The sequence below is a fragment of the Streptococcus marmotae genome (assembly GCF_001623565.1).
In the GTDB taxonomy this organism is placed as follows: Bacteria; Bacillota; Bacilli; order Lactobacillales; family Streptococcaceae; genus Streptococcus; species Streptococcus marmotae.
In genome coordinates, this window is record NZ_CP015196.1 from 230,685 (window position 1) to 346,027 (window position 115,343).

99 protein-coding genes, 10 tRNA genes, 3 rRNA genes and 11 pseudogenes (1 of these 123 only partly in view) are annotated in these 115,343 nt (G+C 42.1%); 32 read left to right on the forward strand and 91 right to left on the reverse strand.

Features of this window, described 5'->3' with window-relative positions; genetic code table 11:
* Positions 1–32: 32 nt before the first annotated feature.
* Genes A4H00_RS01130 through A4H00_RS01140 form a run of 3 tightly spaced genes read right to left on the reverse strand, consistent with a single transcriptional unit; the run spans position 33 to position 2,015 of the window.
* Positions 33–728 (reverse strand): Bax inhibitor-1/YccA family protein, encoded by a 696-nt coding sequence (locus tag A4H00_RS01130; protein WP_067086310.1) that lies wholly within the window; start codon positions 726–728, stop codon positions 33–35.
* 20 nt (positions 729–748) lie between these two features.
* Positions 749–1,228 carry an HDIG domain-containing metalloprotein gene (locus tag A4H00_RS01135; RefSeq protein WP_067091349.1) on the reverse strand — a complete coding sequence of 160 codons (480 nt, stop codon included), beginning with the start codon at positions 1,226–1,228 and terminating at the stop codon, positions 749–751.
* A gap of 46 nt (positions 1,229–1,274) precedes the next feature.
* Positions 1,275–2,015, reverse strand: coding sequence for a TrmH family RNA methyltransferase (locus A4H00_RS01140; protein WP_067091352.1), 741 nt, complete (start codon positions 2,013–2,015; stop codon positions 1,275–1,277).
* 72 nt (positions 2,016–2,087) lie between these two features.
* Here A4H00_RS01140 and A4H00_RS01145 point away from each other — a divergent pair, with 72 nt between their 5' ends.
* Both A4H00_RS01145 and yidC read left to right on the forward strand, forming a co-directional pair.
* Entirely contained in the window at positions 2,088–2,372 is a 285-nt protein-coding gene (locus A4H00_RS01145) for an acylphosphatase (protein ID WP_067086312.1), read from the forward strand.
* Positions 2,373–2,435: 63 nt separating this feature from the next.
* The gene (gene yidC / locus A4H00_RS01150) at positions 2,436–3,356 is read left to right on the forward strand and encodes a membrane protein insertase YidC (protein WP_067086314.1); all 921 of its coding nucleotides are present in this window, start codon (positions 2,436–2,438) and stop codon (positions 3,354–3,356) included.
* A gap of 327 nt (positions 3,357–3,683) precedes the next feature.
* Here the strand turns inward: yidC and greA are convergent, their stop codons facing one another.
* The 6 genes from greA to A4H00_RS01180 all read right to left on the reverse strand — a co-directional run bounded on the left by greA (position 3,684) and on the right by A4H00_RS01180 (position 11,845).
* The gene (gene greA / locus A4H00_RS01155; RefSeq protein WP_067086318.1) at positions 3,684–4,166 is read right to left on the reverse strand and encodes a transcription elongation factor GreA; all 483 of its coding nucleotides are present in this window, start codon (positions 4,164–4,166) and stop codon (positions 3,684–3,686) included.
* Between the two features lie 80 nt (positions 4,167–4,246).
* The gene (mltG, locus tag A4H00_RS01160) at positions 4,247–5,944 is read right to left on the reverse strand and encodes an endolytic transglycosylase MltG (RefSeq protein WP_067086321.1); all 1,698 of its coding nucleotides are present in this window, start codon (positions 5,942–5,944) and stop codon (positions 4,247–4,249) included.
* 73 nt (positions 5,945–6,017) lie between these two features.
* Complete coding sequence (locus tag A4H00_RS01165; protein WP_067086323.1) at positions 6,018–6,503, reverse strand: GNAT family N-acetyltransferase; 486 nt, start codon at positions 6,501–6,503, stop codon at positions 6,018–6,020.
* 104 nt (positions 6,504–6,607) lie between these two features.
* The gene (gene murC / locus A4H00_RS01170; protein ID WP_067086325.1) at positions 6,608–7,939 is read right to left on the reverse strand and encodes a UDP-N-acetylmuramate--L-alanine ligase; all 1,332 of its coding nucleotides are present in this window, start codon (positions 7,937–7,939) and stop codon (positions 6,608–6,610) included.
* Positions 7,936–8,589, reverse strand: coding sequence for a divisome accessory protein ZapJ (locus A4H00_RS01175; protein ID WP_067086328.1), 654 nt, complete (start codon positions 8,587–8,589; stop codon positions 7,936–7,938). The genes murC and A4H00_RS01175 overlap by 4 nt, the downstream gene beginning before the upstream one ends.
* Positions 8,590–8,749: 160 nt before the next feature.
* On the reverse strand, positions 8,750–11,845 hold the full coding sequence (locus A4H00_RS01180; protein WP_067086331.1) for a pilus expression-regulating Snf2 family helicase: 3,096 nt from the start codon (positions 11,843–11,845) through the stop codon (positions 8,750–8,752).
* A 250-nt stretch (positions 11,846–12,095) separates the two neighbouring features.
* Between A4H00_RS01180 and A4H00_RS01190 the strand changes: the two are divergent.
* Positions 12,096–13,404 (forward strand): annotated as a pseudogene (locus tag A4H00_RS01190) (transposase).
* 90 nt (positions 13,405–13,494) lie between these two features.
* On the opposite strand, the gene A4H00_RS01195 reads toward A4H00_RS01190, so the two are convergent.
* The 17 genes and pseudogenes from A4H00_RS01195 to rsmH all read right to left on the reverse strand — a co-directional run bounded on the left by A4H00_RS01195 (position 13,495) and on the right by rsmH (position 30,044).
* Positions 13,495–13,830 carry a hypothetical protein gene (locus A4H00_RS01195; protein WP_067086339.1) on the reverse strand — a complete coding sequence of 112 codons (336 nt, stop codon included), beginning with the start codon at positions 13,828–13,830 and terminating at the stop codon, positions 13,495–13,497.
* 14 nt (positions 13,831–13,844) lie between these two features.
* Entirely contained in the window at positions 13,845–15,155 is a 1,311-nt protein-coding gene (gene der / locus A4H00_RS01200) for a ribosome biogenesis GTPase Der (protein ID WP_067086341.1), read from the reverse strand.
* 13 nt (positions 15,156–15,168) lie between these two features.
* On the reverse strand, positions 15,169–15,882 hold the full coding sequence (locus tag A4H00_RS01205; RefSeq protein WP_067086343.1) for an NADPH-dependent oxidoreductase: 714 nt from the start codon (positions 15,880–15,882) through the stop codon (positions 15,169–15,171).
* Entirely contained in the window at positions 15,879–16,778 is a 900-nt protein-coding gene (dnaI, locus tag A4H00_RS01210) for a primosomal protein DnaI (protein ID WP_067086346.1), read from the reverse strand. Before dnaI ends, A4H00_RS01205 begins: the two co-directional genes overlap by 4 nt.
* Positions 16,779–17,930 carry a replication initiation and membrane attachment family protein gene (locus A4H00_RS01215; RefSeq protein WP_067086349.1) on the reverse strand — a complete coding sequence of 384 codons (1,152 nt, stop codon included), beginning with the start codon at positions 17,928–17,930 and terminating at the stop codon, positions 16,779–16,781.
* An 8-nt stretch (positions 17,931–17,938) separates the two neighbouring features.
* On the reverse strand, positions 17,939–18,406 hold the full coding sequence (gene nrdR / locus A4H00_RS01220) for a transcriptional regulator NrdR (protein ID WP_067086351.1): 468 nt from the start codon (positions 18,404–18,406) through the stop codon (positions 17,939–17,941).
* Positions 18,407–18,517: 111 nt separating this feature from the next.
* The gene (locus A4H00_RS01225) at positions 18,518–19,648 is read right to left on the reverse strand and encodes an AI-2E family transporter (RefSeq protein WP_067086354.1); all 1,131 of its coding nucleotides are present in this window, start codon (positions 19,646–19,648) and stop codon (positions 18,518–18,520) included.
* A gap of 489 nt (positions 19,649–20,137) precedes the next feature.
* A pseudogene (locus A4H00_RS01230) lies at positions 20,138–20,831 on the reverse strand (response regulator transcription factor).
* A 3-nt stretch (positions 20,832–20,834) separates the two neighbouring features.
* Positions 20,835–22,259, reverse strand: a complete 1,425-nt coding sequence (gene gndA / locus A4H00_RS01235; RefSeq protein WP_067086356.1) for an NADP-dependent phosphogluconate dehydrogenase — start codon at positions 22,257–22,259, stop codon at positions 20,835–20,837.
* Between the two features lie 87 nt (positions 22,260–22,346).
* The gene (locus A4H00_RS01240; RefSeq protein ID WP_067086359.1) at positions 22,347–22,883 is read right to left on the reverse strand and encodes a YceD family protein; all 537 of its coding nucleotides are present in this window, start codon (positions 22,881–22,883) and stop codon (positions 22,347–22,349) included.
* 10 nt (positions 22,884–22,893) lie between these two features.
* Positions 22,894–23,811, reverse strand: coding sequence for a thioredoxin-disulfide reductase (gene trxB / locus A4H00_RS01245; RefSeq protein WP_067086361.1), 918 nt, complete (start codon positions 23,809–23,811; stop codon positions 22,894–22,896).
* Positions 23,812–23,827: 16 nt separating this feature from the next.
* Positions 23,828–24,052, reverse strand: coding sequence for a DUF4059 family protein (locus tag A4H00_RS01250; protein ID WP_067086363.1), 225 nt, complete (start codon positions 24,050–24,052; stop codon positions 23,828–23,830).
* 29 nt (positions 24,053–24,081) lie between these two features.
* The gene (locus A4H00_RS01255) at positions 24,082–25,425 is read right to left on the reverse strand and encodes a DEAD/DEAH box helicase (protein WP_067086364.1); all 1,344 of its coding nucleotides are present in this window, start codon (positions 25,423–25,425) and stop codon (positions 24,082–24,084) included.
* 77 nt (positions 25,426–25,502) lie between these two features.
* Positions 25,503–26,501, reverse strand: a complete 999-nt coding sequence (gene mraY / locus A4H00_RS01260; protein WP_067086366.1) for a phospho-N-acetylmuramoyl-pentapeptide-transferase — start codon at positions 26,499–26,501, stop codon at positions 25,503–25,505.
* Between the two features lies 1 nt (position 26,502).
* On the reverse strand, positions 26,503–28,761 hold the full coding sequence (pbp2x, locus tag A4H00_RS01265; protein WP_067086368.1) for a penicillin-binding protein PBP2X: 2,259 nt from the start codon (positions 28,759–28,761) through the stop codon (positions 26,503–26,505).
* A complete protein-coding gene (ftsL, locus tag A4H00_RS01270) occupies positions 28,761–29,084 on the reverse strand; it encodes a cell division protein FtsL (RefSeq protein WP_067086370.1) in 324 nt (107 codons plus the stop codon). Before ftsL ends, pbp2x begins: the two co-directional genes overlap by 1 nt.
* 9 nt (positions 29,085–29,093) lie before the next feature.
* Positions 29,094–30,044 carry a 16S rRNA (cytosine(1402)-N(4))-methyltransferase RsmH gene (gene rsmH, locus A4H00_RS01275; RefSeq protein ID WP_067091357.1) on the reverse strand — a complete coding sequence of 317 codons (951 nt, stop codon included), beginning with the start codon at positions 30,042–30,044 and terminating at the stop codon, positions 29,094–29,096.
* 199 nt (positions 30,045–30,243) lie between these two features.
* On the opposite strand from rsmH, the gene A4H00_RS01280 reads away from it, so the two are divergent.
* From A4H00_RS01280 to A4H00_RS01295, 4 genes are all read left to right on the forward strand, one after another.
* Positions 30,244–30,432: a helix-turn-helix transcriptional regulator gene (locus A4H00_RS01280; RefSeq protein ID WP_067086372.1), complete on the forward strand. Its 189-nt coding sequence runs from the start codon at positions 30,244–30,246 to the stop codon at positions 30,430–30,432.
* 12 nt (positions 30,433–30,444) lie between these two features.
* Positions 30,445–30,810 (forward strand): hypothetical protein, encoded by a 366-nt coding sequence (locus tag A4H00_RS01285; protein ID WP_067086374.1) that lies wholly within the window; start codon positions 30,445–30,447, stop codon positions 30,808–30,810.
* 19 nt (positions 30,811–30,829) lie between these two features.
* The gene (locus A4H00_RS01290; RefSeq protein WP_257721994.1) at positions 30,830–31,345 is read left to right on the forward strand and encodes a DUF3278 domain-containing protein; all 516 of its coding nucleotides are present in this window, start codon (positions 30,830–30,832) and stop codon (positions 31,343–31,345) included.
* 64 nt (positions 31,346–31,409) lie between these two features.
* Positions 31,410–31,841, forward strand: coding sequence for a NusG domain II-containing protein (locus A4H00_RS01295; RefSeq protein WP_237334221.1), 432 nt, complete (start codon positions 31,410–31,412; stop codon positions 31,839–31,841).
* A gap of 136 nt (positions 31,842–31,977) precedes the next feature.
* Here the strand turns inward: A4H00_RS01295 and A4H00_RS01300 are convergent, their stop codons facing one another.
* The 5 genes from A4H00_RS01300 to A4H00_RS01320 form a co-directional block, all read right to left on the reverse strand.
* Positions 31,978–32,934 carry a 1,4-dihydroxy-2-naphthoate polyprenyltransferase gene (locus A4H00_RS01300; RefSeq protein WP_067086379.1) on the reverse strand — a complete coding sequence of 319 codons (957 nt, stop codon included), beginning with the start codon at positions 32,932–32,934 and terminating at the stop codon, positions 31,978–31,980.
* On the reverse strand, positions 32,927–33,982 hold the full coding sequence (locus A4H00_RS01305) for an FAD:protein FMN transferase (RefSeq protein WP_067086380.1): 1,056 nt from the start codon (positions 33,980–33,982) through the stop codon (positions 32,927–32,929). Before A4H00_RS01305 ends, A4H00_RS01300 begins: the two co-directional genes overlap by 8 nt.
* Before the next feature lie 129 nt (positions 33,983–34,111).
* Positions 34,112–34,645 (reverse strand): FMN-binding protein, encoded by a 534-nt coding sequence (locus A4H00_RS01310; protein ID WP_067086382.1) that lies wholly within the window; start codon positions 34,643–34,645, stop codon positions 34,112–34,114.
* A gap of 134 nt (positions 34,646–34,779) precedes the next feature.
* A complete protein-coding gene (locus tag A4H00_RS01315; RefSeq protein WP_067086384.1) occupies positions 34,780–35,775 on the reverse strand; it encodes a polyprenyl synthetase family protein in 996 nt (331 codons plus the stop codon).
* Positions 35,776–35,890: 115 nt separating this feature from the next.
* On the reverse strand, positions 35,891–37,780 hold the full coding sequence (locus A4H00_RS01320; protein ID WP_067086386.1) for an NAD(P)/FAD-dependent oxidoreductase: 1,890 nt from the start codon (positions 37,778–37,780) through the stop codon (positions 35,891–35,893).
* Between the two features lie 402 nt (positions 37,781–38,182).
* Between A4H00_RS01320 and A4H00_RS01325 the strand changes: the two genes are divergently transcribed.
* From A4H00_RS01325 to A4H00_RS01340, 4 genes are all read left to right on the forward strand, one after another.
* The gene (locus A4H00_RS01325; protein ID WP_067086388.1) at positions 38,183–38,722 is read left to right on the forward strand and encodes a Gx transporter family protein; all 540 of its coding nucleotides are present in this window, start codon (positions 38,183–38,185) and stop codon (positions 38,720–38,722) included.
* A 252-nt stretch (positions 38,723–38,974) separates the two neighbouring features.
* Complete coding sequence (locus A4H00_RS01330; protein WP_067086390.1) at positions 38,975–40,324, forward strand: TrkH family potassium uptake protein; 1,350 nt, start codon at positions 38,975–38,977, stop codon at positions 40,322–40,324.
* Between the two features lie 449 nt (positions 40,325–40,773).
* The gene (locus A4H00_RS01335) at positions 40,774–41,445 is read left to right on the forward strand and encodes a potassium channel family protein (protein WP_067086391.1); all 672 of its coding nucleotides are present in this window, start codon (positions 40,774–40,776) and stop codon (positions 41,443–41,445) included.
* A gap of 213 nt (positions 41,446–41,658) precedes the next feature.
* Entirely contained in the window at positions 41,659–42,996 is a 1,338-nt protein-coding gene (locus A4H00_RS01340; protein WP_067086393.1) for an MATE family efflux transporter, read from the forward strand.
* 335 nt (positions 42,997–43,331) lie between these two features.
* On the opposite strand, the gene A4H00_RS01345 is transcribed toward A4H00_RS01340, so the two are convergent.
* The 11 genes from A4H00_RS01345 to A4H00_RS01395 all read right to left on the reverse strand — a co-directional run bounded on the left by A4H00_RS01345 (position 43,332) and on the right by A4H00_RS01395 (position 54,436).
* Complete coding sequence (locus tag A4H00_RS01345) at positions 43,332–43,589, reverse strand: DUF896 family protein (protein WP_067086395.1); 258 nt, start codon at positions 43,587–43,589, stop codon at positions 43,332–43,334.
* An 8-nt stretch (positions 43,590–43,597) separates the two neighbouring features.
* A complete protein-coding gene (gene glyS / locus A4H00_RS01350; RefSeq protein WP_067086396.1) occupies positions 43,598–45,637 on the reverse strand; it encodes a glycine--tRNA ligase subunit beta in 2,040 nt (679 codons plus the stop codon).
* Between the two features lies 1 nt (position 45,638).
* Positions 45,639–46,556 (reverse strand): glycine--tRNA ligase subunit alpha, encoded by a 918-nt coding sequence (gene glyQ / locus A4H00_RS01355; RefSeq protein ID WP_067086398.1) that lies wholly within the window; start codon positions 46,554–46,556, stop codon positions 45,639–45,641.
* 1,055 nt (positions 46,557–47,611) lie between these two features.
* Positions 47,612–48,448, reverse strand: a complete 837-nt coding sequence (locus tag A4H00_RS01360; protein WP_067086405.1) for an aldo/keto reductase — start codon at positions 48,446–48,448, stop codon at positions 47,612–47,614.
* Positions 48,449–48,599: 151 nt separating this feature from the next.
* Entirely contained in the window at positions 48,600–49,292 is a 693-nt protein-coding gene (locus A4H00_RS01365) for a methionine ABC transporter permease (protein ID WP_067091361.1), read from the reverse strand.
* A gap of 10 nt (positions 49,293–49,302) precedes the next feature.
* Complete coding sequence (locus tag A4H00_RS01370; protein WP_067086407.1) at positions 49,303–50,367, reverse strand: methionine ABC transporter ATP-binding protein; 1,065 nt, start codon at positions 50,365–50,367, stop codon at positions 49,303–49,305.
* Positions 50,360–51,727, reverse strand: a complete 1,368-nt coding sequence (locus tag A4H00_RS01375) for a M20/M25/M40 family metallo-hydrolase (RefSeq protein WP_067086409.1) — start codon at positions 51,725–51,727, stop codon at positions 50,360–50,362. Before A4H00_RS01375 ends, A4H00_RS01370 begins: the two co-directional genes overlap by 8 nt.
* A 185-nt stretch (positions 51,728–51,912) precedes the next feature.
* Entirely contained in the window at positions 51,913–52,767 is an 855-nt protein-coding gene (locus tag A4H00_RS01380) for a MetQ/NlpA family ABC transporter substrate-binding protein (protein WP_067086412.1), read from the reverse strand.
* A gap of 135 nt (positions 52,768–52,902) precedes the next feature.
* Entirely contained in the window at positions 52,903–53,250 is a 348-nt protein-coding gene (locus tag A4H00_RS01385) for a hypothetical protein (protein WP_067086414.1), read from the reverse strand.
* A 12-nt stretch (positions 53,251–53,262) separates the two neighbouring features.
* Entirely contained in the window at positions 53,263–53,556 is a 294-nt protein-coding gene (locus tag A4H00_RS01390) for a hypothetical protein (RefSeq protein ID WP_067086418.1), read from the reverse strand.
* A 190-nt stretch (positions 53,557–53,746) separates the two neighbouring features.
* Positions 53,747–54,436: a gamma-glutamyl-gamma-aminobutyrate hydrolase family protein gene (locus A4H00_RS01395; protein WP_067086421.1), complete on the reverse strand. Its 690-nt coding sequence runs from the start codon at positions 54,434–54,436 to the stop codon at positions 53,747–53,749.
* A gap of 305 nt (positions 54,437–54,741) precedes the next feature.
* Between A4H00_RS01395 and metE the strand changes: the two genes are divergently transcribed.
* The 7 genes from metE to A4H00_RS01430 all read left to right on the forward strand — a co-directional run bounded on the left by metE (position 54,742) and on the right by A4H00_RS01430 (position 62,116).
* Entirely contained in the window at positions 54,742–56,997 is a 2,256-nt protein-coding gene (metE, locus tag A4H00_RS01400; protein WP_067086424.1) for a 5-methyltetrahydropteroyltriglutamate--homocysteine S-methyltransferase, read from the forward strand.
* 50 nt (positions 56,998–57,047) lie between these two features.
* Complete coding sequence (gene metF, locus A4H00_RS01405) at positions 57,048–57,911, forward strand: methylenetetrahydrofolate reductase [NAD(P)H] (protein ID WP_067086427.1); 864 nt, start codon at positions 57,048–57,050, stop codon at positions 57,909–57,911.
* Between the two features lie 69 nt (positions 57,912–57,980).
* On the forward strand, positions 57,981–59,354 hold the full coding sequence (gene mnmE / locus A4H00_RS01410) for a tRNA uridine-5-carboxymethylaminomethyl(34) synthesis GTPase MnmE (protein WP_067086429.1): 1,374 nt from the start codon (positions 57,981–57,983) through the stop codon (positions 59,352–59,354).
* 229 nt (positions 59,355–59,583) lie between these two features.
* Complete coding sequence (locus A4H00_RS01415; RefSeq protein ID WP_067086432.1) at positions 59,584–60,486, forward strand: hypothetical protein; 903 nt, start codon at positions 59,584–59,586, stop codon at positions 60,484–60,486.
* A 179-nt stretch (positions 60,487–60,665) separates the two neighbouring features.
* Positions 60,666–61,133 carry an NUDIX hydrolase gene (locus A4H00_RS01420; protein WP_082815568.1) on the forward strand — a complete coding sequence of 156 codons (468 nt, stop codon included), beginning with the start codon at positions 60,666–60,668 and terminating at the stop codon, positions 61,131–61,133.
* Positions 61,134–61,263: 130 nt separating this feature from the next.
* On the forward strand, positions 61,264–61,734 hold the full coding sequence (locus A4H00_RS01425) for a GNAT family N-acetyltransferase (protein WP_067086435.1): 471 nt from the start codon (positions 61,264–61,266) through the stop codon (positions 61,732–61,734).
* A 91-nt stretch (positions 61,735–61,825) separates the two neighbouring features.
* The gene (locus tag A4H00_RS01430; protein WP_067086438.1) at positions 61,826–62,116 is read left to right on the forward strand and encodes an NUDIX hydrolase; all 291 of its coding nucleotides are present in this window, start codon (positions 61,826–61,828) and stop codon (positions 62,114–62,116) included.
* A gap of 716 nt (positions 62,117–62,832) precedes the next feature.
* On the opposite strand, the gene trmB is transcribed toward A4H00_RS01430, so the two are convergent.
* From trmB to A4H00_RS01450, 4 genes are read right to left on the reverse strand one after another with little or no spacing between them, the layout of a single operon-like run.
* Positions 62,833–63,468, reverse strand: coding sequence for a tRNA (guanosine(46)-N7)-methyltransferase TrmB (trmB, locus tag A4H00_RS01435; RefSeq protein WP_067086440.1), 636 nt, complete (start codon positions 63,466–63,468; stop codon positions 62,833–62,835).
* Positions 63,465–64,259, reverse strand: a complete 795-nt coding sequence (gene ccrZ, locus A4H00_RS01440) for a cell cycle regulator CcrZ (RefSeq protein ID WP_067086443.1) — start codon at positions 64,257–64,259, stop codon at positions 63,465–63,467. The genes trmB and ccrZ overlap by 4 nt, the downstream gene beginning before the upstream one ends.
* 49 nt (positions 64,260–64,308) lie before the next feature.
* A complete protein-coding gene (locus A4H00_RS01445; protein ID WP_067086446.1) occupies positions 64,309–65,355 on the reverse strand; it encodes an ABC transporter permease in 1,047 nt (348 codons plus the stop codon).
* Entirely contained in the window at positions 65,352–66,086 is a 735-nt protein-coding gene (locus tag A4H00_RS01450) for an ABC transporter ATP-binding protein (RefSeq protein WP_067086448.1), read from the reverse strand. The genes A4H00_RS01445 and A4H00_RS01450 overlap by 4 nt, the downstream gene beginning before the upstream one ends.
* A 62-nt stretch (positions 66,087–66,148) precedes the next feature.
* Between A4H00_RS01450 and A4H00_RS01455 the strand changes: the two genes are divergently transcribed.
* Positions 66,149–66,565 (forward strand): HIT family protein, encoded by a 417-nt coding sequence (locus A4H00_RS01455; protein ID WP_067086450.1) that lies wholly within the window; start codon positions 66,149–66,151, stop codon positions 66,563–66,565.
* Positions 66,562–66,852: a chemotaxis protein gene (locus A4H00_RS01460; RefSeq protein ID WP_067086452.1), complete on the forward strand. Its 291-nt coding sequence runs from the start codon at positions 66,562–66,564 to the stop codon at positions 66,850–66,852. The genes A4H00_RS01455 and A4H00_RS01460 overlap by 4 nt, the downstream gene beginning before the upstream one ends.
* A gap of 327 nt (positions 66,853–67,179) precedes the next feature.
* Here the strand turns inward: A4H00_RS01460 and recG are convergent, their stop codons facing one another.
* Entirely contained in the window at positions 67,180–69,195 is a 2,016-nt protein-coding gene (gene recG / locus A4H00_RS01465) for an ATP-dependent DNA helicase RecG (RefSeq protein WP_067091366.1), read from the reverse strand.
* Between the two features lie 242 nt (positions 69,196–69,437).
* Between recG and A4H00_RS01470 the strand changes: the two are divergent.
* The 5 genes and pseudogenes from A4H00_RS01470 to A4H00_RS01495 form a co-directional block, all read left to right on the forward strand.
* Positions 69,438–69,695 (forward strand): annotated as a pseudogene (locus A4H00_RS01470) (helix-turn-helix domain-containing protein); the annotation flags it as partial.
* Between the two features lie 71 nt (positions 69,696–69,766).
* Positions 69,767–70,872, forward strand: a protein-coding gene (locus tag A4H00_RS01480) for an IS3 family transposase (RefSeq protein ID WP_099092148.1) whose coding sequence is annotated in 2 segments (ribosomal slippage) — positions 69,767–70,043 and positions 70,043–70,872 — 1,107 coding nt in all. Because the reading frame shifts where the segments join, the coding sequence is not laid out codon by codon here.
* 43 nt (positions 70,873–70,915) lie between these two features.
* Positions 70,916–71,575, forward strand: a pseudogene (locus A4H00_RS01485) (IS30 family transposase); the annotation flags it as partial.
* A gap of 62 nt (positions 71,576–71,637) precedes the next feature.
* A pseudogene (locus A4H00_RS11975) lies at positions 71,638–71,835 on the forward strand (helix-turn-helix domain-containing protein); the annotation flags it as partial.
* Positions 71,836–71,933: 98 nt separating this feature from the next.
* Positions 71,934–72,567: pseudogene (locus tag A4H00_RS01495) on the forward strand (transposase); the annotation flags it as partial.
* A gap of 118 nt (positions 72,568–72,685) precedes the next feature.
* Here the strand turns inward: A4H00_RS01495 and A4H00_RS01500 are convergent.
* The 22 genes from A4H00_RS01500 to A4H00_RS01605 all read right to left on the reverse strand — a co-directional run bounded on the left by A4H00_RS01500 (position 72,686) and on the right by A4H00_RS01605 (position 88,408).
* Positions 72,686–72,759 (reverse strand) — tRNA-Pro (locus tag A4H00_RS01500).
* A 54-nt stretch (positions 72,760–72,813) separates the two neighbouring features.
* Positions 72,814–72,887, reverse strand: a tRNA-Arg gene (locus A4H00_RS01505).
* Positions 72,888–72,897: 10 nt separating this feature from the next.
* Positions 72,898–72,982, reverse strand: a tRNA-Leu gene (locus A4H00_RS01510).
* Positions 72,983–72,989: 7 nt separating this feature from the next.
* Positions 72,990–73,061 (reverse strand) — tRNA-Gly (locus tag A4H00_RS01515).
* A gap of 13 nt (positions 73,062–73,074) precedes the next feature.
* A tRNA-Thr gene (locus A4H00_RS01520) sits at positions 73,075–73,147 on the reverse strand.
* A 14-nt stretch (positions 73,148–73,161) separates the two neighbouring features.
* Positions 73,162–73,243: transfer RNA gene (locus tag A4H00_RS01525), tRNA-Leu, on the reverse strand.
* A 2-nt stretch (positions 73,244–73,245) separates the two neighbouring features.
* A tRNA-Lys gene (locus A4H00_RS01530) sits at positions 73,246–73,318 on the reverse strand.
* A gap of 2 nt (positions 73,319–73,320) precedes the next feature.
* Positions 73,321–73,393: transfer RNA gene (locus A4H00_RS01535), tRNA-Asp, on the reverse strand.
* A gap of 18 nt (positions 73,394–73,411) precedes the next feature.
* Positions 73,412–73,484, reverse strand: a tRNA-Val gene (locus A4H00_RS01540).
* Positions 73,485–73,490: 6 nt separating this feature from the next.
* Positions 73,491–73,606: ribosomal RNA gene (rrf, locus tag A4H00_RS01545) — 5S ribosomal RNA — on the reverse strand.
* Positions 73,607–73,700: 94 nt separating this feature from the next.
* Positions 73,701–76,605, reverse strand: a 23S ribosomal RNA gene (locus tag A4H00_RS01550).
* Between the two features lie 132 nt (positions 76,606–76,737).
* A tRNA-Ala gene (locus tag A4H00_RS01555) sits at positions 76,738–76,810 on the reverse strand.
* A gap of 52 nt (positions 76,811–76,862) precedes the next feature.
* Positions 76,863–78,411, reverse strand: a 16S ribosomal RNA gene (locus A4H00_RS01560).
* Together the 16S, 23S and 5S rRNA genes with 10 tRNA genes alongside form the textbook arrangement of a ribosomal RNA operon.
* A gap of 314 nt (positions 78,412–78,725) precedes the next feature.
* On the reverse strand, positions 78,726–79,190 hold the full coding sequence (locus A4H00_RS01565) for a transcriptional regulator (RefSeq protein ID WP_067086464.1): 465 nt from the start codon (positions 79,188–79,190) through the stop codon (positions 78,726–78,728).
* Between the two features lie 850 nt (positions 79,191–80,040).
* Positions 80,041–81,453, reverse strand: a complete 1,413-nt coding sequence (sufB, locus tag A4H00_RS01570) for a Fe-S cluster assembly protein SufB (protein WP_067086467.1) — start codon at positions 81,451–81,453, stop codon at positions 80,041–80,043.
* 30 nt (positions 81,454–81,483) lie between these two features.
* On the reverse strand, positions 81,484–81,918 hold the full coding sequence (gene sufU / locus A4H00_RS01575) for a Fe-S cluster assembly sulfur transfer protein SufU (RefSeq protein ID WP_067086470.1): 435 nt from the start codon (positions 81,916–81,918) through the stop codon (positions 81,484–81,486).
* Entirely contained in the window at positions 81,905–83,134 is a 1,230-nt protein-coding gene (locus A4H00_RS01580) for a cysteine desulfurase (RefSeq protein ID WP_067086471.1), read from the reverse strand. Before A4H00_RS01580 ends, sufU begins: the two co-directional genes overlap by 14 nt.
* A 5-nt stretch (positions 83,135–83,139) precedes the next feature.
* Positions 83,140–84,402 (reverse strand): Fe-S cluster assembly protein SufD, encoded by a 1,263-nt coding sequence (gene sufD, locus A4H00_RS01585; protein WP_067086474.1) that lies wholly within the window; start codon positions 84,400–84,402, stop codon positions 83,140–83,142.
* Positions 84,403–84,431: 29 nt separating this feature from the next.
* Positions 84,432–85,202, reverse strand: a complete 771-nt coding sequence (gene sufC / locus A4H00_RS01590) for a Fe-S cluster assembly ATPase SufC (protein ID WP_067086477.1) — start codon at positions 85,200–85,202, stop codon at positions 84,432–84,434.
* Between the two features lie 80 nt (positions 85,203–85,282).
* On the reverse strand, positions 85,283–86,449 hold the full coding sequence (locus A4H00_RS01595; RefSeq protein WP_067086480.1) for a glycosyltransferase family 4 protein: 1,167 nt from the start codon (positions 86,447–86,449) through the stop codon (positions 85,283–85,285).
* On the reverse strand, positions 86,446–87,174 hold the full coding sequence (mecA, locus tag A4H00_RS01600) for an adaptor protein MecA (RefSeq protein ID WP_067086483.1): 729 nt from the start codon (positions 87,172–87,174) through the stop codon (positions 86,446–86,448). The genes A4H00_RS01595 and mecA overlap by 4 nt, the downstream gene beginning before the upstream one ends.
* 394 nt (positions 87,175–87,568) lie before the next feature.
* Positions 87,569–88,408, reverse strand: a complete 840-nt coding sequence (locus tag A4H00_RS01605) for an undecaprenyl-diphosphate phosphatase (protein ID WP_067086486.1) — start codon at positions 88,406–88,408, stop codon at positions 87,569–87,571.
* A 126-nt stretch (positions 88,409–88,534) separates the two neighbouring features.
* Here A4H00_RS01605 and A4H00_RS01610 point away from each other — a divergent pair, with 126 nt between their 5' ends.
* Together A4H00_RS01610 and A4H00_RS01615 are read left to right on the forward strand one after the other, a co-directional pair.
* A complete protein-coding gene (locus tag A4H00_RS01610; RefSeq protein ID WP_067086488.1) occupies positions 88,535–90,100 on the forward strand; it encodes an ABC transporter substrate-binding protein/permease in 1,566 nt (521 codons plus the stop codon).
* Complete coding sequence (locus A4H00_RS01615; RefSeq protein WP_067086491.1) at positions 90,093–90,842, forward strand: amino acid ABC transporter ATP-binding protein; 750 nt, start codon at positions 90,093–90,095, stop codon at positions 90,840–90,842. Before A4H00_RS01610 ends, A4H00_RS01615 begins: the two co-directional genes overlap by 8 nt.
* Before the next feature lie 84 nt (positions 90,843–90,926).
* On the opposite strand, the gene A4H00_RS01620 is transcribed toward A4H00_RS01615, so the two are convergent.
* The 6 genes from A4H00_RS01620 to A4H00_RS01645 form a co-directional block, all read right to left on the reverse strand.
* A complete protein-coding gene (locus A4H00_RS01620; protein ID WP_009910800.1) occupies positions 90,927–91,136 on the reverse strand; it encodes a capsule biosynthesis transcriptional regulator in 210 nt (69 codons plus the stop codon).
* 85 nt (positions 91,137–91,221) lie between these two features.
* On the reverse strand, positions 91,222–92,115 hold the full coding sequence (locus A4H00_RS01625) for an SPFH domain-containing protein (protein ID WP_067091370.1): 894 nt from the start codon (positions 92,113–92,115) through the stop codon (positions 91,222–91,224).
* 95 nt (positions 92,116–92,210) lie between these two features.
* Entirely contained in the window at positions 92,211–93,461 is a 1,251-nt protein-coding gene (gene ilvA, locus A4H00_RS01630) for a threonine ammonia-lyase IlvA (RefSeq protein WP_067086494.1), read from the reverse strand.
* A 240-nt stretch (positions 93,462–93,701) separates the two neighbouring features.
* Positions 93,702–94,724: a ketol-acid reductoisomerase gene (gene ilvC, locus A4H00_RS01635; RefSeq protein ID WP_067086497.1), complete on the reverse strand. Its 1,023-nt coding sequence runs from the start codon at positions 94,722–94,724 to the stop codon at positions 93,702–93,704.
* A 130-nt stretch (positions 94,725–94,854) separates the two neighbouring features.
* Positions 94,855–95,331 carry an acetolactate synthase small subunit gene (ilvN, locus tag A4H00_RS01640; RefSeq protein WP_067086499.1) on the reverse strand — a complete coding sequence of 159 codons (477 nt, stop codon included), beginning with the start codon at positions 95,329–95,331 and terminating at the stop codon, positions 94,855–94,857.
* Positions 95,324–97,027 (reverse strand): acetolactate synthase large subunit, encoded by a 1,704-nt coding sequence (locus tag A4H00_RS01645; protein ID WP_067086502.1) that lies wholly within the window; start codon positions 97,025–97,027, stop codon positions 95,324–95,326. Before A4H00_RS01645 ends, ilvN begins: the two co-directional genes overlap by 8 nt.
* 277 nt (positions 97,028–97,304) lie before the next feature.
* Here A4H00_RS01645 and ilvD point away from each other — a divergent pair, with 277 nt between their 5' ends.
* The gene (gene ilvD / locus A4H00_RS01650; protein ID WP_067086505.1) at positions 97,305–99,020 is read left to right on the forward strand and encodes a dihydroxy-acid dehydratase; all 1,716 of its coding nucleotides are present in this window, start codon (positions 97,305–97,307) and stop codon (positions 99,018–99,020) included.
* A gap of 47 nt (positions 99,021–99,067) precedes the next feature.
* Positions 99,068–99,424, forward strand: a pseudogene (locus A4H00_RS01655) (DUF6176 family protein); the annotation flags it as partial.
* Between the two features lie 42 nt (positions 99,425–99,466).
* Here A4H00_RS01655 and A4H00_RS11355 read toward each other — a convergent pair.
* The 11 genes and pseudogenes from A4H00_RS11355 to rimP form a co-directional block, all read right to left on the reverse strand.
* Positions 99,467–100,579 (reverse strand): annotated as a pseudogene (locus tag A4H00_RS11355) (ISL3 family transposase); the annotation flags it as partial.
* 46 nt (positions 100,580–100,625) lie between these two features.
* Positions 100,626–101,731 (reverse strand): IS3 family transposase gene (locus A4H00_RS01665; RefSeq protein ID WP_099092148.1). Its coding sequence is split into 2 segments (ribosomal slippage): positions 100,626–101,455 and positions 101,455–101,731, totalling 1,107 coding nucleotides; the frame shifts between segments, so codons are not numbered across the junction.
* Positions 101,732–101,805: 74 nt separating this feature from the next.
* Positions 101,806–101,949: pseudogene (locus A4H00_RS11765) on the reverse strand (ISL3 family transposase); the annotation flags it as partial.
* A 175-nt stretch (positions 101,950–102,124) separates the two neighbouring features.
* Positions 102,125–102,466 (reverse strand): metal-sulfur cluster assembly factor, encoded by a 342-nt coding sequence (locus tag A4H00_RS01675; RefSeq protein ID WP_067086510.1) that lies wholly within the window; start codon positions 102,464–102,466, stop codon positions 102,125–102,127.
* Positions 102,467–102,614: 148 nt separating this feature from the next.
* Positions 102,615–102,968, reverse strand: a complete 354-nt coding sequence (rbfA, locus tag A4H00_RS01680; protein WP_067086512.1) for a 30S ribosome-binding factor RbfA — start codon at positions 102,966–102,968, stop codon at positions 102,615–102,617.
* Positions 102,969–103,344: 376 nt separating this feature from the next.
* Positions 103,345–105,519, reverse strand: a pseudogene (gene infB / locus A4H00_RS01685) (translation initiation factor IF-2); the annotation flags it as partial.
* Positions 105,520–105,692: 173 nt separating this feature from the next.
* A pseudogene (locus A4H00_RS12400) lies at positions 105,693–106,074 on the reverse strand (translation initiation factor IF-2 N-terminal domain-containing protein); the annotation flags it as partial.
* 17 nt (positions 106,075–106,091) lie between these two features.
* A complete protein-coding gene (locus A4H00_RS01690; RefSeq protein ID WP_237334206.1) occupies positions 106,092–106,394 on the reverse strand; it encodes a YlxQ-related RNA-binding protein in 303 nt (100 codons plus the stop codon).
* Positions 106,387–106,683, reverse strand: a complete 297-nt coding sequence (gene rnpM / locus A4H00_RS01695) for an RNase P modulator RnpM (protein WP_067086518.1) — start codon at positions 106,681–106,683, stop codon at positions 106,387–106,389. Before rnpM ends, A4H00_RS01690 begins: the two co-directional genes overlap by 8 nt.
* Positions 106,684–106,701: 18 nt before the next feature.
* Entirely contained in the window at positions 106,702–107,850 is a 1,149-nt protein-coding gene (gene nusA / locus A4H00_RS01700) for a transcription termination factor NusA (protein ID WP_067086521.1), read from the reverse strand.
* 32 nt (positions 107,851–107,882) lie between these two features.
* Entirely contained in the window at positions 107,883–108,353 is a 471-nt protein-coding gene (gene rimP / locus A4H00_RS01705; protein ID WP_067086524.1) for a ribosome maturation factor RimP, read from the reverse strand.
* A gap of 590 nt (positions 108,354–108,943) precedes the next feature.
* Here rimP and A4H00_RS01710 point away from each other — a divergent pair.
* Genes A4H00_RS01710 through A4H00_RS01720 form a run of 3 tightly spaced genes read left to right on the forward strand, consistent with a single transcriptional unit; the run spans position 108,944 to position 111,287 of the window.
* The gene (locus tag A4H00_RS01710) at positions 108,944–109,705 is read left to right on the forward strand and encodes a hypothetical protein (RefSeq protein ID WP_067086527.1); all 762 of its coding nucleotides are present in this window, start codon (positions 108,944–108,946) and stop codon (positions 109,703–109,705) included.
* A gap of 29 nt (positions 109,706–109,734) precedes the next feature.
* Entirely contained in the window at positions 109,735–110,376 is a 642-nt protein-coding gene (locus tag A4H00_RS01715; protein ID WP_067086529.1) for a hypothetical protein, read from the forward strand.
* A 14-nt stretch (positions 110,377–110,390) separates the two neighbouring features.
* A complete protein-coding gene (locus A4H00_RS01720) occupies positions 110,391–111,287 on the forward strand; it encodes a hypothetical protein (RefSeq protein ID WP_067086531.1) in 897 nt (298 codons plus the stop codon).
* A gap of 136 nt (positions 111,288–111,423) precedes the next feature.
* Here the strand turns inward: A4H00_RS01720 and A4H00_RS11980 are convergent, their stop codons facing one another.
* From A4H00_RS11980 to A4H00_RS01745, 5 genes are all read right to left on the reverse strand, one after another.
* Complete coding sequence (locus tag A4H00_RS11980; protein ID WP_067086533.1) at positions 111,424–111,876, reverse strand: hypothetical protein; 453 nt, start codon at positions 111,874–111,876, stop codon at positions 111,424–111,426.
* A 341-nt stretch (positions 111,877–112,217) separates the two neighbouring features.
* A complete protein-coding gene (lytR, locus tag A4H00_RS01730) occupies positions 112,218–113,351 on the reverse strand; it encodes a glycopolymer--peptidoglycan transferase LytR (RefSeq protein WP_067086536.1) in 1,134 nt (377 codons plus the stop codon).
* Complete coding sequence (locus A4H00_RS01735; RefSeq protein WP_082815569.1) at positions 113,348–113,881, reverse strand: GNAT family N-acetyltransferase; 534 nt, start codon at positions 113,879–113,881, stop codon at positions 113,348–113,350. Before A4H00_RS01735 ends, lytR begins: the two co-directional genes overlap by 4 nt.
* Positions 113,868–114,317, reverse strand: a complete 450-nt coding sequence (gene tsaE / locus A4H00_RS01740) for a tRNA (adenosine(37)-N6)-threonylcarbamoyltransferase complex ATPase subunit type 1 TsaE (protein WP_099092182.1) — start codon at positions 114,315–114,317, stop codon at positions 113,868–113,870. Before tsaE ends, A4H00_RS01735 begins: the two co-directional genes overlap by 14 nt.
* Before the next feature lie 92 nt (positions 114,318–114,409).
* Positions 114,410–115,343, reverse strand: the 3' portion of a protein-coding gene (locus A4H00_RS01745) for an NCS2 family permease (protein ID WP_067086542.1). Its footprint extends 527 nt past the window's final position; only the last 934 of its 1,461 coding nucleotides appear in the window; its start codon lies off the right edge, out of view; its stop codon occupies positions 114,410–114,412.

Consider the following 115,343-nt stretch of genomic DNA (forward strand, 5'->3'; position numbering starts at 1 on the left):
AACTCACCAATATAAATGAGTTTCTTTTGAGATTAATCTCTCGAACCAAGGATTCGAAGAAGATTCAAGAAGAGATTGACAAAATCCAGATAGAGGGACAAGGCCATCGAAACGACCCAGCCTTGACCCACTTCACCATTGGTTTCTTCAAAAACATAGCGGATTCGTTGGTTATCATAGGCAATCAATCCTGAGAAAATCAGCACAGAAATGATAGAAATCACAAAGCTCATCCCAGAGCTAGCAAGGAAAAAATTCACCACACTAGCAATAATCACTCCTATCAAAGCTGCATAGAGAGCCTGTCCCATACCAGATAGGTTTTTCTTAGTTGTCAGACCAAGAACCGCCATCGCTACAAACATCAAGGCGGCAGTTAGAAAGGCTGTTAAGACGGTTTCCCCTGTATAAGCTAGCAAAGCAACACTAAGTGTAAAACCATTCATCACCGAATAAGCTAGAAACATGGGTAAAGTCATGGGACTATTTTGAGCTGCCATACGAGAAGCCGCAAAGACAAGGGCAAGCTCAGCTAGCATAATCAGCCAGATAGCAAATGACCCTCCTAATAATAAACGAAGTGTGAATCCTTGAAAAACTGTCAAGGATAGGTAGGCAACTAAAGCAGATAGTCCGATACCTGCTGCGACAAATCCGTAGATTTTTCCAAAGAAACGATTTAAAGCAGTCTGATCTACTTGATTGATAATAAACTGTTCTTGATTCATTTTATCCTCCTCTATTTCACTTAACGAATGGAAATATGCCGTTCTTTCCACATTTTTTGTAAGGGAAGTGTTGCTTCTCTTACTGCCCAATACTTATCTACACACGTCACAATCCAAGATTCCTTATAACGTGGTGGGGCAATGGTTGCACCAAACATATGCTTGACAATAATATCTTCTTCGACCTTGTTGAGCTTGGTCAGTTTTTGTGCATTGCGCTTCGCAATTCGCGGATGTACCCAAGCATGGCTTTTCCGAAATTTAGTTTCACGCCAATCATAATAGAACAAATCATGCAAGAGAGCCCCTCGAGCCGTTGATTTTGCATCCCAGCCCAATTTTTTAGCAATCTTGTAGCTGGTATAGGACACATGAATGGAATGCTCCAAACGTGTCGAATAGTAATGATGAGGGATTGTAGCGAGCTTTTGTACCTTGGGCTTTTGGATTAAGTGTCCAACATAAGCCATGTACTCTTCATCTTCTGTATATACTGTCATCACATCACCTCGTTTTTCCATTATACCACAGTTTACTCTTCCTAGCTTAAATAAAGCTAAAGAGTAAAATACCTGCTGCTACGGCAACATTTAGACTTTCTGCTTGACCAGGCATCTGAATGTGGACCAACTCGTCTGCCTGCTCTTCTACCAATCTTGAAATGCCTTGGCCTTCATTTCCCATAATGATTGCAAACGAATCAGGTACCCGAATCGCTTTGTAATCCACAGAATGTGCAGATAAGGTTGTCGCTAAGATGCGTACTTTATTTGCTTTAAACTGGCCAAGAAGATCATCGATTGCCACACGATAAATCGGCAGATGGAAATGACTGCCCTGCATAGAACGTAGGGTTTTTAGGCTATAAATATCTGCAGACTTATCTGAGATAAAAACTGCATCATAGCCTGCAGCATCAGCTGTCCGAATCATAGTTCCGACATTTCCTGGATCCTGTACATCTTCTAAAACAAGGTATTTTCCTGTTAATTGTTTAGGAAAGAGAGGCTGTTTTAGAGCTACCTGAGCTACGATACCCTGTGGTGTTTGACTATCTGACAGGTCTTGTACTATCTCCGGACTGACAACCGTTACCGGAATAGAACCTGTTACCTGATCTACATAATTTTCGAGTACAAACACTCGCTCAATCTCAGCATTTGCTTTACGTGCCTCTTCAAATAAATGCCAGCCCTCAATCAAGTAAGATTCTTTGCGGTATTTCTTCTGATGTAATTTTTTCGTTTCCTTTATCAAGCGATTAGACTTGGAGCGAATCACTTCCATATTATTCCCCATTTTCTTTCATTATCATCAATGATATAATAAAGTGAAGGTCTTGTCAAAAAGGAGAAATGTATGAAAAAAGTCAAAATGATTGCATCAGGTCGTGTACAAGGAGTTGGTTTCCGTTGGTCTGTCCAATTTCTTGCAGGAGAAATCGGAGATATCTATGGCCGAGTCTGGAATAATGATGACGGAACGGTCACCATTCTTGCTCAATCAAGCGATACTGCTAAGCTCAGCCAATTTATCCATGAAATCCGAAAAGGTCCCTCTCGTATGGCAAAAGTAACCTATTTGGATGTCACCCTCGCTCATTTTGAAGACTTTAGCGATTTTCAGGTCAAACAGTGGTATTAGACTTGTATATTTTCTCCAAAACAAGTAAAATAGAATGTATCATGTAAAAAAGGAAATGAGAAAGTGAAAACATCAAAACGTATTGTATTATCAGGATTTGTCCTATCCATGCTCTTCTTCCTATCGGGCTGTGTAAAGACCAAAAACGGTGTCCCAACTGGAGAAGGTTGGGTCTACAAATTCCTCGTTGAACCAATGGGCACTGTCATCAAGTTCTTTGCTGAAAATCAAGGCCTAGGATTTGGAGTTGCTATCATCGTCGTAACTATCTGTGTCCGCCTACTCATCTTACCACTTGGTATTTACCAATCGTGGAAAGCCACCTACCAATCTGAGAAAATGCATTATCTCAAGCCTATCTTGGGTCCAATCCAAGAGCGAATGAAAAATGCAAGCTCACAAGAAGAACAGTTGGCTGCTCAACAAGAACTCTTTGCTACTCAGAAAGAATATGGGGTGAGCATGTTTGGTGGAATAGGCTGTCTACCACTCCTCATCCAAATGCCTTTCTTCTCAGCTCTGTTCTATGCTGCACGCTATACAGAAGGAATTGCGGATGCTAGTTTCATGGGAATCGCCCTTGGAAAGCCAAGTCTTATCCTTACTGTAGCAGCTGGAGTTCTCTACTACTTCCAATCACTTCTCATGCAGGTTGGTGTTGATGAAGAACAGAAGAAACAAATGAAATCAATGATGTGGATGAACCCAATCATGATTACATTCTTCTCATGGAGTTCTCCTGCCGGCGTCACTCTTTACTGGGTTGTCGGTGGATTTATCGGAATCCTTCAACAAGTGATTACCAACTTCTTCCTCAAACCAAAACTGCGCAGACAAATTGCAGAAGAATTTGAACAAAATCCTCCAAAACCACTTCACACAAGCACTCGTGTAAAAGATGTCACCCCAACAATGGATACAGCGATTACTACATCGTCTTCTAAAAAGAAAAATCGCAACGCTGGAAAGCAACGTTCGAGATAAGAAAAACTCTATTTCTGAGTATGACGACCATATTCATCCGAGCCCACTGCAACAATCTTTTGATAAACGATAATGTGATAAAAACCAAATGATGTACTTTCTCAAAAGAGACGAAGTATCAATCATTTGGTTTTTAGGTTTCTATTCTCATTTTTGTGTTATACTCGTCAAAAATCAAAGTCTGACGTCGTTAACTCACCTTGCTGAACTTCAGTTCTAGCTACGATTTCGTTGCCTAGTCAGATTTTGATTTTTATAGAGTATTAGATTATTCGGTACATTTTCCATCAAACTGACTCTTTCAGCGACCTCTTATAATCGACACTCCTACTTTGCTTTTTCAACCTTCAAAATCTTAATGTCATAGCTTCCGACCGGTGTTTGAACTGTCACAACATCGCCTGTTTTCTTGCCAATCAAAGCTTGACCAATTGGGCTTTCATTTGAGACTTTGTTGGCAAAAGCATCTGCTCCAGCAGCACCAACAATGGTGTAGACTTCCTCATCTGTTTCACCCACTTCTTGGACTGTAACCATTTTACCGATTGCAACTTCATCAGCTGCAACAGCATCGCTGTTAACAATCTCTGCATAGCGAATTTTCGTCTCAATCATCGAGATTTGCCCTTCGACAAAGGCTTGTTCGTCTTTTGCTGCTTCGTACTCGGAGTTTTCTGATAGGTCTCCGTATGAACGTGCAATCTTAATCCGTTCAACAATTTCAGGACGACGAACGAGTTTTAATTCTTCTAATTCTTTCTCCAATTTTTGTTTTTCTTCAAGTGTCATTGGATATGTTTTTTCTGCCATTTTCTGTTTCTTCCTTTTAAAATTCTTTGATGAAAACAAAATTATGCGGAAACCCACATAATTTTGTCCGAGCAAGTGCTCTAGTTGTTTAATTTACTATTGACATATTTCTCAACATTTTGCTCATGTTCTTCGCCTGTCTCTGCGAAATACACGGTTCCAGTTGTGACATCTGCAACAAAGTAATAATAGTTGGTCTTATTTGGTGCAAAAGTTGCTTCAATCGCAGCCTGACTTGGACTGTCTACCGGACCAGGCATCAATCCTGTATTAGTATAAATATTATAAGGAGAATTGATGGTGGTGTCAATTGCTGCATCTTCTTTTAGCGTCGTTTTTTCACCCAGTTTGCCCATTGCATACAAGATAGCAATATTGGATTGCAACGGCATTCCAGTATTAAGGCGGTTGTAGAACACCCCTGCGATAGTTCGACGATCCGCATCGGTCGCTCCTTCTTTTTCAACGAGTGAAGCTAAGGTCAATAATTGATTGACATCCAATCCTTTTGCTGCTAACTGGTCATAATAGGGTTGCAAACGCTCATCCATCGCAGCAATCATTAGTTCAACCAACCCTTCCATAGTAGTGTCTGGCTTGTAATCATACGTTGCTGGGAAAAGGTAACCTTCTAAACGATACGTTGCTCCACTATCTGCAGCAGGCAAGGTAGACAGGAGTCTTGGATAGGCCGCTACCATCTTATTGATAAACTCTTCATTTTTTACCGTTGCCAAAAAGTCGTCTGCTGTAAATGGTGTCTTTTCATCCTTGCTATTCTTGTAGACATTTTTGGTCACAGCTTGCGCAATCTGATTGATTGTAGATCCTTCAACGACAAGGATTTTCCCAGAAATTGGGTCTTGCGCTGTCGCTGTACCACCTTCTTGCAAGATTTTAGCCAACTCATCAACACTCATTGACTGATTCAAATTGTAAAATCCACTTTGGAAATTATTATAGCTTTTTAGCTTTGCATAGTAGTTAAAGACTGTTGCATTTTTAATCAAGTTACTTCCTTCAAGGATACGAGCGATTTCTTTGGTTGATGAACCTTCTGGAATCTCTACTTGGATATTTTCTGTCGCTTGTGCATTGACAGGTTCAAGACTTGATTTTAAATACAGATAGCCTGTCACAGCCGTCACAACTAATAACAGTAAAACCAGTGAGACAACTACTTTTACAATGCGTTTGGCAATACTATCTTGCTTTCTACGCTGACGATGACGGCGACGCGTCGCTGCTTCCCTGTTTGTTGTCTGCTGTTTCGGAGTCGGGGTAATAATGGTATCCTCCAATTCTGCTCGTGGGGCTTCTGCTTTTTGAAGCCTATCTCTTATCGAATGTTTATGAATAGCCAACGTCTCAGTCAAATCGTCTGGTTCAGCAGAAGCCTCATCTAGTACAACAACAGCCGTTGCTACTGGAACCTCGTCAAAAGGTGTACTCGAGTGCTGAGCCATTTCGCTTGCTTGCTCAGGAGAATCCTGAATCTCAGCAGGGACTACTTTTTCTGGTTCTTCCTGTTCAGTATCTCCTGAGAAACGCGTCACCAACGAACCAGATTCTTCATCGGCTACCAAGGGTAATTTGATGCTCACTCGTGGTTGTGTTGTCGCTTGCTCAGAATGACCTTCTGCTATATTCTCGTCTGTCGTCAAAGAACCTGTAGGTCTCTTTGAATCAGACTGACGTTTTATTTCTTCTAAGTCACGCAAAATCTTGTCTCGAAAACTAGATGACTGCGTGTCTTTTTCATGTGAATCGTTTGCCACAATAAAGCTCCTTTCAAACGGTTACAAGACATTATATCCTAAAATAAAGACAAAAGCAAGCACTACAACGATATCATGGGCATTTCCAATACATATCATACCAGACAGCACCGCCAAACTGGGATTCGGATACCCCTAAATCTTCAAACTGGTACATATTGTAGTAAGAAAGCAGGTAGTCTTTGCAGGTTAGGCTAATACCTTCATAACCGCCCTGCACTGCAATCTCTTTGATAGCTGCGATTAAAAGCGTTCCTATTCCTTGGCCTTTATAGCCTTCTGCGACCGAAAGGCTTACAATAGCTAGATGAGAACAGGGAGCGTCCACTTTTTTCTTCCGCTTAAATAAATCATCTGTCACAGTAGCATGTCCTGTTGGAAGTGTTAAGATATAACCTGCTACATTCCCGTCATCTTCCATAACAAGGCAGGTCATAGCCTCCTGTTCCAGATAAAACCCTAAGACCTCTTTTGCGATTTGTTCTTCTGGATTAAAATTAGCCTGTTCAATCTGATGAACCTGTTCCAGATCTGCTAATCGTACATGTCGAATTTGCATCCCTTCTCCTTTTCTACACAATACCTAAATGAAATCGTTTCCTTTCTACTCGTTAAGACGAATAAAAAGGAAGAGGTTGAGCACTAAGTCTCAGCCCCTATGTTTTATTGAACGTTATTGGATAGATTGGATAATAGACGTTCAAATGAATATTCGTAAGACTGAATATCTCCTGCCCCCATAAAGACATAAACGGCATTGTCATGGTCTAAGAGTGGAGAAGTATTTTCAACTGTTACAACCCCACCTTTTTTGTTGATTTTAGCTGCCAAATCTTCTACTTTTACTTGGCCATTATCTGTTTCCCGGGCTGACCCATAGATTGGCGCTAGGTAGACGGCATCTGCTTCACTTAAAGCAAGGGCAAATTCGTCCAACAAGGCAATGGTGCGTGTAAAGGTATGTGGCTGGAAAATAGCTACGATTTCTTTACTTGGGTATTTTTGACGAGCTGCATCAAGCGTTGCGACAATTTCTGTCGGATGATGAGCAAAATCATCAATAATCACGGTCTTATTAACAATCTTTTCTGTAAAGCGACGTTTTACTCCACCAAAGGTTTTCAGGTGTTCTGCCACCAAGTTCAAGTCAAATCCTGCTACAAATAGGTTCGCAATCACAGCTGTTGCATTCAAGACATTGTGGCGACCAAAGGTTGGAATTTGAAACTGTCCCAATTCTTGTCCGGCATGGCTCACCTTGAATTGTGATCCTGCCGTTGAGGGCTGTAAATCATAGGCTACAAAGTCATTGTCCTCATCGAAGCCATAGTAATAAATCGGTGCAGTCGCAGTAATACGACGGAGCTGCGCATCCTCACCATACACAAACAAGCCTTTTTGTACTTGCTTTGCGTAATCATCAAAGGCCTGAAAGACATCCTCTAAACTGGTAAAGTAATCAGGGTGGTCAAAGTCAATGTTTGTAATGATACTGTATTCTGGATGATAGGGCATGAAATGGCGTTCGTATTCGTCTGACTCAAAAACAAAGTATTGAGCATTTTCTGAACCGCGACCAGTTCCATCTCCAATCAAATAACTGGTATCTGTGATATTACGCATCACATGTGCCAAGAGACCGGTTGTAGACGTTTTTCCATGCGCCCCTGCCACTCCAAAGCTAGTAAAGTTCCGCATGAATTGGCCTAAAAATTCATGATAGCGTTTATAGGAGAACCCCTGTGCATCCGCATAAGCAATCTCTACATTATTGTCTGGGCGAAAGGCATTTCCAGCAATAAGCTCAACATCTGTTGTGATATTGTCCTCGCTAAAGGGTAAAATCTCAATTCCTGCTTGCTCAAGACCACGTTGGGTAAAATAATACTTTTCTACATCACTTCCTTGAACCTGATGTCCCATTTGATGTAAGAGTAAAGCCAAGGCACTCATCCCCGAGCCTTTGATTCCAATAAAATGATAGGTTTTTGTCATTCTAATCCTTCTTCCATGTGTGTTAGGTTTAGTTCTTGTGCTAATTGACGTTCACGATTGGCGATACGTTCTGGATAGTTGTAGACCTGACTTTTCTTTAAAAAGTCATACGAATTTTTAGCAATCGGTCGTTCTTGCCCTCTTTCTTCCTTTTTAAGCGGATAGACAACAGGCATGTCTGCTAAAATGTAGTCCGTCTGCCGTAACCGATTCGCCAAGGCTGTTAATTGGGGCACCTTTTTTTCAACCAAAGGAGCTGTTACCTGTTGTTTGGTTGGTGTAACAGGATGGGGCTTCTTTTCTTGGTGGAGATAAGAAGCTGATCGTTTTTTCTTCAAATCTTCACGGGCCATTTCACGCGCTAACTGACCTTGTGTTTTAACTGGTGCTTTTGAAACAGGCTTTTGATACCGCTCTTTACGAGAATAATGGCTCGGCTTCGCTTCAAATACCGGAGCTTCTATCCCACGCTCTACTCGATTCCTAGGAGCCGGCTGACCACTTGATTCTTGCCAAAAATCCCTTTCTTGATACGGCCCTCTAATGTTGCTAATGAGGTCTCCTTCATCGTACAATCTCATTTCAGGATTTTCCACCACTATGCGCTCATCGTCAGCTACTAGCGGAAATCTTGTCTGCATTCTTACCATAAGCTCTTCCTTTCAATCGATTATTATACCATACCTTCTAGTCTTTGACTATCTTTTTCCCTTTTTTGGTTGCAGGGCTCCCCCTGAAAATACTCCGTTTATCAAGGAGTTGCATTCCACAACGGTTGAAAATCCCATTCAGCGGTTCTCCTTCTCTTTTCTACTGGACTATTCCTAGAATTTCTCGGATATCGTCTACTGTCATGCTGGCCCGACTTTCATTACCGTCTAAGACAGTGGTTACGAGATTCTTCTTGCTTTCTTGTAGGGCCTGGATTTTTTCTTCGATTGTGCCACGTGTAATCAGGCGATAGCATTCCACTTTTTCAGTTTGCCCCATGCGGTGAGCGCGGCTAATCGCCTGAGCTTCGACAGCTGGATTCCACCATAGGTCCACTAAAATCACGCTATCTGCTCCTGTCAGATTCAGTCCGACACCACCTGCTTTGAGCGAAATAAGAAAGACATCACGACTGCCTGCATTAAAAGCTGTTGTCATTTCCTGACGTAGATGGGCTGGAGTTGACCCCGTCAGCTTATAACTGGTCAAGCCAAGTTCCTCTACTTCCCTCTCAATCCTATCTAGCATATTCCTAAATTGTGAAAAAATCAAGACCCGGTGATTGCCTTCTTTGAGTTGACGGAGCAACTCTCTTAGGCTTTCGAGTTTGCCACTTTCTCCCTGATAATCATCCATAAAGAGACTTGGGGTATCACAGATTTGTCGAAGTCTGGTAATACCCGCTAGAATTTCGATTTTGTTTTGTTGAATCTCCTCATCGCTCGCACTGGCAATCCGATACTGCATTTGTTTGAGCTGGGCTAGATAAACCACTTTCTGCTCATCGGTCAGCTCATTTAAGACCGTCATTTCGAGCAAGTCTGGCAGTTCAAGCAAGACATCTTCTTTTTTCCGTCTGAGGATAAACGGCTTAATCAGGCGTGCCACTTCTACTGCTGAGAGTTTGGTAAATTCCATTCTTCCTGGCAATAGACCTGGTAAGACAATTTGAAAAATAGACCATAATTCTGACAAATGATTCTCAATTGGTGTCCCTGATAGAGCAAAGCAATTGCCGACTTCAAAATTGTGCAACAACTGGGCAATCTTACTCTGGCTATTTTTCATGACTTGCGCTTCGTCTAAGATGAGATAATCGTAGCGAGTCTCTTGATACCATTCGATATCTTGTCGGAAGGAATGGTAGCTCGTAATGACAATCTGATGTCCGCCACGAATCTGCTCTTCTCGTTTTTCCTTAGTCCCATAGGCTACAGTAATATCTAAATCAGGTGCAAATGTCTGACACTCGCTCTGCCAATTATAGATAAGGCTTGAAGGAGCTAGGATGAGAACCTTGGAATCTTCCTCCAGATGGCTAGTTAAAAAAGCAATGGTCTGCAAGGTCTTTCCCAAGCCCATATCATCAGCCAAAATTCCACCAAAACCATGGTAATCCAGCATAGACATCCATTTAACTCCTAATTGCTGATACTCCCGTAAGGAAGCATTTAGCTGCAATTCAGGTAGGGCAAACGATTCTGGATGGGCCAGATCATAGGCTAACTGCTGAAAGTCTTTTGAAAATTGAATCCCAGACTGATGTTCCCATACCTGCGATAACTGATAAGAGGCAAAGCGATTTAGTTCTAAGTGTCCTGCTGATGTATGGCGAGCCCGTAATTCCTGCAAGGTTCGACTGATTTTTTTGGTTTCCTCATCAAAGATGACGACTTTTCCAGTCTGACTAGTAAAATGTGTTGCATCTTCTAACAAGGCAGTCACTACTTGATCGATTTCGGCTTCTGCTATCCCAGCAAAATCAAAGGAAATATCCAGCAATGAACCACCTGTTGCTACTGTAATCTGCGGCTTCATCTCAATGAGACGATCCTCCAAGTCCTTTGATAAATGTACCTGACCCAAGGCCCTTAACTTGGCTACAGTCTGGCTGAAAAATCTGTACCATTCTTCTCCATTTAATCGCGGATGGCGAGCAGTAAAACGTCCGCTAAAACCAGCCTCTTGGATTGCTTTTTCTACCATTTCCAGATGTTGAAAATGATAAGAGAAGGGGAGGGACTGTAATTCTGTCAGCGTTCTGACCTTCCCTTGCTCAAATTCCAGAATCAACTGAAGCACAATCTCATCCTCATCTTGCAGGGATAATTCAAATGCTGGTTTAAAATCACGAATGATAAAGCGCTTAGGAGCTTTAACCTTCCCAACCAATTGTAATGCCAAGAGACTAAGAGCTAAGCGTTCCTGATCTTGAAAATCAAACTGGACTGATTTTATCCCTGTTTCATCAACTTGTACTCCTTTGAGAGAACTCAGAATCTGCTCTTGCTTGCGTTCAACCTGGTAGAGACAATTTTCCACTAAGAGATAGCGACCATTAAAGAGTTCTCTAAAAGGTCTTTCTAGAATCTGCAATTCAATCATATACTGATGCACCACAACTGTAAACTGGTAACATTCGGCTCTTTCATCAAAGGCCAGCAAATGCAGTTCAGAATAACTTGTCATATCGTGCTGAAATGCAAAGGATTCCAACTGCATAAAGAGGTCCAGTCCTTCTTCAAAACAGGCTAGCGGTAGGCGCAGATGGCGACCATAATGGACTAACATATCCAAATCACCCACTTTTTTATCCGGAATAAGTCGCCATAAAAACTCTAGTACATCTTGGCTTGCCGCATCAAACTGTTGAAAAACAAGAGGCTCATAGTAATTTTTACCAATTTGGTAGTATCCTCCCTTTTTTACAGCCTGTAAAAATGCTCCAATATCACGGATTACATAGCTCCGTTGATCCGGCAAACGTTCAATTTTCAAGCTCCAATCGATATTGGTATCAAAGAGGAGTAGTTGACCTTCTATGGCTAGACGATAGTGAACACCTCCCCCTTTATCCGAAGCTAGTAAATCATCTAAAAATAAGCCACCAAAATAGGTTCTGCGTACGGTTTCCTCATGTTCTACTTGGTCTGTTGAAAGTTGTTCTTCTAGGAGTTTTCCTTCAATATCATTTTTTAAAAAATATTCGGCAGCTGCCAAGTGCTGACAGTAGCCCTTTTGCGAAAACAAGTGACAACTGCAAGAAAGATTCGTCTCATCTAGGGTATAGCAAAAATCTTCTTCAGCAATTCGCAAAAAGAGTTGCCTATCTTCTACCTGTTTTACCTCTACTTGTCCCGTTTCATAGAGCAAGATTCCTTCTTGGCGAATCCGCCCCGGCATCAATCGACCCATATAAACTCCTTTATCTTATCTCTTCATTATAGCACACTTTCCCAAATACATTAAAGGAGAGACTTTTCATTTTTCATCCGTATTCCGTTTCGTTTGCAAAAACCACAAAATAAACCGATAAAAAGAGGCTCTATAATATCTGTAGTGGGTACGCCCGCCACAGAGATTATGGAGCCTTTTTCAGTGTAGAAAAAAAGTTCCATATGACCTATAATGAAAAGCGACACAACTATCATTTAGAAAGACTCATATGGAACAACTAAATCTTATCACAAATTTTCTCAAAATGAAAGACAAAAATATCACGATCACTAATGAATGCGACATGGGAACACACTTAGAACTCCACGGTCACTTGGATTACACAGCCCCTAAATGCCCTTCCTGCAAGGGACAAATGGCTAAGTACGACTTCCAGAAAGCCTCTAAAATCCCCTACTTAGAAACTGCTGGCTACCCGCTACTTATCCGCCTTCGAAAGCGTCGTTTCAAATGCAAGGAATGTGGGAAAATGGCGGTCGCTGAAACTCCTATTGTTAAGAAAAACCATCAAATCTCTGTCGCTGTCAACCAGAAAATCGCACAATTACTCATCGAAAAGCAAGCAATGACACATATCGCACACAGACTCTCCATTTCAACATCTACAGTTATTCGAAAACTCAATGAGTTTAAGTTTGAAACGGATTGGGCTAAGCTTCCAGAAATCATGTCCTGGGATGAGTATGCCTTCAAGAAAGGGAAAATGAGCTTTATCGCTCAAGATTTTGACACAAATAACATCATCGCTATCCTTGATGGAAGAACGCAAGCAACCATCCGAAATCACTTTCTGAGATACCCTAGACAGGTCAGAAACCGCGTTAAATTCATCACTATGGACATGTTTAGCCCCTACTATAAATTGGCTAAACCCTTCGCCCTCCAATTTCTAAGCTCAGGCTGAAACAGTCTATTCCCAGACTGTTTCACTCCCACATGCCAAAATCGTGCTTGATCGTTTCCACGTTGTGCAACATCTCAGCCGTGCTATGAACCGTGTCCGTACCCAAATCATGAATGCTTTTGACCGCAAATCGCATGAATACAAGACGCTCAAACGCTACTGGAAACTGGTACAACAAGATAGCCGTAAACTCAGTGACAAGCGGTTTTATCGCCCTACTTTTCGCATGCATTTGACCAATAAGGAAATCTTAGACAAGCTCCTATCCTACTCAGATGAGTTACGACAACATTATGAACTCTATCAACTTCTTTTATTCCATTTCCAAGAGAAAAACTCAGATCATTTCTTTGACCTAATTGAGCAAGAAATAGCCACTGTTAACCCTATTTTCCAGACGGTATTTAAGACGTTTCTAAAGGATAAGGACAAGGTTTTAAACGCCTTGGAATTGCCTTATTCCAACGCTAAATTGGAAGCTACCAATAATCTTATCAAAGTCATCAAGCGTAATGCCTTTGGATTTCGGAACTTTGAAAACTTCAAAAAGCGGATTTTGATTGCCATCAATATCAAAAAAGAGAAGACCAACTTGGTCCTCTCTAGATGTTAGCTGACATCTACCCACTACAGTTGACAAAGAGCCTAAAAAGAACCGAGTTGGTCGCTAAATCAACTCGGTTTTATTCTATTGTAATCTCCACTATTTCGTTTTTTGCTCTACGGCACGATAATAGCGTGTATCTTGAATTATTTTTTTCGAGTAGAGAACAATCACTTTCCCATAAAGGAACAAGAGAACGCTATACACTCCTGCAAGAAGGAGATAAATCCCTTCTATCTTTCCCAAAAGAGCCTTAAGCGTACTAGCAAGAAGAACCAGCAATAATAAAGCAAGGAGTAAAAGATACAGGTAAGCGAGTAAACTCAGCCAATACCGCCATGAAAACGGTGCATAGGCAGCCGCATTGTAATTCAACCATTTTTTAGCATAGTGGACAAAGCCAGAACTGATTGTGAAAAAAATCAAGTACTGCAAAAGTCTTCTCCTTTTTACTTGCGTTTACGAGCAATTAAATGAATGGGGGTGCCTTCAAAGACGAAGGCCTTGCGGATTTGATTTTCAAGGAAACGCAGGTAAGAGAAATGCATAAGTTCTTCCTCGTTAACAAAGATGACAAAGGTAGGTGGCTTGGTCGCCACTTGGGTCGCATAGAAAATCTTGAGGCGTTTGCCCTTGTCAGTAGGCGTTGGGTTGATGGCAATGGCATCCATGATGACATCATTCAAGACCGCAGACGGAATCCGTGTCTGCTGGCTTTCGCTAATCTGCTTAATCATGGCAGGCAATTTATGCAAACGTTGCTTGGTCAGAGCCGATACAAATATAATCGGTGCATAAGACAAATATTGGAATTGGTCCCTGATGTCTGCTTCCCAATTCTGCATAGTTTTATTGTCTTTTTCAAGGGTATCCCACTTATTGACAACGATGATAATCCCTTTTCCTGCTTCATGAGCAAAACCAGCAATCCGCTTATCATACTCACGAATTCCTTCTTCAGCATTCAAGACCATGAGGACCACATCAGAACGGTCAATGGCACGCATAGCACGCATGACAGAGTATTTCTCTGTATTCTCATAGATTTTTCCAGATTTACGCATACCGGCTGTGTCAATCATGGTAAATTCTTGACCTTCGCTATCCGTAAAGATTGTATCAATCGCATCTCGAGTCGTACCTGCAACAGGACTCGCAATCACACGCTCTTCACCCAAAATAGCATTAATCAGACTAGATTTCCCAACATTTGGACGCCCAATCAAGCTGAACTTGATCATATCTGGATTTTCTTCTTCAAGCTCTGCTGGAAGATTTTCCACAATGGCATCCAAGACATCACCTGTCCCAATTCCATGAACCGATGATACTGGGTAAGGATCTCCTAAGCCCAAGGCATAGAAATCATAAATGTCGCTACGCATTTCAGGGTTATCGACCTTGTTCACTGCTAAAATAACTGGTTTATTAGTCTTATAAAGGATTTTGGCAACATATTCATCCGCATCTGTCACACCTTCTTTTCCGGATACAACAAAGACGATGACATCTGCCTCACTCATGGCAATTTCTGCCTGATGCTTGATTTGTTCCATAAAGGGTGCATCGACATCATCGATTCCCCCTGTGTCAATGATACTGAAATGACGGTTGAGCCATTCAGCCGTTGTATAAATGCGGTCACGAGTGACACCTTCCACATCTTCTACAATGGAAATGCGTTCACCAGCAATCCGATTAAATAAGGTTGATTTTCCAACGTTGGGACGTCCCACGATGGCAATAGTTGGTAGAGCCATTGCTCCTCCTTTTCTATAGTAACTGTTTTTCTTTCAAAAGTGTTTTCGTGCTTGCTTGCTCTGCTTGACCAAACTGAGCGACCAGACGTTCCGACCAGGTTTCTTTCTGTCTAGCTCCTGCATAGTCTGATTGAACTTGATCATAAGCAAGAATCGTCTCTAGTCCCTGTTCCTTGTATTCTTCCTGAAAGACAATGGCATCATGAGGTAGACGCGGTTTAACAGGAAAATGCTGGTTTGGTTTTCCTAAAGCAATACAGAAAATAGGATAGGTGTAGTCTGGTAACTTAAAGAGAGCTGCTACCTCGCATGCTACATGGCGAATCATCCCAATAAATACACCTCCGTAGCCCAAACTTTCAGCTGCTAGGAGACTGTTTTGACCAGCTAATGCCGCATCAACCGATGAAATCAAAAGATTTTCTGGTCCTTTCGCATCGAAAGCGGATTGATGCAATTCAGCCGCCTTACTAGCACGATAATGATCTCCTACAAAGAGCAAAATCGTATCGGCCTGTAAAATCGCAGGCTGAGGAGTCAGAGCGTGAAGTGCTTCTTTTTTCTCGTTTGAACGCACAACAATAATGGAATACGACTGAAAATTCTTCCATGTCGAGGCTGCACGTCCTGCACTGATGATTGTTTGTAAATGCTCTTCTGAAATAGGCTCTTCTGTAAATCGACGAACAGAGCTATGGGATAACATCAAATCAATGGTCTCATTCATCTGCGGTTCACTCCTCCTAATTGCAATTCAGTTGCTAAAAATCGAATGCGTTCCATTACTCGCTTGGCCTGCCAGGTTTCATCACCTGATCGACCTGCTGCAAAATGACGCTCTAAATCTGAAAAAGAAAAATTCGAGGTGAAAAAGGTCGGTAAATTTTCCTGCATACGGTGTTGCAAGATGACCTGCAATACATCATCGCGCACCCACGAACTATGTTGCTCGGCACCAATGTCATCTAAAATCAATACTTGTGCCGTTTTAATGGTATCAATTTTCTCCTTGACCAACCCTTCGCCAATGGCATTTTTGATTTCCACAACAAAGGTTGGGTAATGAAGCATGGTAGTTGACATCTGGTGTGTCTTGGATAAGAGATTGGCTAAAAAGGCCATGAGATAACTCTTTCCAACCCCAAAATTGCCATAGAGGTACAAGCCCTTATTGTCCTGACCTGCCTGTTTGACAAATTCAGTAATAGCTTTCATAACCTCAACCCGATTTTCGTCATTGAGGTCGACATCTGCAATCGTAATATTTTTCAAACTAGCAGGGAGATTGATGAGCTGAATACGATTTTTAACCGCCTCTGCCTTGCGATATTCCACCAATTCTGGCGTTTCTAAATAAGAAACATCTGCATAGCCTGCATTCATTACAAGAACAGGTTGGTAACCCACTGCAACATAGGAAGCATCTTTACGCAAAAACTTATTGCGCTCTGTTACATATTCAAAGAACTTTGAAATTGACCGTGTCACTACATCCTCTGATAACTGGTGCTGACGGATAAAATCAGCTACTTCCTCATCCTGAACAATCTCTTGATAGAGTTCTTGGTAGGATTTTCTCCCCGGTCCAACATCCTGTGGTACCTTGTCTTGAACAGCCTTCATCTATCCCTCTCCTTTCGTTTCCATGGCCTCTAATTCACGGTAGAGTGCAGCCAGCTCTGCCTGTCCTTGCTCAGTCCGCTCGGTTTTCACTTCTTGCTTGCTCCATTCAGGCACATTGCTTTTTTTAGCAGGAGCATCCTGTTTCTTGCGACCCTGTCCCTTACTATCTCGTAAATGTTGGACAGCCTGTTCCGCACTCCTAATCTGCTTGTAGGAAAAATCATTCCCCAACTTTAAGGCATAGGCTTCCTGTAAATTGGCTGAGTCAATCTTGTTAAAGGTGTAGAGAACAATCACATTGATCACCTCATCCAGCAAGCCCAAATCGACCAATTGCTGCAAGCACTTACGCTCTGACATCGTTACTGTCGCATGACGTGTTTCTTTTAAGAGCGTTAAAAATTCAAGAGCAGTTTTTGCACGACTCTCTCGAACGATAGCTTGTTCTTGCTTGGTCAAACCCGTCACAACAACAGGTTTTACCTCAGCCTTTTGCTCCATCCGGTTGACCCTAATCACCTGACCATTTGCAGTCTCTTTTGCAATAGTATAGGCCTGCATCCAATCCCAACCATTTTTTTCTGCCAAATGATACAAGGCAATAACATCATCTCTTTCATTTTGAAAACGCAACTGATCACGTGCCATCATGGTTTTGAAAGCCTGTAAATCAAAACTTGGATTTTGGAAGGGTTTTAGGGGAATATCGCCCGTCATACTAAAGACATCTGAAAATGATTTGGTTACTTCCGTGTCAGTTACTGGTTTAGACACAATGAGTTCCTCAACAGCTGGCTCACCAATTTTCTTAGCCAATAGGTTTTGATACAGGGGATTGTCAAGAAAATCTTCTTTGGCTAGCGGTTCTGCTAAGCGAAAAACATAGCTATCTCCCTTTTGATAAATGGCTAACAGTTGCATGGCTCCAAGAACATCTAGTGCCTGTTCTAAATGAGGAATTCCCATATTCACGTGATTCAGAATACGACTAAGTGGGTATTTACCTGCACCATGGTCATAGCTAGCCCACAAAAATTGATAGACTGCCGCTGCTTCCAAGCCAATAATCGGTTGATAACAAAGAATAAAACTCAGCCAATTCGGACTCACCACATTTTTTCGGATGTAAGAATAGAGATCATTTGGTTTCATGTTTTGTCCTATCTTCTAGCCTTACTACCCTTGGTAATTTGTTTGAGCAGGTTTTCCAGTTCACCGACATCCTTAAAGGAACGATAGACAGAAGCGAACCGAACATAGGTAATCTCGTCCAATTCGACCAATTCTTCCATGACCAGATTCCCAATCAAATCACTCTCAACTTCGCTATCACTATGGGCACGCACTCTTTGTTCAATTCGGCTGACGACTTCTTCAATTTCACTACTGGATACTGGGCGTTTTTGGGCAGAACGAATAATCCCGTTGAAAATTTTCTCACGGGAAAACTGTTCACGAGTTCCATCCTTCTTAACAACCACCAAGGTTTTTTCTTCTACTCGCTCATAGGTGGTAAAACGGTAACCACACTGCTCACACTCTCTTCTGCGGCGAATGGTATTGCCATCTTCTGCCTGACGACTATCAACAACGCTGGATTTTATACTGGTACATTTCGGGCAACGCATACTACTTCTCCCATTCTATCATTATCACTTCATTGTATCATATTTCATAGGATAATAAAAGTAGGGCAAGTTACGACTTGCTCTACTGCTGATTTATTTTCTAACACTCACTTACCCCTTTTGCTTAGCCGTTTGACCTTCAGTTTCTTTCGCTTCTAGCCTTGCATAGGTCCATTCTCTGACAAGACGGTAGATCACTGCAAAGATTGGCGTGAAAAAGACCATGCCCAGGAGTCCAAATAAATTTCCACCAATTAAGGCAGCTGCCAAAGTAAACAAGGTTGGCAAACCAACAGATTGCCCAACTACACGAGGGTAGATAACATTTCCTTCAATTAACTGGATAATTTGGAACAATACAACAGACCATAAGGCTAACCAAGGATTTTGAACGGATACAAATAGGGCACTAATAAGGCAGGCAGAAAGCGGACCAATATAAGGCACAAAAGATAAGACCCCCGACAAAATCCCTGCCATCCCAGCGTATGGAATGGAAAAGAGCGAATAACTGACAAAAACGAGCAGACCGATAATCACCGCCTCAACAATCTGACTCATCAAAAAGCGATCATAGGTCTCTACAATGACTTCTCCGATGTAAGCAATTACGCGAACAACTTTTTCTGGAAAAGCTGCTTGGAGTAACTTGACAGTCATATCTTGTAGCTGTTCCTTGCTACCCAGAATACTTAGAGTAAAAAAGAAAGCCATGATCAAGGTCAACACATTTGAAAAGATACCGGTCACATTATTGGCTAATCCTGTAAGAAAAGCTGTCGCAAAGCCTGACAACTTCGACCAGTCTGTAAACTGCGTGACATAGCTGTTCAGCTGACTTCCCAATTTACTTGATAGAAATCCACTGTCCTGCAAGGTACCAATCAGCTGTGGAATCGCTTGGTTGGTAACCGTGACTAATTGAGACACCGTCGTTACCAAGGTCGGTAAGATAATGACGACTACCCCTGCGACAATCAAGATAAAAGCAATTAAGACGCCAATAATAGCGAGTGTCCGCTTACTTTTTCGCAAAAAAGACACTTTCTCAATCATATCTTCCAATTTTTTCATCGGAACATTGAGAATAAAAGCGAAAATCGCTCCAATAAACAAGGCATGCATACTAGACAACAAGACCTTAATGCTACCATAAATATCCGAATAATTCAGTACTGCCAACAAAACTAAGGCCGCAAAGCCTATCAATAACAGTTTCTCTGTAAACGAACTTTTCTTCATCTTTTCATTTCCTTTTCATCTGTGTTTTCTTTATCATAGCATAATTTATCTTCTTTGCACATCAGAAGGCACCTTATATAACATCGACAATCGTGATGTCAAGGAAATCCTATTCAAGGAAGCTCGATAGTATAGTGGATTGAGAAAGGAATAGGACAAGGCAAGGAGCTGCAGATAGAACTGGCATTAATTGAGGATTACTCCATAATCCCTATTTCCAACCTTCAATAGTCTACTGGACTATTGAAGCAAAGCGACTTATACTCGTCAAAAATCAAAGTCTGACGTCGTTAACTCACCTTGCTGAACTTCAGTTCTAGCTACGATTTCGTTGCCTAGTCAGATTTTGATTTTTATAGAGTATAAAGATGTCCTAATTTTTATTCAATTCACTATAGTATTTTTGACAAGTATGAGTATCCATACATCACTATATTTTGATTCTTTCATAAACCAAGAAAGGCTGGACTTTTACCCAACCTTCCTCATTTATTCCTCGCGCATGGCGTAACCAACGCCACGAATTGTTTTAATATAGGATTCTTGACCGGGCAAGTCTAATTTTCCACGCAAATAGCGGATATAGACATCTACGACATTGGTCTCTGCTGCTGCTTCATACTTCCAAACTCGTTCTAGCAATTGCTCACGGGTCAGAATTTCTTGACTGTTCATCAAGGTCGCAAGCAAATCGTATTCCCGACGGGTCAGATTGATGGGCACAAGGCCACGGGTTACCGTGCGATTTTGAAAATCAATCTGCAAATCACGGTAAGCAGCCTGGAGTTTGACTTGTTTGCAATGTTCATCAATAAAATCTCGCCCCTTAAAAATCGAAATGACCTGCTCGACCAATTCACTAACGACAAAGGGTTTGATAATATAGGAAACGGCATAGCGTTGAATCGCAGCACCGTGCTTTTTCGCATCTTCACTATCCACCACAACAATCATGACCATTGACGGTTTAATCGTCAGCAATTCAGCTGCCAATTCATGACTGGACATGTCTGACAGCTGAAAACTCATGAGAATCAAATCAAAAATCTGTCTCATGGGCAAGCAGAAGCGCTTCTTTTCCTGTCGAAGTATAGTCAACCAAGTAGTCGTTTTTTTGCAACTCCATGGACACAAAATGCGACAAATTGCGCTCCCGACCTGCAATTAAGATTTTTTTTACCATAGATTATTTTTCATCATACCATGAATAATGGAAGATTCCTTCTTTGTCTTTGCGCTCATAAGTGTGGGCACCAAAGTAGTCACGTTGCGCTTGGATGAGATTGGCTGGTAGATTTTCAGCACGGTAGCTATCAAAGTAGGTAATCGCTGCTGAGAAGGTTGGCACAGGAACACCTGCTTGAACTGCCAAGGTCACCACATCACGAACAGCTTGTTGGTATTTAGCTGTCACATCAAGGAAGTATTCATCCAAAAGAAGGTTAGCAAGGTCTTCATCGCGACCATAGGCATCCGTAATCTTTTGCAAGAAACGTGCACGAATGATACAGCCCGCACGCCAGATTTTTGCGATTTCACCAAATGGAAGATTCCAATTATTTTCTTTAGACGCTACACGCAGTTGGGCAAAGCCTTGAGCATACGACATGATTTTTGAGAAGTAAAGAGCTTGACGAATTTTTTCAATCAACTCAGCCTTGTCTCCTTCGTATTGGAAAGCAGCTGGTTTTGGCAAAATCTTGCTAGCATGTACACGTTCTTCTTTGTAGGTTGAGATATAACGGGCAAAGACAGATTCTGTAATCAGTGACAATGGTACACCCAAGTCAAGAGATGATTGACTTGTCCACTTACCAGTTCCTTTGTTTCCAGCGGCATCTAAAATATAGTCAACGATTGGCCCATCTTGGCCCTCATCATCCTTGCGTTTTAAAATGTCTGCTGTAATTTCAATGAGATAGCTATCCAGCTCACCCTTATTCCATTCAGTGAAGATGTCTGCCATTTCCTCTACAGAAAGTCCTAGCAAGTGTTGCATCAAATCATAGCTTTCTGCAATCAACTGCATATCCCCATACTCGATACCGTTGTGAACCATCTTCACATAGTGACCAGCGCCATCTGGACCGATGTAAGTTACACATGGTGCACCATCTTCAGGAGCTTTAGCAGAAATTTCTTCTAGGACATCTGCTACCAAGTCATAGGCTTCTTTTTGACCGCCTGGCATGATAGAAGGGCCTTCAAGTGCTCCTTTTTCACCACCTGATACACCAGTTCCGATGAAGTTAATGCCTGAATTGGCCAGCTCTTTTGAACGGCGAATGGTATCTTCGTAGAAGGTATTTCCGCCGTCAATCAAGATGTCTCCCTTATCAAGGTGTGGCAACAATGATTGGATAGTCGCGTCTGTTCCAGGGCCAGCCTGCACCATCAACATGATACGACGTGGTTTTTCAATAGATTGAACAAAACTTTCTACATCATAGCTTGGCACTAGTTTTTTACCGGGGTTGCTTGCCACAACATCTTCCGTCTTATCTGCTGAACGATTGTAAATCGCAACCGTGTAACCTCTTGATTCTACGTTAAGTGCAAGATTGCGCCCCATAACGGCCATTCCTACAACACCAAAATTTGCTTTTGTCATGAATATTCTACTCCTCTTTCTTAATATCCTTTTCATTATACAATGAAATTGCCCCATTGACAAGATTTTTCCAATTTTCTGTCAATTTCATTCTTCCTCAAAAAGTCCTTGTAATTGGGCAAAGGGACTGCTTGCTTCTTTTTTCTCTTGAGCTGCTGCTGCATAAGTCTCTTCTGTCATGACGGTCCAGTTGTTTCCTGACGGGAGATCCTCTCCAGCTGCTTCCTCAGGTGTCAGTACCCTGAGTGGAATGTGCAATAAGATATTATCAGCTACACTTTCTGCTAATACAATAGTATCTTCTTCAACGACAAGCACCAAATCTTCCTCCACCAAATCTTGGTCTTTCAGCGCCTGTTCATTTGCTACAAAGATTTCATCAACAGAAAATTCCTCCGAGAGCACAACTGGTTTCATCGAACGACTGGAAGCAAGGGTAATATCATAGGCCATTTGATAATTCAAAAGAAAGAATCCTGCTTCAAAACTCACTCGACCAGTCACTCTAACTGGTGAAAGGGCTAAAATATCTCTATTTCGTTCCATTAATTCACCAGAGAGTTCAAGGGTTTCTTCAAAGGAGATACCTTCTGTTTTTTTCTGAATATCATAGATATGAAACATAACTTCTCCCTTACTTCACATGGTCTGTGATATAGTGGTACACCTCTTGACCAGCGATCGCCCCATCACCGACAGCTGTTGTAATTTGACGCAATTGTTTTTGACGAATATCGCCGATTGCAAAAATTCCTGGCTGGCGAGTAGCCATTTGCTCATCTGTCACAATCCAACCTTGCTCATCTGTAATTCCTAAATCAAGGACCGCTTCTGTCATTGGATCAAGACCAACATAAATAAATACACCACCAAAGGCATGAGTTGTTACTTGGCCTGTCTTCACATTTTTTATCAAGACTTCTTGTACCTTGATGTCATCACCCTTGATTTCTTCGACAACGCTGTCCCAGATAAACTGAATCTTTTCATTGGCAAAAGCACGTTCTTGGATAACTTTTTGGGCACGTAATTCATCACGTCGGTGAACAATGGTCACAGTATTGGCAAACTGAGTCAAGAAAAGGGCTTCCTCAACGGCAGAATCACCACCACCAACAACTAACAAGTCCTGACCACGGAAAAAGGCTCCGTCACAGACTGCACAATAAGAAACACCTCGACTATTGTAGGTATCCTCACCCGGCACTCCTAACAAACGATGTTTTGCCCCCATCGCAAGAACAACCGTATGGGCTTCCAAGGTTATGTCTTCTGTCACAACCCGTTTGACAAGTCCATCTGTCTCTACACGAACGACCTGACCAAAAAGATGCTCTACACCAAATTTATCAAGAGGTGCAAACATTTTTTCAGCCAATTCTGGACCACTAATATGATCGTAACCTGGATAATTTTCAATCTCAGCAGTGTTGTTCATCTGCCCACCGTAAATCCCACGTTCTAAAAGAGCTACTTTTAAATTGCTACGAGCTGCATATAAAGCTGCGGTCATTCCTGCAGGACCTGCTCCAATAATAATTGTATCGTACATCTATTTTCCTTCTTTCTTATACTCTCATCATCAACAAAATGCCGACAATCCCAAATGATAAAATGGGAATAGTCATAACATTGATAATTAATAAATCAAAGAGAACCTCTTGGCGGTCTTGGAGCGTTTTGTCTTTTTTCTTGAGGAGGCGGAGTAAAAACCATCCAACACTGACAAGGATAACCAAGACTGTTGCAATCAATAGGCTTTTAATATATAGCCCTAATAGTATTTGTAACATGTATCTTCCTATTTTATTTTAACATCGTCCTAGAAAGTCTGGCGTTTGGCCTTACGCTCTGCCCGTCCCTTAGCACGATTTTCCATACGCTTCGTTTTGCGCCGCTTCTCATCAACTGCCCACTGAATCTTCTTCTTATAGCCTGGCTTAATTTTTTTCTTTTTCTTCTTAACTAAACCAATCATTTCAAGGTCTAATTTTTCCCTTGATTTTTCACGGTTCACGCGACGATCACGATCATAGGTATCTTGAAACTCTCCGTCTTTGATCATTTTAGGGGCAAAACGGATATTGAGTTTCTCCAGTTCACGAATGTCTGCATCATCACTCGGTTGATACAAGGTAATGGCTGTTCCTGACAAACCATTTCGACCAGTCCGTCCTACGCGATGAACAAAGAAGGACAAATCTTGTGGAATCGCATCATTGATAACATGGCTAACCCCTTCAATATCAATCCCACGCGCCGCTAAGTCAGTCGCAACAATGTATTCATATTCTAGATTTTTGACCTGATTCATGATTCGCTTGCGTTCGCGCGGTGGAATATCCCCATGAATCTTAGCCACCCTCAGACCATTCGCTGTTAGATAGCTATGTAATTCATCTGCCCGTGTTTTGGTATTGACAAAAATCATCGCAAGATAAGGCTGCATGAGCTTCGTCAACTCCAATATCAAGGCATTTTTATCCCGTCCCTTTGTTGAAATCAGCCAATTTTCAATGGTATCTGAAATGACCGTCTGTGTCTTGATTTGCTCTATTACTGGATTGCTTAAATATTTCTTTAAGAAGGGCTGTAATTTCTGTGGAATCGTCGCAGAAAAGACCATGAACTGCAGATTCTTGGGCAAGCTTGACGCAATACGGTCGACCGTTTCCAAAAAGCCCATGTCAAGCGTCATATCTGCTTCGTCAACTACGAAGGTCGTCGCCTTATGAATGGCTAAATCCCCTGATTTTACCAAGTCATAGATTCGTCCCGGCGTACCAATAACGATATGGGGCTGATTGGTCTGCAACTTATCAATCTGGCGTTGCTTATCTGTTCCTCCAACATAGTTGACCACACGAATCTCTGTCTCAGAACAAAGAGCAATTTGGCGTGCCGCTTGGTAAATCTGTGTAGCAAGTTCCCGTGATGGCGCAGTAATCACTGCCTGCACTTGATCCAAATCTTCTTGTAATTGTTGAAAGATAGGAATCAAGAAAGTGTGGGTTTTACCTGAACCTGTTTTTGATTCGCCGACCAAGTCACGGCCAGATAAAACGATGGGAATCAAGCGTTCTTGAACTTCCGTTGCCGTGACAAAGCCAATTTCTTTTAGTGCTACTTGAATATAAGGTTTTAAAGTCAGTTCTGTAAATTTCATAAGATCCTCTTTTTTCTACTTCCCCTTATTATACCAAAAAAAACAGCATTTGACTGCTGTTTGATACTGACTAGGTATTAGAAATATAAGATAGCAAGGGTCACTAAGCTCATGACGAGACCAACTCCCCACAAGAAAAAGTCAACCTTCCATTCGCTCCATTTTTCACCACGACCTGTTAGTCCTCCCAATTCCAAATGGTGATGGAAAGGAGTCATACGGAAAATTCTCCTACCTTCGCCAAATTTTTTCTTGGTATATTTGAAGTAGCTAACCTGAAGCATAACCGAAGAAGTCTCGATTACATACACAAGTCCGATGAAGAGCAAGGTCCATTCTTGATGAAGTGCAATTGAGATCGTTGCAAGCATCCCACCAAGAGCAAGGCTTCCTACATCTCCCATGAAAATTTTAGCTGGCTTGTGATTGTAGTAGAAAAAACCTAACAAGGCGCCAATCATAGTCACGCAGACCAATAAAATGTCAAATTGTCCCTCAGCAAAGGCAATGACCGAATAAGCCGACAGACTAATCACCACAGAAATCGACGATAAGCCATCAATTCCGTCCGTGAGATTAACCGCATTGGAAAAACCAACCAGCCAAAAAAGGACAAAACCGACATAGAAAATTCCCAGATGAAGAGGATAGCCCAAGACATTTAGCGTACCGCCTCCTGTACCCTGCATGTGAACCAGGTAAAAGACAAGACCACCTAGAAGCTGCAAGGCCAGTTTCTGCTTAGGATTCAAGCCCTCATTAACCTTGCGAAAAATCTTTAGGAAATCATCTAAGAAACCAACAATTCCATATAGCAATAAAATAAACAAAATAGCTAAAACTGCTCCTGTCAGCATTTGAGACAACAAGGCAAAGAGGAAGGTTACGAGAATCGCAACGGCTAAAAATACCGTCCCTCCCATGGTTGGAGTACCAGCCTTAAACTGATGTTGCTTTACATCTTCATGGGTTTGCTGCCCCTCGATGCGCTTTGCTTGATAAAACTTGATAAATTTCGGAATCAGCAGAATCGTCGCCACAAAGGCCATTAATCCTGCCATGATTACAGAATACATATTAGTCTCCTAGGTTAATTTTTATTTTTTTCGTCTTTTCTAAGTCCTTGCCGATTGGAACATTTTGACCAACTACCCGCAATCCAGTTCCACTATATTCAACTTCAATTCCTGTCCAGTCGGCGAAAATATCCATATTTTCCTTGGTCCAGCCATACATATCTGGAACAGTTGTAAAACGATCTGTCAGTAGTAAAATCTGTTGATTAGCTGCTAGATTGGCACCAACTTCCACAGAAGTTTTCTCGATTTCTGAACCATTTCCTAAGATAATTGGTTGAACAAGATGCTGACGCAAGTTTGCTGCCGTAGCCCCCGGCTGAGCGCCAATAATATCTTCTAGCTTGTACTCTGTTTCGTTTGCTACAGTTGCTAAAGCTTGAGCTGGATTGTCTAGATTTAAGCTTTCCTTTAGAAGCATGGCTTCTTTCAAGGAGGGGTTGACAATATTCTTCCACTCAATACCTCTCCAATGCTGAGGCTGTTGAACCGTTACATACATGATGAATTCCGGATTTTCTGCTGGAATCATAGCGACTACTGAGTTAATTGTATCATTTGGCCCATCTAGATAACCAGTCCCATCTTCCTTACCGATCTGGGCAGTACCAGATTTAACCGCAATATCATACCCATCTACTTGAATAATTGGACCATCACCTCCATAAAGAGTTCCGAAAGTTGGATCAGTCCCTACTCCAATCATATATTGACGAGTCTGCTGAGCTGCTATATCTGAAACAGGTTTCCCGACAATTTCTGGCTGTGACAGACGCGCACTATCTGTATTTGGATCATACAGTCCGGTAATAAATTTAGGCTCCAACATCACGCCATCATTTGCAACTGCTCCAAAAGCACGCAACATCTGGGTCTGGGTTGTAGAAATCCCCTGACCAAACGAACTCATTGCGATAGAGACGATATTATCACTTGGGAATAGGCCTCCTTCTTCCCCCATCATACCAAAGCGTGTTGGATAGCCAAAGCGGAACTTTGTTAAATAGTTCAACCATTTGTCATTACCCATCCCCTGCTCCAAAGTCGTCATTCCGACGTTACTGGATAGGGCAAATCCTTGAGCAAAGGTCAAGGTCGTCGGTGCATAGATTTCGCCTCCGTTGACATCCCAGTCTCGGATAGTCGCATCTGCAATCCGAAGCTCAGACCGGTCATAATAGGCATTCGCATTGAAAGTTCCATTGTCAATAGCAGAGGCTACTGTCATGACCTTCATCGTCGAACCTGGTTCAAAATTTTCTTGATAAAGTAGCGAGCGTTGCAGAATATCCTTGTTATCCACTCCTTCCTTGGTATCTGGATTATAGGTCGGTCGCTGAGTCGTCGCTAAGATTTCCCCCGTCTTAGCAGATACAAGGGTCGCATTCGCATATCGTCCCCCTGTCTCTTTAAAGAAAATATCCATATTGGTCTCGAGAGAGCGTTGTAGGGGGGCAGAAAGCGTTGTGTATACATCTTGTCCGTCAACAATCGCCTTTTTTACATCTTCTGTTCCCGGAACAATTCGGCCACGACTGTCTTTTTCATAAACAATTTTCCCGTCTTGTCCAGCTAAAATGCTGTCCAACGCATACTCCATCCCTCTTTGCCCACGGAGACTATGGCTGCCATCTTCCTCATTTTCAACAAGATTAGCCAAACCAATAAAGGTTGAGGCAAAGTTTCCGTTCTGGTACAACCGACCAGGATTGGTATTAAAGGAAATCCCCTTAACACCTGCTACTTCCATGTCTTTTTGAATCGCCGTCATGGTACTATACGTCATATTTTTTCCCAAGGTTCCAAAGTAGACTTGCTTTAATTCTGGTTGATTTAGTTGCTTGATGACATAATCTACTTCTAACCCTAGGTGCTTATTGAGCAGTTGAGCTACTTGATTGAATTGACTTGGCTCGACATAAAGAACCTCTTTAGTCGCAGATACGTATTCCTTATCAATAATAGCATAGACAGTGTAGGTAGTGGAATCTTCAGCAATCGCTACACCCGTCCGATCATAAATCGTCCCTCGCCTTGCTTGAACCGTCACCTCTGTCTGATGCACCCGTCTTGCACGCTCTGATAAATCCACACCAAATTTTCGATCCGTCCCAATGATTATGGCAAAATTAATTAAAAAGATGAAAAAGATGAAAACCGTCAAAAGAATCAGGCTTTGCCCTACCCTCCGACGATTTTGTGACGGAATATAGCGTTTTTTCAAGACATACCGTAAAAGTTGCTTCTTTCGCTTTGACATTATTCTGCTACTCCAACATTGTTATTATTGTAAGTCAAGCCCTCTTTTTCCGCAATTTCCATCATCCGAGCATCACGGATCAGTTCATTAACTGCTTGCTTGGCATCATCAATCTCGACCTGCTTACTATTGATTTCCTGATTGACACGCGCCATGGCCGCTTGGACCTGTAAGAGCTTTGTCTGCATAAAGACAATCCCAATCGCCAAGGTCAAGCCCGACAGGACAATGCTTCCATAAAAAGCCTTTTCTACTCGAGAAAATGTTTTGATTTTTTCACTAATGATGCGCATGGTCGCATCTTTTCGTTGTTCTTTTAACATATTTTTTACCTAATTGTGTCTTTTTCGTGCCACCCGTAACTTGGCTGAATGGGCACGGTTATTGGCTGCCAATTCCTCTTTGCTCGGTAAGATTGGCTTGCGATTGACCAATTCCAATTTCGGTTGCAAATCATCTGGAATAAACGGCAAGCCCTTTGGAACATCGACTGTCGACGACTCTTTAAACAATTGCTTGGTCAAGCGATCTTCCAAGGAATGAAAGGTGATAACAGAAATCCGGCCGTCTACCGCAAGCAGTTCAATAGCCTGCTGGATTGATTCATCTGCCGCACCTAATTCGTCATTCACTTCAATCCGAATGGCTTGGAAAATCTGCTTGGCAGGATGGCCCTTTTTCTTTAATTCTTTCGCTGGTTTGGCTGATTTGATCACTTCTGCTAATTCTGTTGTCGTCTCAATCGGCTTGATAGCACGCACCTGCTCAATCTTTCGTGCGATTTGCTTGGAGAATTTATCTTCCCCATATTTAAAGAAAATCCGCACCAAATCATGATAGTCATAGTGATTGACCACTTCATAGGCCGTGAGAGCTGCTGTACGATCCATCCGCATGTCAAGCGGAGCGTCTTTTTTATAGGAAAAACCACGCTCACGCTCATCCAACTGAGGACTTGACACCCCCAAATCATAACAAATCCCGTCAATTTCTTCTACTCCCTGCTCTTTCAAGCGAGCCTGTAAATGGCGGAAATTGTCCTTAATAAAGGTAACCATGCCCTTTTCAATATAAGGAGCCAAGCGTTTTTGGGCATTCAAAATAGCCGTCTCGTCCTGATCAAAGGCATAGAGATGACCCTTTTCGTTTAACTGGCTTAATAAATACTCACTGTGACCTGCTCCACCCAAGGTCGCATCCACATAGATGCCATCTGGCTTCACAGCGAGCTGGTCAATGGTTTCGTGAAGAAGAACTGTTACATGGTGAAATTCATTTATCATATCCTTACTATTATACCACATTCTCCCTTTATTCTCTCTTAAAAATCAATCAAAGAATTATTCCTATTTTTTATCAAATATGGTTGACATTTTTAAAAATAGGAGTTACAATAAAAATGCAAACAAGTCAATTATAATTGACACATTTTCTTTTTTAGGATTTTGTGTCGTATCTATTTTACATAGATTGGAGGTTTAGATGAATCGCGTTGCCTTCTATCGCAAGGAATTAAAACTCTCGCAGCTAGAACTCGCCAAATCTATCGGCGTTTCTAGGCAAACCATAAACATGATTGAAAACAACAAGTACAATCCCACATTGGAACTCTGTATCAATCTCGCCCATGCCCTCAAAACAGACTTAAATGGTCTATTTTGGGAAGAATAGAAAGGAAAACCTATGAACCAGCATAAATACTCTTTTTCACCAAGCCTAAAAACACTTTTAGGAGTGACCGTTAGTCAGCTCATCTTGGCAGCTCTCATCATTGACGGATATCTTCACGGAAAATCCTATGTACTCTTTCCTTTATACATTCCCTTTATCGCCCTGTATACTGGAAAAACAGCTATTCTAAAGAACAATCCAGAAAAACTTCTCCTCTATAACCTGCACCAGATTGTGATAGAATTTACCCTCTTCACCATTTTGACGATCTGTATCGCAGCTGGTACATTCAAACTTTCACTGCTTATTTTCCCAATCCTACTTGCCATCCATATCGTTAGCCTTGGCTACACCATCTGGAACATCAGCAAAAAATAACCAATGAAGGAGAACCACCATAAAAAAAGAAACTTTTATTGAAAAAATGATGAAACGTTTCTATGGCATCGCCGGCCCACTTGATGAGTATAAACACCGAGAAATTGACCGTATCGGCAATATCTGCTTCATTCTTCTCTTTTCGATACTGCTATTTGGAAATCTGATTGCCCTACTTCTATCTGATAAGTATCCTAAAGTGGTCGCTTTTGCCTATCCTATCACACTGACCTTACTCTTATTAACAATGTCAACCTTTGCCTTGGTCAAAGTCCACAGCATGCATTTGGCTGATATTGATAAAGAAGGACTCAACCAAAAAGAACAAGGGCAACTGAAATTTGCGGGACTAAAAGCTGGGCTATTATTTGGAGGGGTACTCTGGTTATACGATGCCTTCTCACAGGAGACAACTCTCTTTGACTCTCTCTTTACTGTAAAAGCAGCTCTCACCTTCTTCATAAGAGCTACACTATTTGGTCTTGCTTGCCAGCTCTATCTTTCTTTTAAAGCGCGAAGGGGACAATCCGAATAACCCCAAACAGTTTACAAAGTGGCAGAATTCCTTTACAATATTCTTTATTAGCAAGAAAATGAGAATTGGAATGAAACAGATTTTACGGCAATTAAAACCCTTTGACTTTATCCTGATTGGCTTGACCCTCCTACTATCTTTTACGCCAGCAGTCTTTACCTATCTCCATAGCAAGCAGCAGACAGATGAACCCTATCTGATTGCTTCGATTCGGATTAATGGCGAGGTGGTTGAAGAATTTAAATTATCAAAAGATACACCCCATAAGGAAGTCACCTACTATCCCAATCCTGGTCAGTACAATATCATTGAAGTAGACGGAGAACGGATTCGTGACAAAGAAGACAATAGCCCTGACCAGATAGCTGTTAATACTGGCTGGATTAGTCGGCCAGGAGAAATTGCTGTCTGCCTCCCACACAATCTCATCATTGAAATCCGTGTCCCTGAAGACCAAGAATCCGATGAAGAGGAAGAATTGATTTTACCGATTTAACTAGAAAAGGTCCTGGAGCAACGTTCAGGACCTTTTAATACTTTATATATAGTTGACTGAGAAAGGAATAGGAACTGCAGATAGAACTGGTGTTCATCAAAGCGGCTGAACGCTGTCCTAACCTTTATTTAACTCACTAAAATACTACTGCTAAGATTAAAACTACTAGATACATCATTGCAAACAAGACAAAACTCTTAACTGCTTCGATAAAAGTTTCGCGTTTGATTTGCTTTTCTAAAAAACGTCCTAGACTCTTGTAAGAAAGAACAGCAACACCACATCCTATCCAAGCCCAATAAGGCAAGAAGCCAAGAAGCGGGTAGAGCAGCCACAAGACCCAAGATAACATGGAAAGGCAGATATAGAGTAACAAACCCTTTTGACGACCAATATGAAATACCAAGGTATGGCGGTCATTTCGAATGTCCTCTTCCAAGTCACACAAGTTATTGGCTAGCATGATATTGGCAATTAAACAGACCAAAGGAAGACTCATCAAGCCAATTTCAAGGAATTTCCCCCAGGCTACTTGCAACTGAAACCATTCGCCCACAAAGCGACTGACTAAAAGTTGATGAGGAGCCTGAACAAAAACAGCTAAAAAGAAAATTCCAAATCCCATTGTTACGCCAGAGAAAATCTCACCGAGTGGCATCCGAGATAAGGGAATTGGTCCAAAGGTGTAGCAGATTCCAATCACGAAACACACGGCACCCAGCGGTAGCAACATCAGGTCCGTCCGCCAAACCAACATGAGCGAAATGGCAATCGAGAAAAACAAGAGAAGAAGAATAATCTCTACCATTTGCCGAAAATCGAGTTGATGACGACCAATGACATTTTCCTCTTTCCGGTAGACCTGATCCTTGGCTTTGACATAGTCCATGGTATTATTAATGGCTGTCGTACACATGTCAAAGCTCAAAACAGCTAGGACAAACAAAAAGGTATTGAGAGGATTAAACACATGATAGCGATACAATGACCACAAAATACCTAGCAGCATAGGAAAAACGCTCGCTACTTTCGTCCGTAATTCGATAAATTCTAAAAAAATCGGTAGGGTAATCCTTCCCTTTTGACTAGTCATTGACAAGATGATACTCCTCATTACTCAATTCAAATCGATCCTTGAGCCCTTTACTAACATGTACCCCGCGGTCTTTATCAATAAAAACTGCTTCTACTCCATCCAGTTGATCGATAAATTCCATCCCCTTATCGATTCCTAAGAGGAACAAGGTAGTGGACAAGGCATCCCCCTGAGTAGAGGTCTTTGTAAAGACGGTTACTCCTGAGATAGTATTTTCAACAGGATAGCCTGTCGCTGGATCCAGAATATGGTGATAGATCACACCATCTACTTCTAAGTAGCGTTCATAGATGCCCGAGGTCACAACAGAGCCATCCACTACATAAACGGAACCAACCACCGTTCCACGTACTTGGTCCGGATCTTGCACTCCTACTTTCCAACCTTCTTTATGGGCAGGGGATGCTCCCATAACAACGACATTTCCCCCTAGGTTGATAATAGCTGTGGTGATCCCTTTCTCAGCAAACAGTTTTTTTAAGCCATCAGCGATATAGCCTTTTGAAATAGCTCCCAACTCCAAAACCATGCCCTCTTTTACTGCGACTGTCTGATTTTTTTTGTCTAGCTGGACATCTTGGTAATGAATATGCGGTAAGGCCGCTTTGATTTCTGCATCGCTCGGTTTGCGTGCATCTTCTGAGCCGATTTTCCACAGATTATTAACCGCTCCTATTGAGACATCAAAACGCCCCTGACTCTTTTCACCCATTTCCAAGGCACGTTCAATCAATTCAAAAGTGCGTGGGTCTACTTTCACCGCTTCTTTTCCTGCAGCCTGATTGATTCGGTAAATATCTGAACCTTCCAAATTCGTCGATAAGAGTCGCTCCATCTCTTTTACATAGGCAATCCCCTCTTCCAAGGTCTCTTCTTGCTCCTTATGATAGATACTAATTTGGACAACTGTATGAAGCAACGTTTCTGTGCGAGTCAGCGGTTTTTCGACGATAGGTAAGCCATCTTTTGCTACCTGTTTAGGTTGACAAGCTACTAGAAAAAGCATACAAACAAGCAAGGGAAGGGCTAGCCATTTCCATCTCATATTCTCATTCTCCTTTACTTTTTAATAGAATAACATATACCATTGTATCATCTTCTCACTAAAAATCCACTAGAAAAGAGGCTGGGATATATGTGCTCAGCCTCCTATTTTCATCTATTCTATGCCAGATTATTTATCAAGCATTACTTTAGCAGTGTCACCTTTTTCAGCTGCAGCAAGGAGGGCTTTTGCACTCTTCTTGAAGTCCTCTGAAGTATGACTCGCACCAGAAACAACTTCTACTGCTTCGACATCTTGTTTTTCAACTAATCCAGCGTTCAATTTTTCAATTGCTTCTTTCGCAGAAACACCCGCTTTTTCGCTCATCATTTTGTTGTATTCTTCGTTTGCAGACTTCATCTTACCATCTTTGTCTTCGTAATCAAACTTAGATTCAGTAATTTTACCGTCTTTTACAGTGATTGTGTGAACAATCTTGTATCCACGATCGTCAGCACCAGATTCTGCTGAATACATGCCGTCTTTCAATTCACCCATCATTTTTGCTTCTGATGAAGACATGCTTGTCTCAGATGAAGACATGGCAGTTTCAGATGAAGACATCATTGTGTCTTTCTTTTCTTCTTTGGCACCACATGCTACTAGAGCAAAAGCAGCTGCTAAAACTGCAACACTTTTCAAAACGACTTTTGTTGTTTTCATTATAAATAGAACTCCTTTTTCAAACTTCAGTTCACAAGCTGAAGCGTTTTCTTACTTTATAAGCATATACCATTTTTGCAAAAATGTCCAACGTTTTTTACAAATTTAATTAAAATTTAAGATTTGAGCCCGTATCAAGCTGACCACTTTAGCATTTTTTCAACCAGCCATTTCCAGTCAATTTCTCGTCCAGGCTTGGTACCAATGGATGAAATATAGTTTTCCATTTTGACGAGATAGGCCTGCATCAACTTCTCTGTTCGATTTTGTGCCTGGGTCTGGTTCATTTTCTCAACCAAGCTCTCAAGTGTATCCAAGCTACCACTCTCAATACTATCGACCAAATCTTGATGAATGCTCCTATCCTCTTCAATGGCAAACAAGAGAGGGGCTGTATAGATGCCATTTTGGATATCTTGTAGAGCTGGTTTCCCTGATTCTTGGAGCGTCAAATGGTAGTCAATCAGATCATCACGCAGTTGAAAGGCCATGCCAAAAGAACGTCCTGCTTGAAAGGCTCGGTGTGTTTCCCGAATTCTTCCAGTTGCCTGAAGCACTCCCAATTGACAAGCTATCCCAAATAAGAAAGCAGTCTTGCCCTGAATCTGTTTTAAATAGCGTTTCATTGTCATCTGTGGATTAAATTGATTCATGAGCTGCGATAGCTCCCCAGCTAAAATGCCTTCGATAAGTTTTTCATTGACAGGTGTCATCTTTTGCTGTTCTAATCCTTGCATCTTGATTCCTTTTGCTAGGAGGCGGCCTGCGTAAGCCATTAGATAATCTCCTGCATAAATGGCAATGCGATTTGAAAATTGACGGTGAGCAGCACGGATTCCTCGACGCACATCTGCCTCATCAATGACATCATCATGGATCAGGGTTGCCAGATGCAACACCTCCACGTAAGCAGCAAAATAGAGCTTTTCAGGTCTAATCTCTCCGTCTACAGCTTGGGCAAACAAAAGGCACAAACCAGAACGTAGGTATTTCCCAGGCGCTTCCATATATTCTACAATCTTTTCACGCACAGTTGGATGAATCATCTTCATCTCTGTCACCATAATGCGCTTGACTTGTTCTAAGCCTCTTTGTATTTCTGGATGATTCTCCCAAATTTGATGTACCACAATTCTCCTACTTCATCGAAAAAGGACTATTCAGCAAACTCTCATTTCGTTTTTTGAATAGTCCTTATCATTTTTATTGTTTTTCAATGATAATGGAATTAAGAACCACTATTCATTATCGTTTTTCTTTTACAGTGTAAATATGCTTGGGCTTGCCATAAATCTTCTTATCAAGGAAGCGACCCAACCATGGCATAATCCAGTAATCAAGACCAAAGGCACGGCCTGCACCATTCATCAATGAAATGGCTACTGGAATGAACCAGATGTTGACCCAGTAGAACATACCTGAAAGGCTAAACATCACCACCAAGGCTACTGTTGCTGCGCTGACAATCCAGACAAAGGCCCCTGCAATCAAGGCAAGACCAATTCCGATTTCAGCAATGGTCATGAATTTTTGCATAAAGAGGGCAACTTCTTGGTTTGGCATCATGAATTGCATGATTGACGCAAACCAATCTGGCATGCCATCCAAAACAGTCATAGGTTGCTCGCCATAAGCATAGCTAAGCCCAAAAATAGCGTGGGCTGTTTCAGCGACTGCTTGAGAAGCACCAGAAGTTGCTTCAGCAGCTGAAGCACCCGATACAGGGTCTGCTAACCATGGGAATGGGAAGACAACTTGATCTCCCAACCATGAAGTCGTACCAAAGAGACCAAAAGCCTTCTTAACCCCTTCATAGAGCCACACAGAACCATAGAAAACACGGAGCGGTGCTGACCAGAGAAGATTTCCCTTCCCTGATGTATGGCCACCAAAGATATTGCGTTTGTTCTTAATGTCGAAGAATTCATGACGGACATAAGAGCCCATATAGAAGAAACTACGAATGCTAAAGAAATAAATCAAGTTGACCATATGCTTCACAAACATCGCCATAAAGCCTGACATATGGTATTTCCCCATCAAGAAGGCAACTCCATAGCGAGAACCGATTGAGACCATGAATCCATCGTATTTCCCTTTGTAGCTATGTTTTTCACCGCCAGTAATAGCAGCGATAATGTTTTGCGCAGCAGTATGTCCAGTTTGTTCAGCAGCTTGAACGATTTGCGGTGTTGGTCTGCCATCATTTCCTGGTTCTTCATAGTAAACCAAGTCACCTGCTACATAGACATTTTCCTTGCCTTTAGCTTCCATGTATTCGTTGGCAACCAAGCGGCCTGCACGTGCTTTTTCAATTCCAAACTCGCTTGCATCGCTATTTGCTTGTACACCTGCTGTCCAAATAGAGGTATAGGTTGGAATTTCACGACCTGATGAAAGGACCAATTTGTCTGCTTCAACAGCTGCAACTCCGTCACCAAGTACCAATTCAACACCTTTTTTCTCAAGGTATTTACGTGTCTTGACTTGTTCTTTTTCAGTGACCATTTGCAAGATATTTGGCATTGCTTCAATCACTTTAAGTGAGAACTCTGCTGGATCTAGTTTAAATTCACGTGCCAAGATTGGTACCCAATCAATCAGCTCACCAATCATCTCAATACCAGTGAAACCTGCACCGATAACTGTAAAGGTTAAAAGAGCACGGCGTTTTTCTTCGTCATGTTCGCGCATAGCACGGTAGCAAGAGTCAATAATATGATCATGCAAGCGCTCTGCTGCTTCGATAGACCAGAGCGTAAAGCCATTTTCCTTAACACCTTTAATACCAAAGTCGTTCGCTTCTCCACCCATAGCAAGTAAGAGATAATCAAACGGCAAGGTTTGGTGCTCAGCGATGACCTGCTTTTTGTCATAGTCAATCTCAACAACCTTGTCAGTCACTAGATTAACTTTTGGATACTTGTTAAAAATACGTTTCAAATCGTATTTAATTGCATCTTTTTCCACACGTCCAGCTGCCACCTCATGCAACTCTGTCATATAGGTATGGAATGAATTTTTATCAATCAAGGTGACGGTAACATCATCGTTTTTCTTGAAATTTTTCCCAAGTAGGCGTGCTGCTGCAATCCCTGCATAACCAGCTCCTACAATCACAATATTTTTAGTCAAAACATAACCTCCGATAAGTTTGTCTGTTTTTTATCAGGCTCCATTATACACTTTTTTGACTAATTAGACAATTGAAGCGCTCGTTTTTTACCAATGATTTTCCACGGCAAATGCATGAAGAAAGTACAGTTTTCAGAAATCGAGTTTTCAATTGTTGGTGTTAGTACTTAGAAAAAATCAAGTCGTTAACGAGAGAAAATGTACTATTTCTTTCAAAAAAGTTACAACATGATTAAAAAATTGCACTTATCAAAAATTAGGATAGGTGCATTTTTTCATGCGTTTGTCCTACGATTTGACGGAAAAGACTTGCATATCTCCTCCAAAACAGATAGTATATAGGATATGAAGTTTGTCATCTGATTGCTGTATTGTAAGGCAGACTTTGAATAGAGAACGCTTATGAATTCAAAACATCAAACCGTATTATTTATTACCATGCTAGCTGCTCAGGCAGTCGTTATTTCTTTGGTAGAGAGACTGATCCCAACCCCCTTCTCCTTTGCTCCTGGAGCGAAACTTGGACTTGGAAATCTCATCAGTCTCATTGCTATTTTCACTCTTCCAGCTAGAGACAGTGTCAAAGTTGTCAGCATTCGCTTACTGATTTCTACTTTCTTAGGCGGAACATTTTCAACTTTTTTGTATGGATTTGCTGGAGTTACACTCAGTTATATTGGTATGCTATCTGCTAAGCAACTCGGGCCAAACCGGGTCAGCGCCATCGGTATTTCTATCCTAGGGGGCATGCTTCATAATATTGGACAGCTCCTCGTTTTTGCTCTGATTGGTCAATCTCTCTTGGTCCTCAACTATCTACCCATCTTATCCTTTACTGGTATCCTGTCTGGTTTTCTCGTTGGTCTAACAGCCAACTACCTCCTCCAAAAAGTTGGTCCCTTGCGTCACTATAATCAAATCATTTTAGCGGAATGGAAATAGGCTAGCGAAGAAATGCTCGCTAGCCTCCTCGAATAGAATGTTGATTTATCAACGTTTTACAAACCAGACAATCCTCGCTTTTTGATTTTCAAGCTCAGGTATCAATAGTCACTTCCCTGACTATTGATATGCGTCAAACTGCTAAAGCTATACAAAGAAGAACGGACGAATACTTTTGTTTCAGCTTCTTCTTCGTTCATTTTTGCTAATTTATGCTACAATAGCCTCATATCTACTATACGAGAGGGAAATATGTCTTCTTTTAGTTTAAAATTCACACCGAGCCAACGGATTGTCCTCAGTTTTGCAGGCGTTATTCTGATTGGCTCGCTCCTCTTATCTTTACCCATTTCACAACTGGCTAGTTCGGAAGCTAGATACTGGGATCATCTGTTTACAACTATTTCCATGGTCTGTGTGACAGGATTGTTTACCGTTCCTGTTGCACAGACCTACAATACGCTAGGGCAGTTCATCTGCATGGTCTTAATTCAAATCGGTGGGCTGAGCTTGATTAGTTTCATCGGACTGTTTGCCCTAAGAGGGGGGCGAAAGCTCAGTTTCATCAATATGGCTACGCTACAAGAGAGTTTTAATGTGACCGAAACCAAGCATTTCCGTAGCTTTATCAAATCTGTCTTTGGTTTTACCTTTGCAATTGAAACAGTGGGCGCTTTTATACTTGCCTTTCAGTTCGTACCTGAATTTGGCTGGCAACGTGGACTTTTTTCGGCTTTCTTTGTAGCTGTTTCTGCCTTTTGCAATGCTGGATTTGATAACTTTGGTGCTACTAGTCTGGTGAATTATGCAGCTAATCCACTAATTAATCTAACGATAGCTTCCCTGATTATTATGGGTGGACTCGGATTTTCGGTCTGGTTTGATATGCAGACAAAAATTCAAAAACACTTGGGTTTTCGCAAATTAAGTTTCCATACCAAGGTTGTCCTAACCATGACATCTGTCATTCTGCTGCTTGGGACCCTACTGACTCTGTTGACAGAATATCGAAATCCTGATACGATTGGCTCCTTATCCTTGCCACAAAAGGTCTTGGTTAGCTTTTTCCAAACTGTTACCATGCGGACAGCTGGCTTTGCTTCGATTGACTACACAAAGGCCAATCCTGTCACCTTGCTACTCTATACCTTTCAAATGATGTTGGGCGGGGCACCTGGTGGAACGGCTGGAGGTATCAAAATCACAGCTTTTTTGACTGTTATCCTCTATGCGAGAAGCGAAATTATTGGTCTGCCTCATACCAATTTCAAGGCACGAACCATTGATGATGAAACCATTCGAAAAGCATTTGCAACCTTTATTGTGTTCATTATGATTTTTCTAGTAGGACTCTTTGCCATTAGTATGACAGACCCTCAAAAGCCCATGATTTTTCTAATTTTCGAAGTTATGTCAGCCCTAGCAACTGTTGGCGTAACCGCAAATCTGACTCCACAACTATCGCAACTTGGACAGCTGGTAATCATGGCACTCATGTTTTTTGGCCGAATTGGACCAATGTCGATTTTAATCAGTCTTTCTTCACGGAAATTATCAAAGAAAGAGACCCTGCAATATGCTAAATCATCTATGATTGTATAACGGAACTTGGGCTAAAACGCTCGTGTTTTGTTAATTGAATCCGGACTAAAAACTTATAAAGATAGAGACATGCATGTTCTAGCTTTTGTTAATCACAGCTTGTAGCTCCCTTTAGGGATTGATTGCCGTAGCTGCTACGAGCTTACTCGTTCTACAGATACGGATGCCCTAGGGGTATACTTTGCTCTCGACGTCCTTTGTATCCTGTTTTTAACTGAACTCGGGCTAAAAGCTCGGAAAAGAGATAAATGCTCCTAGAAGCTTGTGCTTCTTCGTCGTATTTCCTATTTTTCATTCGCTTTTTAACGCCCTCGTATCTTACGTAATTGAACTCGGGCTAAAAGCTCGGAAAAAAGATAAATACTCCTAGAAGCTTGTGCTTCTTCGTCGTATTTCCTATTTTTCTTTCGCTTTTTTAACGCCCTCGTATCTTGATTTAAGGAGATTTTATGAAAACGCAAACGATTGGCATTTTAGGTCTTGGTGTATTTGGTACCACCATTGCTAAAACCTTACACCATTACGATTGTAATATTATTGCTGTAGACAACCATGCAGATCGTATCAATCAACTTGAAATGATCTTAACAAAAGGAATTGTAGGAGATATTACAGACAAGGATTTGCTACGCGCAGCAAGGATTGACAGCTGTGACACAGTGATTGTCGCTACCGGTCGCAACTTGGAATCAAGTGTCCTTGCGGTTCTCCACTGTAAGGCTCTCAATGTCCCAAAAGTCGTTGCTAAGGTAAAAAGCAAAACAGCAAAAGAAGTGCTCTTAAAAATCGGAGCAGACCGAGTGATTTCTCCAGAAAGAGAAACTGGTGTATCCCTAGCTAAGCATCTTCTTCACCGTGATACAACGGATTTGATTGAATTAGATGGGGATGTCAGTATTGTTGAATTTCATGCCCCTAAAAAATGGATTGGCAAAAGTTTAGCCCAACTCCAGCTACGCCAGCACTACAATCTCAATATTATTGGCTACCGCGATGCACAAACCAATAAATTAAATGTGCAATTTTCACCAGACTATACCTTTAACGAGCACGAATTGATTATGGCTGTAACTGATAACCATACTGTTGATCACTTTGAGGAATACACAAATAAACTATAGGTTTCAGGCAACAAAACCGATTACCTTCATTCAAGTATTTAAACAAGTCGATGTAGCTACCACAGTCCCGTAAACCGTCGCTACCCGAATTTAGACGAGGATTGTCGGATTTTTACACATTGACAAGCCTAGAAATAACGGAGTGGGGAAAAGCGATTGCTAGAAAATCATGTTCAAGTCTCACGCTCTTCTACTCTTTACAAAGGAATTTTTATGCAGGATTTAACCCAAGGCAAACCAATTCGCGTGATTTTACGCTTTACTGTGCCACTGTTAATTGGCAGTTTTTTTCAATTAGCCTATAATTTTGCAGATAGTATTATTGTAGGACATACCCTAGGAAAGGTCGCTTTTGCCAGTGTCGGAGCTACTGGGAGCATTGTCTTTCTCATTCTTGGCTTTGCACAAGGCTTAACCAGCGGACTGACCATTGTCACTGCTCAACGGTTTGGAGCAAGCGATTTTGACGGAGTTAAAAAAAGTTTTGTCCATGGACTCTTTTATTCTCTTTGGGTTAGTCTTGTTTTGACCGTTTTAGCCCTCACCTTTCTACGTCCTCTACTCATTTTCATGCAGACTCCTGAGGAATTACTTCCCCATTCGCAACAGTTTTTAACAGCCATCTTTGGTGGGACGATTTTCTCTGTGCTGTTTAACTATCTATCTAATCTCATCCGTAGTCTCGGTGATTCAACTACACCGCTAATTGCTCTTATTATCGCCTGTTTCATCAATATTGCCCTTGACTTTCTCTTTATTTTAAATGTCGGATTGGAGGTATTCGGAGCAGGTCTAGCAACGATTACAGCTCAAGCCTTTTCTGTCCTTTATCTTGCCATTTATATTTATAAAAAAATTCCTTATTTCCATATCACGAAAGCAGACATTCGATTAGACCGAAAAAATCTAATCAAACATGCTCAATTAGGATTTCCCATGGCTTTTCAAGCTAGCATTATCGCTATTGGCGCCATTACCTTACAGGTCATGCTCAATCAATTAGGCACCAATGCTATAGCAGCTCAAGCCATTGCTAGTAAGACTGACCAACTCGCCATGCTCCCAATGATTAATCTTGGCTTGGCAGTCTCAACCTTTACTGCTCAGAATTATGGAGCCAGGCTGTACTCGCGAATTTTAGAGGGCCTAAAAAAGGCGGTTTTGATTGATATTGCATGGGCTATTATCTTTGCCATCTTACTAGTGGCAGCAAATCGATTTTTCTCACGGCTGTTTCTAGCAGACGGCAATCAAGAAGTCTATTCTCTCGCACTAGTCTACTATATTATTAATGGCTCTTGCTACTGGATTTTATCAATTCTCTTTGTCTTACGGAGTTTCATCCAAGGACTTGGCAGAGGCTTTGTCCCAACTCTAGCAGGTATCATGGAATTAGTCATGCGGGCCGGTGTTGCCATTGCCGGACTGATCTATTTCGGCTTTTATGGTGTTGCTGCAGCCAATCCTGCTGCTTGGATCGGAAGCGTTCTGGTCTTGGTCCCAAGTAGTATTATATTGACAAGAAAACTAGGCCAAGGGCAAATCGAATAATCCTACTCTACGAAAATCAACATCTGACTAGGCAACGAAACTGCAGGGGTATCGGAGGTTATGCTGAAGGAGTCTGTTCCCCCCTCTTATTTCCAACCTTCAACAGTCCGGTGGACTAGTGTTAGCCGAGGATTATAACATAATCCTTATTTCCAACCTTCAACAGTCCACCGGACTAGTGTTAGCCAAGGATTATGTTATAATCCTTATTTCCAACCTTCAACAGTCCACCGGACTGTTGAAGCAAGGTGAGTGAACGAGAGCAGATTTTGATTTTTAACGAGTATTAGCACAAAACAAAACCAGCTAGATTCTTGCTAGCTGGTTTTCATCTGTTATGAATGAGGGTCATCTAGGCTTCTGCCATGCAGTCCTTTTTCGCGTTGGACTTGTTTGAGTTTCTCTGGAGTTATATCGTTGCCCGCTTCATCGACAATTTTGATCCCTTCGACATGGGCCCGAACACTACGGCGATAGCCTTCGATATACTCTTCTCGGAGGGCTGCTTGTTCTTTTAATTCCTCTTCTGTCAAGCCTGTTTCTTTTTTCTTTCTGGCCAATTCATTGATACGATCAATTTTTGCTTGTTCCATTTTTTCTCCTACTTGGTATTGATTTGGTTAAATTGTGCAACTTTCTGTGCTTTATGAGTGAGGGTTGCAAGCAAGGCCAAGCGATTGTTCTTCACAGCTTCATCATCTACCATGACCATGGTATTGTCAAAGAAAGCGTCAATCAGAGGCTGAAGTCCAAAGAATTGTTGGATATTTCCTGCCAAATCTTGGGTGAAGGTAAGTCCTGCCACTGCATCTGCTAGGGCTGTTTCTGCTTCATTTTCAAAGAGACTGCTATCTACTGCAACAGCTGCCGCTGCTTTTTCTGCCAAATTAAAGACACGAGAAAGACTTTCAACGGCTGATTTGAAAGTAGCTGTTTTCGCCTGTTCTGCCAAGATACGAGCTGTTTCAACCATATCGCTGACCACAAAGTTTGTGCTATTTAAGACTGCTGTCACAATATCTTTCGGAACGCTCTTATCGATCATTTTCTCTACACGAGCACGGAAGAATTCAAGAACCTCTGCCTGATGTTCATAAGTAAGGCTATCATGCTCTAGGGCATAAAGTTTTTCAACCAATTCATCGATTGCAATCGTCCAGCCAAAGGCTTCCAAAATCCGCACCACACCTTGGGTTGCACGACGAAGGGCATAGGGGTCGTTTGAACCACTTGGAATAAGACCAACTGAGAAGAAAGACAAGATTGTATCCAGTTTATCAGCAAGCGCTAATACCGCACCGACCTTGGTTTCAGGAAGAGCACCTTCTGCACTATTTGGCAAATAATGTTCCCGAATAGCGGCTGCAACGGCTGGGGTTTCGCCTGCAAGAAGTGCGTATTTCTCCCCCATAATCCCTTGCAATTCGTCAAATTCGCCAACCATGCCTGTCAATAGGTCAAATTTATAGATAGTAGCTGCACGCGCGAGATCTGTTTTTTCTTCCTCAGAAAGCCCAGCTTGACTAGCCAAAAGGTTACTAATGGCAGCTGTACGTGCCATGTGTTCATATAATGAGCCAATTTTTTCATGGAAGGTCACGGCTTTTAAGCGTTCCACAAGGTCCGCAATCTGTAACTTCTGGTCTTCCCGCCAGAAGAATTCACCGTCTTCCAAACGTGCTACCAAGACTTTCTCATTTCCCTTAATGACATTGGCCAGAAATTCCGCATTTCCGTTACGGACAGAGATAAAGTTCGGCAAGAGTTTACCGTCCTTGTCTCGGACAACAAAGTAGCGTTGGTGATTTTTCATGGAAGTAACCAAGACTTCCTCTGGAACAGCAAGATACTTAGCATCAAAAGCTCCCATAAAAGCAGTTGGGTATTCGACCAAGTTCAAGACTTCATTCAGTAACTCTTGATCAATTTCAACGACTACGTTTTGTGCCGTTTCAATCGCCTTGATTTGCTCTACAATCATTCTCTCACGCTCTGCGCTGTCTGTAATCACAAATTCCTTACGCAAGTCGTCTTCATAACTATCTGCTGTCGCAATTTCCGTTTCCTGTCCGAGGAAGCGATGACCACGGCTGACACGACCTGATGGAATATCAAGGAAATTCATCTCAAGTGCTTCATCATCCAAGAGAGCTGTCAAGGTATGAACCGGACGGATATAGTCAAATGTATTTGAAGCCCAGTGCATGCTGACTGGGAAAGTCATCGAAGCAAGAACGTCTGGAATGCCTGCTAAAACTTCCTTAGCTGTCTTTCCTGTCTCATGCTTGGTCACATAGACATACTCTTCTCCCTTGATTTCACGGAAAGTAATATCAGCTGTTGTCAACCCTTTACCACGGACGAATCCTTCCGCAGCCTTGGTAAAATGACCATCCGCATCTAAGGCAATCTTCTTACTTGGCCCTTTAAAGTCCTCTGTCAAATCTTCCTGTTGGTCTGCCAAACCACGCACACGAACTGCCAAACGACGAGGTGTCGAAAACATCTGGATTTCTTCAAAAGCCAAACGATTGTCTGTCAAAAATTGTGCCATGCGGTCTTTCAACTGCACCATAGCAGGCGTTACAATGTAAGCTGGAATTTCTTCTAACCCAAGTTCTACTAGTAAATTTTTCGTCATCTTATTCTGCCTCCTTCTCTAATAATTGCGCTCTTGTTGCCTCATCCAAAAGTGGATAACCAAGACGTTTTCTTTCTGCTACAAAGGTCTTTGCAACCACACGCGCCAAATTTCGAATACGTGCAATGTAACCTGCCCGCTCGGTTACGGAAACTGCCCCACGGGCATCCAATAGGTTAAAGGTATGCGAACATTTCAAGACATAGTCAAAGGCCGGGTGAACCAAATGCTCATCCAAACAACGTTTTGCCTCGGTTTCAAATTTCTCAAAGTTAGCGAGCAACAAATCTTGGTCACTGATTTCAAAGCTGTATTTTGAATGCTCATATTCTGGCTGAAGGAAGATCTCACCGTATTTCACTCCGTCTGCCCACTCAATGTCATAGACTGAATCAACTTCTTGGATATAAGAAGCCAAGCGTTCCAAACCGTAGGTTACCTCAGCCGTAACTGGACCTGTCGCTAGACCTCCAACCTGTTGGAAATAGGTAAATTGTGTGATTTCCATTCCATCAAGCCAAACTTCCCATCCTAAACCTGCTGAACCAGTTGAAGGATTTTCCCAGTTGTCTTCTACAAAACGGATGTCGTGCTCCAAAGGATTAATCCCAAGACGCTCTAGCGATTCCAAATACAATTCTTGAATATTGCTTGGACTTGGTTTCATGACCACTTGGAATTGGTGGTGCTGATAGAGACGGTTAGGATTTTCTCCGTAACGACCGTCTGCTGGACGACGACTTGGCTCAACATAGGCTGCATTCCAAGGTTCAGGACCAATAGCACGCAAGAAGGTATAGGGACTCATTGTTCCTGCTCCTTTTTCTGTGTCATAGGCCTGCATCAACATACAGCCCTGCTCATTCCAAAATTGTTGCAAGGTCAGAATAATTTCTTGAAAGGTTAATTTTTTAGACATTGGTTTCTCTCTTTCTTAATGGTTATCATTTGCGATGTTTTCTTTTAAAAACAAGTGCATAGTCTAGGCAATTCGCCATGGCGATTGCCGTTAGTTGCTCGAATATTTATGTTTATTAGCAACGTTGGCTAGGTGAAAGGTTATTTTTTTAGATATTGTGTTTCCTCTTTCTATTTGATAATGGACGATACGATTTGAAGAAATGTAGGATAGAGAGGTTTATGTATCCGTATCTGTAAAACATATATGGTAGATTGAGAACGGAACACGGGCTAAGAGCTGTGTAAAAAAGAGACGCAGGTGTTCCAACTTTAGTTGGTTACAGCTGAGGCTCCCTTTAGTGGGGACGCAGATGTTCCAGCTTTAGCTGGTTACAGCTGAGGCTCCCTTTAGGGATAAGTCTCCCTAGAGTCTACTGGCTCTTCGTCAGACTTCCTATTTTCACTTTGTGCTTTATACGCCCTCGTATCTTATGAAGGAATAGGACAAGGCAAGGAGCTGCAGATAGAACTGGCATTTATCAATACTCTATAAAAATCAACATCTGACTAGCTTCCACAATTGAGAATTGTGGAAGGTTGGAAATAGAACGAGCACAGCTCGCCCCTTTGAACCACTAGTTCGGACTAATGGTAGCTGAGGATTAGTGCATAATCCTTATTTCCAACCTTCAACAGTCCACAGGACTGTTGAAGCAAGGTGAGTTAACAACGTCAGATTTTGATTTTTGACGAGTAAAAGCGACTGAACGATGTCCTAACCCTTATTCATTCACTATAGTACAGCAAAAAACGCGCCAACACTCCTATGTCTCCATAGGGGCGTTGAAACGCGGTTCCACCCTAATTTATTACTTCATTTTGTTCTTAAAAACAGCTAGAAAGCGCCAATCACTCTTACTTCCGTTTGGCTTTCACTATCCCAAACTCGCTATAGGTTGTATCAAGAGACCCTCTTTCTTACATGTTAGTATAACAGAAAATTTCTCCGCTGTCTATTAAAAATTCATATGGTTTCTAAATTTAGAAGCTGTCATCTATCAGACAAAAGGCAGATTAGAAATTGACTTCATCAGGGTTATAGGCGCCTGTCACCCCTGTAATAGCTGTGATTGCGACCAAGTCTTTGTCGGACAACTGAAGATCTTCAAAATCTAAATTTTCTACGATTCGACTATCTGTCACCGATTTTGGCAAAGGTAAAAAACCTTGTGCCCATGACCAAGCTAGAGCAACTTGGGCTACTGTTTTCCCATATTTTTCAGCCAACGCAAGCATGGTTGGATGCGTAAATAATTCTCCACGACCAAGCGGACTCCAGGCTTCGATAACGATTTTTTTCTCACGGCAATAGGTCACAATCTCATCTTGGTAAACACCTGGTGCAAGACGAATTTGATTGACAGCAGGGACAATAGTTGCGGTTTTTAAGAGTTCATCCAGATGATGAATCATGAAATTGCTGACACCAATCGAGCGAATTTTCCCTTCTGCAACCAATTCTTCCATTGCCCGCCAAGCATCTGCATTTGCCTTTTGCCAGCGATCCCGAATACCTGCTGGATTTGGCCAATGAATAAGATACAAATCAAGATAGTCTAACTGTAATTTTTCCAGAGAGTCAGCAAAGGCTATTTTTGCTTCTTCATAGCCATGCGCATCGTTCCACAATTTTGTTGTAATATAGAGCTCTTCTCGTGCAATACCCGAATCCTTAATCGCACGTCCAATACTTTCTTCATTTCCATAAAAAGCTGCTGTATCAATATGACGATAGCCTACTGCTAAAGCCTTGCGCACTGCATTATAAACTTCTTCTCCATCCTTTGATAAATAGGTTCCAAAACCAAGAGCTGGAATGGTGAGACCATTATTCATTGTATAAGTCTTCATATTTTCCTCCACGATGTAATACTCATTTATACTCACGAAAATTTATAAATAGTCCAGGAAACTGCTCATAGCATAACGAGCTAACGAAGAATACTTTCAATTTTCAAGGAGTATATTTAGTATATCAAAAAACCAAGCATCTAGCTTGGTTTTACTTATGACTAATTTTTCGAGTAATCAAGTCACCCACAAATTGGATAACAAAGATAAAAATCAGAATAAGAAGTGTCGCAAGGAAAGTAACATCATCATTTGACCGCAGATAGCCATATGAAAGAGCCACTTGTCCCAAACCGCCTGCTCCGATTGCACCAGCCATAGCTGTGTAGCCCACAAGGGAAATCAAAGTTAGAGTGGTTACGCGAATCAAGTCTGGCAGCCCTTCACGGAAATAAACCATAATCAAATCACCAAAGGTTGCACCAGAAGCCTGTGCTGCTTCAATAACCCCTCCATCAAGCTCAGACAAAACAACTTGAACTTGACGAGCAAAGAAAGGATAGACCGATAGAGACAATGGCACTAAGGCAGCATTCATTCCGATAGAGGTTCCCACTATAGCCCTGGTTAATGGCGAAATAGCTGAGAGCAAAATGATAAAGGGAATTCCACGTAAAATAGAAGCAACCTTATCCAAAATCCAAAAGGCTACACGGTTTTCGGCAATCCCGCGAGGACCTGTTAAGACAAGGAACAAGCCTGAAATCAAGCCCATCGCCCCACCGATTCCAAAGGAAACAAAGGTCATATAAAAGGTACTGTAAATCGCTGTTCCCCAACCAGTTTGGCCACCCCAGCCCATTTTATAAATATGGGGAAAATTGGCCTGAATCCATGAAAGCACTTCATTCATCCTAATACTCTCCTTTCAAAATCGTCACCTCGACCTTAGCTGTCGTAACAGCTGTCAAGGCTTCGCGCAACTGTTCTCTATGTCCCGATAAAATCAAGACCATTTCGCCAACAGGGGTATGGTCTAAAATTTCAATGTTACCGTACAAAATATTTGCAGACACCTGATAGGTCTTGTATAAATCGTTGATAATGGCTGTATCCGTTGCAGAACCCGCATACTTGAACTGCACTAAGAGACTATCTTCAGGAAGATGTCGAACGATGTCTTGCTGATAAATTTTAACCAAGGCTTCATCAATTCCTGTTGCTGTTTTGATAAAGTCTTGTGTCAACGGCTCTTTTGGATGGGTGAAAATCTCCAAAACAGACCCCTCTTCGATTAGGCTACCGTCCTGCATGACAGCTACACGGTTACAAATATCCTTGACAATCTGCATTTCATGCGTAATCATGACAATGGTCAAGCCCAATTTTTCATTGAGTTCTTGCAACAAGGCCAAAATCTGCTTGGTTGTTTTTGGGTCAAGGGCAGATGTCGATTCATCTGAAATCAAAATCTTCGGATCATTTGCAAGGGCACGAGCAATGGCTACACGTTGCTTTTGACCACCGGATAATTGCGCTGGATAATTCTCTGCACGATCTGCCAAGCCAACCAAGTCCAATAGTTTAGCAACCTTGGCCTTCTTTTCTTCCTTAGACAAACCAGAATGTTTTAAGGCAAAGGCCACATTTTCAGCAGCCGTCATCTGAGCCATGAGATTGAAATGTTGAAAAATCATTCCAATTTCACGACGTTTGGTCCGCAATTGAGCTGAATTTAAGGTCACTTTATTCCCTTCAAAAATCACATCATCATTGATACAAATGCGACCAGCTGTTGGAACCTGCAAAAGATTAATCACCCGCACCAAGGTTGACTTTCCAGCACCAGAATAGCCAACAATCCCATAAATATCTCCTTGCTTAATATGAATCGTCACATCTTTTACCGCTTCAATTGTGCGTTTTTTTTGATGAAAGGTCACATCAATATGATCTAGTGTAATAATCTCCTTACTCATAACTTGCAATTAACTCCTCTACTAACTCAATATGGCTATAATAATCTGCAAGGCTAACATTTTCATCACCTGCATGATCGCGACTATTGGCATTTCCGATTCCAAAGCCTGCAATTGGTACACCTAAAGCATGAAAGACTGTATGCATTGGTCCAGTACCTGGTGAAGTTGGCAAAACAGCTACTCCTTCTGGTGTCAAGCGTTTTGCAAGCTCAATCACGTTCAAAATAGACGGAGCTGACATATCGCTACGGTAACTCATTTCTCCCAAAGTAAAAGTCACTTCAACCTGTTCAAAACCATGACTAACTAAGTGCTTGCGAATCTTATCCAAGACATCCTGCGGTTCTAAACCTGGTACGAGGCGAACTTCCATTTTAGCACTAGCCTCAGCAGGGATAATCGTTTTTACTCCTTGCCCTAAATAACCTGTTGAAAATCCTTCAATCGTAATAGACGGCTCGAAAAAGAGACGTTTTAAAAATGCTGCTCTCTCGGTTTCTAAAGTTGGTAAGGTCAATCCATAAAGCTCTGTCACTGACTCGCTACTTGCTAGAGCAAATTCTTCAACCAAAGCCAACTCGCGTTCATTTGGCTCTTCTACCTGTTCATAAATCCCTTCAACCAAAATACGACCATCACGATCTCGCATAGATTGCAGAGCTGCCATAAGGTGCCAGCTAGCTGAATCAATCACACCACCATAAGAGGAATGAATGTCTCGCTCTGCACTCTTAACCGCCACATCAAAGGTCACAATTCCCTTATTTCCACCAGCAATTTCCAGTTGACCTAAGATATTTCGAGCGCCCTGTTCCCAGACTAACAAATCAGCTCCAGCCAAGTGAGAACGGTGTTTTTCCAAATACTTATCCAAATCAACCGAAGCAGATTCTTCCGCACCTTCCATGATAAAGATGATATTGACAGGTAGTGTCTCATGATTAGCTAGGTATTTTTGGACAGCAGATAAGCGAGCTGTAATATGGCCCTTATCATCATCTACACCGCGACCATACATGTAACCGTTCCGCACACTGACTTCAAATGGTTGGTCTGTCCAAACCTGATCACCATCTGCTGGAACCGTATCATAGTGATTATAGAAAATCAGTGTTTTCGCATTTGGTGCTGAACTGGTAAAGGTTGCCATGACAAAAGGAGCTGCATAGCTATCATCCAAAATGACCTCGGCCCCTGCTTCTTCAAAGATTTCTTTCAGATAGGTCGCAACGTCCAACAAGCCAACTTGCTGGGCAAAAATCGATTTCTTTGAAATCAGCACTTTCAGTTTTTCAAAGTAAGCTTGTGCAATCGCATCTGCTTCGAATTTTTTGATTTGTTCCTCTTGTCTTGACATCGTTTCTCCTTACTGGATTACTACTTTCCAGCTTCTTTCTATCAATTGCTCTCCCAGACAATCCTTTTGACTGATGATATTCCTTTTCATTATATCATGATTTTCTCTCACGATACCCTTTTAAAATCAAGTGATTTTTATTTTAAAATGCCATGGGGAAAATCCACCATAGCATTTTGTATTTTTTACCAAACTGGCTCATCCATACCGTCAGAAGACTCTTCTACGACTTTTTTAACATCATCTGTGTGGTAGGCTTTGATTAATTCTTTAATCGCATCTGCTTTTGATGATTTTTCCCAATCACTCTTCGCTGCAATCAAGTTATACCATTGGTGTGAATTTTCATCTTTTTGCTCTTTGTAAAGGGCATTCTTATAATCAAGTCCCGCTTCACGAACAAAGGTATTATTAACAACTGCTGCTGCGACAGATGGAAGTGAGCTCGCTGTTTGGCTGGCATCCAATTCGGTTACTTTCAACTTTTTAGGATTTTCCTTGATATTAACCACTGTTGCTAATTCTGTACCAGATACATCTAGTTTAATCAAACCTGCTGCTTGAAGAAGGTAAAGGGCACGGCTTTCATTTGTTGGGTCATTTGGTACTGCGATTTCAGAACCATCTGGAATTTCATCAACAGATTTGTATTTGTTTTTTCCGTTTTCTGTACCTGAGTAGAGACGAATTGGAGCAATATAGGTATCAGCAACCGCTACTAGGTCTTCTCCATTTTCCTTGTTCCAGTTTTCCAAGAAATTATAGTGTTGGAAAGCATTGATGTCTACCTCATCTTCAGCAACTGCTTTATTTGGTTGTGAATAGTCTGTGAATTGAGTGAACTCTAATTTCACCTTATCACCAAGAAGCTCTTGAACCTTATCCCAACGCGCTTCTTCTGAATCGCTCAAACTCATCACACCAACACGAAGAACATTGTCATTCTTTGCTTCTTTGGAAGCTCCTGAACCACATGCTGCCAAGGCTGCAACTGAAACAAAAGCGACTACTGCTAAGCTAGCTAATTTTTTCAATTTCATAATTTTACACTCCTTAAAAATGAACTATACATAGCTTATCACAGGAGCGACTATTTGACCAATATAGAATTTTTATGTGCCACTTAAAAATCTTTTATAGCCCTTTTGTAAACTACATAGTTTTTAGCTATATCCTCAATGAAAGAAACTAGATAGCCAATGAATCACACCGTATCCCCAAACAAAGAGATAAAAACTTGCAAACCACAGAAGATAGGAAATCGGTTGGGCAAAGATTAAGCAAGCGCTGAAAAATAGGTATTTCTTGCGTTTGAGATAGAGAGAGCAAAGAAGGGCAAGGACACCGATAATCGGAACCAGCCAAACGATTGTAACCGTATGCCAATCTGCGGTAGCGAAAAATGGAGCTCGTACCACTTTAGGGGTAAAGAGCATTAAAACCGGTGCAATCCAGACGAAAAATCCCAGCCCGATAAGATGAGCCGTATGTTTTTTAATAAAAAGAGAATAAGAGTGTGACATAGGAAACCTCCTTTAGACGAAGAAAATAAGAAAAATCTGAAGTGCGATTGAAATTGGAAAAGCTAGTAAAAGCATTAGACTCGGTAGCATCCACTTCTTTTCTTTGAAATAAAGAGAAAATGGAAAGCTGAGCGCGCCTACCATCGGCAAAATAAACAAGGTCACAACATAACCCCAACCAAGATGATTTTGCGTTGTAATGGTCAACTCGTCTGGAAGAAAGAAGGGACTAATCCAGAAAAGAAAAACCAAAATGATGAGCAGGGGATAATATTTTTTAATATGAGGTAGAGCAGATTCAAACATGGTACAGCCTCCTTCCATCAAGTTAAGCTAGAAACACGAACCCTCTTTACCTATAGTCTATTCCTAAGACTAGAAAAAAGCCACTAGATATGGGCACTAAAGTGTGACAGCGGATACAAAAAGAAAGTGAGGCCAAGCTCACCTTTCAAGTCTGGACTTCCCTCACTTTTCCCTATTTTCCAATCATCACTTACAACTGATGAACCAGATAGTCAAACAACTGTCGGTTACTGTCACAATCTCTGCATAAAAATTCTGGATGCCACTGAACTGCTAAAATCGGTAATCTCCCACGCCCTTCTATAGCTTCAATAGTCCCATCACGCGGATCACGAGCCGTCACCTTTAACACAGGCGCTAAATCCTTGATACTTTGATGATGAAAAGAATTGATTTGGCTCCCCTCAGCAAAGAGTTGACTCACACGACTGTTTGGTCTTACCTGCAAACCATGCGATGTTCCCTCTAATTGTGGCTGCCAATGGTGTTTGACGTCTTGCTTCAAACTACCACCTAGCGCAACATTTAACAGTTGCATACCACGACAAACGGCAAAAATTGGTTTTTCTTGTTTCAGTGCTTCTTTGATTAAGGCTAGTTCAAACTGATCACGCGCCAGTAGATAATCATCACTATTGACTGACTGCTCTTCACCATAAAATTGTGGACTGACATGCTGTCCTCCTGAGAGAATTAATTTATCAATCATCTGAACATAATCTTTCGCCATTTCAGGTGTCCCAATTGGAATGACAATTGGCAGACCACCCGCAGTTTTCACCCCTTCAGCCAAATCCTTCGCAACTGCAACATAGGTCAAGCCAGACATCGGTGGCAGCTCCTTTTCATTTCCTGTAATCCCGACAATCACTTTTTTCATTGCGCCACCTCTTTCCTTTGATTTGTATCCTATACTATCATGCGCCACTCTCTCTGTCTAATATAGATGTTTTATCAACTCTTTAAAAATTTTTATCTTTTGGAATAAATAGCCTCAGCTTGCATCACTTTTCATCTCATCTTATGTGTAATCTTTTTTAAAAACTATACCATTTTCTCTATTTTACTGAAATAATACAAAATGTTCTATAGTTTTTAGCTATATCTATTCCTAATCATTTTCAATTATACAAATGCTCCATTTTCTGTTAGGATAGTGTCAAGAATAAGATTGGAGGCGCTTTTATGGCAACAAGTATCGTTGGTTTCCCACGGTTGGGAGAATTTCGTGAATTAAAATTTACAACGGAAAAATATTTCAGAGGAGAAATCGAAGAAGCAGCATTAGTAGAAACAGCAAAGGAACTTCGTAGGAAACATTGGAATTTGGTGAAGAAAGCAGGTATTTCTGAAATTCCAAGTAATGACTTCTCCCATTATGACAACGTTTTAGACACCGCATTTCTCCTCAATGTCGTGCCAAAAGCCGTACAAGACTTGGACTTAACGGACTTGGAACGTTACTTTGCTCTTGCACGTGGCTATCAGGGAGAAAAAGGGGATGTCCGGGCACTACCGATGAAAAAATGGTTTAATACGAACTACCACTACATCGTACCAAAATTTGAAAAAGAGACGAAAGTAGAACTGGCTAGCCAGAAAATTTTTGAGGAATTTACAGAAGCAAAAGATCAAGGGTTACTAACACGTCCTGTTCTGATTGGACCATTTACCTTCCTCCAATTAGCAGACTATGAAGAAGGTACGGTAGCTACTGATTATCTGAATGACATTGTCACTACCTATCAAGCAGTCTTTGAAAGATTAGCAGAACTTGGGGCTGAAAAGATTCAACTTGATGAGCCGAGCTTGGTCAAGGATTTATCGCCTGAAGAAAAGACCCTTTTCCTAACGATTTACAAGCAACTCTTAGCAGATAAGAAGGGCTTGGCCATTCTCCTACAAACCTACTTTGGGGATGTGCGTGATGTGTACGCTGACTTGATTGCCTTGCCAATTGACGGCTTAGGACTTGACTTTGTTGAAGGGAAAAAGACGCTTGATCTCGTCTCAACAGGATTCCCTTCTGATAAGGTACTCTACGCGGGAATTGTCAACGGAAAAAACATCTGGCGTAATGACTACGCAAACAGTCTAGCGATTTTAGAAAAAATCCCTGCTGACAAGGTTCATTTAACGACCTCTTGCTCACTGCTACACGTCCCATTTACAACTGCTAATGAAGAATTGGAAGAAGATATCCTCCAACACTTTGCCTTTGCAGTCGAAAAATTAGCCGAGTTACGTGATTTGGATACCATCCTCGCTGGTGGTGGTACAGATAGTTTGGCTGCGAACAAAGCCTTATTTACCAGAGAACGAGTTGGAAAAAATATTGGTTTAGCAAATCGTATCGCCAGCTTAACCGATCAAGACTATACTCGTCTGCCAGCTTTTTCAGAGCGTGAAAAATTACAAGCAGAGCGCTTGAATTTGCCAAATTTACCAACGACAACCATTGGTTCTTTCCCACAAACAGCTGAAGTACGTGATACACGCCTCGCTTTCAGAAAGGGAAATATTTCAGCCCAAGCCTACGATGCATTTGTCGCAAAACAGATTGATGATTGGATTCACTGGCAGGAAGAAGTTGACTTTGACGTTTTGGTCCATGGTGAATTTGAACGCAACGATATGGTGGAATACTTTGGACAAAACCTATCTGGCTACCTCTTTAGTAAGAACGGTTGGGTTCAATCTTACGGTATGCGTGGCGTAAAACCCCCGATTATTTGGGGAGATGTCACTCGCTTGCAACCCATTACTGTAAAATGGTCTAGCTATGCGCAAAGCAGGACAAACAAACCTGTCAAAGGTATGCTAACTGGTCCGGTCACTATTCTCAACTGGTCCTTCCCTCGTGAAGACATTTCCATAAAAGAATCTACCCTACAGATTGCACTGGCTATAAAAGAAGAAGTCTTGGATTTGGAAGCAGCGGGGATCAAGATTATCCAGATTGATGAAGCTGCACTACGTGAAAAATTGCCACTGCGTAGAAGCGACTGGTACGAGGATTACCTCGATTGGGCTATTCCAGCCTTCCGATTGGTGCATGCAACTGTCGCACCAGATACACAAATTCACACCCACATGTGCTACAGTGAATTTACTGATATTATTCCTGCTATTGACAATATGGATGCAGATGTCATTTCATTTGAAGCAAGTCGATCAAATCTCGTGATTTTGGACGAATTAAAAGCACAGAATTTCCAAACACAGGTTGGTCCTGGAGTCTATGATATCCATTCACCACGCGTGCCAGCTGAAGGGGAAATTGACCAGACCATTCAAGCTATTCTGGCAAAAGTCCCTGGTCGCAAAGTTTGGATCAATCCTGACTGTGGACTTAAAACACGTGGAATCAAAGAAACGCGGGAAAGTCTCGTTCGGCTTGTCGAAGCCGCCAAATCCGCTCGGCAAAAAATTCAGCAGTAACAAGAGGAGAGAACCTCGTTTTCTCCTCTCTTATCAGAAAGGAAAAAACAATGGTTGTTCAGAATCCCAGACTCTCATTTGAAGTTTTCCCGCCAAATCCAGCAGCAGGAAATGAAAAAATTTTCGCGGCTTTAAGAGATATGCAGGATTTGTGCCCTCATTTTATCAGCGTGACCGCCAGTAATAATAAGTTCAATCTCGAAGAAACAACTGTTTGCTTGGCCAATTATATTCAAAATGACCTGGGAATTCCGTCTATTGCACATTTACCAGCTATCTATCTGACCAAGGATCAGGTTGCTAACATTTTAACCTCCCTTGATCAGATTGGGGTGCATAAAATCTTGGCCCTGCGAGGGGATATTATTCCTCATGTAGCTCCGCAAAAAGATTTTCAGTATGCAACTGATTTGATTTCTTTTATCAAGGCAGAAGCACCTCATTTTGATATTATCGGGGCTTGTTATCCTGAAAGTCATCCAGATTCTCCTAGTCAGATTGCCGATATTAAGCATTTGAAAAAAAAGGTGGATGCCGGCTGTTCAACTCTTGTAACTCAACTATTTTTTGACAATGAAGTCTTTTATGATTTTCAAGAGAAGTGCCATTTAGCGGACATTGAAGTCCCGATTTTGGCAGGCATTATGCCCATCATCAACCGCAATCAGGCTCTACGCTTGCTGAACACTTGTGAAAATATCCGCTTACCACGGAAATTTCGTGCGATTTTAGACAAGTATGAACACGACCCTGAGTCCTTAAAGGCAGCAGGTTTGGCTTATGCTATCGACCAAATTGTGGACTTGGTAACGCAGGATGTAGCAGGCATTCACCTCTACACGATGAACAATGCAGAAACAGCCCGTTATATCCACGATGCGACCTATTCGCTCTTCAACCATTCCACTGTATAGCTCAAACATTGATTCCATTCCCCTTTCTATTTTCTTGATAGAGAGGGGATTTTGCGTTACAATAGAGCTATGATTACTAAAGAATTTGATACAATCGCAGCCATCTCTACTCCTCTTGGAGAAGGGGCTATCGGCATTGTCCGCTTATCTGGGAGTGAGGCAATTACGATTGCAAACCGCGTTTTTAAAGAAAAAAATCTTCAGGAAGTAGCCAGCCATACCATTCATTACGGGCATATTCTTGATCCTCTTGCAGACATCGTGGTCGATGAGGTCATGGTATCTGTCATGAAAGCGCCAAAGACCTTTACACGAGAAAACATTGTGGAAATCAATACCCATGGTGGAATTGCTGTTACCAATGAAATTCTCCAACTAGTCATCCGTCAAGGAGCACGACTAGCAGAACCCGGTGAATTTACAAAACGTGCCTTTTTAAATGGCCGTGTTGATCTCACTCAGGCAGAAGCTGTTATGGATATTATCCGAGCTAAGACAGATAAGGCTATGCATCAAGCTGTTCAACAGTTAGACGGCTCGCTTTCTACCCTCATCAATAATACCAGACAGGAAATTCTAAATACCCTAGCTCAGGTCGAGGTTAATATTGACTATCCTGAATACGACGATGTCGAAGAAGCTACAACCGAGCTAGTTCGTGAGAAAACCATGGAATTTCAAGCCTTGCTAGAACGCCTCCTCAAAACAGCACGCCGAGGCAAAATTCTACGTGAGGGCATTGCAACAGCTATTATTGGACGTCCTAATGTTGGCAAATCAAGTTTATTAAACAATCTCCTACGAGAGGATAAGGCTATTGTCACTGACATCGAGGGAACAACACGCGACATCATCGAAGAATATGTCAACATCAACGGTGTCCCCCTCAAACTGATTGATACCGCAGGGATTCGTGAGACTGACGATTTAGTAGAAAAAATTGGAGTAGAGCGCTCCAAAAAAGCCCTCGAAGAAGCTGATTTAGTTCTTCTAGTCTTAAATGCTAGTGAGCCCTTAACAGAACAAGATCGCCAGTTGCTCGCAATCAGTCACGACAGCAATCGAATCGTTCTCCTAAACAAGACGGACCTACCGATTCAAATTGAGCAAGACCAGCTACCTGCGGATACTATTGCCATTTCTGTCCTAAATAATCAAAACATTGACCAGATTGAAGAACGAATCAATCAACTCTTCTTTGAAAATGCAGGACTCGTTGAACAAGATGCCACCTACCTCTCCAATGCCCGACACATCTCCCTCATTGAACAAGCCGTAGAGGCCTTAAAGGCGGTAAATGACGGACTTGAAATGGGCATGCCTGTTGATCTGCTTCAAGTCGATTTAACGCGTTGCTGGCAAATTCTTGGTGAAATTACTGGAGATGCTGCACCAGATGAGCTGATTACCCAACTCTTTAGCCAATTCTGTTTAGGAAAATAGACGTTCAAAGGAGACTCCAACTACTTGTATTGGGATCAGGAATCCTATTATCCTATTGAACAACTATGCCTTACACGGGTAAAAAATTGGCGTATAATGTAAGTGTGCATCATGTTTTACAATGTTAAAAAAGAAACTTTAGTATATTTAAAAAATTCAAAGTAACAGGATTCAATGATTTAGTCTGGGAAATAAAGTAATGTAATCATAAAATTCATAGGAGGTTGCTATGATTGTACTAACCAATGACCGCTTGCGGGTGGAAATTTCTGAACCTGGTGAGCGTCCGAATGATACTTTCCGCTTTGACAGGGCAGGATTCATTTCGGAAGTTACGCTTGACGGAGATACCCATTTTTGTGCCAATGAGCCCATGAACTTGCGCCATTTGTCTTCTGGTGGTCGAGGACTTTGTTGTGAATTTAGTGGAGATTTCAGCTCTGGAGCTACCGTTGGCGAATTTTTCCCGAAATTAGGCGTTGGGCTCATCAAGCAGGATTCAGATTTAGGCTACCAATTTGCTCATAAGTATGATGAGGTTGAGCCTTATCCTGTAACGATGAAACACACGCAGACTAGTGCCAGTTTTGTCACGAAGGCAGTGCCTTGCCTCGGTATCGCAGCTACTATTAAAAAAACCATCATCATCGAGGAAAATCGAGTGACTCTGAAAGCCACTATCACCAATGTCGGGGATAAGGTCATCGAGACCGAAGAATATTGTCATAATTTCCTTAGCATTGACGGTATGGCTATTTCACCTGACTACCGCTTGGAATTGCCTGATATGCCTGACTTGGGTCAGCAGGGACTGGAAGGTTTCGGCGGTTATGACCACAATAATTTTGTAGCAGATGGCAAAGCTATCGCTTTTAAGCAATGCGAGACGGATGTGTCACTCAGTGTTTTGCCCATTCCCAAGACAGACAAGACCACCTTCACATGGACACTACTCCACAAGGGGGCTAAGGCCAGCGTGACAGGAATCGATGAAGTCCAACCGACTAGCCTCCTACTCTGGGCAACTGATCATATCGTCAGCCCAGAGATTATCCAAAAAATCACTGTTGCACCCGGCCAATCCTTTAACTGGAAACGCAGCTGGATTTTTGAAGCTGAACCACGGTGGTAAAGCTATAGAGGCTCTGCAGACGGTAAATGTGGGACTTGAAATAGAAAGCCTGTCGACTTGCTCCAAGTGAATTTGATCCACTGCTGGCAGATTCTCGGAGAAAGCACAGGAGGAACTGCACCCAAAGAGCTGATGCCCAGCTCTTTTTCCCATTCTGTTTAGAAAAATAGGAGGATACCATGTCTGTCAAACTGATTGCCCATGCTTTGATTAAAAAGGAACACAGCTACCTTGTCCTCAAACGTTCTAGTATCAAACGAGGAAAAGCCAATGTTTACCCAAACTACTGGGATATTCCTGGAGGCAGTGTCGAATTACATGAATTACCTCAGGCTGCTGCTCTTCGGGAGACACTTGAAGAAGCCAATCAAGTCATCACGATTACTGGCATTCTCCACGAAGATAGCCAGTTTGATTCTGATAAACAGACCGTTTTTACACGATTGGTCTACGCCGCTCACCTAAAAGAGAAATGCCCTATTGAGCTTGACCCAGAAGAACACACCGATTTCCGCTGGATTAAATCTTTGGAGGAATTAGAGGGAGAACAGATTGTACCTTATCTCTACGACCTTATCCCAACTGCTCCTAGAAAAGGACAATATAGTGAATTGAATAGAGGTGAAGATAGCGTTAAGTCGCTTTGATAAAAAAGGAACACCGCTGCCTTGTCCTTAAACGTTCTAATATCAAACGAGGAAAAGCCAATGTTTACCCTCAAAATCAGGCTTTGCAACCTTCTACAAAAATATAAAACAAATAAATTGGAGAGAACATATGAAGTTTACCGTTAAAGAAATAAAAGATAAAGCAGAAAAGGAAAAGATTTCTAAGGAAATTCTTTACGATCTTCCAGAGTGGTTTGGCATGCCAGAAAGCACAGAAGAATATGTCACTGATTCACAAGACAAACCTTTCTTGGCTTCTTTTTATCAAGATGAAATTGTCGGATTTATAGTTTTAAATACTACAAGTCCAGACTGTGCAGACATATTTGTAATGGGAATCAAAAAGAAGTTCCACCGACAAGGTGCAGCAACACAATTAAATGAAGAGTATGAAAAACTAGCTAAGAAATTGGGGTACCTATATTCCCAAGTGAAAACAGTTCAATCTGGCCACTATAAAGAATATGATATTACAAATAGTTTTTATACTTCGGTAGGTTATAAGGAGTTAGAAGTATTTCCAACATTATGGGATGAATGGAACCCTTGCCAAATTTACATTAAATATTTAGGGAATTAAACATATCAATAATAAGCCTCCAGACGTAACTTAAATATAATTTCTGTCAGTATTGATTTGACTGTACGATTTTACAGGCGAAAGTGTTGAAGTGAGCAAATTGCTACAAGACATTGCGCTACGTGAAACCCTCGAAGAAGCCAATCAAGTCATCACGATTACTGGCATTCTCCACGAAGATAGCCAGTTTGATTCTGATAAACAGACCGTTTTTACACGATTGGTCTACGCCGCTCACCTAAAGGAGGAATACCCTATTGAGCTTGATCCAGAAGAACACACCGATTTCCGCTGGATTAAATCTTTGGAGGAATTAGAAGGAGAACAGATTGTCCCTTATTTATATAGCCTGATTCCAACTGTTTCTGGGAGCAGTCAATGATATAGTGGATTGAGAACTGAACACGGACTAAGAGCTGTGTAAAAAAAGAGACGCAGATGTTCCAGCTTTAGCTGGTTACAGCTGAGGCGCCCCCTTTAGGGATAGATTTCCTTGAGACTGGTACAGACTCCCATCGTCCATCTCCTATCTTACCGTAGCTATTACGAGCTTGCCCGTTCTACAGATACGGATGCCCTAGGGGTATACTTTGCTCTTGACGTCCTTTGTATCTTATGAAACTGAACTCGGGCTAAGCACTGTGTGAAAAAGATAAGGCTTCCTAGAGTCTGCGGGCTCTTCGTCAGACTTCCTATTTTCACTTTGTGCTTTATACGCCCTCGTATCTTATGAAGGAATAGGACAAGGCAAGGAGCTGTAGATAGAGCTGGCGTTAATTGAGGATTACTCCATAATCCCTATTTCCAACCTTCAACAGTCTACTGGACTATTGAAGCAAAGCGACTGAATACTCAATGAAAATCAAAAATAACTATTTTATCTTATAAATATCTACTCTTTAAGAAAATGGATTGAGCGAAGTGAGCAATTGAAACTCCAAGGGAGGTCGCTTGCGTCCGCACTAATTAAGAAAGTATCCCAAAGTGCTAACTTTGATTTTAATTGAGTATCAATTGTGGAACCTAGTCAGATTTTGATTTTTATAGAGTATAAATATAAATCAGCAAAAAAACGCATTCGATTTCCTCGAGTGCGTTTTAAAATGTTGCTTCCACACGGTAAATGACTTGGCCTTTTTGAGAGAATTTTTCTTCATACTCAGTCATAACATTACCTTCCATGTCACTAGCATGTAAATCGAGCCACACGCCATTTAAGGTCATGCCATACTGCGAAAAACTCACGAGGCTATATTCGAATAATCCACGATTATCCGTCTTAAACTGAATCTCACCCTTCTCTGGCAGAATCTCCTTATAAGTATCCAAAAAACTTTTATAGGTCAAACGACGTTTTTCATGGCGTTTTTTGGGCCAAGGATCAGAAAAATTGAGGTACAGACGATCAATTTCTGCTGGTGCAAAATAATTGGTCAAACTCGATCCGTCCACCTGCAATAATTTGATATTGGGTAAACCCGCTTCGACGACACGATCCAAGGCATAGCTTAGTACCGTCATCTGAATATCAATCCCAATATAGTTAATTTCTGGATTCTGAGCTGCCATTCCTGTGATGAAACGCCCTTTCCCCGAACCAACTTCGATATGAATAGGGTTATCATTTCCAAAAATACTTGCCCATTTTCCTTTACAATCCTCAGGTGTCAAGATGACATATTGAGGATATGCTGCTAGCATGTCGCTAGCTCCTTTCCGATTTCTTACTCTCATACTTCCTTATAATAGCTCTTACGGAAATACCGCAAAGCATAAATTTCTTTATTTGCCGCCTCCATGTCATAACTTTCGACATGCTTGGCTATCTGATTCAAATAGCCTAGTTGGCCATACCAGTAAATTTTATTTAACACTGTTTGATTGTACTTGTATCCATAGCTTCTGAGCCACTCTTCCCATGATTGTCTTGGAATATAGTGGGTCAACAAGTAAGCCACATCGAGCATTCGATCTGTCACACAAGCTGTTTCCCAGTCTGTTAGATAAATTAAGCCACTCGTTGTTTCTACCCAGTTGGTATGATGCAAATCACCATGTACAAATGTAGCGGTATCCCTACGAAAACGTGGAAGATGGCTTAATAACTCGCTGCAAATCGATTGGAGATAACTATTTTTAGCCAGACGAGCTGGTGCTTCTTGCTGCCACTTACGGACTAAATCCTGCGGTTCTTGATAAGTGTAATTTAGCTGTAAGGCCTGGTTGAGCAACATTTTTGAATAGTGCATCCGAACTAATATTTGCTGAACCTGCTTACCTCCCATATCCAAACGAGTAAGAGGATGTCCATTTAACCACTCTTGCTCAACACGTTGTCCTACTCCGACTTCACGATTGGCAGAAAGGACAGGCGGTGTAATATGTTCGTGTGCTAAAACGGAAACAATCGGTGGCATTTCGTACTTGACAAAAACAGGTGTCCCATCAGCTCGCATACCCTTAAATGCTTTACCACTATTTCCTGCGATAGACTGCAGACGAAGTCCGCTTGTATCAAATTGCATGCCATTCTCCTTTTAAAAATTCTTTACTATTTTACTAGTTTTCAATCTATTAGTCAATCAATTTCTTTGATTTCATTTCCAAATAAAAATGAAGCAAAAAGATTCCCGCTCCTACTATTAAGAAAAGGTATACCTTGTCCGATAAAACGACCGCTCCTACCACTAGTTGTACTGTACTAATCATGTACAAAATCCGCTGAATCACCCGCTTAAAACTAAGCCATTTTTCCTGTTTAGGTAGAGGATAAAGTCTTGAAAGGTACTGGTAATTATAGACATGATAAAGAGGGAGTAGTTGAAACAGCAATAAATAGTCAAAAAGCACCGTTAAGGCAACTGCCAACCACGACTCTTGAATCAAAGAGAGGCTAGCTAGACTCAAGGCTAACAGTCTGAGACTAAGCCAGAAAAAATCGCCTGACCGTAAGAAGCCTCGAACAAAGAGATAATCCCATGTACTATCCTGCCTTTTCTTAACAAGATTTAAAACAACATCCAAATACTTCCGCCGCTTAACATCGCTACTGATACCCTTGACATGGGTAAAGAGAGAATAAAACTGTAAAATTCCCTGCTTACGCTTGATTTCGTGCTGAATTGCCTGATCCCAGTCCAAATTGCCCTGTTGCGAAACAAAGCGCGTTTGGTAAACTAACCAACCATATTTTCCAACAGATAAGAAGGATAGATAGAGAACAAACAGCCCTATTGACCAGCCGAATTTCAAATACAAGGGCAATAACAGCCCCTGTCCCACTACTTGAATACTTCCCCATAGGATCATCGCACGCAATCGAGCTGTCTTAATCTGCTGATGCAACGCCACTTCTTTAGGCAGCAAAAACTGACGATCCGCTGGCTCAATATAGGTCGCTATTCGACCCGCAAAAAAGAGCAAGACGGTGACGAGAACAGGCAAGATAGAAACACCCCAAGGATTGGCTGGAAAATGCTCTAAAAGTTCTCGGTATTGTAAGGCCAGAAAACCAAGCAAAACCATTAAAACCAGAACAAAATGATCATTTAAAACATAGCGAAGGTATTTGAGACAGCGCTGATTGAACTCTAGCCTCCGTTCTTGAAAGAGTTCTTTCATACCTGCTCTCCTTCTTTAGTAAGAGCAAGATACAATTCATTCAAGCTAGCTTCTTTTCGACCAAATTCTGCCTGTAAGGTTGCTAAATCTCCCTGTGCACGTACCTGTCCTTGGTGTAAGATGACAAAGCGATCACACATTTTTTCAGCTGAATCAAGAACATGGGTAGACATCAAAATGGATGTTCCTTTAGCTTTTTCTTCTTCTAATAAACGGATCAAATCATCAATTGCCACCGGATCCAAGCCCAAAAACGGCTCATCCACAATCAACAAACTAGGATTGACCATAAAAGCACAGATAATCATGACCTTTTGCTTCATTCCTTTAGAAAAATTCACCGGAAACCAGTCCAGTTTTTCATCCAAGCGAAAGAGTTTGAGCAATTTTTGCGCGCGAGAAAGGGCCTGTTCGACATCCAAATCATAGGCCATGGCCACCACTTCCAAATGCTCTTTTAAGGTCAGCTCTTCATAGAGGCTGGGTGTTTCTGGAATAAAACCGATCTTTTTCCGATAGGCTTGTGGATCCGACTGAAGGCTCTCTCCGTCAATCAAAATCTGTCCTTTGTATGGTGATAAGAGACCGATAATCTCTTTAATTGTCGTCGATTTTCCTGCACCATTAAGGCCAATCAAACCGACCAATTCTCCATCTGCTACTTGAAAGGAAATATCTTTCAAAACAGGAATATTGACATAACCACCTGTTACATTTTTTACTTCTAACATACATTTTTTCCTATAATTTGATATACTTATTATAACAGAATTTTGAAAAAGAGGTTTACTTTATGTCAGATTGTATTTTTTGTAGCATCATTGCGCGCGACATTCCTTCGTCTGTTATCTATGAAGATGAAAACATCCTTGCTTTTTTAGACATTACTCAAGTAACAAAAGGACATACCTTGGTTGTACCAAAACAACATTTCCGCAATCTACTTGAAATGGACGAAACAGCAAGTGGTGCCCTATTTGCCAAGATTCCCATAATTGCGAAGCGCCTCAAAGATACCCTCGGAGCAACTGGCGTTAATCTAATTAGTAATATGGAAACGTCTGCCGGCCAGACAGTTTTTCATACCCATATCCACCTCTTACCTCGCTTTGATGAGCAAGACGGACTGCACATTGCCTTTGAGACCAAGGAACCTGATTTTTCAGCCTTAGCTCAACTAGCCGATCAATTACGTTTGGAGAAATTATGAAACTTACACATCTCATCGCTGCAGGAACAGCTGCTACCCTCTCCTATCTAGCGGTCAAAAACCGTGATAAGATTCTTCAGGAAATGACAGAGACTACGGATCTGATCCATCGTATGCAGGACAACTATCAAACAATCCAAGATAGCCTCACCCTCATCCAATCCTATCAGAAACCTGTACAGGAAATGGCAGAAGAAATCCAATACAAGGTAAACGTCTACCAACAAAGCATTGCTGGTAATTTGAATGAAATTCAGAAAATAAAAGAAAAGTATCTAGCAGAATAGGCAACTAAATAAAAGAATCTACAATTAGTGGTGGGGAAGACTCTAACAAGAGAATTTTCTCCACTTTTTTTCTATGGAATGGAGTAGGCTACATGAGTCGAATAGGATTCCTTTTAATAAATGAGATGAACAGTAATAAAAATAGATAGTCTATGCCTGAGCCATCTAAAAGCAGCAAAAATACTAACTTTGATTTTCATTGAGTATAGACATAAATCACCTGCCACACACTTTGAAGTATAAAAAAAAGAGAGACAACTTGTTGATCTCTCCCTAAAATCTCCCTTTTCTCCAATCCATCACGGTTGAGATTAAATCTGAGTTTTTTTAATCCAATCGCTCTTCCTTTGCTAAGTATGGTAACAAAACCTGCCATTCCGGCTGAGTTTGCCAATCTGGCTCTGAAACAATCTGTGCGGCTACACGTCTTGCCTCTTCTAAAATCGCATAGTCTTCTATAATGTTTGCTACTTGAAACTCTGGTAAGCCCGATTGACGTGTTCCAAAAATTTCACCTGAACCTCGCATTTTTAAATCTTCCTCTGCCAAGACAAAACCATCTGTCGTCTCTGTCATGATCCGCATGCGATCCTTACCGGAATCTGTTTTAGGATTGGCAACTAAGATGGCATACGATTGCTTTTCACCACGACCAACTCGCCCTCTTAATTGGTGTAGTTGGCTTAATCCAAATCGGTCTGCATCCATGATGAGCATAACCGTCGCATTTGGTACGTTCACTCCCACTTCGATGACCGTTGTGGAAACTAGAATATCAGTTTGACCTGCTTTAAAGGTCTGCATAACCGCTTCTTTCTCGTCATTTTTCATCTGACCATGCAGTAAGGCAACGCTTGCCTTTTCCTTAAAATGAGCAGTCAATTCCTCTTCCAAGGCAATTGCATTTTTCAAATCCAGTGCTTCTGATTCTTCGATAAGAGGCGAAATGACATAAACCTGTTCTCCCTTGCGTAATTCTTTTTCCAACCAGTCAAGTACAACAGGAAACTGCTCGTGCTTTACCCAGCGAGTCACAATTGGCTTACGTCCTGCAGGAAGCTGATTGATAATCGATACATCCATATCACCAAAAGAAGTAATTGCAAGCGTTCTTGGAATCGGTGTTGCCGTCATCATCAACACATCTGGATTCACTCCTTTTCCACGCAATAAACGACGTTGATGAACCCCAAATCGGTGTTGCTCATCTGTAACGACAAGGCCTAGACGATGATAATGGACCCCATCCTGAATTAAGGCATGCGTTCCTACAATCATGTCCACTTGTCCTGACTCAATTGCTGCTAACGCTGCTCTACGTGGTGCTGCTCGCATGCCACCTGTTAATAGTGCAATCGACAAATCTGGAAACAATTGGGTCAAACTTTCAAAATGCTGTTCCGCCAAAATTTCAGTCGGAACCATCATTGCTGCCTGCATGCCAGCTGTATAGGCTGCATACATCGCTAAAGCTGCGACAACTGTTTTTCCAGAGCCAACATCGCCCTGTAAGAGACGATTCATATGCCCCCTAGACTGCATGTCTCTTAAAATTTCATGTAATGCTTTTTCTTGAGCTTCTGTTAAGTTAAATGGCAAGGAAGCTATTTTTTCTTCTACTTCAAGAGGCTTATAGGCAATCGAAACGCCATCTGCCATGACCTTATTCGCTACCTTTAGCTGCTGCAAACGCAGTTGAAAGTAAAACAATTCCTCAAACTTGATACGACGCAGGGCCTGTTTGTATTCTGCTAGATCTTTTGGAAAATGCATGGCCCTTACTGCCTGCTTTCGCTCCACTAAACGATACCGTTCTAAAAGAGAAGGCGGAAGATTTTCCTTCAATAAATAATCGTAGCCCTTGTCAAATACCGCTTTTACTAATTTCACTACACTAGCCTGCGAAACTCCTTGTGTGACGTGATAAATGGGCTGTAATTCATCCTCGCGCTGTGCAACCAACTTCATACCAGTTAAGCTAGCCTTGGCCTTATCCCATTTCCCCCAGACGGCAAGTTCTTGCCCTACTTCAATTCGATCAGCTAAATATGGCTGATTAAAAAAAGAGACCACAATGACTACATCACCCTGCTTAAGAGAAAAACGAAGCTTATTGCGTTTAAAGCCATAATATTGAACAGTTGGCGACGTCAGAACAGTACCCGAAATCAAAGCTTTTTCTCCATCCTCCAATTCCAATACCGAACGAGCGGCAAAATCATCATAACGAAAGGGATAATAACACAGTACATCCTCTACTGTCTCTAATCCTAATTGTTGCAATTTTGCAGCTGACTTTTCACCCACACCAGGCAGAACTGTTATTCTATCTTCTAATCTCATCATACACTAATTATACTATTTTCAACCAGTATTTGCTAGATGAATCAATACTATAGCCACGACAAACGCATTAAGAAAATCATTCGTTGAAAAAGTTGTGAAACAGCAAAACGCCTACTTTGATAACCTTATTTTAAAAAAATAGAAAGTTCTAAAATGAAGTTAGCCACTCAATGGTATGAAAAAACATCTCAGAGAGATATAATTGTAATCACCACAACAACAATTAGAAAGACTCTGAGATGCAACACTATTATACACCAAAAAGAAGACATTTGACACTAGCTGAGCGTAGAATGATTGAACGTTGGCTTCAAGAAGGGTTCTCAAATCGTGAAATCGCTAGAAGATTAGAAAAAGCTCCTCAAACTATTCACAACGAAGTCAAACGTGGTCAGGTTAGACAACAAGTGCGTAAAGGAAAATTTGAAATAATCTACTCAGCTGACTTCGCTCAAGAAGCCTATCAAAACAATCGTAAACATTCTGTGAAGCAGGTGAATAGGTTACACTAAACTAGACAAAAATTATAAAGTGTTCTACACTGAACTAAAGAAAAGAGGAATCCCTTATGTCTAGAAAACCACGTCGTCACTTCACCGATGATTTCAAAAAACAAATCGTTGACCTTTACCAAGCAGGGAAAAAGCGTAGTGAGCTCATCAGAGAATATGAGCTAACCCCTTCAACCTTCGATAAGTGGGTGAAACAATCCAAAACAACTGGATCGTTTAAGACCGTTGATAACCTTACTGCTGAACAGCGCGAGCTGATTGCCCTCAGAAAACGAAACAAAGAGCTTGAAATGCAGGTTGACATCTTAAAGCAAGCAGCGGTGATTATGGCGCAAAAAGGGAAGTAATCACCGCTAATAAAGATAAATACAAAATTGTAGACATGTGCCGTTGCTTAAATATCCCGCGTTCTAGCTATTATTACAAAGCCGTTGAACCTGTATCTGAAGCAGAGATTGAAGGAAAGGTTAGAAACATTTTCTCTGAAAGCAAGTCCAGATACGGGGCTAGGAAAATCAAGAAATGCCTGGAAGCTGAAGGCATCTGCTTGTCTCTCCGACGGATTCGGCGCATCATGAAGCGCCTAAATTTGGTCTCTGTTTACCAGAAAGCTGTCTTCAAGCCTCGTTCTAAAGGGAAGAACGAAGCTCCCATTCCTAATCTCTTAGATCGACAATTCGACCAACACAAGCCTTTAGAAGCCCTTGTCACGGACTTGACCTATGTTCGTATAGACCAGCGTTGGGCTTACGTTTGCCTCATCATCGACCTCTTTAATCGAGAAATCATTGGCCTGTCAGTCGGTTGGCAGAAGACCGCAGATCTGGTAAAGCAAGCAATTCAGAGTATCCCTTATGCTTTAACCAAGGTCAATCTTTTTCATTCTGACCGTGGCAAGGAGTTCGATAATCAGCTGATTGATGAGATGCTAGTGGCCTTTGGTATCACCCGTTCTCTTAGTCAAGCTGGTTGCCCTTATGACAATGCCGTGGCTGAAAGCACCTACCGTGCTTTCAAGATTGAGTTTGTTTATCAAGAACAATTTTCAACACTGGAAGAACTGGCCATCAAGACAAGAGACTATGTCCACTGGTGGAACCATCATCGTATTCACGGTAGTCTCAATTACCAAACTCCCATAGCTAAGCGAGGTATCGCTTAAGAAAAACACTTTATAAGACTGTACAGAAAACTGTTGCCTTTTCAAGGCTTCCCTAACCAAGGAACTCAAAGAAAAGATTCTTCACTACATCAAACAGAAATACTCTCCTGAGATGATGGTAAAAGCAAAAGGGGTATCTGCTCCCATCTCCACCATTTACTACTGGATTCATCATGGACACTTAGGGTTGACCAAGGCGGACACGCTTTATCCTCGCAAAGAGAAAGTGAAGAAAAAGCAAGCGAGTCCCAACTTTAAGCCGACTGGAAAATCGATTGAGGAACGACCAGAAAGCATTAATCAGCGTGAGAATGTTGGTGATGTTGAAATTGATACGGTTATTCAAACACGGGCAAAAAACGAGTGTCTGTTGACTCTAACTGATAGAAAGAGTCGTTATCAAATCATCCGACTTATTCCCGATAAGTCCGCGTCTTCAGTCAATCAAGCTCTGAAAATGATCCTCAGAGAGTATCAAATTAACTCAATCACAGCTGATAACGGGCCTGAATTCAGTCGCTTGGCAGATGTCTTTGATCCTGAGAACATTTATTATGCCCATCCTTATTCCTCTTGGGAGAGAGGAATTAATGAGAATCATAATAGACTCATCAGGCGTTGGTTGCCTAAGGGAAGTAAAAATGCGACGCAACAACAAGTCACATTTATTGAAAACTGGATTAACAATATAGGTGCACAATAAAAAAACTCATAAGATTTTCTAGTAAAATAGAGTTAAACGAACATCTTACAGAAGGAAATCTTATGAGCTACCATCATTTTACCATAGAAGAGCGAGAAAGTATTCTAATTTATCGTACACAGGGATTAAATTTGTCTGAAATAGGAACCTTACTGAATCGCCATCCATCTAGTATCAGCCGAGAATTGCGTCGTCATTCCAAAAATGAAAGTTATTTCCCTAGTGCGGCACAAGCATCCTACCATGTCTCCAAATCACACTATGGACATGTTTAGCACCTACTACAAATTGGCTAGCCCCTTCGCCCTCCAATTTCTAAGCTCAGGCTGAAACAGTCTATTCCCAGACTATTTCACTCCCTTACGCTAAAATTGTTCTTGATCGCTTCCACATTGTGCAACATCTCAGCCGTGCTATGAACCGTGTCCGTACCCAAATCATGAATGCTTTTGACCGCAAATCGCATGAATACAAGACGCTCAAACGCTACTGGAAACCTCGCTTTTTTATTTCTGGGCTCGGGCTAAATCAGTCCACTGGACTGATTTACTCCAACAGGATAGTCGAAAACTCAGTGATAAGCGGTTCTATCGCCCTACTTTTCGCATGCATTTGACCAATAAGGAAATCTTAGACAAGCTCCTATCCTACTCAGATGAGTTACGACAACATTATGAACTCTATCAACTTCTTTTATTCCATTTCCAAGAGAAGAATTCAGATCATTTCTTTGACCTAATTGAGCAAGAAATAGCCACTGTTAACCCTATTTTCCAGACGGTATTTAAGACGTTTCTAAAGGATAAGGACAAAGTTTTAAACGCCTTGGAATTACCTTATTCCAACGCTAAATTGGAAGCTACCAACAATCTTATCAAAGTCATTAAACGAAATGCCTTTGGATTTCGGAAGATGAAAACTTCAAAAAGCGGATTTTGATTGCCATCAATATCAAAAAAGAGAAGACCAACTTGGTCCTCTCTAGATGTTAGCTGACATCTACCCACTACAGTTGACAAAGAGCTAAAATTTTTCAATATATATATCGTTTATTAGACGGTTACTTTTAATAACTTTAAATCAAAAAATCTTATTGTTTTGAATATCAAATCGGGAAGACAGGATTCGAACCTGCGACCCCTTGGTCCCAAACCAAGTACTCTACCAAGCTGAGCTACTTCCCGTATTACCTACTGTAAAAATAAATCTCCCCTAATGAAACCCATTAAGCGAGCCCATGCACCCTAGAGGAGTCGAACCTCTAACCGCCTGATTCGTAGTCAGGTACTCTATCCAGTTGAGCTAAGGGTGCCTATCTTGAATGCCGAGGACCGGAATCGAACCGGTACGGTGTTAACCACCGCAGGATTTTAAGTCCTGTGCGTCTGCCAGTTCCGCCACCCCGGCCTCTTCAAGCGAACGACGGGATTCGAACCCGCGACCCCCACCTTGGCAAGGTGGTGTTCTACCACTGAACTACGTTCGCATTTATCCCTCTATGCCGGCTACATGACTTGAACACGCGACCCTCTGATTACAAATCAGATGCTCTACCAACTGAGCTAAGCCGGCTTATTTCTTATTTATGCGGGTTAAGGGACTTGAACCCCCACGCCCGAAAGCGCCAGATCCTAAATCTGGTGCGTCTGCCAATTCCGCCAAACCCGCAATGACCCGTGCTGGGCTCGAACCAGCGACCCTTTGATTAAAAGTCAAATGCTCTACCAACTGAGCTAACGAGTCTACGGTCCCGACGGGAATCGAACCCGCGATCTTCGCCGTGACAGGGCGACGTGATAACCGCTACACTACGGGACCTTCTACGTTCTAAACGTATGGGAGTTAACGGGATCGAACCGCTGACCCTCTGCTTGTAAGGCAGATGCTCTCCCAGCTGAGCTAAACTCCCTCTCTAGCTAAGCGACTACCATATCTCACAGGGGGCAACCCCCAACTACTTCCGGCGTTCTAGGGCTTAACTACTGTGTTCGGCATGGGTACAGGTGTATCTCCTAGGCTATCGTCACTTAACTATCTTCTGAGTATTTACACACTCAAAATTGAATATCATATCAATTCGTCACAAGTCTTCCTTACGCTGTAAGCTCGTTGAATCTTTTTTTCTTTGGATAAGTCCTCGAGCGATTAGTATTGGTCCGCTCCATTGCTCACACAACTTCCACTCCCAACCTATCTACCTGATCTTCTCTCAGGGCTCTTACTAACTGAACGTTATGGGAAATCTCATCTTGAGGTGGGTTTCACACTTAGATGCTTTCAGCGTTTATCCCTTCCCTACATAGCTACCCAGCGATGCCTCTGGCGAGACAACTGGTACACCAGCGGTAAGTCCACTCTGGTCCTCTCGTACTAGGAGCAGATCCTCTCAAATTTCCTACGCCCGCGACGGATAGGGACCGAACTGTCTCACGACGTTCTGAACCCAGCTCGCGTGCCGCTTTAATGGGCGAACAGCCCAACCCTTGGGACCGACTACAGCCCCAGGATGCGACGAGCCGACATCGAGGTGCCAAACCTCCCCGTCGATGTGAACTCTTGGGGGAGATAAGCCTGTTATCCCCAGGGTAGCTTTTATCCGTTGAGCGATGGCCCTTCCATGCGGAACCACCGGATCACTAAGCCCGACTTTCGTCCCTGCTCGAGTTGTTGCTCTCGCAGTCAAGCTCCCTTATACCTTTACACTCTACGATTGATTTCCAACCAATCTGAGGGAACCTTTGGGCGCCTCCGTTACCTTTTAGGAGGCGACCGCCCCAGTCAAACTGCCCGTCAGACACTGTCTCCGATAGGGATCACCTATCCGGGTTAGAGTGGCCATAACACAAGGGTAGTATCCCAACAACGCCTCCATCGAAACTGGCGTCCCGATCTCTTAGGCTCCTACCTATCCTGTACATGTGGTACAGACACTCAATATCAAACTGCAGTAAAGCTCCATGGGGTCTTTCCGTCCTGTCGCGGGTAACCTGCATCTTCACAGGTACTAAAATTTCACCGAGTCTCTCGTTGAGACAGTGCCCAAATCATTACGCCTTTCGTGCGGGTCGGAACTTACCCGACAAGGAATTTCGCTACCTTAGGACCGTTATAGTTACGGCCGCCGTTTACTGGGGCTTCAATTCAGATCTTCGCGTTACCGCTAAACCCTCCTCTTAACCTTCCAGCACCGGGCAGGCGTCACCCCCTATACATCATCTTACGATTTAGCAGAGAGCTGTGTTTTTGATAAACAGTTGCTTGGGCCTATTCACTGCGGCTCAGTCTAACTGAGCACCCCTTCTCCCGAAGTTACGGGGTCATTTTGCCGAGTTCCTTAACGAGAGTTCTCTCGCTCACCTGAGGCTACTCGCCTCGACTACCTGTGTCGGTTTGCGGTACGGGTAGAGTATGATACATCGCTAGAAGCTTTTCTTGGCAGTGTGACATCACTCACTTCGCTACTATACTTCGCTCCCCATCACAGCTCAACGTTATAGGTATAAGCATTTGACTCATACCACGCCTTACTGCTTGGCCGGACTCTTCCAGTCGTCCGGTTGAGTTAGCCTACTGCGTCCCTCCATCACTTCATACTCTAGTACAGGAATATCAACCTGTTGGCCATCGGATACACCTTTCGGTCTCTCCTTAGGTCCCGACTAACCCAGGGCGGACGAGCCTTCCCCTGGAAACCTTAGTCTTACGGTGGATGGGATTCTCACCCATCTTTCGCTACTCATACCGGCATTCTCACTTCTATGCGTTCCAGCGCTCCTCACGGTACACCTTCGCCACACATAGAACGCTCTCCTACCATACCTATATTTAGGTATCCACAGCTTCGGTAAATTGTTTTAGCCCCGGTACATTTTCGGCGCAGGGTCACTCGACTAGTGAGCTATTACGCACTCTTTGAATGAATAGCTGCTTCTAAGCTAACATCCTAGTTGTCTGTGCAACCCCACATCCTTTTCCACTTAACAATTATTTTGGGACCTTAGCTGGTGGTCTGGGCTGTTTCCCTTTCGACTACGGATCTTAGCACTCGCAGTCTGACTGCCGATTATATCTCGTTGGCATTCGGAGTTTATCTGAGATTGGTAATCCGAGATGGACCCCTCACCCAAACAGTGCTCTACCTCCAAGAGACTTAACATCGACGCTAGCCCTAAAGCTATTTCGGAGAGAACCAGCTATCTCCAAGTTCGTTTGGAATTTCTCCGCTACCCACAAGTCATCCAAGCACTTTTCAACGTGCCCTGGTTCGGTCCTCCAGTGCGTTTTACCGCACCTTCAACCTGCTCATGGGTAGGTCACATGGTTTCGGGTCTATAACATGATACTAATTCGCCCTATTCAGACTCGGTTTCCCTACGGCTCCGTCTCTTCAACTTAACCTCGCATCATATCATAACTCGCCGGTTCATTCTACAAAAGGCACGCTCTCACCCATTAACGGGCTCGAACTTGTTGTAGGCACACGGTTTCAGGTTCTATTTCACTCCCCTCCCGGGGTGCTTTTCACCTTTCCCTCACGGTACTGGTTCACTATCGGTCACTAGGGAGTATTTAGGGTTGGGAGATGGTCCTCCCAGATTCCGACGGGATTTCGCGTGTCCCGCCGTACTCAGGATTCTGCTAGGTACAGACTCTGTTTCGAATACGAGGCTTTTACTCTCTTTGGCTCTACTTCCCAGTAGATTCTTCTACAAAATCTGAGTCCACATTGCAGTCCTACAACCCCGAAGAGTAAACTCTTCGGTTTGCCCTCCTGCCGTTTCGCTCGCCGCTACTCAGGCAATCGCTTTTGCTTTCTCTTCCTGCAGCTACTTAGATGTTTCAGTTCACTGCGTCTTCCTTCGCATGACCTTAACAGTCATGGATAACATGCATTACATGTTGGGTTCCCCCATTCGGACATCCCTGGATCATCGCTTACTTACAGCTCCCCAAGGCATTTCGTCGTTAGTCACGTCCTTCTTCGGCTCCTAGTGCCAAGGCATCCACCGTGCGCCCTTATTAACTTAACCTTATTTTTAACCTAATTCTTTCAAATTAGAAAACTCATTAATTCACAGCGTTTTCGGTTTATTTTCTTGTTACTATTTGATATAGATATTCAATTTTCAATGTGCAAATCTCTACAACTATTTCCAGTTGTATGGAGCCTAGCGGGATCGAACCGCTGACCTCCTGCGTGCAAAGCAGGCGCTCTCCCAGCTGAGCTAAGGCCCCACAAGACCTCTCAAAATTAAAGAAGACTACGTACAGAGTTCCGTTTCCTTAGAAAGGAGGTGATCCAGCCGCACCTTCCGATACGGCTACCTTGTTACGACTTCACCCCAATCATCTATCCCACCTTAGGCGGCTGGCTCCTAAAAGGTTACCTCACCGACTTCGGGTGTTACAAACTCTCGTGGTGTGACGGGCGGTGTGTACAAGGCCCGGGAACGTATTCACCGCGGCGTGCTGATCCGCGATTACTAGCGATTCCGACTTCATGTAGGCGAGTTGCAGCCTACAATCCGAACTGAGACTGGCTTTAAGAGATTAGCTTGCCGTCACCGACTTGCGACTCGTTGTACCAGCCATTGTAGCACGTGTGTAGCCCAGGTCATAAGGGGCATGATGATTTGACGTCATCCCCACCTTCCTCCGGTTTATTACCGGCAGTCTCGCTAGAGTGCCCAACTCAATGATGGCAACTAACAATAAGGGTTGCGCTCGTTGCGGGACTTAACCCAACATCTCACGACACGAGCTGACGACAACCATGCACCACCTGTCACCTCTGTCCCGAAGGAAAACTCTATCTCTAGAGCGATCAGAGGGATGTCAAGACCTGGTAAGGTTCTTCGCGTTGCTTCGAATTAAACCACATGCTCCACCGCTTGTGCGGGCCCCCGTCAATTCCTTTGAGTTTCAACCTTGCGGTCGTACTCCCCAGGCGGAGTGCTTAATGCGTTAGCTACGGCACTGAATCCCGGAAAGGACCCAACACCTAGCACTCATCGTTTACGGCGTGGACTACCAGGGTATCTAATCCTGTTCGCTCCCCACGCTTTCGAGACTCAGCGTCAGTTACAGACCAGAGAGCCGCTTTCGCCACCGGTGTTCCTCCATATATCTACGCATTTCACCGCTACACATGGAATTCCACTCCCCCCTTCTGCACTCAAGTTCGACAGTTTCAAAAGCATACTATGGTTGAGCCACAGCCTTTTACTTCTGACTTATCAAACCGCCTGCTCTCGCTTTACGCCCAATAAATCCGGACAACGCTCGGGACCTACGTATTACCGCGGCTGCTGGCACGTAGTTAGCCGTCCCTTTCTGGTAAGATACCGTCATACAATGGACTTTCCACTCCCATCGCTGTTCTTCTCTTACAACAGAGCTTTACGATCCGAAAACCTTCTTCACTCACGCGGCGTTGCTCGGTCAGGGTTGCCCCCATTGCCGAAGATTCCCTACTGCTGCCTCCCGTAGGAGTCTGGGCCGTGTCTCAGTCCCAGTGTGGCCGATCACCCTCTCAGGTCGGCTATGTATCGTCGCCTTGGTGAGCCGTTACCCCACCAACTAGCTAATACAACGCAGGTCCATCTGGTAGTGATGCAATTGCATCTTTTAAATGCTTACCATGCAGTTAGCACTCTTATGCGGTATTAGCTATCGTTTCCAATAGTTATCCCCCGCTACCAGGCAGGTTACCTACGCGTTACTCACCCGTTCGCAACTCCTCCGCTCGGTGCAAGCACCAAGCTTCAGCGTTCTACTTGCATGTATTAGGCACGCCGCCAGCGTTCGTCCTGAGCCAGGATCAAACTCTCATTAATAGTTTGAGTCTTCACTCATTCTGTTCACCGACAGATTTATTTCTTTTGTTCATTGACGGTTTATGTTTCCATAAACCACCCTGCACGTTTGGTTCGTCTTCTTTAATTTTCAAAGGTCTTGTCTGTCGCTCTCTCAAGCGACAACTATATCAGTATATCACTTCTTCAATTCCTTGTCAACACTTTTTTGAAACTTTTTTTAATTTTTTTCATCTTTTTTGTCTCTCCGGGAATTTTCCGTGGCTGTTCTGCGTCAGCTATCCTAATATACTACATTTGACCTTCGATTGTCAAGAACTTTTTTCTTTTTTTTTCTAATCTTCTAAATAGACCCGTAACTCGCGTAACATCTTCCGACGCCCTTTGAAGTTCCTCCCGCTTATGAGGAGTTCATATTGGCCAACTTCTTCTTCACTTAGTTGGGAACGATAGCTACTTAGTCTGTCGCGGAGACAGATTAACTCATCTGTAACTAAGCCGCCGCTCCCTAGCTTATGCGATACTTCTCCTATTTCCTCATAGCTCATCCGGTCAAACTTCCGTTTCTGGCTTTCTTGTTTCCGAATGATGTCTTTGATGTAATTGCGGAATTTTACTTTATAATACCGATATAAGCGACTAGGGTCCTCTTCTATCCCTGCCTCGCGCTCTAGTAAGCAATACAATATATACATCCCTTCTTGATCCCAGTCGCTGACCTCCCAGCTCTTAATATAGTATTCCTTCCGGGCTTTCACTACTATCGGGCGTACTTGTAAATAGAGTCTCTTAAAGTCCATCCTGCTTCTCCTTTCATTCTTCTATCTCTAATTTACCAAATCGATACAAGATAGAAAAGGACTTTTTTGTCCTATACAAATTTAGGGAAAAATGAGCCGAGCAAATCTACTGCAGAGATTATAGGGATTTTTAGTAACCGCACAATTACAAGGTGTATAAAAAACGTTTCAAAGTTTTGATTGTCTCTGGAATGTTTTTATATTTGCACTTTTCCTGAATATATTATCCTGCCGTAAATAAGCCTCTCGAATCCCCTTTTTAGCGAGCGTCGCCTCGTTCGGTAGATTGTCTAGAAGATAGGCCATATATTTCTCCGTATTGAGAGCAGGTCACTTAGCTGTCTCCACTAAACTCATGATAATGACAGATGCTTTAACTTCCTAAAAAATTTGAGAACTTCCATCTCATGACCAGAGACTTAATCGCCGTTTTGCTATTACTTATTCAAAATCAAAAATAGCGATTTTGTGGCTTTCTTAGATCCTTCGGATATAAACGGTCTACTGTTTATAATTGTTCATCTCATTTACTGAAAAAACTTCCCAATTGATTCACTTCGCCTACTCCATTTAATACTCTATATAAATCAAAATCTGATTATTCCACAATTGAGAATTGTGGAAGGCTGAAAATCGAACGAGCTTGGCTCGTCTCCACTGTGCCACTAGTTCTGACTAATGTTAGCTGAGGATTATGACATAATCCTTATTTCCAACCTTCAACAGTCCCCCGGACTGTTGAAGCAAGGTGAGGCAACAACATCAGACTTTGATTTTTGACGAGTATTATTCCTGCAATTTGTCGTCCTATTTAGAGACAAAAAGAGCCTCAATTGGCTCTTTTTACGTATTAGCCGACTGAACCTTCCATTTCATAAGCAATCAAGCGGTTGAGCTCAACTGCGTATTCCATTGGAAGTTCTTTGGTGAATGGCTCCACAAAGCCCATGACAATCATCTCTGTAGCTTCACCTTCTGACAGACCACGGCTCATGAGGTAGTAGAGTTGTTCTTCAGAAATCTTAGATACTTTAGCTTCGTGCTCCAAGGCCACTTGCGAATTGTGGATTTCATTGAAAGGAATGGTATCTGATTTTGAAATATCATCCATGATAATGGTATCACACTCGATATGGCTGACTGATTTTTTAGAATTCCGTGCAAAAGTGACTTGCCCACGGTAGTTTACCTCTCCACCACCTTTGGCAATGGATTTGGACACAATTGATGAGCTAGTATGCGGCGCATTATGAATCATCTTAGCACCTGTATCTTGGTGTTGTCCCGTATTAGCAAAAGCGATAGACAGCATGGTCCCACGCGCTCCTTCACCATCCAAGTAAACAGATGGATATTTCATGGTGGTTTTAGCCCCAAGGTTGCCATCAATCCACTCCACTGTCGCATCTTTCATCGCACGAGCACGTTTGGTAACAAGGTTATAGACATTGTCAGACCAGTTCTGAATTGTTGTATAGCGCATGTAGGCTCCATCAAGGGCAAAGATTTCAACAATCGCTGCATGCAAACTATCACTTGAATAGGTCGGCGCTGTACACCCTTCAACGTAATGCACACTTGCCCCCTCATCGACGATAATCAAGGTTCGCTCAAACTGTCCGGTACTTTCGTTATTGATTCGGAAATAAGTCTGCAAAGGAATATCACATTTGACACCTTTTGGCACATAGATAAAGGTTCCCCCAGACCATACTGCACTGTTTAGGGCAGCTAATTTATTATCCGTTGGTGGCACTAATTTGGCAAAATACTGCTTGAACAAATCAGGGTATTCTTTCAAAGCTGAATCGGTATCCGTAAAGATAATGCCCAACTTCTCAAATTCTTCTTTCATATTGTGGTAAACCACTTCTGATTCGTACTGAGCAGCAGCACCTGCAAGATAAGCACGTTCTGCTTCTGGAATTCCGATGCGTTCAAAAGTTTCCTTGATTTTCTCAGGCACCTCATCCCATGAACGAGCTGGTTTGTCAGATGCCTTTTGGTAGTAAATCAAGTCATCAAAATCAATCTCAGACAAGTCTGCTCCCCAGGTTTCAAGGGGCATTTTTTTGAAAGCCTCATACGATTTCAACCGAAATTCTAACATCCATTCTGGCTCGTTTTTCGCCGCAGATAAGGCTCGAATTACGTCTTCGTTCAATCCTTTTCCAGTTGACATAATAGGCTCTACATCATCATGAAAACCGAATTTGTATTCACCGAGGTCAATCGGTTTTGGTTCTACTCTTTCCTCTGTCATTCTTTCCTCCTCTATTTCTTTGAGATTTTTCTACTCTTCATTTAAGCCTTTTTTTAGTGCATTCCAGGCCAAGGTCGCACATTTTACTCGCTGTGGAAATTTAGCAACACCTGCTAGAAAGGCAGCATCTCCTAAGTCTTTTTGGCGTACATCTGTCTTTCCTTGAACCATTTCAGAAAAGACCTGGGCTAATTCCAGCACTTCTGTCTTCGTTTTTCCTAACACCAAATCTGTCATCATACTAGCTGAAGCGGTCGAAATGGTGCAACCTGCATTGACAAAGGCAATATCTTGAATGGTTTCACCAGTTTCATCTAATTGCAGCGACAAGTTAATCACATCGCCACAAGTGGGATTGTTCAAATCCACCTGATGAGCCCCAGCGATTTCCCCTTGATGATGAGGATGTTTGGAATGGTCTGCTACCACAGCCATATAAAGGCTCTCTAATTTAGAAAGTGCCATTGAAAAACTCCTTTGTCTTTTCCAGTGCTTCAAGCAATCGATCGCAGTCTTCCTTGGTATTATAAAGAGAAAAACTAGCACGAACCGTTGACTGCACACCCAAATAAGCTAGAAGCGGTTGAGCACAATGATGACCTGCTCGCACAGCTACTCCCTCATAGTCCAGTGCCGTTGCTACATCATGCGGATGCAATCCCTTTATATTAAACGAGATGACGCCTGAACGTTTTGCCAAGTCTGTCGGACCATAGATTTCAATCCCCTCCATGGTCTGTAATTTGGGAAATATATAGGCTAGCAAATCTGCTTCGTGTGCTGCAATGTCCTCCATCCCCACTTCTTCCAGATAGTCGATTGCCTTAGCTAGCCCAATCGCTCCTGCCATATTGGGCGTACCAGCTTCGAATTTCCAAGGTAATTCCTTCCACGTAGCAGATTGCTCATAAACAAAATCAATCATTTCTCCGCCAAATTCTACTGGTTCCATTTGGGAGAGCCATTTTTCTTTCCCATAGAGAACACCAATTCCTGTCGGACCCAGCATCTTATGACCTGAAAAAGCAAAGAAATCCACATCTAAATCCAATACATCAATAGACATGTGTGGAATGGACTGGGCTCCATCTACTACCATAATGGCATCAACTTCGTGCGCCAATCGAGTAATTTCTTTGATTGGATTGATGGTTCCTAGGACATTGGAGACATGGGCCAAAGAGACAAATCTTGTTTTTGGTGATAGTTTGGACTGCAAATCCTCCATATCTAAGAGCCCGTCTTTCAGATAGACATAGACCAACTTTGCTCCCGTCTTTCGACAAGCTTCTTGCCAGGGGATAATATTGGCATGGTGTTCCATAATGGAGATCAAGACCTCATCCTCTGGTTGCAAGATTTGGGCTGCAAAATGTGCCACCCAATTGAGACTTGTCGTAGTCCCTCTTGTAAAAAGTACTTCCTTGGTTGATTTGGCATGGATAAATTGTCGCACGCGCTCCCGTGCTGCCTCATAGCGGCTAGTCGCACGTTCCGCTAAGGTATGCACACCTCGGTGAACATTGGCATTATCCGTCTGGTAATAGTTTAGGATTTCTTCTAAAACAACTTGGGGTTTCTGCGTCGTTGCAGCATTGTCTAGATAGACCAAGGGCTCATCATGGACCAACTGGTCTAGGATTGGAAACTCTTTTTTGAGGGCATGGCTATCTACTGACATCTCTCTTACCTCTTGCTTAGCTTTTCTTCAATTCCGTCAATCATTTCATTACGGACTTCTTTTACAGGAATTTCCGTAATAACTGCTCCTAGGAAACCACGTACAACCAAACGTTCGGCTGTTGCTTTATCCAAACCACGGCTCATGAGATAGTACATGTCCTCTGGATCGACCTGTCCGATAGAAGCAGCGTGCCCTGCTGTAACATCATTTTCATCAATTAAAAGAATCGGATTGGCATCGCTTCGTGCCTGGTCAGACAGCATCAAGACCCGACTTTCTTGCTGGGCATCCGCTCCCTTAGCACCTTTAATAATGTGTCCAATTCCGTTGAAGGTCAGCGTTCCTTTTTCTAAAATCACCCCGTGTTGGAGGATATTTCCGATCGAATTGCGACCATAGTTGGTTACACGAGTATCAATCCCCTGCACTTGCTTGCCACTTGACAGTGCAACGACCTTCATATCTGCATGGCTGCCATCTCCATACAAATCACTATCAAAGTCAGCAATGACATTGCCTTCATTCATCACTCCAATCGCCCAGTCAATGCTGGCATTGTTTGCCAATGACCCACGACGACTCATATAGGTTGTTACATGCTGTCCCAAACGGTCAATCGCCGCAAATTTAATCTGACTGCCAGCTCCTGCAATGACTTCCACTGTGATATTGGCCGTTGCTTGCTTGCTACCATCTCCGATACTTTCAAAACGTTCTAAATAGTCTAACTTAGCATTCTTCCCTGTAATCACTAAAACATGCTTGTTAAACGGCACATCGCTTTCGCTATCTTGGTAGAAAATTCCTTCGACTGGCACCTTGATTTCGACATTGTCAGGGACATACAAGACCGATCCGCTATTAAAATAAGCGGTATGGTAGGCTGCAAGTTTGTCCTCATCATAGGCTACTGCCTTGGTAAAGTACTGCTCCATGACTTCTGGAATTTCTTCCAAAGCGGTGTAAAAATCTGTGAAAATCACGCCTGCCTCTGCCAATTCTGGAGACAATTGTTCAAAAACAGTCTGAGTTCCGACTTGAACTAACTTGGGATTATCACCTAAAGCTGTAAAATCAGGAACATTGCTCGTTGCTTCAGATTCTGTTATACTTCCATCTCCAAGATTCCAACGGTGGAATTTCACCCGTTCAATCTTTGGTAGATCTAATGTGTCTATTTTTTCAAAAGCTGCTTGCCGAAGATTACTCAACCAAGCTGGTTCTGCGTGTGCTTGTGAAAACAGTTTAATGGCTTCTTTGGTCATTATTTTCTCCTTTCTGAACAAGTTTCGCCTTAAACTTCCTCTTCGTAAGTCAAGCCTAGTTCTTCTGCAATTTTTGCATAACCTTCTTTTTCAAGACGAATCGCAAGTTCTGGACCACCTGATAGAACCACGCGTCCTTCCATCATAATGTGAACCACATCTGGTGTAATGTAGTTTAACAACCGTTGGTAGTGGGTAATAATCATGGCACCAAAGCCTTCTCCACGCATGGCATTTACCCCTTTTGAAACCACTTTAAGGGCGTCGATGTCAAGACCTGAGTCGATTTCATCAAGAAGAGCAAAGGTTGGCTCTAACATCAAGAGTTGTAGAATTTCATTGCGTTTTTTCTCACCACCAGAGAAGCCTTCATTGAGGTAGCGCTCTGCCATTTCTTCTTTCATGTTGAGCAATTCCATTTTCTCATCGAGTTTGGTAATGAAATCACGGACAGAAATTTTCTCATCCTCTTCTTTTCCAGCATTCATGGCTGCACGTAGAAATTCTGCATTGGTAATGCCTGGGATTTCACTTGGGTATTGCATAGCAAGAAAGAGCCCCATACGAGCACGCTCATCAACTTCTAACTCCAAGACATTCACGCCATCAAGTAAGACCTCTCCTTGAGTGACTTCGTAGTTAGGATTTCCCATGATGGCTGCTGAAAGGGTGGATTTCCCTGTTCCATTTGGTCCCATAATGGCTGCAACTTCCCCTGTTTTCAAGGTCAAGTTAACCCCTTTTAAAATTTCTTTTCCCTCGATTGCCACATGCAAATCTTTGATTTCTAATACTGACATAGGTACCTCCATTTAGTTTTTATCTGATTTATTATACCAAAAAAGAGCCTGATTGGCTCCTTCTTTGTTTAGAAACATTCTTATTTTCTTGATTTCCGTTTTTCCTTCCTCTTCATGAGATATTCTTGACGTACATCACTGTTTCCAATAAAACGCAAGATATTCAGAATGGGTGTTCGATTTTCACCAAAAATTCCAATTAGTTCACTGAGAATTTCCACTCCAAATAGCAGAGCAAATAAGAGCAAGACCCCACCTACCCTGCTTGATACATTTAATAGCAGAGAAGTTAGAGAAAAAATAAAGGATATGGCATAAATGACTAAGACAGTCCCCCGATGCGTCAATCCAAGCGACAAGAGACGGTGGTGCAAGTGCATGCGGTCTGCTTCATAGATTTTTTGACCGGACAAGGTTCTTCGAATAATCGCCACCACCGTATCCGTAATGGGAACTCCTAAAATAATCATAGGAGTCACCACAGCAACTGCTGTCGAATTCTTCAGGCCCTGCAAAGACAGAACTCCAATCATAAATCCGATAAATAACGCCCCTGTATCCCCTACGTAAATAATTGCTGGATTGTAATTATAGGGAAGAAAGCCAGCTATTGCAGCAACCAAGACAAAGACTGTTAGGGTCAAGTAAATATTGCTATCATGTAGGAAAAAATAGGAAACAATCCCCATGGTCGTCAGGGAAATAATCGACACCCCAGACACCAGTCCATCCAAACCGTCAATCAGATTGACCGCATTGGTAATCGCTACAATCCAGAGAATCGTTAGAAAAAAAGCAAGCCAGGTCGGAAAATGCAACATCGGCCCACCAAAGGGAATTTTAAAATTATCAAAATGAAAATCCGTAAAGAACCAAATAATCATTGCTGCAAGAAGCATCCCCGTTAATTTGGGCAGAGGACGCAGTTCCTTAATATCATCAAGTAGACCTGTCGCAATGATGATACCGCCAGCAATGATAACTGGGAGTATATACTCCAAATAGGTCCCTCGAGGTTGCACATACGTCACGATAGGGGCCAAAAAACAGGTTGTTCCTAATAAAAAAGCGATAAAAATCGCTAGCCCCCCTGCAGTTGGCATCGGCACCTTGTTGATACGACGAGCATTGGGATTATCCACTGCACCAATCCGAAATGCTAAGAAGCGGACCAGAGGTGTTGCAATAATTGATACAATCATAGTCGAAATAACGACAATGATATACTTCAAAGCAAATGGAATCATGCTAAGTTCACCTTCCCAAGCTCATCAATAGCACCAACTGGAAGCAGGAGAACCCCATGCTCTTGCAGGACAGCACGTGAGATTGACGTATCATCTGCATGCTCCAGCATTCGTGACAAGATATAGTCTGGGTAGCGTGTTGAACGATTTTCAATATTGATCAAAACTGTCATATAGTAGCGTTCATTCATCTTGTACAATTCTGATTCTTCAACTGTAAAATCAACAAGGGACACAAACTGAACAGCCTCCTGAAGACTTGCAAAATCAAGAATGTAATAGATATAATTGCGAACTTCTACGTCCTCTTCGTCATCAAATTCCGTTTCCTCTACCTGCTCCAAATGTTGAACTGCTCGATTATCCCCTACGCTCTTTTCACGAATCGTTTTCTCAAGTGTCTTCAAAAATTCATCTGGTGTCATTTGTGACAGCTCATCTAAATCGGCCATATCCGCAAAATCATCAAAATTCAATTGCTGATCAATATCTGATTTCGTTACAAAAATATCCACCTTATCTGGTTTTGGCGTCACACGAAAACTCAGCATCCCACTTTCACGGAAGGTTACTGGTAATTCTAGTTCATCTAGCACGGCATAGAAAAATTCTTCTGTTTTTTCCTGTGGTACTAGAAAATCCGCCAATTCCATTCCACGCTCTTCCAAATCTTCCATCTTTATTGTGATTTTCAAGGTGGAATCACTAATTTGTTTCATCTTCATCTCATTACCTCATACTCTTCCAAGCTCTATCGAACAATACATTCGAACATACCATATTTCATCCATTATACAAAAAAATAGATTCTTTTACAAAAGAAAAGAGAGAGGAGCTCTCCCAGAACGTAGACAAACCCTACTAGAGATAGAAAAATTTTTATTTTTGGGGTTAACTACCATACAACAGAAATTCTTAGAAATGCTGATATAGCTGTATTGTTAAGAGTTTTTTTATTTCTCAAGTAAAAGAAAAAAGATTGAAGAAAATTGTCCAAAATGGACTTTTTCTTCAATCTGAGAGAGAGGACCTCTCCTTTCGTTATCGTAACCTGTTGGTTTATTGAACAATTTCGAATCTCCTACTCCTAAAATAAGAAGTTGTAACGAACTATATTTCCTAAAAAATAAGCGTGATGAGATAGTAAATCACTAAAATTGTTCCTAGAGCGATGCGATACTTTCCAAAAAAGGTAAAGTCATGTTTTTTTACATAGTCTGTCAAGAAACGAATCACTACAAGCGAGATGAGAAAGGCTGTTACCATCGCTACTAATAGTAACATCCATTGTCCAGCTGTCACACTTAAACCTTTCACAAGCAGTTTAATCACCTTTAAAAAGCTGGCACCAAACATGATTGGAATCCCTAAGAAAAAGGTGAATTCTGTTGCTACCGCACGACTCGTACCTAAAAGAATACCACCAATGATTGTTGCCCCTGATCGACTGGTCCCCGGAATCAAAGCAAGGACCTGGAACAAGCCAATCGAAAGCGCTGTCGCATACGACATCTTCGCTAAAGAAGTTACATTTGGTTGACGGTTTTGCTGTCTTTTTTCGACATAGATAAAGGCTACACCATATACAATCAGCATCATGGCAACGACGATAAAGTTGTGTAAGTGATCGTCTAACCAATCATCAAATAAAAACCCTACAACTACAGCTGGAAAAGCTGCAATCGCCACTTTTGCCCATAATTGCCATGTCAGCCGAATCTGACGATCTGTCTTTCCAGCTTGAAAGGGATTCAGACGGTCAAAATAAAGAACCATAACTGCTAATATTGCCCCCAGCTGAATGACAACATTAAACATGGACGTAAAATCTGCACTGACATTTTTAAAGGAAATAAACTCCTGTATCAAAATCAAATGCCCTGTACTTGATATCGGCAACCATTCGGTTACACCCTCTATAATCCCAAAGAAAATCGCTTTTATAATCTCAACAAACATGTCTGACTCCTTTACATTTCTTTCTCATTATATCACAAATCAGAATGGAACCGCTAAATTTTCAATTAGTTTGCAATTTGTCAGAATTTTTTATACAATATAACTACTTTTGAAAAAGGAGAGATTATGAAAAAACGATTGTTACTTCTATTTGCACTACTTTTCGGTACTTTCTTTATCCGTACTGGTGTAAGCGCAGATGAATACTTACGTGTCGGAATGGAAGCGGCCTACGCACCATTCAACTGGACACAAGAAACAGATGACAACGGAGCTGTTCCCATTGAAGGAACCACTCAATTCGCGAATGGTTATGATGTTCAAGTTGCCAAAAAAATCGCGGACAAAATGGACAAAAAGGTACTGGTCGTCAAAACAAAATGGGAAGGGCTAGTGCCAGCACTTACTTCTGGAAAAATCGATATGATTATCGCAGGAATGAGCCCAACAGAGGAACGCAAAAAAGAAATCGCCTTTTCTTCCAGTTACTATACCTCTATTCCTACACTCGTTGTCCGTTCAGATAGTAAATGGGCAGACGCAACTAGTCTTGCTGAGTTTGCAGGTGCTAAAATCACAGCTCAACAAGGTGTCTATCTTTATAACTTAATTGATCAAATAAACGGCGTTGACAAGCAAACTGCTATAGGAGATTTTTCTCAAATTCGTCAAGCACTCGAAGCTGGAATCATTGATGCCTATGTTTCAGAAAGACCAGAAGCTCGGACCGCCCAAGAAGCAAATCCTGCTTTTAAAATGGTTGAACTGACAACTGGCTTTGAGACACAGGCAGAAGATGTGACCATTGCTGTTGGAATGCGGAAAGACGATGCCCGTATCGCACAGGTCAACCAAGTTTTAGAAGCCTTTACTGAAAAAGAGCAACTCGCACTCATGGATGATATGATTGAAAATCAGCCAGTTGAAAAAAGCGAGACAACTGAAAAGCCCTCTTTCTTTGCCCAAGTATGGAATATCCTTGTGAACAACTGGCCACAATTACTCCGTGGAACAGGCATGACCTTACTCATTTCGATTTTGGGAACAATTATCGGTACTGCAATTGGCTTACTCATCGGAGTTTTCCGTACTGCTCCACAAGCAACAAATAAAGGACTTGCTTTGCTCCAAAAAGCCCTTGCCATTCTCATCAATATCTACATTGAAATCTTCCGTGGCACACCGATGATTGTACAATCCATGGTCATCTACTACGGAACCGCTCAAGCATTTGGTTTGAATCTCGACCGAACTCTGGCTGCCATTTTCATCGTATCTATCAATACAGGTGCTTACATGAGTGAGATTGTTCGTGGAGGAATCTTTGCCGTCGATAAAGGACAATTTGAAGCTGCTACAGCTCTTGGCTTTACCCATAACCAAACCATGCGTAAAATTGTCTTACCACAAGTCATTCGCAACATCTTACCTGCTACCGGTAATGAGTTCGTCATCAACATCAAGGATACTTCTGTATTGAACGTTATCTCAGTGGTAGAACTCTACTTCTCTGGAAATACTGTCGCAACGCAGACTTATCAATACTTCCAGACCTTTACTGTTATCGCTATTATCTACTTTATCTTGACTTTTACAGTTACTCGAATTCTACGCTTAATTGAAAAACGCTTTGACACAGATACCTACACAACTGGTGCTAATCAAATGCAAACGGAGGTGCTTCATGACTAATACGATTTTAGAAATCAATCATCTAAAAAAGGCATTTGGCCAAAATGTAGTGCTACGAGACATTTCAATGACAGTAAAAAAAGGAGAGGTCATCTCCATCATCGGCTCTTCTGGATCTGGAAAATCGACCTTTTTACGGTCAATTAATCTGTTAGAAACGCCTAGTGAAGGGGAAATCCTCTACCATGGACAAAATGTTTTGGAAAAAGGCTATGATTTGACAAGTTACCGTGAAAAGCTTGGGATGGTCTTTCAATCCTTTAATCTGTTTAACAACTTGAATGTCCTAGAAAACGCTATTGTCGCCCAAACAACAGTCTTAAAACGTAGCCGTGCAGAGGCAGAAACCATTGCCAAAGAAAATCTAAATAAGGTCGGAATGACAGAGCAATACTGGACTGCCAAGCCAAGCCAGTTATCTGGTGGTCAAAAGCAGCGGGTCGCCATCGCACGGGCTCTTTCTGTCAATCCAGAAGTTATCCTCTTTGATGAGCCAACTTCTGCCCTTGACCCTGAAATGGTTGGAGAAGTTTTAAAAACAATGCAAGACCTAGCTAAATCAGGATTAACCATGATTATCGTAACCCATGAAATGGAATTTGCCCGTGACGTTTCAGACCGTGTCATTTTTATGGATAAGGGAGTAATTGCTGAAGAAGGGACTCCTCAACAAATCTTTGAAAATCCTCAGGAAGTAAGGACACAAGAATTCTTACAACGCTTCCGTGGGCATACTCTATAAAATAAAAATCAACTAGGCTTCCTAGTTGATTTTTTTATACGAAGTAAAAGAGGAGCTTAAACCTCCTCTTTTTGGTACCCAAAATTAGTTCTCAAATTTTTTATGGTTTTTATCATAAAAATCAATAAGTCCCAAAGCGGTAGCAAATGAAATATTATCAATTTTTGCACGACCTTGTGCAAGAGCGATAACTGACATTTCACGTGCATTTGTCTCTTTACTAATGCGGTACCCAGTAATCTTCTTTTCGCGTACCCAACCGACAACTGCGGCCACTTTTTCATAACTAGTCATGAGAAACCCCTTTCTTTATTATTCGTTCACTTCAGTCTATTATATATAGCCTGATTTGTCAAGTAAAAAGTGCTATAAATAGGGATTATTTTGCTTTTAGGGCAGATAATATCTGAGTTCGGATGTCTTCCATCCCCTCAGGACTAGCTGGTAAGAAAATAGTACTATTTCCTGTATGTGAAAAGTTATTAAGGGTATCAAGATATTGGTTGGTCAAGAGGATGGACATAATCTGCTCTTCTGTTAATCCAATATCTGATTCTTTTAATTCCTTGATAGAATCTGCTAGACCATCTACAATGGCTTTTCGTTGTTGGGCAATCCCCACACCGTGAAGACGATCTTTTTCAGCTTCTGCTTCTGCTGCTGTGACAATTTTAATCTTGTCTGCTTCTGCCAATTCCTGAGCAGCGGCACGTTTTCGTTGCGCAGCATTAATTTCATTCATAGACTGCTTCACTTCTGCATCAGGCTCTACCTTGGTAATCAAGGTTTTTACGATAATATAACCATAAGTAGACATTTCTTCTGCTACTTGTTTTTGTACTTCAAGGGCGATTTCATCCTTTTTCTCAAACAGCTCGTCCAAGGTTAGCTTAGGGACAGAGGAGCGAAGAGCGTCTTCAATATACGACTTAATTTGCGCTTCTGGTCGAATCAACTTGTAGTAGGCATCGGTAACATTGTTTTCATTAACCCGGTACTGAGTGGCCACATTCATGGTCACAAAAACATTGTCTTGGGTCTTGGTTTCCACGACAATCTCACTTTGCAACAAGCGCAGTTGAATCCGAGCTGCAATATGGTCAATCCCAAACGGCAAGCGGAGATGAATCCCACTATTACTCAATTTTTGGTATTTCCCAAAACGTTCGATAATCACAACCGATTGCTGTCGGACAACATAGAGTGAGCTGAGGACAACTACTCCAACCAACAAAACAAGTAACACAAATACGATGCTAATAATACTAATCATCATAGAGCACCCTCCTTTTCTTTGTAGGATATTATACTCCTTTATTTGAGACTTATCAAGTAAAATGACGAAATTTCCTCAAACTATTTTACCACTTACACAAGAAGATTATATAAGGTTTCATTGCCGCGAAGATTGATAAAGGATGGATCAAACTTTTCCATGCGTTCAATCAATCCCGCATAATCATGCTTGTCACCTAAAGCCACCCCAATCAAGACCGGACCTGTTCCCTTGCTAGCACGCTTGATGTATTCAAAACGCGTAATATCATCATTTGGTCCCAAGATGTCTGTTACAAATTCTCGCAAAGCTCCGGGACGTTGAGGGAAATTGACAACGAAATAATGTTTGATTCCGTCATAAATCAGCGCCCGCTCTTCCATTTCTGGCATGCGGTTGATGTCGTTGTTCCCACCTGAGATAATACAGCAAACGGTCTTTCCTTTGATATACTCGCTTAAAACATCTAGGGCTGCAATACTAGCTGCACCTGCTGGTTCTGCCACAATTCCTTGTTTCGAATACAAATCAATTAAGGTTTCAGAAATCAAGCCTTCATCCACACCGATCAGATTTTCAACATGTCGGCGTGTCGCTTCGTAGGTTAATTGACCTACTTTTTGTACGGCAATACCGTCTGCAAATTTATCAATTTCCTTGAGCTTTACAGGACCCCCTGCTTCAAAGGCAGCCTTCATACTCCGAGCTCCTTCAGCTTCTACCCCGATGACTTCAATGGCTGGACTAGTTTCCTTGATATAGGTAGCAACTCCTGCAATTAAACCACCTCCGCCAACTGGTACTAAAACCGTATCAAAATCAATGGATTCACGCTCTGCTTCTTCCATGATTTCATAACCTACCGTACCTTGACCGGCCTGCACATGGATATCATCAAAAGGTGCAATGAAGGTCCGATTTTCACGCTCCGTAAAGTCCTGCGCTGCTTTAGCTGAAGCATCAAACGTATCTCCGACCAACTTGATCTCCACCATCTCACCACCAAAGAAACGAACTTGACCAATTTTTTGTTGAGGTGTGGTAATCGGCATAAAAATCGTTGCAGGAATTCCTAACTCATTACAGGTAAAGGCAACTCCTTGGGCATGATTTCCCGCACTGGCACAGACCACACCACGCTTACGCTCCTCTTCTTTCAGTTGCGAAATAGCGTAGTAGGCCCCACGAATTTTGAAAGAACGAACACGCTGGGCATTCTCTTTTTTGAGATAGATTTTCGCTCCATATTTTTCTGACAAATACGGGTCATAATCAAGTGGGGTATACACCACCACATCCTTTAATACCTTATGAGCACGTACAATGTCCTTAGCTGTTAACATAGTTTCTCCGTTTCTCCTTATCCATCCGTGAAAAAAGTGAGGAGCTGAGCATCTTGCTAGCCCCTTCCCTCACTTACTTTCTATCCTCATCAGATTATTGGGTATTTATAGTGGATTGAGAAAGGAATAGGACAAGGCAAGGAGCTGCAGATAGAACTGGCGTTCATCACAGCGACTTAACGATGTCCTAACCTTTATTCAATTCACTATATATCCTATCTGACTTGACCAAGCTCCATCTCAATTATAGATTTTGAAGGCATCGTCATCATTTTTACCAACAAATGGCATTGCTTTACGCAATTCAGCACCTACTTTTTCAATTTCAAGCTCCGCTGCTGCCTTGCGGTATTCTTCCATACGTGGACGACCTGCCTTATAGTCTTCAACAAAGTCATTGGCAAATTTACCTGATTGAATGTCTGCAAGAACAGCCTTCATGTTTTCTTTCACTTGGTCTGTAATCACACGTGGTCCTGATACATAATCCCCAAATTCTGCCGTATTTGAAATAGACTGGCGCATTTTCTTGAAACCACCTTCGTAAATCAAGTCTACAATCAATTTCATTTCATGCAATACTTCAAAATAGGCTAATTCTGGTGCATAACCTGCTTCTGTCAAGACTTCAAAACCTGCTTCCATCAAGGCAGTTAAGCCACCACAGAGAACAGCTTGCTCACCAAACAAGTCTTCTTCTGTTTCTTCCTTGAAGGTTGTTTCTAAAAGTCCAACACGGGCTGAACCAACACCTTTTGCCCAATCCATCGCAATGTGCTTGGCGTTACCCGTTGCATCTTGATAAACGGCATAGAGAGCTGGCACACCAAAACCTTCTTCAAAGGTACGACGCACCAAGTGACCTGGACCTTTCGGAGCACACATGAAAACATCAACATCTGCAGGAACTTTGATAAAGCCAAAATGAATGTTAAAGCCATGAGCAAAACCAAGGGCATTTCCTGCTTCCAAGTTTGGTGCCACTTCTTCTGCATACAAATCTGCTTGAATTTCATCTGGAGCAAGAATCATGATGACATCTGCTTGTTTTGCAGCTTCTGCTACCTCAAAGGTTTCAAAACCATCTTCTTTTGCCTTGTCAAATGACTTACCCGCACGAACACCAATAATAACATCATGCCCTGTATCACGCAAATTTTGCGCATGGGCATGTCCTTGCGAACCATATCCAATAACGGCGATTTTTTTGCCATCAAGTGCTGCTACTGTTACATCTTTTTCATATTGCATTTCTACTGCCATAATCTGTTCTCTCTTTTCTAGTTTATTTTCATTAAATTTACTATTTTTGGATATTTTCTTAACTGTACGAACGCAAGCAAACTTCTCCAAAGTCAGAGGTCAATTGCTCCTGTTCCAATTTCAGAGAGTATTAATCTCTACTAAATCCTGTCGCTCCTGTGCGAGCGATATTTTTAATTCCGTAAGGTTGAATGACTCTAAGAAGCGCTTCAATCTTATCTCCATCACCCGTCATCTGAATGGTAATCGAATGAGGGGCTACATCAACGACACTTGCTCGGAAAGGCTGAATAATGGCTAAAATTTCTGCTCTCTTAGCAGGCGGTGCTACTATTTTAACAAGAAGCACTTCACGTTCCAAGTGGGGAATATCCGTAATATCCCTGACACGCACTACGTCAATTAAGCGATTGAGTTGCTTGATGATTTGCTCGACTTCATCCATGGTCTTGACATCAATAATGACCGTCACCCTAGAAATTTCTGCTACTTCAGTTGGTCCCACTGAGATGGATTCAATATTAATCTGTCTACGAGATAGGACTCCTGTAAAGCGGTTCAATACCCCAGATGAATTTCTCAACTTTGCTGTTAGCATTCTACGCATGGAACTTCACCCCCAACATTTCTGCATTACTCTTGCCTGCTGGAACCATTGGTTGCACATGTTCTTTATTAGAAATATGAACTTCTAGTAAGAGCGGTCTATCTTCTTTTAGCACTTGTAAATCTTCAGCTAAAGTCGCTGGATCTGTACAACTTTCATAGCGAATGCCATAGGCTTCTGCTAATAAACGGAAATTCGGCTCTGCGTCAAAGACGGATTGACTGCGGCGTTCTTCATAGAAGGATTCTTGCCATTGACGCACCATCCCAAGCGAATGATTATTGAGCAGCACCACCTTAATAGGAACTCGGTAACCATTCAAAATGGCTAATTCTTGGTTGGTCATTTGGAAACCACCATCTCCAACGAAGAGAATGACTTCTCGCTCTGGATTGGCCAATTTTGCACCAATAGCTGCTGGAATCCCAAATCCCATCGTACCCATACCACCAGAAGTAATCAGCTGTCTCGCATGTTTGTAAGGATAAAACTGAGCGGCCCACATTTGGTGTTGACCCACGTCCGTTACGATAATCGCATCGCCATTCGTCATTTCACCAATCAGCTCAACAACCTTTTGTGGCTTAATGTGGTTCGAATCCTCATCGTAGCCAAAGGGTGCCTTGCGCTTATTTTCCAAGGTCAGATTGGTCCATTCTTCATGGTCAGTTTCTACGGTTTCAAGAGCTAGTAGAGCTTCAAGCGTTGCTTTGGCATCCCCTACAACTGGAATATGCGTTTTCACTACTTTTCCAATTTCTGCTGGGTCAATATCAATATGTGCCACTGTCGAATGGACTGCAAAAGTGCTTGGATTACCAGTCAAGCGGTCATCAAATCGTGCCCCGATATTGATAATGTAATCTGCATCGGTCAAGGCCATGTTTGACGCATAAGAACCATGCATCCCTCCCATTCCTAATGATAATTCATGCCGAATCGGAATGGTTCCCAGACCAAGAAGAGTTGAGACAACTGGAATGCGGTAGCGCTCCGCAAAGGCTACCAATTCTTTCGTAGCATTAGCATAATTCACTCCACCACCTGCAAGAATGATAGGTTTTTTGGAAATGGAGAGTTGCTGTAAAATCTTCTTCACTTGCAAGCCATTTGGTTGAACTGTCGGCTGATAACTTGGTAATTGAACCGTATCATCATAGTAGAAATCAACCACAGCTTCTTGAATATCTTTTGGAATATCAATGACTACTGGACCTGGACGGCCTGTTGTCGCGATATGAACTGCTTCGGTAATCACACGGGGAATCTCTGCTGCATCCCGCACCTGATAATTATACTTGGTGATCGGCATGGTAATACCAATGATATCTGCCTCCTGAAAGGCATCCTTACCGATCCCTCGAGTAGCGACCTGCCCCGTAAAAACTAGTATCGGCACGCTATCTCCCATCGCATCGGCTATTCCAGTAATGGCATTGGTTGCCCCTGGACCACTCGTAACGAGAGCAACGCCAATTTTTCCCGTTGACTTGGCGTAACCTTCTGCTTCATGGGTTGCCCCTTGCTCGTGGCGTGCCAGCACATGCTGAATACCATTAAAGCGATAAATCTCATCATAGAGTGGCAATACTGCTCCACCTGGATAACCAAAAATGGTGTCAACACCCAATTTTTTCAAGGTATCCAATATCAGATACGACCCCGAACGTACTTCATCTAATTGAACTTGGTTCAACTCTCCTCCTCCTCTCGTCTCTAGTATCTTCTATAGTATCACGCTCAACCATAAAATACTAGATAAATTTTAGTTATGTACTATCATATCACAATGAAAAATAAAGTCAATATAATTTTCTGAAAATTCCCAATTTTATTCATTTTTCGAAACCACTAGTCCCTGATATAATTATTTGAATATTCAGAAATTACTAATTCTTTAATCTTCCATGCAATAAAACACAAATTTATGCTATAATGTAAAGAAACTATTATAGAAAGAAAAGGAAGAGCCAATGACTGATAACGAGAAATTACAAGAGTTAAGACACCGTAGTTCTGTCTATGATTCCATGGTTAAATCACCAAACCGTGCCATGTTGCGCGCTACAGGGATGCAAGATAAAGATTTTGAAAAACCAATCATCGGAGTGATTTCAACTTGGGCAGAAAATACACCATGTAATATCCACCTGCACGACTTTGGAAAAATTGTCAAAACAGGAATTAAAGATGCGGGTGCTTGGCCAGTCCAATACGGAACCATTACTGTTGCAGACGGGATTGCCATGGGAACTCCTGGAATGCGTTTTTCTCTCCCATCCCGTGATATTATTGCTGACTCTATCGAAGCAGCTATGGGAGGGCACAACGTTGATGCCTTCGTAGCAATTGGGGGCTGTGATAAAAATATGCCTGGCTCTATGATTGCCATTGCCAACATGGACATTCCTGCTATTTTTGCTTACGGCGGAACGATTGCACCAGGCAATTTGGACGGCAAAGACATTGACCTTGTCTCTGTTTTTGAAGGAATTGGAAAATGGAATCACGGTGATATGACCGCCGAAGAAGTGCGCCGCCTTGAATGTAATGCCTGCCCAGGACCTGGTGGATGTGGCGGAATGTACACAGCTAATACCATGGCCTCTGCTATCGAAGTTCTTGGAATGAGCTTGCCAGGTTCTTCATCACATCCAGCTGAATCAACAGAAAAGAAGGCAGATATTGAGGAAGCAGGTCGCGCAGTTGTCAATATGCTAAAACTGGGATTAAAACCGTCTGATATCTTAACACGAGAAGCCTTTGAAGATGCGATTACCGTCACCATGGCACTCGGTGGCTCAACCAATGCCACTCTTCACCTCCTTGCCATTGCTCACGCAGCCAATGTTGAACTAACCTTGGAAGATTTTAATGATTTCCAAGAAAAAGTACCACATTTGGCTGACCTGAAACCATCTGGAAAATATGTTTTCCAAGATCTTTACGAAGTCGGTGGCGTTCCTGCGGTCATGAAATACTTGCTGAAACATGGCTTCCTACATGGAGATCGAATCACCTGTACTGGTAAAACTGTTGCCGAAAATCTCGAAGCCTTCGATGATTTGACACCGGGTCAACAGGTCATCATGCCACTGGAGAATCCTAAACGCGCAGATGGTCCACTGATTATCTTGAAAGGGAATCTAGCACCTGATGGTGCAGTAGCCAAGGTATCAGGAGTGAAAGTCCGCCGTCATGTCGGTCCTGCTAAAGTATTTGATTCTGAAGAAGAAGCGATTGAAGCCGTATTATCCGACGAAATTGTAGACGGGGACGTTGTCGTTGTGCGTTTTGTTGGACCAAAGGGTGGTCCTGGCATGCCAGAAATGCTCTCCCTATCTTCTATGATTGTTGGAAAAGGGCAAGGGGATAAGGTCGCTCTCATTACAGACGGTCGCTTCTCAGGTGGCACTTACGGCCTTGTTGTCGGTCACGTTGCACCTGAAGCTCAAGTTGGTGGTCCAATTGCTTACCTCCGCACAGGCGATATCGTAACAGTTGACCAAGATACCAAAGAAATCACAATGGCTGTATCTGAGGAAGAAATCGAACGCCGAAAAGCAGAAACAACACTCCCACCACTCTACTCGCGTGGCGTACTTGGGAAATATGCCCATATCGTATCATCTGCTTCTAAAGGAGCCGTTACAGACTTCTGGAAAACCGAAGAAACAGGGCAAAAATAAGCAAAAAAACCAGTCATTTCACTGACTGGTTTTTGAGAAAGGATAATATGAACTACAAGGTTGAACTGACTCGCTTTAAAGTTAAGGAAGGAAAATCTGCAGTCGTTGATGAATGGATGAACTTTCTAAATAGTCACATGGAAGAGACCCTACTGACTCTTGAAAATGAGAAAATGTATGTCGAAACAATTTTTAGAGAAACTCTAGGCGGGCAAGAATACCTCTACTGGTATGCTGTCCAAGGTCTAGGTGGTATTGATGTCGAAGATTCTGAATCTGAAATTGACAAGAAACATCTGGAATACTGGGAAGAATGTATCGATAGCAGCTTTGGCTTCAAGGATTTAGATACACAGGTCGTCATGATTCCAAAACCAATTATCGAAACCATGGAAAAGCTAGAGGCTGATTTAGGCTCTTTGTCAACTGTAGTGGGTAGATGTCAGCTAACATCTAGAGAGGACCAAGTTGGTCTTCTCTTTTTTGATATTGATGGCAATCACAATCCGCTTTTTGAAGTTTTCAAAGTTCCGAAATCCAAAGGCATTACGCTTGATGACTTTGATAAGATTATTGGTAGCTTCCAATTTAGCGTTGGAATAAGGCAATTCCAAGGCGTTTAAAACCTTGTCCTTATCCTTTAGAAACGTCTTAAATACCGTCTGGAAAATAGGGTTAACAGTGGCTATTTCTTGCTCAATTAGGTCAAAGAAATGATCTGAATTCTTCTCTTGGAAATGGAATAAAAGAAGTTGATAGAGTTCATAATGTTGTCGTAACTCATCTGAGTAGGATAGGAGCTTGTCTAAGATTTCCTTATTGGTCAAATGCATTCGAAAGGTTGGGCGATAAAACCGCTTGTCACTGAGTTTACGGCTATCTTGTTGTACCAGTTTCCAGTAGCGTTTGAGCGTCTTGTATTCATGCGATTTGCGGTCAAAAGCATTCATGATTTGGGTACGGACACGGTTCATAGCACGGCTGAGATGTTGCACAACGTGGAAGCGATCAAGCACTATTTTGGCATTCGGAAAAAGCTTCTTAGCGAGGACATAATAGGGGCTAAACATGTCCATAGTGATGATTTTAACGCGGTTTCTGACCTTTCTAGGGTATCTCAGAAAGTGATTTCGGATGGTTGCTTGCGTTCTTCCATCAAGGATAGCGATGATGTTATTTGTGTCAAAATCTTGAGCGATAAAGCTCATTTTCCCTTTCTTGAAGGCATACTCATCCCAGGACATGACTTCTGGAAGCTTATCCCAATCCGTTTCAAATTTAAACTCATTGAGTTTTCGAATAACTGTAGATGTAGAAATGGAGAGTCTGTGTGCGATATGTGTCATTGCTTGCTTTTCGATGAGTAATTGTGCGATTTTCTGGTTGACAGCGACAGCGATTTGATGGTTTTTCTTAACAATAGGAGTTTCAGCGACCGCCATTTTCCCACATTCCTTGCATTTGAAACGACGCTTTCGAAGGCGGATAAGTAGCGGGTAGCCAGCAGTTTCTAAGTAGGGGATTTTAGAGGCTTTCTGGAAGTCGTACTTAGCCATTTGTCTGAAAAGGCAACAGTTTTCTGTACAGTCTTATAAAGTGTTTTTCTTAAGCGATACCTCGCTTAGCTATGGGAGTTTGGTAATTGAGACTACCGTGAATACGATGATGGTTCCACCAGTGGACATAGTCTCTTGTCTTGATGGCCAGTTCTTCCAGTGTTGAAAATTGTTCTTGATAAACAAACTCAATCTTGAAAGCACGGTAGGTGCTTTCAGCCACGGCATTGTCATAAGGGCAACCAGCTTGACTAAGAGAACGGGTGATACCAAAGGCCACTAGCATCTCATCAATCAGCTGATTATCGAACTCCTTGCCACGGTCAGAATGAAAAAGATTGACCTTGGTTAAAGCATAAGGGATACTCTGAATTGCTTGCTTTACCAGATCTGCGGTCTTCTGCCAACCGACTGACAGGCCAATGATTTCTCGATTAAAGAGGTCGATGATGAGGCAAACGTAAGCCCAACGCTGGTCTATACGAACATAGGTCAAGTCCGTGACAAGGGCTTCTAAAGGCTTGTGTTGGTCGAATTGTCGATCTAAGAGATTAGGAATGGGAGCTTCGTTCTTCCCTTTAGAACGAGGCTTGAAGACAGCTTTCTGGTAAACAGAGACCAAATTTAGGCGCTTCATGATGCGCCGAATCCGTCGGAGAGACAAGCAGATGCCTTCAGCTTCCAGGCATTTCTTGATTTTCCTAGCCCCGTATCTGGACTTGCTTTCAGAGAAAATGTTTCTAACCTTTCCTTCAATCTCTGCTTCAGATACAGGTTCAACGGCTTTGTAATAATAGCTAGAACGCGGGATATTTAAGCAACGGCACATGTCTACAATTTTGTATTTATCTTTATTAGCGGTGATTACTTCCCTTTTTGCGCCATAATCACCGCTGCTTGCTTTAAGATGTCAACCTGCATTTCAAGCTCTTTGTTTCGTTTTCTGAGGGCAATCAGCTCGCGCTGTTCAGCAGTAAGGTTATCAACGGTCTTAAACGATCCAGTTGTTTTGGATTGTTTCACCCACTTATCGAAGGTTGAAGGGGTTAGCTCATATTCTCTGATGAGCTCACTACGCTTTTTCCCTGCTTGGTAAAGGTCAACGATTTGTTTTTTGAAATCATCGGTGAAGTGACGACGTGGTTTTCTAGACATAAGGGATTCCTCTTTTCTTTAGTTCAGTGTAGAACACTTTATAATTTTTGTCTAGTTTAGTGTAACCTATTCAGTCCCTTGCAGGAAGGGCATTTAGGGGCTGTGTAATCCAAGTGACCGTGGAGTTCTAAGTGTGTTCCCATGTCGCATTCATTAGTGATCGTGATATTTTTGTCTTTCATTTTGAGAAAATTTGTGATAAGATTTAGTTGTTCCATATGAGTCTTTCTAAATGATAGTTTCTTCGCTTTTCATTATAGGTCATATGGAACTTTTTTTCCACATTGAAAAAGGCTCCATAATCTCTGTGGCGGGCGTACCCACTACAGATATTATAGAGCCCTGATTTAAAGCGACAGGATAAAAGAGACTGAAATAACATTTTCAGTCTCTTTATTTTGGGCTAATTCCCAGCGTAATACGGCCAATTCGGCTAATGCGTGTCATTTTCCAGACAGGAGACCAAACAACTTCAATCCCTGCATTTTCAATGCCGTCAATCTTCTTTAGCGCATCAATCAGCTCTTCTGGCAAGGTTTCCGAGCAGGTACAACCAGCATCTGTGAACGTCATGACTACTTTACAAAATCCATTTTCATCTAGATGAATTTCATAAATCAGGCCCAGATTATAAATATCTAGTTCAATTTCTGGGTCATAAATGCTTTCTAAGGTTTGAATCAATTGATCTTCCAATGCTAATGCGCGATCATTGATTTTGATATCTTCTCTCATTCTACCCCTCTGCAACCTTCTTTCTATTGATACAAAAACCAAAACAGCTTCTCTTGTTGATTTTTCTTGAGTAATATTTTCTCATATTTCCTAAAAATTTTCAAGAATAATGGAAATCATTTCAAAAAAAGCAGCCAAAAGGCTGTTTTTAATCTTTATTCTCTAATGCGCGTAACATTTGGTCAATCTTATTCCCGTATTCAATAGATTGGTCTTTTTCAAAGACAAGGTCTGGGATTTTATACAAGGTGAGCTTGTGGCCAAGTTCCCGTTTAATGGTGCCTTTTGCCTTTTCAAGCCCTGTCTGCGCTTTTTGATTTTCTGAAGCCAAATCACTCATAATTGAGTAATACACTTTAGCCACAGATAAATCACCAAGCATCTGCACATCTGTGATTGTTACGCCCTGGACACGTGGATCACGGACTTTCTTTTGTAAAATCTCATTGACTTCACGTTTAATTTCCATGCCGACACGGTCCATGCGAAAATGATTTGCCATATTCGTTCCTCCTTTTTAAAGGATTTTCTAATTTCCAACACTCTGCAACTGAATCATCTAATGAATCTGTCTAAAGAGATAACTTTCTTTTTGAGTGGGACAGACCAGGATGCCCTTGGGGGACCTAGGACTTTTTTATGCTCTCACTACTTAGCTAACTGAACACGCCCTAAGTGCTGTGCAAAATAGAGAGTTCATCCTAGGAGCAAGCGCTCCGTCGTTAGAACCCCTAATTTTGCTTAGCACTTTACGGGCTTTGTATCTTAACTAACCGAACACACCCTAAACACTGTGTGAAAAAGACAAGTCTTCCTAGAGCCTACAGGCTCTATGTCAGATTTGCTATTTTCACTTGGTGTTTTACGGGCTTTGTATCTTATTTTTTAATCTCTTCCATGATGTAGGCTTCGATGACATCGTCAACTTTGAGGTCGTTGTAGTTGTCAATCATGAGTCCGCCTTCACGGCCATTAGTGATTTCTTTGACGTCATCTTTGAAATGTTTCAAGCTCGCAAGTTTTCCGTCAAAGACAACAACGCCATCTCGGATGACACGAACGCTTGAGTCACGAGTAACTTTTCCGCTAATCACCATAAATCCACCGATGGTGCCCACTTTTGAAACTTTAAAGGTTTCACGAACGAGTGCTTCACCGATAATTTTTTCTTGATATTCAGGATCCAACATCCCCTTCATCGCATCTTCCATCTCTTCGATAACCTTGTAGATGATACTGTGGAGACGGATTTCGACATCGTCAGATTCTGCTTGTTGGCGTGCTTGCGGTGTAGGGCGAACACTAAATCCAATGATAAAGGCATTTGATGCTTCTGCCAAGGTTACATCAGATTCATTAATTGCACCAACTGCTGAATGGACGATATTAACACGAACACCTTCTACTTCAATCTTCTGAAGAGAAGAAGCGAGCGCTTCAACCGAACCTTGTACATCGGCCTTGATGATGACATTAACAGATTTGACTTCTCCTGCTTTAAGAGTATCAAAGAGGTTCTCAAGACTAACACGTTGAGTAATTTGACGTTGTTTCAAGAGGGCACGTTTTGCACGTTCTTCCCCTGCCGCACGCGCTGATTTTTCATCTTCATAAACCGCAAAATGATCACCAGCCATCGGCGCTTCATTTAGACCTGTAATCGAAACTGGAGTAGATGGTCCAGCTACTTTCACACGACGACCAAGGTCATTGGTCATGGCACGAACACGTCCAAAGGTATTTCCGACAACAATCGGATCTTGCACATTCAAGGTACCTTGTTGAACAAGAAGGGTCGCTACTGCACCTTTACCTTTATCCAAATGCGCTTCAATAACAGTACCAATCGCACGAACAGTTGGATCAGCTTTCAACTCTTGGATTTCAGCAACTAGTAAAACGGTTTCTAGCAATTCATCAATATTTTGGTTGAATTTGGCTGAAATTTCGACAAATTCACAGTCGCCACCCCAAGCTGTTGAGATAACACCATGCTCTGCCAATTCACCAATCACCCGCTCAGGGTTTGCACCTGGCTTGTCAATCTTGTTAATGGCTACAATGATTGGAACATTAGCCGCTTTAGAGTGATTGATTGCTTCAATCGTCTGTGGCATCACGCCATCATCTGCGGCAACGACTAAAATCGTTAAGTCCGTAACCGATGCCCCACGCGCACGCATACTTGTAAAGGCCGCGTGTCCTGGTGTATCAAGGAAGGTGATTTTTCTGCCACCTTCTTCAATTTGGTAGGCACCGATATGTTGCGTGATTCCCCCAGCTTCGCCAGTTGCGACACGTGAATTCCGAAGGGTATCTAAAAGAGTCGTTTTCCCGTGGTCAACGTGTCCCATAATGGTTACTACAGGTGGACGTTCGACCATTGCTTCTTCGTTCAGGTAGCCTTCTTCTACGAAGAAACGCTCGATATCCGCATTGTCCACTTCAATCTTTTCTTTGGCCTCGATTCCGTAGTCTACCATCAATAATTCAATGGTATCACCGTCCAAGGATTGGTTTTGAGTTGCCATCACACCCATCATAAAGAGTTTCTTCACAATTTCAGCCGGCTCACGCTTGATGCGTTTTGCAATTTCAGCGACTGTCATGCCTGATGTGTATTCAAACTCAGTCGGTAATTCATGGAACTTACGTTCAGTGGCAGGTTTCACAACCGTTTGTTGTTTCCCTTTTTTGTTTTTCTTGTTTGGATTCCAGTTACTATTTCTTTGATTTCTCACTTGATTTTGACTATTTCGATTCTTTTGTTGTTTCCGTGGACCTTCTTCTTCGTGATCAAAATCATCACGACGCTTTTCTGGTCGAGTTTGTTTTTTCCGACGTTTGTCTGCAGCAGGTAGTTCTTCGATGACTGGTGGCGCAACCTTTTTCGGTTTTGGCTCTATCACAGGCTCTTCGAACTTGATTTCTTTTGGCTTTTGCGGCTGCTTCTTCGCTTCCTGTGCTTGGCGGAAGCGTTCTTCACTCGTACGAGCGTATTCTTGCAGTTGCTCTGCCTTTAAGGCTGCTGCTCGAGCTTTGAAATCAATTTTCGCTCGTGGCTCTTCTACTTTTGGACGTTGTTCAGAACGATTCGGACGTTGGCTCGCTTGTGCCGAACGCTTATCAAAGCTTTGTCCCTTATTTCTGCGGTCTTGTTCTTTGCGGTCACGATGTGGTTTTTGCTGACCTTTTGCGCCTTGCTCTTGCTGACGTCCTTGATTCTTGCCTTGATTTCGTCTTGCTGCCTGCTCTTTGGCACGTGCTTCACGCTCTGCCTTAAAGTTTCGACTTTTTGGACGATTAGACGGAGCTTGAGGAGCGGCTGGTTTTGCTTCCTTGCTCACTTCTTCTACCACTTGCTCTGTCCTTTTAGGAGCAGTTTCTGGCTTTGCTTCTTGAGCAGGAGCTTTTTTAACCGTCTCAGCTACCTTTTCTACTGTCTTTTTCACTCCAGAAAATCCGTCAACAATCCGTTGTGCAACCTCTGCTTCGACGCTAGAGGAGTGGCTTTTGACCTCAATTCCTAGTTCTTTTGCCTTGGCGACCACTTCCTTGCTTTCTTTGCCCAATTCCTTGGCAATCTCATACAATCTCTTCTTAGACAACATCTTGTCCTCCTGTTCTATTCCATAATAGACCTCATTTTCTTAGTAAATCCAGCATCTGTCACAGCCAGCACCTTACGTGGTTTGCCGACTGCAGAGCTTAATTCCAGCGTTGAAAACGCGGTAACGACTTCTACCTGATAGGTACGACTTTTATCTGTCACTTTCTTACTGAGATTTGGACCAGCATCATGCGCCAAAAAGACCAATTTTGCTTTTTGCTTTTGAATGCTCTCAACGACCAGCTCTTCGCCTGAAATCAAACGACCAGCCCGCTGTGCCAATCCCAGTAAATTTAATAGTTTTTGCTGGTTATTCAAGACCCAGTTCTCTCCTTTTGACCTTATGATCAACATAGGCAATCAATTCATCGTAGAACTCGTCAGCTACTTCCATGCTAAAGGCACGGTCAAATACCCGTTTTTTCTTCGCCTGAGTGGCTTCTGTATTATCCAGCTTGATATAAGCTCCACGACCATTTGCCTTTCCTGTCGGATCAATAAAGACTTGGCCTTCTTTATTTTTCACAATACGCAACAAATCACGCTTGTCAATGATTTCTCCTGAAACAACCGATTTTCGTAAGGGGATTTTTCTAGCTTTTGCCATCAGTACCTCCAGACAAGCTTATTCGCCTACTTCTTCTGTTTCGACAGTTTCTGCAACCTCTGCTTCACCATAAAGTGCCGCTTCCATGGCTTCGTATTCTGAAGCAGACTTGATATCGATACGGAAGCCCGTCAAATGAGCGGCTAAGCGAACGTTTTGTCCACGGCGACCAATGGCAAGAGACAATTTATCATCTGGCACAACAACTGTTGCGTGCTTGCCGTCTTCTGTGTCAAAGATAACTTGGTCAACTTCTGCTGGCGCAAGTGCATTGTAGATAAATTCTGCTTCGTCTGGCACCCACTCAATGACATCGATGTTTTCTTCGATTGGAATCATACGGTCTAACTTGGCATCATAGCGTGCTGGGTGAAATTTGCCTGTAATCTTCTTGATATTTGAACCACCACGACCAACGATTGTTCCGATAGCATCCACATTTGGATTGTGGCTGCGAACCGCAACCTTGGTCCGGTCACCTGCTTCACGAGCCACACTCATAATTTCCACCGTGCCATCGTACACTTCTGGAATTTCTTGCTCCATCAATCGCTTGATCATTTCTGGATGACTGCGGCTAACAAATACATTAACCCCACGCGCATTGTCTTCAACCTTGTAGACATACACGTCAATGCGGTCATGCGATTGGAAGACTTCGCCAGGAATCTGATCTTGCTTGGATAGTTGTGCTTCAATATTGCCTAAGTTGACATAGATGAAACGGTTGTCAAAGCGTTCAACAGTTCCAGACATGATTTCTTTTTCATGAGCCTTATAGGTATTATAGGTAATCGCACGTGTTTGCTTGCGCATTTTTTCCATAATGGTTTGTTTGGCAGATTGAGCGGCTACTCGACCAAATTCTGCAGGTGATTCTTCGAACTTAATCTTATCCCCTAGTTCATAGGCTGAAGAAATAGCCAAGGCATCTTTTAAACTAATTTCCAGACGACTATCAAAGACTTCGTCTACAACCTCACGGACAGTATAGACACGAAAGTCTCCTTTTTTCTCATCAAACTCAATAGCAGCCGATTCTGATTGACCATAGCGGCGCTTATAAGCTGAGCGAAGCGACTCCATAACCGCCTCAATGATGTCTTCCTTTTTGATCCCCTTGTCTTCCTCTAAAATACGGAAGGCTTCTAGCATTTCTTTACTCATCTTGTTTTCCTTTTTTCAAAAGGTCCTTTCTTTTAAATTTTTACAGCCAGACGTGCTTTTGCTACTGTCTGATAGGGAATAGTTACTTGTTTCTTTCTGGTTTTATCCATGTATTCTATCTGTAATTCCTGGTTCTCAAAGGAAAGGAGCGTTCCTTCAAACACCTTGTTTTTTTCAATTGCTTGATAGAGCTTTACATGAATGTATTGACCAACAGCCTTTTCAACTGATTCAGCATTTTTTAAGGGTCGCTCAAGACCAGGGCTAGTGACTTCTAGCATATACTGTTCTGGAAATGGATCCGGTTGAATCTGATCCAACAGCGGACTAATCACTTCGGACAGCTCAGCCGTATCATTGAGGGAAATGCCTCCCTCCTTATCTACAAAAATCGATAGGACATAGTCGCCACCCATCTTGCCATACTCCACATCAACAAGCTCATAAGGAGCTACAATGTGAGGAGTAATCGCCTGCGTGACAATGTCTACAATCGTCGCCATGGCATACCTCCTTCTAGTTACATATCGAAAGGGCTGGTACAAGACCAACCCTCCTTTTCTCTATTTTTTGTCATTATAGCACAATTCCAAGGCTTTGTAAAGAAATATGCTGTGGTGAGCACGGCGTACGCATAACGAAAGCAGATATCGGCGTTTTTCAAACTATTTTCACCCTATTTACTTGCATGCTCTGGTTCAGCCTTGTTTTCATCTGCAGGTTAACAAGCTTTTAAGAAAATCTGAAACTGATGGACTTTCTGCGTCTGTCGTGTCTTCCTCAATCATCCTGCAACAGTCGGCGAAGCGGCTCCGTAATACTCGTCAACATTCAACAGCTGACATCGTGACCTCACCTTGCTGAACCCTAGTTCTACCCGCCGTTTCACTACTTAGTCAGATGTGGATGGTTACAGATTATGAAACGCTTTCTCCTGCCACTACTCCTAGCTGACAAGCGGTATCTCTTCGGCTAAAAATCAGGAAAATCTATCGAACATACAGGTGAAATATGATATAATCAAATCAGTATAAAGACAATGAAAGGAGACGTAGCGAGCTACTGTAAACCGTAGTTTGCTACTACATAACAAATGGGTAGATATAGTTATCTTGAGGTGAAGTATCATTACTCCCCTAGGTCTGGCAAAATCGAAAGATGTTTTGCTTCAACAAACAACAAATGCCCTTATAGAACAGGAGCTCATGGTGCAAGTAAAGAAGCGGTCCAACCATTTGCTGACTGGGAAATCGCCGTCACTTCTAGACTCCCTCAGTACCAGCAAGATTATTTTATTAAAGACCAAGCATTCGCTAAAGGCCCTGTGATTTCATTATCTTCTGATTACAACCCTCCTTATAAGGTAACTTTAGAAACTATGGAGTATTTAGGGCTAACAGACAATGAAATTTCATTCTTTAAAACTTATGATGAAATTGTGATTGTACCTAGAACCAAAGAAGGAGCTCAATCTGAATTCCAAGAAAAGAATCACTGTGACAGAATTTTTGAAGATTTGAGACGCCAATGGGAAATAGGGAAACTTGGTGACAGAGACCTTAGGGAAAGTGCCCCTTATGAAAGATGGGACCTTATGCCGTATATTGAGCATAGTATAAAGACTCATTCACTACAATTTGATAAAGTCGTGAAAAGGCCCGGGCCTGATGAAGAACCTTACTCCATGGCTAAAGTATGGGAAGACTGGATTAAATATAAAGACAAAAAAGGTGAACTGATCGAATTAGAAAGAAATAACAACCAATACTATGTCTATGGAGCATACTCAGCAGAGAATATGGAAAAACAACTCTATCCAGAGCGCTTCAAAGATGAGAAAAAGTATAACGAATAGATAGACCACAAACGCAATAGGTGACGAAAATGAAATACCATATCGATGCACAAGGTAAGGTCAGTAGATGTATCACATTCTTTAAACCTTGCCCTTATACTCTACACTTTGATACCCAGTCAGAAGGCCAACGTTATTTATCAGAATGGGAAGATAATAGATTACATTATCCTGAGTTTGCTAATGAAGAAATCTTAGAACCTAATCATAAATTATTAGCTTATGCCTCTGAATTTAAAGATAAAAAATATTTTGAAGGTATAGAAACGAATGAGAGTACTTTTGCTATCATAAAAACAGAAAATACAGAAGAACGTCTTTCGGAAGAAATTATTAAACTTATAAATGAAGATAAAATCGAAATTGAAAACATTGGAAGAGCATCAAGTGTTTCAAAATGGGTTGGTTTTAGAGAAACTACTGATGATTTAGCAAAAACTAGTTTAGAAAAAGTGGAAGAAGGGGACATGTATGAAGCAAGATGGAGAGGATATTACAAAGCGACTCTAGTTGACCTTGTTTCTGAACCTTTAAATAATCAGACGACAGTAGATATTGCACAACATTTTGGTTATATTGTGTCAGACATTTATATAAATAAAAATTCTACTTTAAGAGTGTTTACTAGAGAACATTTTAATGATTATGATTTCTCAGATTATATTGAATAGAGAAAGGAGTAAAGATGACTAAATACCATATAAAAAAAGATGGTTCAGTCGGAGTCTGTACGGCAACAAAATCTTGTCCTTTAGGTGGCCCTAGCTGTCATTTTGAAACTATTGAAGAAGCAGAGAAACTTGCAGATAGATATAATGAACTTTCTGTAGCAGGGTTTTATGATGAAGTTAGACTTTCAAGCATTTTCACAGTAAATGCTCCTAAATCTCACACTGCCACTTATGTTTCTGAAACTCAAATTAAAAACCTTCCAACGGCTGATTTGATTTTGTTGGCAGATGAAGATAAAGTAAATGAACTTAAAGAAGAAAACAAAGAAACTATGGAATACCTAGGATATGCAGAAATGTCCCTTGCTTATGTAGAAGAGCGCTTAAGTTATCTTGGTTCCCCTTCTGGTCGACTAGATGCACTTGCAGATTATGAAGATAAAGTAAGAAAAGAAAAACTTCGTTTTGTTGAACCAATTGTCCTTAAAGATTTCCCTTTGAGAGCTGTTATTTCTTATGATAATAAAGTAATTGCTCATGGGGATATTAGTTTATTTGTCGATGAAAGAACAGGAATTCCACTTAAAAAAATTAAAGTAACTCAGGCGGATGACCCAAAAGATTTAAAAAAATTGGAACCGGCAGTAGGGTTCTTTAGTACTCCTGAGGTTAAAAATTTTATTAAAGCATCTGATAAATATAGGGCAGATTTAGAGCGAATTAATGTTCAAAAGGTTGCTGCTGAAAGAGTCCGCTATGATGTGAGACAACTGCATACTATGAGAATTCAAACAGAAAATGCTTTGATAGAGTACCACAGAGACCTGGAACCGATGAGAGAGAGAATAAACATCCAGCGATTAGCCTCCGAAGAACTCGCTAGAAGAGACCAGAAACAACGTGCACATTAAGAACCTGCATTTCCTCAAAAATCTAACACCTTGATGAACGAAAAACGATTTCTTATATAAAAGCACTGCACTTGTGCACACAGGTTCTAAAAAAAGCAAGATAGCCATGTGAGCTACCTTGCTTTTTTACATCCGTTTAGAGCCATGCTGTGAATGAAGTGTACCAGTTCACTACCAATAAAAACAGGGTAATCAGCTGTACAGGCCACCAAATCAAGTAAAGGATAATCAGAAGCATACCACGCACATTCCATTTGATAAACCATCTAGCACAGATACTGATAAGCGTCAGCTGTATCACCGTCATGATAAATTGTGGCATTACTACATTCAGCTCCATGTAATCCGTAGAACGCAGAACCGTCAGCCCTTTCAACACAAACGAGATAAGACTCAATACCGTAAAGAGCAGCAGCAACCATGACAAAATGATCCCTATCAGCGAATGATCCTTCGGTTTTTCCATACGACCACAGTCATTGCGGACTAGTTTCGGGTGCCGGCTAAAATTACAGTTCCAAACAGCCCAAGCCATATGAGCAACAATCAGTAGATTTACCGTCGTAAAAAATAGAATATAAGCAGTCATCCTAGCCCCTCTTTCATTTGTTTTAGCGCATCTGTTTGATTTCGTTTCCATTATACCATATCAGACGTAGAGTTGTAGCCCTTTTTTGTCCAATGGCACACACCTTTGAGAAAAAAGAACTTGCAAAATCATGAACTCTTATCGTTTGATACCAACAGCTGACGTCGTTACCTCACGACGCTAGTTTTACCTGCCGTTTCGCTGCTTAGCCAGATGGTGATTTTCATCGAGTAGGAGAGTCTGTCGGACTAGAAAGCAAAAGAGCGAGGGTCAGCCGATTTCTCTGAAAACACGACTGAACCTCGCTTTTTTTATCCCTATTTACTGAACTAGTGAATCAGCTATTCTTCCGAGCTATCGACTGATGACGGTGCATCAAGCAAGGGGCTACTTGACTGGCTATAGGTCGTTCCCGTTACTGGACTGACTCCTGTATAGGCGTCAACAAGCGGGATAGGACTTGACAGACCAAAAAGCAGTTCCTTGACTTTAACATTTGTCCGTAGTTCGGTAGAAGTAGGTGCGTCAATTGATTTTTTAATGATATTTTGTATCTCAAGCACTTCTTCACTCGTTGGAATCTGATAGGATAGACCATCAATCATTTCGCCGTCCCCGTCCAATTGGTAGGTTTCAATTGTATTTAGCGAATCCCTATATCCTAGCAGGCCTGGCAAGGTCCGTGGGGTAATGGCCACATTGGTGCGCATATTGTTCGACACAGCGTCCAAAATCGGCTTATACTGAGTGATCCCATCTAGCTGGAGTAATTTCTTGACAATCGCTTGAATGACCTCACGCTGCCGTTTTTGTCGACCGACATCTCCTTCTGGATCATCATACCGCATCCGGGAATAGACCAGCGCTTGATTTCCGTTGACCAGCTGAACACCAGGTTCTACAACAGCCGTGTAGTCTGGCTCATGCTCACTGATGGAAATGGGAAAGCCCAATGTATTATTCACTGTAATGCCACCTACCGCATCAACCAATTCAATCAAGCCGTCCATATTGATTTCGACGTAGCGATCAATCGGGATATCCAACATTTTCTCCACTGTTGCGACCGTCATCGGAGCCTGCCCATAGCTGTAGGAATGATTCAGTTTTTCAGCGGTACCACTCGATGTCCCGTCCGCATTGGCAATTTCTACCATGATATCCCGCGTCAAGCTGACCAGTGTCGTCTTGTGCGTCTTGGGATTGACGGTCATCAAAATCATCGAATCGCTTCGGCCATCTTCCCAATTGCCACCACGGCTAGCCTGATCCATATCAACCCCCATCAAAAGGACGGTCAAGGGTTTCGTGGCTTCAATCGCCTGATCTTCGACCTCACCTCCAAGAGCCTTGTAGGTCTTTGAAAAACTATCTGTTGAATAATTCAAAACCGTCGTCGCATACAAAACCCCTGCACCAACTGTGAGGCTAATAATTGCGAGAAGCATGAGAAAAATTTTCTTACCAATACTCATTTATCGTTTATCAACTTGCCCATATAATACAGGTCAAGCCATTCTCCTTCGTCTGTTCTAGCACCCCATTTTTGGGTACCTTCAATGTCAAAGCCTAGGGCTTGATACAAGGCCACCGCCCGTTCATTTCGGACTTGAACCGTCAGCTCTAGCCGTTTGATGACTCCATACACTCTTGCCCATTCGACCACTTCTTCAAGCAATACACGGCCGATACCATGCCCCCAGTACTCTTTTCGTACAGCAATAAAGACATTACCGATATGACTAATCCGATACTGGCTCGAAGCACGCACCGTCACTGCTCCTACGATGTCGCCCTCACATATGGCTAGCAAGTGAAGATAGTTTGGGCTATCTACGCTATTGTCAAAGACAAAGGCTAGCTCCTCTGATGTAAACTGAAACCCCGTCTCATCCATCACAAGAAAGTCCGTCTCAATTGCCACCTGATTCATAAAGTCAATAAAGGCTGTGGCATGTGCGCTTGTAGCTTGCTCAAAAAAGATTTCCTTTTCAATTTGTACCATGCTCAATCTCTTCTACTAATTCATGACCACGCTTACCTTGTGGCGCCAAGGTCAGCTTACGACCATCATCCACCTTTTCAATGATAATCCGTAGATACTCATCTAGGAGGGTCCCCTCAAGTAGCTCTCCCCACTCAATGACCGTCACACCATCACCGTAAAGAAAGTCATCCAAATCAATCGAATCTGGATCATCTCCAATCCGATAAACATCCAAATGATAAAGAGGAAGGCGTCCCTCATATTCACGGACAATGGTATAGGTGGGACTTTTTATCATCTGCTTAATCTCAAGTCCTTGGGCAATTCCCTTTGTAAAGGTCGTTTTCCCTGCTCCTAGATCGCCTGTCAAGACGAGCACATCACCTGCTTGCAAGAGCTGGCCAATCCGCTTTCCAAGCTCCATCAATTCTTCTTCATTCTGACTATACATGATGATTATTATACCACAGAAGGCGATATTTGTCAGTCTTCTACCGAAGAAAAACAGACAAGCTGAATCCAACTTGTCTGCACTAGAATGATTATTTACAAAATGGCTAAGATAATGAAGTTCAGAATGAACAGAGCTGTTGCTCCCCAAAGAATTGGGTGAATTTCTTTTGTCTTGCCAGTTGATACTTTGACCAAGCAATAGAAGATAAAGGCTGCTGCAATGCCGTATGAAATGGAGAAGCAAAGTGCCATAAAGAAGGCGGCAAAGAAAGCAGGTAGGGCATCTTCAAAGTTACTCCAATCCACATCAAGGAAAGAAGACACCATCATCACCCCAACGATGATAAGTGCTGGAGCTGTCGCCGCTGCTGGGACAATCCCTACAAATGGCAAGATTAAAATAGAAAGTAAGAACATGACAGCTGTTGTCACTGCCGTCAAACCAGTCCGGCCACCTGCTGAAATACCTGCAGCAGACTCCACATAGGTTGTTGTATTTGAAGTTCCGAAAATCGCACCGATAGAGGTACCAATGGCATCCGCAAAGAGGGCCTTATCCATTTTTGAGTTGAAACCTTTTCCGTTTTCAAGAGCGGCTTCATCTTCTGCTGAGAAAATACCTGTCTTGCGACCAGTTCCGATAAAGGTTCCAAGCGTGTCAAATGTATCAGACAAACTGAAAGCGAAAATTGTCATAAGGACCAATGGCAAGCGTTCTGTATTGCTAAAGAGAGAAGCCATGCCTCCAAAAGCTGCAAGGAAGGTGGTCCCCAATTCCGAAAAAGCACTACCGATATGATTTTCTGCAAAGTTAATAGAAGAAATATCGACTACACCGATTGGAATTCCCGCAAGAGTAGTTGCAATAATCCCAATGAGAATGCCCCCACGAACATTTTTAATGACTAGGATAGCTGTTAAAATCAAGCCAAAAACGGTTAAGAGAACACTAGGATTTGTAAAGGTTGAAATCGCTGGGACAACTCCACCACCTGCAAAAACAGAAAAGACACCATTTGAGAAAGTA

Excerpts from the sequence above, each read along its gene's own strand:
- A4H00_RS01175 (WP_067086328.1), bottom strand. The coding sequence starts at position 8,589 with ATGGTAAGAATGCAGACAAGATTTCCGCTAGTAGCTGACGATGAGCGC.
- sufD (WP_067086474.1), bottom strand. The coding sequence starts at position 84,402 with ATGACCAAAGAAGCCATTAAACTGTTTTCACAAGCACACGCAGAACCA.
- A4H00_RS01625 (WP_067091370.1), bottom strand. The coding sequence starts at position 92,115 with ATGATTAGTATTATTAGCATCGTATTTGTGTTACTTGTTTTGTTGGTT.
- A4H00_RS01135 (WP_067091349.1), bottom strand. The coding sequence starts at position 1,228 with ATGACAGTATATACAGAAGATGAAGAGTACATGGCTTATGTTGGACAC.
- sufB (WP_067086467.1), bottom strand. The coding sequence starts at position 81,453 with ATGACAGAGGAAAGAGTAGAACCAAAACCGATTGACCTCGGTGAATAC.
- metE (WP_067086424.1), top strand. The coding sequence starts at position 54,742 with ATGGCAACAAGTATCGTTGGTTTCCCACGGTTGGGAGAATTTCGTGAA.
- A4H00_RS01250 (WP_067086363.1), bottom strand. The coding sequence starts at position 24,052 with ATGTTACAAATACTATTAGGGCTATATATTAAAAGCCTATTGATTGCA.
- ilvC (WP_067086497.1), bottom strand. The coding sequence starts at position 94,724 with ATGGCAGTAGAAATGCAATATGAAAAAGATGTAACAGTAGCAGCACTT.
- sufU (WP_067086470.1), bottom strand. The coding sequence starts at position 81,918 with ATGGCACTTTCTAAATTAGAGAGCCTTTATATGGCTGTGGTAGCAGAC.
- ccrZ (WP_067086443.1), bottom strand. The coding sequence starts at position 64,259 with ATGCAATTTGATACAAGCGGACTTCGTCTGCAGTCTATCGCAGGAAAT.
- A4H00_RS01420 (WP_082815568.1), top strand. The coding sequence starts at position 60,666 with ATGTCTGTCAAACTGATTGCCCATGCTTTGATTAAAAAGGAACACAGC.
- mecA (WP_067086483.1), bottom strand. The coding sequence starts at position 87,174 with ATGAAGATGAAACAAATTAGTGATTCCACCTTGAAAATCACAATAAAG.
- mnmE (WP_067086429.1), top strand. The coding sequence starts at position 57,981 with ATGATTACTAAAGAATTTGATACAATCGCAGCCATCTCTACTCCTCTT.
- A4H00_RS01215 (WP_067086349.1), bottom strand. The coding sequence starts at position 17,930 with ATGAAACCAAATGATCTCTATTCTTACATCCGAAAAAATGTGGTGAGT.
- A4H00_RS01710 (WP_067086527.1), top strand. The coding sequence starts at position 108,944 with ATGGGTAGATATAGTTATCTTGAGGTGAAGTATCATTACTCCCCTAGG.
- A4H00_RS01605 (WP_067086486.1), bottom strand. The coding sequence starts at position 88,408 with ATGTTTGTTGAGATTATAAAAGCGATTTTCTTTGGGATTATAGAGGGT.
- A4H00_RS01240 (WP_067086359.1), bottom strand. The coding sequence starts at position 22,883 with ATGTTTCATATCTATGATATTCAGAAAAAAACAGAAGGTATCTCCTTT.
- A4H00_RS01395 (WP_067086421.1), bottom strand. The coding sequence starts at position 54,436 with ATGAAAAAAGTGATTGTCGGGATTACAGGAAATGAAAAGGAGCTGCCA.
- nusA (WP_067086521.1), bottom strand. The coding sequence starts at position 107,850 with ATGAGTAAAGAAATGCTAGAAGCCTTCCGTATTTTAGAGGAAGACAAG.
- rbfA (WP_067086512.1), bottom strand. The coding sequence starts at position 102,968 with ATGGCAAATCATTTTCGCATGGACCGTGTCGGCATGGAAATTAAACGT.
- A4H00_RS01415 (WP_067086432.1), top strand. The coding sequence starts at position 59,584 with ATGATTGTACTAACCAATGACCGCTTGCGGGTGGAAATTTCTGAACCT.
- A4H00_RS01450 (WP_067086448.1), bottom strand. The coding sequence starts at position 66,086 with ATGTTAGAAGTAAAAAATGTAACAGGTGGTTATGTCAATATTCCTGTT.
- A4H00_RS01580 (WP_067086471.1), bottom strand. The coding sequence starts at position 83,134 with ATGTCAGTAGATAGCCATGCCCTCAAAAAAGAGTTTCCAATCCTAGAC.
- A4H00_RS01130 (WP_067086310.1), bottom strand. The coding sequence starts at position 728 with ATGAATCAAGAACAGTTTATTATCAATCAAGTAGATCAGACTGCTTTA.
- glyS (WP_067086396.1), bottom strand. The coding sequence starts at position 45,637 with ATGACGAAAAATTTACTAGTAGAACTTGGGTTAGAAGAAATTCCAGCT.
- A4H00_RS01145 (WP_067086312.1), top strand. The coding sequence starts at position 2,088 with ATGAAAAAAGTCAAAATGATTGCATCAGGTCGTGTACAAGGAGTTGGT.
- rnpM (WP_067086518.1), bottom strand. The coding sequence starts at position 106,683 with ATGGCAAAAGCTAGAAAAATCCCCTTACGAAAATCGGTTGTTTCAGGA.
- A4H00_RS01375 (WP_067086409.1), bottom strand. The coding sequence starts at position 51,727 with ATGTCAAGACAAGAGGAACAAATCAAAAAATTCGAAGCAGATGCGATT.
- gndA (WP_067086356.1), bottom strand. The coding sequence starts at position 22,259 with ATGACAAAAGCAAATTTTGGTGTTGTAGGAATGGCCGTTATGGGGCGC.
- A4H00_RS01340 (WP_067086393.1), top strand. The coding sequence starts at position 41,659 with ATGCAGGATTTAACCCAAGGCAAACCAATTCGCGTGATTTTACGCTTT.
- trmB (WP_067086440.1), bottom strand. The coding sequence starts at position 63,468 with ATGAGAGTAAGAAATCGGAAAGGAGCTAGCGACATGCTAGCAGCATAT.
- metF (WP_067086427.1), top strand. The coding sequence starts at position 57,048 with ATGGTTGTTCAGAATCCCAGACTCTCATTTGAAGTTTTCCCGCCAAAT.
- ilvN (WP_067086499.1), bottom strand. The coding sequence starts at position 95,331 with ATGCGTAGAATGCTAACAGCAAAGTTGAGAAATTCATCTGGGGTATTG.
- A4H00_RS01335 (WP_067086391.1), top strand. The coding sequence starts at position 40,774 with ATGAAAACGCAAACGATTGGCATTTTAGGTCTTGGTGTATTTGGTACC.
- ilvA (WP_067086494.1), bottom strand. The coding sequence starts at position 93,461 with ATGTTAACAGCTAAGGACATTGTACGTGCTCATAAGGTATTAAAGGAT.
- A4H00_RS01610 (WP_067086488.1), top strand. The coding sequence starts at position 88,535 with ATGAAAAAACGATTGTTACTTCTATTTGCACTACTTTTCGGTACTTTC.
- A4H00_RS01370 (WP_067086407.1), bottom strand. The coding sequence starts at position 50,367 with ATGAGTAAGGAGATTATTACACTAGATCATATTGATGTGACCTTTCAT.
- A4H00_RS01460 (WP_067086452.1), top strand. The coding sequence starts at position 66,562 with ATGAAACTTACACATCTCATCGCTGCAGGAACAGCTGCTACCCTCTCC.
- A4H00_RS01720 (WP_067086531.1), top strand. The coding sequence starts at position 110,391 with ATGACTAAATACCATATAAAAAAAGATGGTTCAGTCGGAGTCTGTACG.
- A4H00_RS01735 (WP_082815569.1), bottom strand. The coding sequence starts at position 113,881 with ATGGTACAAATTGAAAAGGAAATCTTTTTTGAGCAAGCTACAAGCGCA.
- A4H00_RS01255 (WP_067086364.1), bottom strand. The coding sequence starts at position 25,425 with ATGAAATTTACAGAACTGACTTTAAAACCTTATATTCAAGTAGCACTA.
- A4H00_RS01165 (WP_067086323.1), bottom strand. The coding sequence starts at position 6,503 with ATGCAAATTCGACATGTACGATTAGCAGATCTGGAACAGGTTCATCAG.
- recG (WP_067091366.1), bottom strand. The coding sequence starts at position 69,195 with ATGAGATTAGAAGATAGAATAACAGTTCTGCCTGGTGTGGGTGAAAAG.
- A4H00_RS01325 (WP_067086388.1), top strand. The coding sequence starts at position 38,183 with ATGAATTCAAAACATCAAACCGTATTATTTATTACCATGCTAGCTGCT.
- A4H00_RS01455 (WP_067086450.1), top strand. The coding sequence starts at position 66,149 with ATGTCAGATTGTATTTTTTGTAGCATCATTGCGCGCGACATTCCTTCG.
- A4H00_RS01380 (WP_067086412.1), bottom strand. The coding sequence starts at position 52,767 with ATGAAATTGAAAAAATTAGCTAGCTTAGCAGTAGTCGCTTTTGTTTCA.
- A4H00_RS01330 (WP_067086390.1), top strand. The coding sequence starts at position 38,975 with ATGTCTTCTTTTAGTTTAAAATTCACACCGAGCCAACGGATTGTCCTC.
- lytR (WP_067086536.1), bottom strand. The coding sequence starts at position 113,351 with ATGAGTATTGGTAAGAAAATTTTTCTCATGCTTCTCGCAATTATTAGC.
- A4H00_RS01615 (WP_067086491.1), top strand. The coding sequence starts at position 90,093 with ATGACTAATACGATTTTAGAAATCAATCATCTAAAAAAGGCATTTGGC.
- rimP (WP_067086524.1), bottom strand. The coding sequence starts at position 108,353 with ATGGCGACGATTGTAGACATTGTCACGCAGGCGATTACTCCTCACATT.
- A4H00_RS01425 (WP_067086435.1), top strand. The coding sequence starts at position 61,264 with ATGAAGTTTACCGTTAAAGAAATAAAAGATAAAGCAGAAAAGGAAAAG.
- A4H00_RS01300 (WP_067086379.1), bottom strand. The coding sequence starts at position 32,934 with ATGACTAGTCAAAAGGGAAGGATTACCCTACCGATTTTTTTAGAATTT.
- A4H00_RS01715 (WP_067086529.1), top strand. The coding sequence starts at position 109,735 with ATGAAATACCATATCGATGCACAAGGTAAGGTCAGTAGATGTATCACA.
- ftsL (WP_067086370.1), bottom strand. The coding sequence starts at position 29,084 with ATGTTAAAAGAACAACGAAAAGATGCGACCATGCGCATCATTAGTGAA.
- A4H00_RS01285 (WP_067086374.1), top strand. The coding sequence starts at position 30,445 with ATGAACCAGCATAAATACTCTTTTTCACCAAGCCTAAAAACACTTTTA.
- nrdR (WP_067086351.1), bottom strand. The coding sequence starts at position 18,406 with ATGCGTTGCCCGAAATGTACCAGTATAAAATCCAGCGTTGTTGATAGT.
- A4H00_RS11980 (WP_067086533.1), bottom strand. The coding sequence starts at position 111,876 with ATGACTGCTTATATTCTATTTTTTACGACGGTAAATCTACTGATTGTT.
- A4H00_RS01280 (WP_067086372.1), top strand. The coding sequence starts at position 30,244 with ATGAATCGCGTTGCCTTCTATCGCAAGGAATTAAAACTCTCGCAGCTA.
- A4H00_RS01305 (WP_067086380.1), bottom strand. The coding sequence starts at position 33,982 with ATGAGATGGAAATGGCTAGCCCTTCCCTTGCTTGTTTGTATGCTTTTT.
- A4H00_RS01205 (WP_067086343.1), bottom strand. The coding sequence starts at position 15,882 with ATGAATGAGACCATTGATTTGATGTTATCCCATAGCTCTGTTCGTCGA.
- A4H00_RS01595 (WP_067086480.1), bottom strand. The coding sequence starts at position 86,449 with ATGATTCCATTTGCTTTGAAGTATATCATTGTCGTTATTTCGACTATG.
- greA (WP_067086318.1), bottom strand. The coding sequence starts at position 4,166 with ATGGCAGAAAAAACATATCCAATGACACTTGAAGAAAAACAAAAATTG.
- sufC (WP_067086477.1), bottom strand. The coding sequence starts at position 85,202 with ATGTCAGTATTAGAAATCAAAGATTTGCATGTGGCAATCGAGGGAAAA.
- dnaI (WP_067086346.1), bottom strand. The coding sequence starts at position 16,778 with ATGAAGGCTGTTCAAGACAAGGTACCACAGGATGTTGGACCGGGGAGA.
- ilvD (WP_067086505.1), top strand. The coding sequence starts at position 97,305 with ATGACTGATAACGAGAAATTACAAGAGTTAAGACACCGTAGTTCTGTC.
- rsmH (WP_067091357.1), bottom strand. The coding sequence starts at position 30,044 with ATGATAAATGAATTTCACCATGTAACAGTTCTTCTTCACGAAACCATT.
- A4H00_RS01360 (WP_067086405.1), bottom strand. The coding sequence starts at position 48,448 with ATGAAGACTTATACAATGAATAATGGTCTCACCATTCCAGCTCTTGGT.
- pbp2x (WP_067086368.1), bottom strand. The coding sequence starts at position 28,761 with ATGTCAAAGCGAAAGAAGCAACTTTTACGGTATGTCTTGAAAAAACGC.
- A4H00_RS01345 (WP_067086395.1), bottom strand. The coding sequence starts at position 43,589 with ATGGAACAAGCAAAAATTGATCGTATCAATGAATTGGCCAGAAAGAAA.
- A4H00_RS01565 (WP_067086464.1), bottom strand. The coding sequence starts at position 79,190 with ATGGACTTTAAGAGACTCTATTTACAAGTACGCCCGATAGTAGTGAAA.
- mraY (WP_067086366.1), bottom strand. The coding sequence starts at position 26,501 with ATGTATTCTGTAATCATGGCAGGATTAATGGCCTTTGTGGCGACGATT.
- A4H00_RS01180 (WP_067086331.1), bottom strand. The coding sequence starts at position 11,845 with ATGGGTCGATTGATGCCGGGGCGGATTCGCCAAGAAGGAATCTTGCTC.
- der (WP_067086341.1), bottom strand. The coding sequence starts at position 15,155 with ATGGCTCTACCAACTATTGCCATCGTGGGACGTCCCAACGTTGGAAAA.
- A4H00_RS01310 (WP_067086382.1), bottom strand. The coding sequence starts at position 34,645 with ATGAAAACAACAAAAGTCGTTTTGAAAAGTGTTGCAGTTTTAGCAGCT.
- A4H00_RS01620 (WP_009910800.1), bottom strand. The coding sequence starts at position 91,136 with ATGACTAGTTATGAAAAAGTGGCCGCAGTTGTCGGTTGGGTACGCGAA.
- murC (WP_067086325.1), bottom strand. The coding sequence starts at position 7,939 with ATGACAAAAACCTATCATTTTATTGGAATCAAAGGCTCGGGGATGAGT.
- glyQ (WP_067086398.1), bottom strand. The coding sequence starts at position 46,556 with ATGTCTAAAAAATTAACCTTTCAAGAAATTATTCTGACCTTGCAACAA.
- A4H00_RS01675 (WP_067086510.1), bottom strand. The coding sequence starts at position 102,466 with ATGAGAGAAGATATCAAAATCAATGATCGCGCATTAGCATTGGAAGAT.
- A4H00_RS01445 (WP_067086446.1), bottom strand. The coding sequence starts at position 65,355 with ATGAAAGAACTCTTTCAAGAACGGAGGCTAGAGTTCAATCAGCGCTGT.
- A4H00_RS01225 (WP_067086354.1), bottom strand. The coding sequence starts at position 19,648 with ATGAAGAAAAGTTCGTTTACAGAGAAACTGTTATTGATAGGCTTTGCG.
- trxB (WP_067086361.1), bottom strand. The coding sequence starts at position 23,811 with ATGTACGATACAATTATTATTGGAGCAGGTCCTGCAGGAATGACCGCA.
- A4H00_RS01385 (WP_067086414.1), bottom strand. The coding sequence starts at position 53,250 with ATGTCACACTCTTATTCTCTTTTTATTAAAAAACATACGGCTCATCTT.
- A4H00_RS01390 (WP_067086418.1), bottom strand. The coding sequence starts at position 53,556 with ATGTTTGAATCTGCTCTACCTCATATTAAAAAATATTATCCCCTGCTC.
- A4H00_RS01140 (WP_067091352.1), bottom strand. The coding sequence starts at position 2,015 with ATGGAAGTGATTCGCTCCAAGTCTAATCGCTTGATAAAGGAAACGAAA.